Here is a 113,401-nt window from a genome sequence, read left to right on the forward strand (position 1 = left end):
GACTTGGCAAGATTTTTTACCTGAACATTTCATGTAAAAGAGGTAGCTTACAGTGATTTTTTGCTTAGACCATTGTTATATATAAACAATTTAAAATGAAACTAAATGATACTTACTTGCCTGCCATTCATGTATAGCTGGATCGGCACCAGAACTGACAGGCGAAACACTGAGGAGTCACAGCGTAGAACAGGGGGATTCTGGGCTTTTCCTCTCCGGCTCTGCGTCGATTCTCTTGTTTCGCACTGCATTCCCCTGCTCAAAAGTGTTTTCGCAGACAGACAGACAGACAGACAGACAGACAGACAGACAGACAGACAGACAGAAAAGATAAGAAAGCAGTTGCAGTTCAGGGGAAGGCTACACAAAACCCCGGCTATCACCATGGGCCGCTAATCTAGAATCTGGTCTACAACACTCTATATATAGAGCGCCGGTCATCCCTCTATATATAGAGGCATACCAATCGCCCTACTTTTGACCCACAAACCCCTCTCTATATAGAGACACCCCATCCAGGCAGATAGGTAAGCCACATCTCCCCTATTACAATAGGCGGACAAATAACTCTGTATGCAGACTATGGCCCGCTCATCTTCTCAAGCCCCTGCGGCACAGCTCAGCCTGATTGGTGAAGAAATACTCTCCGGCAATCTCCTGACCGAGAACATCCTGACGCAAGCTGCCCGCCTTCCCAGCGACTGGCGTGCCACATTGGATCGCCCGGAACTGCAAGACATACTGGCAACTCTGGCCAAGTGGTTGGACAAGGAGTGCCAGGATGGTGCCTCTATTTACCCGGCCGCCCCTTTCCGCGCACTGGAACTGCTGCCATTGCAGAAAGTCAGCGTAGTGATTCTGGGCCAGGATCCTTATCACGGTCCCAATCAAGCACAGGGCCTGTCATTTTCTGTGCCTGACACCTGCCCGGCTCCACCCAGTCTGCGCAATATCTTTAAAGAGCTGGAGCTGGAATACCCCGACACAGCGTTACCCAGCAGTCATGATCTGAGCAACTGGGGCCGACAAGGTGTCTTGCTGTTGAATACATCGCTAACGGTAGAAGATGGTTTGCCTGCCTCTCACGCCAAGAAAGGTTGGGAACAGATTACTGACTCCCTGCTGATGAACCTGGCCCAGCAAACTACACGCCCTATTGTTTATATGTTGTGGGGTGCACACGCTCAGGCCAAAGAGGCTTTGATTCAACAGCACTCCCAACAGCCCTATCTGATTTTGAAGGCCAATCACCCGTCCCCCTTGGCTGCACGCCGCCCCCCTGTGCCCTTTATTGGTTGCGGCCATTTCCAGCAAGCCAATGAGTGGCTCAAAGAACAAGGCGCCGCCCCCATACAATGGTTTGCCACCGGCGCCTGACCATCCGTTCCCATTACCTGATCCAGAACCATGCCTTTAAGCCCTGCCAATCCAGAATTAAGCTCTCAAGAGCAACATGCTCTTTGGTCGAACGAACTGCTCGAACAATATGCCTGGCAGTTCCAGGGGGAAACGCCATTTGCCGTCCCTTCGAGCAGCCTGCCCTTGCTGGATGAGTTATTCAAGTTTGTGAACGAGACCATCAAGGACTCTTTTGACCGCTCTTTATTCTGCTGGACTGATCTCAAGCAAGACAGCAAAGGCCTGACAGCCTGGTATTTGGGCGTCGAAGATTACGACGAAGTTCTGGAGCCTTATATAGAGAGTCTTTCTGCCAAGGCCCTGGCCCAGAGTGATACGGTGGGAAGCCCGCCATCCAAGTAAACAACCAAACTGCCATTGATAGCATGATCAAAGAGCCGTTAAAGGCTCTTTGGTCTTCTACCGGCCCTGGAACCTGAAGTCAAAACAGACAGGCGTGAATCGACAGTGCTTGAAATCCTGGCAGGCATAAAAAACCCGGCGCCAAGGCCGGGTTCTTCAAATATAAAAGCCAAGTCTTACAAAGACCCGTACTCTTATTGTTAAGGTTGCACCCCTGCAGCGTGTGCCTGCTGGTCTGCGTGATAGGACGAGCGCACCATGGCACCAACGGCGGCATGGGTAAAGCCCATTGCATAGGCTTCACGCTCAAACATCAAGAACTCGTCAGGCGTCACGTAACGCATTACGGGCAAGTGATGCCCGGACGGTTGCAGATACTGGCCAATGGTCAGCATATCAATATCGTGTGCACGCATATCGCGCATCACTTCCAGAATCTCTTCGTTGGTTTCACCCAAGCCAACCATCAAACCGGATTTGGTTGGAATGTTGGGATGCAACTTTTTGAACTCTTGCAGCAGTTTCAAAGAGTGGTGGTAATCCGAACCCGGACGCGCCTGCTTGTACAAGCGAGGCACCGTTTCCAGGTTGTGGTTCATCACATCTGGAGGGCAGGCATTCAGGATGCCCAAAGCACGGTCAAGACGTGCACGGAAGTCCGGCACCAGCACTTCAATGGTCGTAGTGGGCGAGTGCTCGCGCACCTGGCGGATACATTCCACAAAGTGGGCAGCGCCACCATCACGCAAGTCGTCACGATCTACGGAGGTAATCACCACGTAGGACAACTTCATGGCACCAATAGCCTTGGCCAGGTTGGCGGGCTCGTTCTCGTCCAGCGGATCGGGACGACCGTGGCCCACGTCACAGAATGGGCAACGACGTGTGCACTTGTCGCCCATGATCATGAAGGTTGCCGTGCCCTTGCCAAAGCATTCCCCAATATTGGGACAGGAGGCTTCTTCACACACCGAGAACAGCTTGTGCTCGCGCAGTGTTTCCTTGATCTCGTAGAAACGGGAGTTCGGTGCCGCCGCCTTCACCCGAATCCAATCAGGTTTTTTCAAACGCTCTGCCTGCACGACCTTAATGGGAATGCGCGAGGTCTTGGCCTCGGCCTTCTGCTTTTGCGTTGCGTCGTATTCGACAACGCGAGGGCGCACAGTAGGTTTGGAATCGACGGACGTATCTGTAGGGGTGGTCATAGGCGTCTAAATAGAAAAACAGCGTGCGGGCAGCATCACTAAACGATGGGCGCAGTGGTCAATTGTAGCCCCTTCGCTTTACAAGCGCCTAGAACAAGGGCGATAGTTTGTACCAGACCCCTCTAATATAGAGGTCGACCTAACGATGCCGCAACACCCGAAAATAAAACCTGCACATACTATAAGTACGGAGACTTGCATGTCACAAGAGCACCCCGCCGATCCCGTCCTGCTGGAACAGCATCAGGGACTGGCCCGCATCACCTTGAACCGGCCCGCCAAGTACAACGCCCTGTCTGAAGAAGTGTTGGACTCTTTACAACACATTCTGGACAAGCTGGCCCAGGACCCCAGCTTGCAGTGCGTCATTATCCAGGCGGAAGGCAAGGCCTTTTGTGCCGGACACGATCTGAAACAGATGCGCTCCAAGCCCGAACACGACTACTACCGGGATCTGTTCAGCCGCTGCAGCCGCGTCATGCAAGGTGTGCTGGCCTTGCCCGTGCCAGTGATTGCTCGTGTGCAAGGGCTGGCCACCGCAGCGGGCTGTCAGCTGGTTGCTACCTGCGATATGGCTGTAGCCACCGAGTCCACTCGCTTTGCGGTTTCCGGCATTAATGTCGGCCTGTTCTGCTCCACCCCCGCTGTTGCCCTGTCTCGCTGCGTGCCACCCAAGGCCGCCATGGAAATGCTGATGACTGGCGAATTTATCAGCGCCCAACGTGCTCAAGAGCTGGGGTTAATCAATTACGCCGTAGCCGAAGACCAGCTGGATCAAACCGTACAGAAACTGGCCGACAGCATCATGGCCAAGAGTCCAGTTGCCGTCCGTGCAGGCAAGGCCATGTTCTACCGCCAGCGCAGCCTGGCCATTGAACAAGCCTACGACTACGCCGGCCAGATCATGGCTGACAATATGATGAGCAATGATGCCTGCGAAGGTATAGACGCCTTTATCGAAAAACGCGCGCCGCAATGGAGCGGAAGCTGAGGCCGCCCTTGACAAATAAATAACAATATAAAGATGAGCGCCGCCCCATGCGGCGCTTTATCGCTGCGCTATTTAAGCTGCCGCTGCCTGTAGGCGCAGAGCTATAGCTTGAGATAGATAATTAGACAAATACTGTGCAACCTCGTCCATGGGGACCACGACGCCTTGCGAACGCATATCCGTCGTTTGCAGCCCTTCATAGCCACAGGGATTGATACCGCTAAATGGGCTTAGATCCATACCTATATTCAAGGCCAGACCATGGTAAGAGCGGCCATTGCGAATCTTGATCCCCAATGCGGAAATCTTGGCCAACTCCTGGCTTGCCACCCCTTGCGGTACATAGACACCCGGTGCCCCTGGCTTGCAGCAAGCCCCTTCGACACCAAAATGCGTCAGACAGGCAATAACAGCCTCTTCCAAAAGGCGTACGTATTCTTTGACGTACAGGCCTACCCGGCGCAGATCAAACAGGCAGTACACCATTAACTGCCCAGGGCCATGATAGGTAATCTGCCCGCCCCGGTCGGTTTGCACCACGGGGATGCCACCGGGGTTCAGCAGATGTTCCGGTTTGCCGGCCTGTCCTTGCGTGTAGACAGGCGTGTGCTCGACAAGCCAGATTTCATCAGCAGTCTCTGGCCCGCGCTGCTCGGTAAAGTCGCGCATTGCCTGCCAGATGGGTTCATAGGCGCTAGGCCGCTCAAACCACTTGATACGAACTGAGTCGGACATGAACGCCTGATCCCTGCTTTACATCACCACACGCACCAGATGATGCGCATGCAGAGCACGATAAAGATTATCCAACTGCTCACGCGAGACGGCGCGCACCGTGAAAGTCAGGCCCGTGTAGTTGCCTGCCTTGCTGGGACGCACCTCAATGGTGGCAGCGTCAAAACCTGGATCGTGTTCCAGCACGATAGCCAGCAATTCGTCTTGCAGGGTTTCGTGAGTCTGGCCCATGACTTTGATAGGAAAGTCGCTGGGGTATTCGATCAACGATTCTTCGGGGGAAATGGTCATGCTTGCTCCGCAGCCTTGATGGCCTTGTCATAGCCTTCACGTAATTTGGCAAAGACAGGGCCGGGTCGTCCGTCACCGACGGGCTGACCGTTAAATACAACGATGGGCAGCACCTCTTTGGTAGCTGACGTCATCATGATCTCATCGGCAGTGTCGACCTCTTCACGAGAGATCTGACGCGCCTGAAAAGCGATGCCCGCCTGGGCGGCAAGCTCTTCCATCAAACTGTAGCGAATCCCTTCCAGGATCAAATTGTTGCGCATGGGTGCCAGCAAAGTGCCGTCGCGCACAATCCAGATATTGCAGGAGGCCCCTTCGGTCAGAAAACCGTCTCTGAACTGAATGACCTCGTCCACGCCGGCTTCAACCGCCTGCTGCTTGGCCAACACATTGCCCAGCAGAGAAACGGATTTTATATCGCAACGCAGCCAGCGTTCATCTTCAATAGCCACTGCCTTCAAACCCGTTTCGCGTTCTTGCTGCACACGCTTGAAGGGCGAGACCATGATGAAGATGCTGGGCGGCACATTGCTGGGGAAGGCATGGTCGCGCTTGGCAACACCACGCGTCACCTGAATGTAGACCATGCAGTCGGCACCCCGGCCCGAACGGGCCAGCATATCCAGCACCAGCTTTTCCCACTCACGTCGAGTGAAAGGATTGGTGATGCCCACCTTGGCCAGACTGCGCTCCAGGCGCCCCAGGTGTCCATCTATACGGAAAGGTTTCCCGTGATAAGCAGGCACGACATCATAAATGCCGTCGCCAAAGATGAAGCCACGATCCAGTACCGAGATCTTCGCTTCGCCCAAGCGCACGAAATCGCCGTTCAAATAAACAATGCTGTCGGGGTCAATGCCTGCAATCATAGGGTTCAGCCTCGCACCAAGGAATTACTCAAACATCAAGCGCACTTTGTCAGCCATACGACCGAAAAAGCCTGCCTCGGGCACATCTTGCAGCACCAGCAAAGGCTGTTCTGCCAATACTTTGCCGTCCAAGGACAAAGTCAGTGTACCGACCTTGTCACCCTTGCTCAACGGAGCCAGCAAGGGCTGGGTATAGTTGGCGACAGGTTTGATTTCCGAAGACTTGCCGCGCGGAACCGTCAGCCACAAGGCTCCTTCTGTACCCAGGCCTACATTCTCGACCTCACCTTCCCAAACACGGGCGGTAACAGCAGGATTGCTGGCGTCGTACAACTTCACGGTTTCGAAGTTCTGGAAGCTCCAGTTCAGAAGCTTCAGGCTGTTTTCTGTACGAGCGGCGTCATTTGCCGTGCCCACCACAACCGACACTACGCGACGGCCATCGCGCAAGGCGGTCGACACCAGGCAGTAACCGGCCGATTGGGTGTGACCGGTTTTCAGACCATCAACCGTGTTATCCAGCCACAGCAGGCGGTTACGGTTGGGCTGCTTGATATTGTTATAGGTGTACTCTTTCTGGCTGTAGTAGTGCAGGTACTGAGGAAAGCGGGCAACCAGCGCAGCGGACAACACGCCCAGATCACGCACCGACGTCAGATGCTCGGGATCGGGCAAGCCGGTGGAGTTCTTGAAATGTGTAGCTGTCAAACCCAGCTTGGCGGCCTCTTCGTTCATCAAGGCGGCAAATGCATCTTCGCTGCCGGCAACGGCTTCGGCCAGAGCAACAGAGGCGTCATTACCCGATTGCACGATCACGCCTTGCAACAGATCATTCACCGCCACTTGAGAGTTGACCTTCACAAACATGCGCGAACCTTCGGTGCGCCATGCCTTGTCCGAAATCACAACGGTCTGATCCAGCTTCAGACGACCGGATTCCAGAGCATCAAAGACCAGATAGGCCGTCATCAGCTTGGTCAGGGAGGCAGGCTCGACCTGTTCGTTCAGCCCTTCTGCTGCGATGATCTGGCCACTATTAACGTCCATGGACAACCAGGCACGGGCCGTCAGGCTAGGTGCGGGTACAACGGACAAATCACCTGGCAAGGCAGGCGTCTGAGCGCCAAGCACTTGAGCCGATTCTGTCGGGGCAGGAGTTTGAGTTTGTGCCTGAGCCACCATAGGCAGCGCCAGGGCAAGAGCCACCACACAACGAGAGAGGACTGGAGATGCAAATTTTTGAATAGAAGTCATGGAAAAAATCGATTGCTTTGACAGTGGCGGAAAGAACCCATTATGGCAGAGCCATCTGGGCCTGTGAGGGGCAAGGCCCCTGAGTCTGAACAGGAAAACGCAACGATTTGAAAGCAAAACCCGGCTTAGGTTCCAAGCCCGGCCAAATGACGGCTAACCAGCTCGCGCAGCTGGATCAGCTTGCCATGAAAAAAGTGGCCAGCCTCGGGCAGCACGACCATGGGCAACTGATGCTCACGCGCAAAGTCCATGCCTTCCGACAGGGGAACAACATCGTCGGTTTCACCGTGTACTAATAAAGTGTCGGCAGGCGGACTGACATCCCGGAAGCGGAAGCGGTTGACCGCGGTGCCGGTCAGGATGAACGCACCGGGCAAAGGCGCCTGCGCTTCTTGCAGGCTGGCATACACTTGGGCAGCGACCGCGGTGCCAAATGAAAAACCGGCCAACATGGATGGGCCGGAACTCCACTGCGGGAAATGCGATGGGAATTGCTCAATCAGGGCCAGCATATCGGCGGTTTCGCCACGGCTGCTGTCGAACTCCCCGGCAGACTTTCCGACACCACGGAAATCGGGGCGTACTGCCAGCAAACCATGTTGTGTGGCGCTGCGCGACAAGGTGGTCACGACTTTGTTATTACGTGCTCCACCATGCAAAGGATGAGGATGCAGCAGCAAGGCCCAACCCTTGGGCTCGCCTGCTGGCCAGTCCAGAGCACAGTCAATAACACCGGCGTGGCCGGAAAATTGGATTGTATCTACGCGTTCAGACATGCTCAGATCAAATATCACATAAGATTACGTTTAACTCATCCAGTGTACCGGATTGTCATGAATACCTCTTCTGCATTCACCCTACCCAGCCCTCGCGACATGATGGCAGAGCTGCGTACGCGCTTGCCCCATTTTCCCCAGATACGCTGGGTGGACTCGACCGAATCGACCAACGCGGATTTGCTCGCCCTGGCCCGCCAGGAATCCGGGCCGCGTGTGCGTCCTTGGCTGTTGGGCGCGCATCTGCAAAGCCGTGGACGTGGACGTGCTGGTCGCACCTGGGAAAACAGCGTTGGTGCAAACCTGATGTTTTCCTGTGCCTTCGATATTTTTCTGCCGGCACGACAACTGCCTACGCTCTCGCCACTGTCCGGTCTGGCAACAACAGAGGCGCTGCGCCAGTTTCTGGAACCTGCCGTGCGTAATCGTCTGGCCATGAAATGGCCGAACGACGTGCTGTGGGATCAGGCCAAGCTATCCGGCATTCTGGTCGAAGCAACACGCGCCAGCGCTGCGCCCAGTTCCAGTGACCATCATGTCGTGATTATTGGCATAGGCCTGAATCTGCGCGATGCGACAACCATCAGCCAAAATACCCAACGCGCCATTGCGGACTGGAGCAGCATTGCCGAACACTCCCAGCAAGCAAGCTTGGCACGATGTTCGGACATTGTGGCCAAGGTTGCCCAAAGTCTGTACCTGAGCCTGAACCATGTTACGGCCCAAGGCTTCGCGGATCTGCCCACACGCTACGCGCAAGTTGATGCACTGATTGGCCAGCAAGTCCATATCATCGACAACGGCCAGGTCCTGCACACTGGCATTGTGACGGGCATCAATACCTCGGGGCAGTTATTGTTGCGCCACCCCGATGGTTCCGAACGTGCGGTCACGGTGGGCGAAGTTTCCGTTCGCGCCCAACGCTGATCGCTATACTGCACTCTTTTCAGCTCTGACGACCCGGCATGACCCTGCTTATCGACTCTGGCAATACCCGCATCAAATTAGGGTGGTGTCATCCTTTAACCGGCGCGCGCGAAAGCCAGCCGGTTAGCGTGCATGCGGACCAATTGGATCAATTGGCAGTTTGGCTGGAAGCAGGCCAGGCCCCCTTGCAAGAATTCGCCAATCAAAAAGGTGTGCAAGCGCTAGGGGTGAATGTGGCAGGTCCCCAGGTGCAAAAACAAATTGATGCCGCTGTCAGCCGTCTGGGTTTGGGTCCGGTACGCTGGTTGCAGGCACAAGAGCAGGTTTTTGGGCTGCACAACGATTATGAGCAGGCCAGCCAACTGGGCGCCGACCGCTGGGCTTCCCTATTGGGGCTGAGCGATCTGCTGGCCCAGGAATACCCGGCCGAACAAGGGGCCTTGCTGATCAGCTTTGGTACTGCCACAACGATTGATTTGCTGGGGCCTGCGCAAAACGAGGTACGTCACTTTTTGGGCGGTTCCATCTTGCCCGGCCCCAGCTTGATGCTGGCTTCGCTCAAGCAAAATACGGCGCAGCTTCCCGAGGCACATGGACAAACAGCGGCGTTCCCGCGCAATACTCAAGCGGCTATCAGTACAGGGGTGGCCGCGGCGCAGGCTGGGGCGGTGTTGCGGCAATGGGAAAAAGGCCGTCAACATCTTGGACATGGCCCATTAGTGTTTCTGGCCGGCGGTGGCCGCGCTCTGGCGCAGCAAGAACTGTTAGAACAATTAAGTCACCATTGCCGCCTGCTCAATATAGAGGCACCCCAGCTGTACGAGCTGGAAACACCTGCTTTGCGTGGCTTGGCGCTGTTTGCCGCCCATTTGTAAGCCAGAATGGGTTCCACAACGGGCTTTCAGCGTCAGACAAGCAGGGAGACCCCTAGATACGATTGGCATTAAAACGGATGAACTTAAACTCCCCTACCCGTACAATCTTGGGTTGAACTGTATTTTTCAGGGCATCTGCGATGCGACTGCTTTTCATACTGATCCTGGTGGCAAACGTCGCCCTTCTAGCTTTTGGACAAGGCTTTTTCGGCACACCTCCCAGTGAACAGGGACGTGAGCCTCGACAGTTTTCGCAGCGAAACCAGGATGCCATTCAACTTGGAACTCCGGCTCATCCCGCACCAGCTTCACCTTGATCCTCGATTGACGACACTATGAAACCTATACGCAAAGCTGTTTTCCCCGTCGCCGGTCTAGGCACACGTTTTCTGCCGGCCACCAAGGCCATGCCCAAGGAAATGTTGCCAATCGTCGACAAACCACTGATTCAGTACGCTGTCGAAGAAGCGGTTGCCGCCGGAGTCACAGAGCTGATCTTTATTACAGGCCGCAACAAACGGGCCATTGAAGATCACTTTGACAGCATCCCGGAACTGGAGCACGAGCTGGAAGGCAAGAACAAGCTGGAATTGCTGGACGCCGTTCAGAACATCATCCCCAGCCATGTGAGCTGTATTTACACCCGCCAGCCACGCGCGCTGGGTCTGGGCCATGCCGTGCTGTGCGCTGCCCCCATCGTGGGCAATGAGCCCTTCCTGGTCCTGCTGGCGGACGACCTGATCGACGCCACCACGCCGGTATCCCGGCAACTGGTCGAGGCAGCTCATCAATACAACGGCAGTATTGTGGCGACACAAAATGTAAATAGAAATGAAACAAATAAATATGGAATTGTTTCGGGTAATTTAGTCGATTCCAAAGCCACCCGGCTAAATGGAATTGTTGAAAAGCCAGCACCCGAAGTAGCTCCCTCTACACAAGCCGTTGTAGGGCGTTATGTATTGGAGGCAGAAATATTTGACCACCTGCGACGCACTCAAGCGGGGGTAGGTGGAGAGATTCAATTAACGGATGGAATTGCCAGTCTTTTGGAAAGTCGTGCGGTATATGCATATGAATATGAAGGCACGCGTTACGACTGTGGTAGCAAGTCCGGTTTCTTTCATGCTACGCTTGAATTTGGTCGTAAATACCACGGACTTTAACGAGGGGCGCAGAGGGGTCCGTTGCGATAACAAGCTTGGTGGTAATTGTTGATCAAACACTGCCTGAAAACCACGCAAAGGGTCGATTTAGCTTGACTTACAGGTTAAATACCCCCTACGATTGGCGGTGCAGGATTTCAAGTTCGTCGAAGTTTGTTCAATACGGTATTGTTTCTAATACTCATTGCCCTGATTTTTACATCTTGACAATCTTTTTTGAGCAGATTGCTCGTCATTTTTAGGGAATGCAGGAAATGCAAACAGAAACCGGTATCGTGAAATGGTTCAATAACGAAAAAGGCTACGGCTTTATCTCCCCCGACAACGGTGGCAAAGATCTTTTCGTTCACCATTCCGACATCTTGGGCACGGGCTTTAAATCCTTGGAAGAAAACCAGCGCGTTTCGTACGTGTCGGCTGAAGGCCAAAAGGGTCCACAAGCTAAGAGCATCCAAAAACTGTAAATCGATTTCGATCAGTTTTTAGATCTCAAAAAAGCCCGCTTAATGCGGGCTTTTTTTATTCAACTTGATTCAAATCAAGGCAAGCTGTCCTCAATTCACCACAAATTCAAAAACACGTAAAAATAAATACTTATTAGCTAATAAACAGCTCGGTATTTAATCGCGAATTTGTGCCAATCCAGAAAGTACGCGCTGCACTGCGCCTTCATGCATCTGAACCCAATGCAGACCCGCGTCAGCCATCTTGTGATGGCGTGCTGGATCATCCACCAGCTCCAATGCCTGTTGCAGCGCCACGGCTGGCGTAGCGGCACGTATCGCGGCACCTGCCTGCATGGCATCTTGCATGGCTTGGGCAAAATTATGAGTATGCGGGCCCACAATCACAGGGACACCAACTGCACAGGCTTCGATGAAATTCTGGCCGCCCAGGGGCTGGAAGCTGCCCGCAACAATGGCCACGCGCGCCAGGCCGTAGTACCAGTGCATTTCGCCAATGGTATCTCCCAGAAGCACATCGACCTCTCGACAGGCTTGAATCGCACTCGTGCTGGTATCGCCCTGCTTTAACAGTTCGCTACGTCGCACTGAACGTAAACCTAGCTGATTCAAATAATCTGCCGCTTCCTCAAAACGCTCGGGGTGACGCGGAATAACGACAAACAAGACCGGACTGTGCAGCTCGCTGCCGTGTTCACGTTCGCGGCGCAAATAGTGGGCAATCGCATCCATGAAATCGGCATGTTCGGTCTCGCGGGTACTGGCAATCACCACCACACGTCGTCCCAGATCACTGGCAAAACCACGACCACGGGCAATCTTGTCCTGCGGCAAGACCACATCAAACTTCAAGTTCCCAGATACGCGCACGCCTTGTGCTCCTGCCAGCTCCAGACGCTGCGCATCGGCCAGGCTTTGAGCGTAAATCAGCTTGAAGGAGCGGTATGCCTCGCGCATGACCGAACCCGCCTTCAAGCTGGTGCGCAACGCACTTTCCGAGAACCGGGCACTGGCCAACATCATGGGCACACCTTGTCGGCGTGCGGCAGCCAGCAGATTGGGCCACACTTCGCGTTCAATCAACACCCCGGCACATGGACGGTAATGCGCAAAAAAACGTCGTACAGAGCCGGGAAAGTCGTAAGGCAGCCATTGCTGCAGCAACTGTCCGCTTGCGATCTCGGCGGCAAATGCACTTGCCCCCTCTGCTCGGCCCGTAACGGTCATATGCGTCAGCAGGACCGTTTCGCCCTGGTCCAGCAAGGCACGGATCAAAGGCTGGGCCGCACGTGTCTCACCCAAGCTGACTGCGTGCACCCATACCGGCGCTTTGCTGGGTACCGGCAGGGCACCATAAAAACCAAAGCGCGGGCCCGATAACACCTGCCACTCGCCACCCGCTCGGCGGGCACGCAAGCCCATCCAGGCCATCAAGGCTGGAGCCAGAATACGAATGGAGGCGGTATAGAAAAATCGGTTCACCCGCTTAGCCTCGGTGCGAAACCAGCAGCGGCCAAGCCAGGCTTGGCACTACCAGGAGGAAATATAGGAAACGATGCCAGGCAGCAAAAAGCCTGTATTCAAGCGGGGCCGCAGGCCCCTTGGCATCGCGTATTGTAAGCACAAAGCCGACTGACAAAAAAACGAATTGGCACCCAGGCTCAAACTAGTTCTTTTGCGAGTCCAGCAAGCCGGCCTCTGGCGCCGTCGTCCGTCCCAATGCCTGATCGATGGCACAGAGCACCGTCTCTGCCGAAGGAGGATGCCCACGCTCGCCCAGGCTGGCGGTATAGGCGGAACCTTCCAAGGGAGTACGCACGGGGGTCGAGGCTTTATAAATACCTATCGTAGGACGGCCCAGACCGGCCGACAAATGCGTCAACCCGCTATCGAGCCCAACCATCACCTGCGCACCGGCCAATTGCAGGGCAATGGGCGTCAAATCCATTCGTGGCAGCACTTGCGCCTGGCTACGCCCGGCAATCAGGGCCGCGGCACGCTGGGACTCGGCAGGGCTGCCAGCCAACAGGCGCAGGGCCATGCCCTCAGCTTGCAGGCGGCCAAAGACCTGCTGCCAGTTCTCCGGCTCCCAGAGCTTATCGTCGCGGCTGGCCGAAGGCATGATGATGGCGTAAGGATCCTCATCCTTGGGGGCTTGCGCGGCCAAACCCTGCAAACCAAAATCAGGAGCGCCTTCAAACTGATAGCCAAAGGCAGAAGCGGCCAAGCTGCGCTGGCGGAAAACAGCAGGTTGCCAGAAACCGACGCGATGACGCACATCGTAAAACAGCGAGGCCAGCGGTTCACGCGCGGACTTCCAGTCCAGTCCATGACGACGGCCTTTAGTCTGCCGCACCAGCCAGATGGATTTCATCAGCGCCTGCATGTCCAACACCACATCGTATTGGCGCGATTGCAGTTGCTCGCGCAAGGCGGCGCGCTCCTGGCGTGTCTGGGCAGACCACCATTGCTTGCGCCAGCGTCGATGCGCCACCGGAATCACTTCATTTACTGCCGGGTGCCAGCCTGGAATCTGAGCAAAGCTCTCTTCTACGAGCCAATCAATTTGTGCACCGGGCACATGGCGTGCAATGTCCGAGATTGCTGGCAGCATATGCACCAGATCTCCCAAAGAGGACGTACGCACAATCAGTATCTTGCAAGTCATGGGCGAATTATAGTGGTGGGCGCGTTCAATCAAACAAAGATACGGAAAAATATCCGTCAGCTCTACTTCTGACCGCCAATAGCGATCAGGCATAATAAGACTGCCTATTTTCTGGACCGGAAACATGATTGATCTCAAACAGATCGAAGCCTTTGTGTGGGTTGCCGAGCTTGGCGGTTTCCGGGCGGCTGCCGAAAAACTCAACACGACCCAACCGTCTATTTCTCAGCGCATCGCCGGACTGGAATCCAGTCTGGAACTGCGCCTGTTTGATCGGGGCGCCCGGGGCATCAAACTGACTGACAAAGGCCAGGAACTACTATCACACGCACAGCGCATGCTGGACTTGCGCACCGAGATGCTGCGCGCGGCCAAAGAGCAAAACGCCATTCGCGGCCTGCTGCGCCTGGGGGTTGCTGAAACCATTGTGCAAACCTGGTTGCATGAACTGATCGACAAGCTGCATCAGGAATACCCCTCCCTGGTCATTGAAATCCACGTGGACACAACGAGCGTGCTGCGCCAGCAACTGGCCAGTTTCCAGATCGACATGGCCATGATTGTGGGCGTGGGTCAGGACCCCAAAGAGCAGTGCATTCGACTTTGTGCTTATCAGTTAGGCTGGGTCGCCAGCCCCGAATTGAAGCTGCACGGCCGAAAAGTCAGTGTTTCAGAGCTAGGGGTTTACCCTGTAATCACCTATCCCTCGGGTAGTGTTCCTTACCTGGCCACACGCGAAGCGCTGCTGCGTGCCGGCGTCAAATCCCCCCGTATTTTTGGCAGCGCATCCCTGAGCACAATCGTGCAAATGACGCGCCACGCAATGGGTCCAAGCGTACTTGCACCGGACGTCATAAAAGACGAGCTTTCCGAGGGAAAACTGCGTCTTTTGAAGGTTGATCAGCCACTGCCGGCGATCGAATTTTTTGCCTGTTGGATGGACTCGCCGGACAGTCATATTGCCCGCGTCGTCGCCGATCATGCGCAAGCGATCGCCCAACAATACGTGCAGTCCGATAAGTAATCTTTATGGCCTTGGATTCAAACATACGATTGGACACACATTATCCGATCGGTTGCAATCCGATGCTGTGATCAACCCCCTTTTGTGCGAGTGGTCATTCATGAACCTGCAAACCCTACCTGTGTTGGCGCCCGAGGCCGAAAAATGCCGCGAGCTGATCCGTCAAGAAACCCATACTGGTCCTACTGCAGGACTGGCGGCGGGCTATGTGCAGGCCAACCTGATGATCCTCCCCAAAGACTGGGCCGATGAGTTCTTGCTGTTTTGTCAGCGCAACCCCAAACCCTGCCCTTTATTGGCAGTGACCGAGCCGGGTCAATTCCAGGTTCCAACCTTGGGGGGCTCGATTGATCTGCGCACGGACTTCCCTCGTTACCGTGTCTGGCAGAACGGCGAGCTCAGCGCCGAGCCGCTGAACATCGAAGATGTCTGGCGCGATGATCTGGTGTCCTTTCTGATTGGCTGCTCCTTCTCCTTTGAAGAAGCGCTGCTGGCCGACGGAATTGATGTGCGCCATATCAGCGCGGGTGTGAACGTGCCCATGTATCGCAGCTCGATCCAGACCCAGGGTACACAGCGCCTGTCTGGCCCCCTGGTAGTGTCGATGCGCCCCATGCGTGCGGCCGATGCCATTCGTGCCATTCAGATCACCTCGCGCTTTCCGTCCGTACACGGTGCCCCGGTTCATATCGGCGACCCGTCCCTGATTGGAATCAGCGACCTGCAACAACCCGACTATGGCGATGCAGTGCCAGTCGGCCCCGACGAATTACCCGTTTTCTGGGCTTGCGGCGTCACCCCTCAAGCCGTTGCTGCCCAGGCCAAGCCGCAGTTTTGTATCACACATGCCCCTGGCCATATGTTGATTACCGATCTGCCCAACACACGGCTGGCCGCGCTGTAAGCAAGATTTGACCGGCACCCCCGGTCGCCCCTTTGGTTTCAATATGCAGCCCCTGCAAACAGGGAGCGCACTCTATCAACCATACAGCTGGACCGCTATTAGGAGCACCTTATGAAAAAAATCGTACTGACCTCCCTGGCTTTAGGCTCGCTGGCCCTGGGCTCTGCCGCCATGGCCCAGGAGCTGCCCAAGACTTCCCTGAAAGTTGTCGGTGGCTTGAGCAACCTGACCGCCTACCAGAACACCGAGCAGCCCTTCTGGGCCAAGAAAGTGCCTGAGCTGTCCGGTGGCCAGATCACCGCTGATATCAAGGGCTTTAACGACATGGGCCTGAAAGGTCCTGAAATCATGCGCTTGATCGGTCAGGGCGTGATTCCCTTTGGTACGGCTACCCTGGCTTACTTCGCCAGCGACAACTCCATTAACGAAGCCATCGACCTGGCTGGCCTGGCTCCCGATATCGAAATGGCCAAGAAGCTGACCGACGCCTTCACCCCTGCTTACGAACAGTTCTACGCCAAAAACAACGTCAAGGTACTGGGCTTTTCCACCTACCCGGCCCAGGTTCTGTTTTGCAACGGCAACTTCAACGGCCTGAGCGATCTGAAAGGCAAGAAAGTGCGTACCAGCAGCCGTACACAGGCTGAATTCGTTCAGGCTCTGGGCGGCAACAGCGTAACCATCCCATTCGGTGAAGTGGTTCCTGCCCTGCAAAACGGTGTGGTCGATTGCGCCATTACCGGCTCCATGTCCGGCTACTCGGCCAAGTGGTACGAAGTCAGCTCCAAGCTGTACGAAATGCCCATCAACTGGAACCAGCAGATTCACGCAGCCAACCTGGGCACCTGGAACAAGCTGGACCCCAAAGTTCAGGAATTCCTGGCCAGCAACATCAAGGCCATGACCGAAGAGATCTGGGCGGCCGCTGCCAAGGAAACGCAAGAAGGCTATGACTGCAACACTGGCGCCGACACTTGCACGCAGCCTCTGAAAGGCAAGATGACTCTGGTCAAGCCTACAGACGCTGACCGCGAACTGCTGAAGAAAGTCATGAGCGAAACCGTGGTGCCCAAGTGGGCCGATCGCAGCTCCGCTGACACTGTGGCGGCATTTAACGCCAGCCTGAGCCCGATCCTGGGCTTTGAAGCCAAGAAGTAATCTGACTTGATGTCACTGCCAACTGACGCTACCCCTCGCGTCAGTTGGTGGCCCAGCACCTGGGCCCACCCTGTCTCCAGGGCCTACTCGTCCATTTATAAGCCCCCTGAACCCTATACGGGTTAGACGCCATGGAAAATACCGAAAAATTCGCCATGCTCAACCGCCTGCTGGCTGGCGCTACCAATCTGTCGCGCTATGCCATCTGGTTTGCTGGCAGCCTGACCTTGATCAGCGCTCTCTACATCACGGCCGATGTGCTGTTCCGTAAATTCAGCGGACGCTCGCTAGGCGGCTCCGATGAGTTGTCTGGCTATGCCTTTGCCATCAGCATCTCCTGGGCCTTGTCCTTTGCCACCTTGCAACGCGCCAATATCCGTATCGACGCCATCTACCAGCATCTGCCCGTGCGCCTTGCCGCCCTGCTGGACTGGATTGCCCTGGTCGCACTTTCGGTCTTTATTGTGTATCTGACCCTGTATGCCACCAGTGTGGCCGACATGTCCTGGACCAACCAGTCCACGGCGAACACAGCAATGGGCACTCCCCTATGGATTCCCCAGTTTCTGTGGGTCGCAGGCCTGATCTGGCTGTGTGTCGTCCTGGCACTGATGCTGCTGCGCTCCAGCCTGGCCCTGATCACGGGCGACCTGAACGCCATCCAGAACCTGTGCGGCATTCGTAGCACCCAGGAAGAAGCTCTTGAAGAAGCCGAGGCCGGCCAACGCATGGTCCACGGAGACACCAAATGATTAGTACTGCACTGACTCTCCTGCTCGTTCTGATCGGACTGAGCATTCCCGTGGGCGCTGCCCTGGGCGTTCTGGGCCTGATTCTGGACCCGCTGTATTCCATGCTGCCGCTGACCGGCGCATTGGGTGAAATTTCCTGGGGCACCAGCAACGAATTCCTGCTGGTCGCTATCCCCCTGTTCATCATGCTGGGCGAAATCCTGCTGCGCTCGGGCATGGCTGAACGCATGTACAACGCCATGAGCCTGTGGCTGTCCTGGCTGCCCGGCGGCCTGATGCACGCCAATATCGGTGCCAGCGCCCTGTTTGCCGCTACATCCGGCTCCAGCGTGGCCACCGCTGCCACCGTCGGTACCGTAGCCCTGCCGCAGATCAAGAAGCAAGGCTATAACGAGCCCCTGTTCCTGGGCAGTCTGGCCGCTGGCGGTACCTTGGGCATTCTGATTCCACCGTCGATCAACCTGGTGATCTACGGCGTGCTGACCAACACCTCCGTGCCCAAGCTGTATCTGGCCGGCATTATCCCTGGTCTGGGCATGGCCTTGCTGTTCATGCTGACGATTGCTGCCGCATGTATGGTCAAGCCCAAATGGGGCGGTGCCAAGATCCAGGCATCCTGGAGCCAGCGTTTTGCCAGTCTGGTGCACCTGGTTCCACCATTGAGTATTTTCTTGCTGGTGGTCGGTTCGATTTACGCCGGGATTGCCACCCCGACCGAAGCGGCTGCCCTGGGTGTGGTCGGTGCGCTGCTGCTGGCCGCTTTCTCGGGCCGCATGAACTGGAAGATGATCAAGGAAGTACTAGAAGGCACCATGAAAGCCACCGCCATGATCATGCTGATCGTGATCGGTTCGGCCTTCCTGAACTTCGTGATGTCTGCTACCGGCCTGACCAATGCGCTGACCGACGCCATCACTGGCTTGGGTGTCTCGCCCATGGTCATGCTGATGATCATCGTGGTGTTCTACCTGGTGCTGGGCTGCTTCATGGAAACCCTGTCCATGATGATCACCACCATCCCTATCGTGGCCCCCATCATGATTGCCCTGGGCTTTGACCCGGTGTGGCTGGGTATTGCCATCATTATTCTGGTGGAAGTGGCGCTGATCACTCCTCCTGTTGGTCTGAACCTGTTTGTGGTCCAAAGCCTGCGCAAGAGCGGCAGCATGAACGACGTCATGATTGGCAGCCTGCCCTTTGTGATCATGTTGCTGGCCATGGTGGGCCTGTTGGCTATCTTCCCGGATCTGGCTTTGTGGCTGCCACGCCTGTTCGGTTAATCCCCATCTGTCTTTGAGTAAACGAGTACTGCTATGCGTTTGACTTTTGAACTGGCCCAGGCCACCCACACTGAAATCATCGAAGCTGATCTGCAGCATTGCATCGTGGCCGGCTGGGCTGGCCGCGACCTGGCTGCCATCGAGCACCACATTGAAGAGCTGGCCGAACTGGGCGTACCCCGCCCAAGCTCCGTGCCGTTGTACTACCGCATCGCCGCCAACCAGATGATCCAGGATGCCGACATCCAGGTTGTCGGTGCGGGCTCGTCCGGCGAGACCGAAGTGTTTGTGTTCAACCATCAGGGTCGCCTGCTGGTGAGCCTGGCCTCGGACCACACGGACCGCGTGCTGGAAGCCCACAGCGTGGCCCTGTCCAAGCAGATCTGCGCCAAGCCCGTTGCCCGTGAAGCCTGGTTGTTCAGCGACGTGGCCGAGTACTGGGACGAGCTGATCATCCGCGCCTACATTCAGGAAGACGGCAAGGAAGTCCTGTACCAGGACGGTCCTTTGTCCACCCTGAAAAACCCGCTGGAACTGATCGAAGGCTATTTCCAGTCCACCACCATGCCTGAAGGTTTTGGCATGACCTGCGGTACGGTCGGCGCCATCGGTGGCATTCGTCCTGCAACCCAGTTCACCATGGAACTGTATGACCCCCGCCGCGAACGCAGCATCCGTCATACCTACGTGACCGAAATCCTGCCTGAAGTAGCCTAAACTGGCCCAGCCCGCCCCACCCACATATTTTGCGAGTGACCCATGCTAGCGACTATTACCGAACTGCAACGTGCTCTTGATCGTGGCGAAACCACCTCGGTCGAACTGACTCAGCAAGCCCTGGACCGTATCCAGGACGAAAACCGTGACGGCGCTGCCACGTTCATCGAAGTGTTTGCTGAACAGGCTCTGGCAGCTGCCAAGGCCTCCGACATTTTGCGCGCTGCTGGTTTAAGCCGCTCGCTGGTGGAAGGTCTGCCCATGTCGGTCAAGAATCTGCATGACATCGCAGGCTACATCACCCTGGGTGGGTCGGCTGTACTGAAAGATGCGGAACCGGCCGAACAGAACGCCACCATTGTGGAGCGCCTGCTGCGCGCCGGTGCCATTCTGATCGGCTCCACCAATATGACCGAGTTTGCTTTCTCTGGTCTGGGCATCAACCCACACTACGGCACGCCTCGTTCCGTCTGGGATCGCGACAATGCCCGTATCCCCGGCGGTTCGTCCTCCGGCGCCGGGGTCGCGGTTGCCCAGGGCATGTCGGTGTTCTCCATTGGTACTGATACGGGCGGCTCCATCCGTATCCCTTCGGCCTTTAACGGCCTGACCGGCTTCAAACCTACCGCCGAACGCGTTCCCAGCGAAGGCACCATGCCTTTGTCGCGCAGCCTGGACTCCAATGGCCCCCTGGCCGCCTCGGTGGAGTGCTGCGCCATTGTGGACTCCATCCTGACCGACCAGCCTTACGTGCCCGTGGCAACACCTGCCCTGGACACCTTGCGTCTGGCCGTGCCCAAGACCTTTGTGTTTGACGGCATTGATGAAACTGTGCGCGCCGCCTTTGACCGTGCCATCGTCCTGCTGCGTGAGCAAGGCGCTGTAGTCGAAGAAATCAACTTGCCCGAATTTGACCAGTTGCCACAGATCAACCGCAAAGGCGGCTTTGTCTGCGCCGAAGCCTGGTCCGTGCACCGCGACACCCTGCAAAGCAAGGGCGAGCAATACGACCCACGCGTGGCATCCCGCATTCTGCGCGGCAAGGACATCGACTGCGTCGACTACATCGAACTGCAAGACACCCGTCAGGCCTGGATCAGCGCCGTGGAAAGCCGTCTGGAGCGCTACGACGCCGTTCTGATGCCTACCGTGCCCGTTGTCGCGCCCCGCATTGCCGATCTGAAAGAATCGGACGACGTCTACTTCGCCACTAACAGTCTGGTCCTGCGCAATCCCACCCTGATCAACTTCCTGGACGGCTGCGCCCTGTCCTTGCCTTGCCACGCCGCTGATGAAGCTCCTGTGGGCCTGATGGTGGCGGCTCCTGCCTACCACGACGAACACCTGCTGGCAGTAGGTTCAGCAATCGAACGGGTATTGCCCCTGCGCAAATGCTAATCCGGTAAGATTTACGTTCGTTCCAGGACGGCCATCCGGCCGTCCTTGTGCTTTTCGTCAGGAGCCTGTCATGAGCACACCCCAATCCTCCTCCTTGCCCCAGACCATGACACCCACGGTCTTTCCCTTGGCGGGGGTGCTCATTCTGATTCTGTCTTCCTGGGCCCTGTCGGGTCTGGATGCCAGCGGCAAATGGATCATGGGCTTTGGTGTGCCCCTTCTGGTGATGTGCTGGTTTCGCTACGTCGTCCACCTGGGACTGGTGCTGGCGCTGGTATTGCCGGTCAAGGGTCGCAAGATCCTGCGCAGCTCCCGCCCCAAAGCTCAAATTCTGCGTGGCACAGTGATGATGCTGTCCACCTTCTCGTTTTTCAACGCCTTGAGCTATCTGCCTCAAGCCGAAGCCACCTCCATCAACTTTCTGGCGCCTTTGCTGGTGCTATCCGTTGCGCCCTGGATTCTGAAAGAACCGCCGCGCATCAGTCGCTGGGTAGCTGCCGGAGTCGGCTTTCTGGGCGTGCTGATCATCATCCGGCCTACGGCTGGCTTGCACCCAATAGGGGTGCTGTTTGGTTTGATGACCGCCTGTCTGTTCGCCACGCAATTTATCGCAACACGTCGCGTGGCCGTGGACAACTCGCTGACCACCCTGATCTGGAGCGGTGCAGTCGGCAGTATCTGCCTGACCATTGCCCTGCCCTTTTTGCTGCCCGCCGCCCTGCCCGCCCTGAAAGAGCTGAGCTTTTTCCAATGGTTGATTCTGATCTCGACTGGACTATGGGGCTGTCTGGGCCATCTGCTGCAAATCCAGGCCTATCAACGCGCCTCGGCGTCTTTGCTGGCCCCGTTCGTGTATCTGCAAATTGTGGCCGCAGCCGCACTGGGGTGGCTGATCTGGGGTCAGTTCCCGGATATCTTTACCTGGATCGGGATTGCCGTGGTGTGTACCAGCGGCATTGTGATTGGGACTCTGGAGTGGCGGCGCCAGAGCAGAGCTGGCGCCTGACCCCTGCAAGACTTAGCGAGACTGCCAGCCCTGCACAAAGACGGCAACAGGCTGGCGCTTGGAACCGGCTTTCTGCAGCTCCAGCAAACGTAGCACGCCCTCACCGCAAGCGACATCAATACCTTGGGCACTGACGTTCAGAACCTGGCCGGGTTCCGCAGAATGCTTCTGCTCTACTGCCTGAGCGCGCCAAACCTTCACAGGCTGCTCCAAACCGGGCAGGGGCAGGGTGGAGCCAGGCACCGGGTCAAACGCGCGAATACGGCGCTCAAGTTCCTTGGCAGGCTGGCTTAAATCCAGCACTGATTCCGCTTTGGACAATTTCTCGGCATAGGTCACGCCTTCTTCTGGCTGGGGAGTCGCCTGCAAGGTGCCGTCACGCACTTGCTGCAAGGCTTCCAGCAAGGCCTGTGCACCCAGTTGCGCCAAATCGTCATGCAAGGTTGCGGCGCTGTGTTCATCACGAATCGCCAGCTCGCTGCGCACCAGCATATCGCCGGTATCCAAGCCTTCATCCATCTGCATGATGGTGATACCCGTGGCCGCATCACCGGCCTGAATCGCACGCTGAATCGGTGCAGCACCGCGCCAGCGGGGCAACAAACTAGCATGGATATTGAAGCAACCGTAACGCGGCAGCTCCAGGGTCCATTTGGGCAGAATCAGGCCGTAGGCCGCCACCACCATCAGATCCGGCTGCAAATCCAGCAAGGTCTGACGGGCCTGGGCCGCTTCCTCGGGATACTTGCCATCCAGACGCAAGCTATGCGGCTGCAGAACCGGAATATTGGCGTTCACAGCGGCTTGCTTGACCGGACTGGGGCTAAGCTTCATGCCACGGCCAGCCGGACGGTCTGGCTGCGTCATGACCAAAGGAACATCAAAGCCCTGCGCTAACAGGGCTTCCAGGGCGATACGGGCAAAATCCGGGGTGCCGGCAAAAACAATACGCATGGCGACTATTGCCCTGCCTTCAGTGCTTCACGCTGCTGCTTGCGCAGACGACTGCGGATACGCTCACGCTTGAGCACGGACAGGTATTCCACAAATACCTTGCCATCCAGGTGATCCAGCTCGTGCTGAACACACACGGCCAGCAGGCCATCGGCTTCTGTCTCGTACCACTCGCCTTTTTCGTTCTGAGCCTTGAAGCGAATATTGGCGGCGCGCTCGACCTTGTCGTAGGTATCGGGCACAGACAGGCAGCCTTCTTCGTACACCTGCAGCTCTTCGCTTTTCCAGGTGATTTCCGGGTTGATCAGCACCAGCAATTCATTGCCACTTTCCGACACGTCAATGACCACCACGCGCTCATGCACGTCAACCTGCGTCGCGGCCAGTCCTACGCCGGGCGCGTCATACATGGTCTCGGCCATATCCTTGACCAGTTTGCGAATACGGTCGTCGACCTCCTGCACAGGTTTGGCCACCGTGTGCAGACGTGGGTCAGGAAATTTAAGGATGGGAAGCAAAGCCATTGTGATGTCCGAAGAAAAAGCGATAAGTCGATATAATAAAACAAGTTTCAGGGCGGCACCCGATTGCCCCGGCACCACACGAAGCCCCAGCAAAAAAACGGTCTTCACCCTGGATAAAACAGTCCAGGCCAAACAGAACAATTATCGGTTTCGTGCCACACTACCTTATGCCTCATTATTTTAGCTCGGGTGAAACCTCGGATGAAATCTCGGAAGAATTGCGTGCCTGGTTGCGCCTGTCGCTAGAGCCAGAGCTTGCGCCCGCCCAAGCCCGGCAATTGCTGGCTGCCTGCGGGCTGCCGCCGCAGATCTATCAAAGTTCGGTTCAAACCCTGGCGCGCCATATCCCAACCGAACTGGCTGTGCAGCTAAGCCAGGAACCGCTGGACGAGTTGCAAGCACAGATTGAACAAGCGGAGGAATGGCTTAAGCAGCCCAATCACCATGTCGTTACGCTGGCCGACCCCACCTATCCCGCCTCCTTGCTGGACCTGCACGACGCACCGCTGCTGCTCTATGCCAATGGCGATCTGGGTGTCTTGCAGCGCAAAGGACTGGCTATCGTGGGGGCACGCAATGCCACCCAATCCGGCCAGGAAACCGCAACGGATTTTGCCGCTACCCTGGCATCCAGAGGCTGGTGCATCATCAGCGGTCTGGCCAGCGGTATCGACCAGGCCGCACACAAAGGAGCCTTGAAAGCCGGTCCACCATCCGCAGGCACTATTGCCGTGATGGGAACGGGGCTGGATCTGGTCTACCCGGCGGCACACCGCGATCTGGCTCATCAGATCAGCGCTCACGGTCTATTGCTTAGCGAGTTTCCTTTGGGCACCCGCGCCATGCCCCACCACTTCCCACGCCGCAACCGCATTGTGGCGGCTCTGGCCAAAGGCGTACTGGTGGTAGAAGCCGCAAAACAAAGTGGGTCCCTGATCACGGCCCGGCTGGCCGGAGAGCTAGGCCGAGAGGTTTTTGCCATTCCAGGTTCCATTCATTCCCCTTTGGCACGCGGCTGCCATGCCTTGATACGTCAGGGTGCCAAACTGGTGGAAAGCGCCCAGGACATTCTGGATGAACTGGGCAATGTGCAAGGCGACTTCAATCTGGATGCAGCTCCCCAATCTGGCCCAAAGCCCAACCCCTATGAGGCCTTGCCCGAGGAATTGCGCCCTATTCTGGAGCGTATCGACTTTGCGCCACTCAGCCCCGAACAATTGATGCGGCGTACAGGGCTGCTCGCGACCGAGTTGCCTGCTGTCCTGGCCGAACTGGAGCTGGCCGGCTGCATAGAGCCTCTGGCAGACGGGCGATTCCAACGCATCAAGCCCTAGGCCCCGGCAGGACCACACTGCAGCATGGTCTGCCCATTTACATCGAAACCCCGGCCACGCCGCCTGCTTATAGGGCTGTTCCTAGGGGGCCAGCCCTGGCCTTCAAGAGGTATCATGACGAATACGTAAAGGCCTCCAGGCCCAGCCCCTTACCTTCAGGAAACTTCATGTCATACCCCTCGCGCGTCAAGATTGTGGAGGTCGGCCCTCGGGACGGCCTGCAGAACGAAAAAGAATTCATCCCTACCGACATCAAGGTCGAGCTGGTCAACCGCTTGTCCCACGCCGGTTTTGTGAACGTGGAAGCCGCTTCCTTTGTATCGCCCAAATGGGTGCCACAAATGGCAGACGGCGCGGAAGTGATGGCTTCCATTGACCGTCGCCCCGGCACGATCTATTCAGTTCTGACACCCAATATGCGTGGTTTTGAAGGCGCCCTGGCTGCCAAGGCCGACGAAGTGATGATCTTCGCCGCTGCCAGCGAAGCATTTTCGCAGCGCAATATCAATTGCAGCATTGAAGAATCGCTGGAGCGCTTTGCCCCCGTTGCCCAGGCCGCCAAAGAAGCCGGCATGCGCCTGCGCGGCTCCATCAGCTGTTCGTTCGGTTGTCCCTATGAAGGTGCTGTGGCGCCGTCCAATGTGCTGAAAGTAGGCAAACGCCTGATCGAGCTGGGCTGTGACGAGATCGACGTGGCCGACACCATCGGTGTCGGCACGGCCCGTCAGGTCTACGAAGTCATGCGCATGGTGACCGAGCACATTGACCCCATTCATGTGTCCGGCCACTTCCACGACACCTATGGCCAGGCCATCGCCAATATTGTGGCTTCCATGCAGGCTGGCATTCATATTTTCCACAGTTCCGTGGCCGGTCTGGGCGGCTGCCCCTACGCCAAGGGCGCCACCGGCAACGTCGCCACCGAAGACGTGCTGTTCCTGATGCAGGGCCTGGATATTGAAACCGGCATTGATCTGAACGCCGTGGTGGACACGGGCCAATGGATTTCGGCTCACCTGAAGCGCAAATCGGCCAGCAATGCCGGTAACGCCCTGGCCGCCCGCAAGCAAGGGGCCGCCGCGTGCTGATGAGCCAAGCTCCCTCGAAAGAGGAAATTGATGCCATGTTGAAGGATCTGGGCACGCTTCCCATTCAAGGCCGTTCCTGGCCCAAATGGGTAGCGGCCAGCGCCTGGATTGTGCTGGCCCTGATCGGCGTGCGTTTCGCGCTGGTGGCCAGCTCCCCGCAAGGCGCCGCCATCAGCCCCGTTCTGGCGGGCTGTCTGGTCCTGCTGTTTACCGGCCTGATTCTGATTGCCTGGCACATGTGGCACGGCGTCACCACGATTGACCAGAATGGCATACGCCAGAACTGGATCATGAAGCGGGAAGTGCAATGGCAAGATATTCACTTTGCCAAATTCGTGCCGCTATTCAACTCCAAGCGCCTGATCTGCTTTACCCGGCGTGGTCGCCCTGTGATTTTTCAAGGTGCCACGCAGGACCTGCAAGTGGCCTTTGCCAAAATTTCGTTAGTGTTGCGGCGCAAGAGCTAAGTCTCCCATCTGAGAACCGTGCACTGCAGTTAGGCATACTATGCATTGCAGTGTTCCCATCCAAAGCGATACCTACACCAACGGTGCAGGGGAGCCCACATCGCCAGGGGACAACAAGCAATAAGTACATCAACGTCATAGCCCTCAGATCGATCAGTCAATAAAAAAGCAGCTCTCTTTGAGAGCTGCTTTTTGCCTATCGCGAATCCCGAAAGGATTAACGAATAGGCAGACCGTAGATCAAGCCACCGTCGATCCACAAAGCGTTCAAACCACGTTCGATTTGCAGCGGGCTACCTTTACCCACGTTGCGCTCGAAGGACTCGCCGTAGTTACCGACCTGCTTGATGATGTTGTAAGCCCATTTTTCGTCCAGACCCAAGTTTTTACCGGCACCGGGAGTCACACCCAGCAGACGCTGGATGTTGGGGTTGTTGCTCTTGAGCTTCTCGTCCACATTGGCCGCTGTCACATCCAGTTCTTCAGCATTGAAGCTGGCCTGGATGGACCATTTCACAATGTTCAGCCAGGCATCATCGCCCTGACGGACGAATGGGCCCAGTGGCTCTTTGGAAATGATTTCAGGCAGCACCAGGTAGTCGTCCGGATTTTCCATTTTGGAGATACGAATCGAAGCCAGGCCCGATGCATCAGTAGAGAACACGTCACAGCGGCCAGCCACGAAGGCGTTGACCACTTCGTTGAACTGTTCGATCACCACAGGCTTGTACTCAACCTTGTTGGCGCGAGCCCAGTCAGCCATGGTGTTTTCGTTGGACGTGCCTGTCTGCATGCAAACCGTGGCGCCGTTCAATTCCTTGGCGCTGGAAACGCCCAGTTTCTTGGACACCAGGAAGCCCTGGCCGTCGTAGAAGTTGATACCTGCATGGATAGCGCCGACCGCGGTATCGCGCTGCTGGGTCACGGTGGTGTTACGGGCCAACAGGTCAATTTCGCCCGACTGCAGGGCCGTAAAGCGCTGCTGCGAGTTCAAGGGTACGGCCTTGAATTTGCTGGCGTCGCCCAGAGTGGCAGCGGCGACCGAACGACATACGTCGATATCCAGACCGGTCCAGTTACCCTTGTCATCAGGGGCAGAAAAACCGGCAAAGCCGGTGGTCACGCCACACAGCACGTGGCCGCGCTGTTTGACATTGTCCAGGGTGGCGGCCTGGGCAGCAGGCATGCTGGCCATCAAGGCCAGGACTACAGCAGAAACTGGCACAAAGCGCATCGGGCTCTCCTCAAAGATATAGGTATTGACTATTTTCCAGCATAGTACCGCAGCCCGACTGCTACTTGTGTGCATATCTACATGGCTAATTAATCGTAGCTGCGTTGGTCCTCGATGACTTTACCATCCCGAGGCAAGGCGCCTGGCTCCACAAATTCCACCTGTGCACGCAGTTTGGTGATTTCACGAATCGAGTCGGCCAATACGCTTTCCAGACCCTCAGGCCTGGAGGCAACTTCCACCTGAAACACCATCTGATCCTGGCCGCTGGCACCACGCACCACCAGGCGAGCCTGGCCCAGCTCCTTGTGACGCAGACAAATCTGCTCCACCTGTCCCGGATGCACAAACATGCCGCGCACCTTGGTCGTCTGGTCAGCACGCCCCATCCAGCCGCGTATACGCTGATTGGTACGACCACAAGGAGACTGACCGGGCATAACGGCGGACAAGTCCCCCGTGCCGAAACGTACCAGCGGATAGTCGGGGTTAAAGGAGGTCACGACCACCTCACCCACTTCGCCCGGTGCAACCGGCTGGCCTGTACCAGGACGCACAATTTCCAGAATCAGGTTTTCATTGAGCACCAAGCCTTCGCGGGCCTGGGTTTCGTAGGCAATCATGCCCAGATCGGCACTGCCATAGGCCTGGTAGCCTGCTACGCCGTGCTCACTGAACCACTTTTGCAAGGAAGGCGGGTAGGCTTCGCCGGAGAACAAGGCCTTGCTCAGCCCTGGCAGCGCAATCTGCATGGACTGGGCTTTTTCCATGATGATCTTCAAAAAACTGGGGGTGCCGGTATAACCATGCGGGCGCAAATCGGCCATGGCCTGTACTTGCTGCTCGGTTTGACCCACACCGCCCGGAAACACCGTGCAATCCAGGGCATGTGCGGCGGTTTCCATCATGGAGCCAGCCGGGGTGAAATGGTAGGAAAAGCAGTTGAAAATCAGTTCTTCGCAGCGGAAACCGGCCGCGTACAGCGCACGTGCAAAACCCCAATAGTCCGGGCGACGGCTTTCAGGCTCGTACATGGGACCGGGCGAGGCAAACACTTTGCGGGCCGCACCCCAGGCAATGGAGGAAAAGCCCCCGAATACGGACTGCGCGTAATCAGCCGATGGCCCGCCCGAGCGAGCCTGTTCGCGCGCTTCCAGCTGGGCTTTCAGCAGCTCGCTTTTACGAAACACCGGGATGGCCAGCAGATCCTCGCGGCTGCGCACGGCGGCCAGATCCACCGAACCCAGTTGCTTGGCAATCGCGGGGGCCCCTTTCGCGGCCGCTTGCAAGACCTGCGGTAAACGGGACATCAAATCGGCTTCGCGCTCCTCCGGCTCCAGGGTTTCGCGCTCGTCGTAATATTCGCTCATCTCTCCTCCAGTGGGATGAATTGGCATTCAAACACTCCCGCGCCCAGCCGACGTTCTGTCCGCAGACAGACAGGTGTCGATACCAAGCTCTGCTACCACACCCCGTATAGCCAGAAGCTGTCCAAAACTAAAAATGTCAAAGGGGGTCAGGGGTGGCGGAGTTACGCCAACCAGCGCTTGCGCCGTCGATAAAATTTATTGTCGCGAAAGCTCTTGCGCTCGCCCCCGGACACACCCAGATAGAACTCCTTGACGTCTTCGTTCTCGGCCAAGGCCTTGGAGGGTCCATCCATCATGACGCGGCCGTTTTCCAGGATGTAGCCGTAGTCGGCATACTTCAGGGCCACGTTGGTGTTTTGCTCGGCCAACAAGAAGCTGACGCGCTCGCGCTGATTCAGGTCACGCACGATCTCGAAAATTTCTTCCACCACCTGCGGTGCCAGGCCCATGGAGGGTTCATCCAGCAAGATCATGCCCGGGTCGGCCATCAAGGCACGGCCAATGGCACACATTTGCTGCTCCCCGCCCGAGGTATAGCCGGCCTGACTGGTACGGCGCTGCTTCAGACGCGGAAAATACTGGTACACCTTGTCCAGCTCGGCGCTTAAATCGCCGCGTGACAAGGTACGGGTATAAGCCCCGGTCAGCAGATTCTCTTCAATGCTCAAGTGCGCAAAACAGTGGCGCCCTTCCATCACCTGCACCACGCCGCGCTTGACCAGATCAGCCGGAGTCAGTTGGTCAATACGTTCGCCACGCAGATGGATCTGGCCTTTGGTCACATCGCCGCGCTCGGCACGCAGCAAGTTCGATACGGCCCGCAAGGTCGTGGTTTTACCGGCACCGTTGGCGCCCAGCAAGGCAACAATCCGCCCTTCCGGCACGCGCAAGGACACACCCTTGAGCACCAGAATGACGTGGTTGTAAATCACTTCGATGCCATTGACGTCCAGCAAGATGGGCGTCTCATCCACTTGGCCTACGGTCTCACTCATAATCTTCCCCACGCAATGCAGTGCCCAGGGCGAGCCCTGGGCGCCTGGGTTTAGCCTTCGCAGGTGCGAGGCGTAATTTTCTTCTCGGCGGCGTATTTGGCCGACATTTCCTTGACTAAAGGATCAACGTATTTCTTGTCGGACTGATACCAGTCGGACACGACTTCAAACTTGCTGCCGTCCCACTGCACGATACGGGCCCAGTCATCACCCATGTGGTTGTTGCACGAGGTTTTGACGGGACGCATGATGCCTTCAAAGCCCAGCTCTTTCAGACGAGCTTCGTCCAGATTCAGGTTCTCGAAACCCCAGCGCACTTGCTCGGGGGTCATGTGCTGACCTTTACCGAACTTCTCTTGTGCGGTGCGAATCGCTTCAACCTGCATCATGGAAATCATCATGCCGCGGGTGTGAGCCAGCGTGCCGACGTACTTGTCACCGTTTTCAGCGCCTTTGCCTTTGGCGTGCATCTCGCGCACAGCGTCATGCACTGGACCGTCCTCGGCACTGTTGTGAATGGTGATGCCCTTGTAGCCCTTGGCGGTCTGACCCAGATCGACCACATCGCTCTCGGACGCTGCCCACCAGATACCGTAGATCTTGTCGCGTGGGTAACCCACAGCCTGAGCTTCACGAATAGCGGTGGGCGTCATGATCCCGGCGCTCCACAGCAGGACGAAGTCAGGACGGTTCTTGCGCACTTGCAGCCAGGTGGATTTTTGTTCCACGCCAGGAGCGGTTACCGGGTACAGATCCAGCTTGAAGCCTTGCTCTTTGGCACGTGCCTGCAACAGGGCGATAGGCTCTTTACCGTAAGGCGAGTCGTGGTAGACCAGAGCAATGCGTTGATCTTTCAGCTTGTCCTCGCCCACTTGCTTGGCGATGTCCTGGATCATGACATCAGCCGCCGTCCAGTAGGTGCCCAGCAGCGGGAAGTTCCACTCGAACACCGCACCGTTAGCCGAGTGCGACAAGCCGTAGCCCATGGTTTCAATAGTCACGCCATCGACAAAGGCCTTGTCGGTCAGCGCGAACGTAATGCCTGTGGACTGGGTATCAAAACCCGAAGCGCCGCCGTTCTTGCCTTTCATGCGCTCGTAGCACTCGACGCCACGATCGGTGGCATACGCGGTTTCACACTCCTCGTACACCAGCTTGACACCATTGACACCGCCGTCACGTTCATTGACCAAAGCCAGATAGTCCAGCTTGCCGTCCGCCCATGGGATACCCAGTGGGGCAAAGGAGCCGGTGCGGTAGGTCAGCAGGGGAATGTACTGTTCCTCGGCTGCCACAGCGGCTGTACTCATGGTCAACATTGCAGCGCAAGCACTCAAACCGAGCACAGCGCGTTTCAGTCGTGTTGTCATCTCCTGGTCCTCCGATAAGTACCATTTGTCTAAGTACCCCGTCCCGATTGGCGGGGCTGTTGTTGTAATGAACTGCCTACCTGCTATTAATGGGGGAAGGGCCACAAACGCAGCTTTTCCTTACCAATACTCCAGAGTCGAGCCAAACCGTGCGGCTCCACAATCAAGAAAAATACAATCAGGGCACCAAATACCATGTGTTCAATGTGCGAGGCGGTATCCACCCCGATGGACACGCCAAACCAGTGCGGCACGTTGGTCAGGAACACGGGCAGCAAGACCATGAAAGCAGCGCCAAAGAAGCTGCCCACAATCGAGCCCAAACCACCGATGATGACGATGAACAGCAACTGCAAGGAACGGTTCAGGTCAAAAGCCAACGGCTCCCAGGAACCCAGGTGCACAAAGGCCCACAAGGCACCGGCCACACCGATGATGAAAGAGCTGACGGCAAAGGCGGTGAGCTTGGCGTAGACCGGGCGAATACCAATCACCTCAGCGGCCACGTCCATGTCACGAATTGCCATCCATTGACGGCCAATTGCGCCACGCACCAGGTTTTTGGCCAGCAAGGCAAACACCACCACAAAGATCAGCACGAACAAGTACTTCTGCATGGGAGTTTGAACTGGCAAGCCAAAGGCGCTCAAGGCTGGCACCGACACGTTGCCCGAGGGCGAGTAGTTCGTGAAGAAGGCAATACGCAGGAAAGCCCAATCCACAAAGAACTGCGCGGCCAGGGTCGTGACGGCCAGGTACAAGCCACGGATACGCAAGCTGGGGATACCGAAGGCCACGCCCACCAAGGTGGCAAACACACCGCCCAGCAGGATCTGAAACACCAGCGGTAATTCAGGAATGCGGACACCAAAGTTCCAGGCGGCATAAGCGCCCACGGCCATGAAGGCACCCGAACCGATGGAAATCTGGCCGCAGTAGCCCACCAGAATGTTCAGGCCAATCGCTGCCAGGGACAGGATCAGAAAGGGGATCAGAATGGCTTGCAGGAAATAGTTGGATGCCATGGCTGGCACCAGCAGGAAGGCCACCAGCAACAAGCCCAACACCACATAGCGATCCTGGCGGATGGGAAAAATCTGCTGGTCAGCCCGATAGCTGCTTTTGAACTGACCATTTTCGCGGTAAATCATATCGACTCCACCTCAGACGCGATCAATAATCTTCTCGCCGAACAGACCTTGTGGTCGGAACAGCAGGAACACCAGGGCCAGCACATAAGCAAACCAGATCTCGATGCCGCCACCTACATAAGGGCCTAGGTACACCTCGGACACCTTCTCGCCCACACCGATAATCAGGCCGCCCACAATGGCACCAGGCACCGAGGTCAAACCACCCAGAATCACGACCGGCAAGGCGCGCAGCGCTGCGGTCGACAAGGTGAACTGCACCCCATATTTGGAGCCCCAGATAATCCCGGCGACCAGGGCCACCAACCCGGCCACGGTCCAGACCACGACCCAGATACGGTTCAAGGGAATACCAATGGATTGCGCTGCCTGGTGATCGTCCGCCACCGCCCGCAGGGCACGGCCCACGCTGGTGTATTGGAAGAAGATGGCCAGGGCCACCACCAGCAAGGCCGCCACCACGGCCGAGCTCAGGTCTTCCAGGCTAACCAGCACGCCGCCTTCAAACATGGACTCCAGAATGAAGGCCGGATCTTTGGGCATGCCCACATCAATGGAGTACACGGAGCTGCCAAATACAATCTGGCCCAAGCCATCGAGCAGATAGCTGATACCGATCGTGGCCATCAGCAAGGTCGTGCCTTCCTGGTTGACCAGATAACGCAGCACCCAGCGCTCAATGACCACGGCCAGCACAAACATCAAAATGGCCGAAACAATGAAAGCCAGCACATTGCCCAGGATGCCCGGCTCCATGCCCAGCAACTGCGGAATCCACTGGGACAGACGGGCCATGGCCAATGCAGCCACCAGCACCATTGCGCCCTGTGCAAAGTTAAAGACACCCGATGCTTTGAAGATCAGGACAAAGCCCAGCGCGACCAGGGCGTACAACATCCCGCTCATCAGCCCGCCCAGCAAGGTTTCAAGAAAAAATGCCATGTCCGTTCCCCTCAATGGCCAGCGCCAAGATAGGCGCGAATGACGTCCGGGTTTTGTCGTACTTCATCCGGTACTCCGTCACCAATTTTCTTGCCATAGTCCAGGACCACCACGCGGTCCGAAATATCCATGACCACGCCCATATCGTGTTCAATCAAAACAATCGTGGTGCCGTACTCTTCGTTCACATCCAGAATGAAACGGCACATATCCTGCTTTTCTTCGATGTTCATGCCCGCCATGGGCTCATCAAGCAGCAGAATGCTCGGTTGCATCGCCAGCGCCCGACCCAGGTCAACCCGCTTTTGCAGGCCGTAAGGCAAGCGTCCTACCGGCGTTTTGCGGTAGGCCTGGATCTCCAGGAAGTCGATGATGCCTTCCACGTATTCACGGTTGCGAATCTCTTCACGCTCGGCACCGCCCAGTCGGAAAGCCTGGGCAAACACCCCGCTTTTCATGTGCAGATTGCGGCCGGTCATGATGTTGTCCAGCACACTCATGCCCTTGAACAGAGCCAGGTTCTGGAAAGTACGGGCAATGCCCTGCTCGGCGGTGTGACGCGAGTTCATGCGGGCATAACTCTGGTCACGCAAGACAATCTCGCCTTGTTGTGGTGCATACACGCCGTTGATGACGTTCAGCATGGAGCTTTTGCCTGCGCCGTTCGGACCAATGATGGAGCGGATCTCGTGTTCACGAATGTTGAACGAGATGTCGGTCAGTGCCTTCACCCCCCCAAAGGACAGCGAAATATTCTTCAAATCCAGTACCACTGGGCCAATGCGACGGCCCGGCATTTGCGCCTCACTCATCATGCGCTCCTTGCTGCTGCGTCAGTCATGCGCTCAATGTGCAGGTCTGCTGAAATGCGCCCGCTGCGCCCATCCTCAAACTTCACTTCTGTCTCCACAAACTGCCTGTCCAAACCGTTGAACAGGGCGTCGACCAGAACCTTGTACTTTTGCGCGATAAAGCCGCGACGTACCTTGCGGGTACGGGTCAATTCATCGTCATCCGGGTCCAGCTCTTTATGCAGAATCAGGAAGGCGCTGATACGCGAGCCGGCCAGCTTGGGATCGTTGGCCAGATCAGCATTGACCTGCGCCACGCAATCGCGAATCAAGGCATAGACCTCGGGTTTGCCGGCCAGATCGGTATAACCGGCATAAGGCAGGTTGCGACGCTCGGCCCAGTTGCCCACGGCTTCCAGATCAATATTGATAAAGGCACATACCTCTTCCTGACCATCGCCAAAAGCCACGGCTTCCTTGATGAAGGGGAAGAACTTGAGCTTGTTCTCGATGTACTTGGGTGCAAACAGGGAGCCATCGGCCAGTTTGCCCACGTCCTTGGCACGATCGATGATCTTTAGCTGACCATCAGTGTCCAGATAACCGGCATCGCCCGTGTGATACCAGCCGTCCTCGGTAAAGGACTCGGCGGTGGACTCGGGATTGCGGTAGTACTCCTTGAACAAACCGGGGCTGCGCACCTGGATTTCACCGTTATCGGCTACGCGGATTTCCACGCCTTTCACAGGTGGGCCCACGGTGTCGGCACGCACATGGCCGTCTTCCTGAACGCAAACGAAGACCGAGGTTTCAGTCGCGCCGTACAACTGCTTCAGGTTGATGCCAATGGAGCGGTAAAAATCGAACAGGTCGGGGCCAATAGCTTCGCCGGCGGTATAAGCCACACGCACGCGGCTCATGCCCAGGGCATTACGCAAGGGGCCGTAAATCAGGATATTGCCCAGGCCATAGCACAGGCGATCCCACATCCCCACGCCAGGCCGCTTGTCCAGAATTTGCACACCCACACGATGGGCCAGCGACATGAAACGCTTGTATAAGGCGCGCTTCAGGGCACCGGCATCTTCCATGCGGATAGTCACTTGCGTGAGCAAGCCTTCCAGCACGCGGGGAGGCGCAAAGTAATAGGTTGGTCCAATATCGTGCAGGTCGATGGAGACGGTTTCGGGCGACTCGGGGTGATTCACTGTAAAGCCCGTGACCAGGAACTGCGTGTAGGAAAACATGTTCTGCCCGATCCAGGCAGGGGGCAGATAGGCCAGCACTTCCTCGGCATCGGTCAGCGACTCCAGCTCCTGAATGGCCAGGCCACGATCCACCAGCGCGCCGTGGGTCAAGACCACGCCCTTGGGCTTGCCAGTGGTACCGGAGGTGTAGAACATGGCGGCAGCATGGTCAGGCGTGATGGCCTTCCAGATACGACGCACACAGTCCGGATCACGCGCCAACTGCAAGCGCCCCTGCTCCATGACCTGTTCGATGTACTGCAGCTGTTCTTGCTGATAATTGCGCAGACCGCGTGGGTCGTCATAGATCAGCGCATCCAGATCGGGGCACTGATCCCAGACTTCCAGCAACTTGTCGACCTGCTCCTGGTCCTCGACCACGGCCACGCGTATGCTGGCATCCAGCAATACATGCAGCATTTCCTGGGCCACTGCATCCTGATACAGCGGCACGGGCACGGCGCCCAGCATTTGGGCCGCCATCATGGCCAGGTACAAGCGCGGGCGGTTTTCACCGATCACCGCAACGTGCTGACCGTCCTTGACACCCAGCCCGGCCAGGCCCGCAGCCAGTTGCTCGGCCTGTTCAGCCAGCTCCTGCCACGTCCAGGTCTGCCAGATTCCCAGGTCTTTTTCGCGCATGGCAACTTTATTGCCGCGCACCTGGGCATGGTGTTCTATCCAGGCTGGGAAGGTGCCGGGTAACCCCGCTACCTGCTCTTTATCCATCCGCACAACCATGTCTCCTCCGAATTTTCCCGGCTTGTTATGGTCCAGGAGGCTGCTTATGATTGCGGCAGAAGGCTGATGTTCTGCCTTCAAGCTATTTGCAGCCTGTTAATAATCAAGTTATCGGCTGCCCGTCCCGAAGATTGTCACGGACATGACATTCGACCTTTATCGAGGGTTAATCCTCATGCATGTTGTAGATGCTTTATCGGAGCGAGCCGCCTGGTTTCGCTTGTTGACACCTGAGCTGCAAGAGCGTGTCCGCCGCGACACACTGATCACCGCATACGAGGCCGGTGCCATCGTCGAACGCAAGGGAGAACGTGCCACTGCCTGGATTGGTGTGCTCTCGGGTTTGCTCAAGGTGTCGGTGGGAAATTCCGAAGGCAAGATTGCCTCCATGACAGGGGTACCTGCCGGTGGCTGGATAGGCGAAGGCTCCTTGCTGAAAAACGAAGAACGCAAATACGATGTGGTCGCCTTGCGCGACTGCCAGGTGGCCCGTTTGCCCGCCCACAGTTTTAACGATTTGCTGGACCAGAGCATTGCTTTCAACCGCTACCTCCTGCATCAGCTCAATGAACGTGTGGCGCAATTTATCGGCAAGGCGGAATACAACAGCCTGTCTACCCCCGATGCCCGCGTGGCACGTTGTCTGGCAGAGCTGTTCAACCCGCTGCTCTACCCCGGAAAAGGTCTGCGCCTGGACATTACCCAGGAAGAAATCGGCTACCTGGCGCGTGTGTCGCGCCAGCGTGCCAACCAGGCCCTGCGCCAACTGGAAAACGAAGGGCTGTTGCTGATCAAATACGGTGGTGTCCAGGTACTGGACCTGGACGGCCTGAAACGTTACGGCGATGAGTATGCCGCCTGATTATGCGGCCACTGTGGACCGCATGAACGTCAATCCATACGGATGCCCGCACGCTCGATAACCGTGGCCCATTCAGCGCGTTCACGCTGGGCGTAGGCCTGGAATTCGTCGGGCGTCATGGGCATGGGTTCTACCCCCATATCGCGGATACGCTGGTCCAGTTCAGGCGTTTTCAGGGCCTGCATCAAGTCCTGGCTCAAGCGCTGACGGGCAGCTTCGTCCATCTTGGGTGGGCCCACCAAACCTTGCCAGGCATAGGCGTAGAAGTCGGCAATACCGGCCTCGGCCATGGTTGGCACATCCGGCAAAAGACTGCTGCGCTCGGGCGTGGCAACGGCTAAGACCCGCAGTTTGCCTGCCTTGATATTGGACAGTGCGGCGGCGGAATCCACAAAGGACATATCCACCTGTCCACCCAGCAAATCCTGAATGGCGGGCGCGGCACCCTTGTAGGGCACGTGCACAATCCTGGTGTCCGTGCGCTGCTTGAACATCTCCAGCGCCAGATGGTGGGGCGAGCCACTGCCGGCCGATGAGGACGTCAGTTTTTCAGGCTGTTTACGAGCCGCTTCCAGCAAATCGGCCACCGTCTTGTAGGGAGACTCCTGTGGCACCGCCAGCATCAAGGGGAAACGGGCCAGACCCCCCACATAGGTGAAGGCTGCCGGGTCGTATTGCAGCTTGCTGTACAAGGAGGAATTGAATGCCAGGGTGCCCGAATCGGCGGTTCCCACCGTGTAGCCATCCGGTTTGGCATTGCTGACATACGTGGCGCCAATAATGGTGGCAGCACCTGGCTTGTTTTCCACAATCAAGGTCTGGCCCAGGCTGCTTTCCAGCTGCTTGGCCACTAAACGGGCAATCACGTCTGAACCACCGCCTGCGGGATAAGGCACTACCCAGGTGACGGCAGACTGGGGCCAGTCTGCTGCCATCGCCGTTCCTGTCAGGCTGGCGCTTAGCAACAGCACACCGGCTCCAAAGTTCTTCCAATGCATGATGTCTCCTCCATGCGTGTAGACAGCGCTTTTGGCGCTGTTTTTTTAAGTATTAAACATCCCGTGCGGGATGCGCAGAGACATTATGCGCGGACAGCCCTGTGCAGGGCATTAGTAACGATGCTGATATCGATTAGCGGTATTCGCGTGCGCCAAACAGGGCCGAGCCGACCCGAACTTCGGTGGAGCCTTCCTGAATCGCCAGCTCGAAATCCCCGCTCATGCCCATGGACAGGCCTTGCACCTGTTCATGGCCCAGCTCCACCAGACGATCGCGCCACTGGCGCAAAGTCGCAAAGCAGGCGCGTACCGCCTGAGGGTCTTCGCTATTGACGGCCATGGTCATCAGACCCCGCACTTTCAGGGTATCCAGCGAACGCAGGGACTGCATGAAAGCCGGCAACTCCTCGGGTGCCAGCCCAAACTTGCTGGGCTCAGGCGAAGTCTTGACCTGGATCAGCACATCCAGGCTGCGCTGCTCGGTTTGCAGGTGCCGATCCAGGGCCTGGGCCAGCGACAAACGGTCCAAAGACTGTACTTCGCTGGCCAAGCGTGCAATATCTTTGGCCTTATTGCTCTGCAGATGGCCTATCATCACCCACTGCACCGCGCGATCGGCCAGCTCGGCCTGCTTGTCCCGAATCTCCTGAACCTTGTTCTCACCCATTCGCGACAGGCCCAAATCCAGAGCTTGCGCCAGCACGGGCACAGGAAAGGTTTTGCTTACCGGTAAAAGAGCCACCGCATCCGCAGGGCGGCCGGCCTGCAAGCAAGCCTGTTCGATACGTTGGCGCAATTGCGCCAAGCGACCAGAAAGGGAAGAGTCAGAAGAAGCCATCAATGCACCAGCACCCAGATAAAACCATCGCAAACGCTGCAAACACAACAGCGGCCATTTCCGATAGCATAACTGTTGCACACGGCCACCGCTAAGCCAATCCACAGCGTGTTTGCCAGGTTCTGCGTCTGTGCGCATTTTGCGTCTTCACTGTGTACTCGTATCCCGTTTCCCCAACCTTATCGAGGAGCTCATGACAGATCGTCCCACCCATGCTTTGCCGTCATACCTGAACGCCGACGACGTCGGCCCGTGGGGTATTTATCTCGAACAAGTGGAGCGAGTCACTCCGTATCTGGGCAAATTGTCCCGATGGGTTGAAACACTCAAGCGCCCCAAGCGCACGCTGATTGTCGACGTACCCATTGAACTGGATAACGGCACCGTGGCCCACTTCGAGGGCTACCGCGTTCAGCACAATACTTCCCGTGGCCCAGGCAAGGGCGGCGTGCGCTACCACCAGGACGTCACCCTGTCCGAGGTGATGGCCCTGGCTGCCTGGATGTCGATCAAATCGGCTGCCGTGAACCTGCCCTTTGGCGGTGCCAAGGGCGGTATTCGTATTGACCCGCGCAACCATTCCCAGGCCGAACTGGAGCGCATCACCCGCCGCTACACCAGCGAGATTGGTGTGATCATCGGCCCCAACAAGGACATTCCTGCACCGGATGTGAACACCAACGCCCAGACCATGGCCTGGATGATGGACACCTACTCCATGAACGTGGGCGGGACCAGCACCGGCGTAGTCACCGGCAAGCCGGTGTCCCTGGGCGGTAGTCTTGGCCGTGTGGAAGCCACTGGCCGCGGCGTGTATACCGTGGGTTGTGAAGCGGCCCGCGACGCCGGTATCGACCTGAATGGCGCCCGCGTCATTGTGCAAGGCTTCGGTAACGTGGGTGGTACCGCCGCCCGCCTGTTCCAGGAGGCCGGCGCCAAGGTGCTGGCCGTACAGGATCACACCGGCACGGTGTACAACCCCAACGGTCTGGACGTACTGGCCTTGCTGAACCACATGGAACAGCACAAAGGTCTGGCCGGAGCGCCCAATGCCGAGGCCATTTCCAACGAAGACTTCTGGCATATCGAAACCGATCTGCTGATCCCGGCCGCGCTGGAGGGCCAGATCAACAAGAACAATGCCGACCGCATCCGCGCCCGCATTGTGATCGAAGGCGCCAACGGCCCCACCACCCCGGAAGCCGACGACATCCTGAACGACAAGGGCGTGACCATTGTTCCGGACGTGGTGGCCAACGCCGGTGGCGTGACCGTGTCCTACTTCGAGTGGGTCCAGGATTTCTCCAGCTTTTTCTGGACCGAGGACGAAATCAACAACCGTCTGGAAATGATGATGCGCTCGGCCTACACCACGGTGGCGGCGGTTGCCAAAGAGCACAACGTCACCTTGCGTACGGCTGCCTTTATTGTGGGTTGCGCCCGCATTCTGGAATCTCGTCAGGTACGCGGCCTGTATCCCTAAGCTCGTAAGGCGGCGTACTCGGTTTATGCCGCTTTTTATGAGCAAAATACAGCGCTTGTGCAAAAAAAACAGGGGGAAAGCGGTAGAATCGGGCATCCAGGATATGACACCCGTATGAAACCCTTACCCCCTTTCTCTTTGACCGCAAGGACGTTGCTGTGAATACCAATGACCTGAACGCGGCGGTCCAGGTACGCGACATCCACAAACGCTTTGGCACCAACGAGGTGCTCAAGGGCATTTCCCTGCAAGCTCACAAGGGCGATGTGCTCTCCATTATTGGAGCCTCCGGCTCGGGCAAAAGTACCCTGCTGCGCTGCATTAACCACCTGGTCGTCCCCGATCAGGGCGAAATCCAGATCGGTAATGACATTTTGCGCAGCCATCGCAATCGCAAGGGCATTTGCCAGACGGACAACCCGCGCCTGCTGGAACAAGTCCGCGCCCGCTTGGGGATGGTGTTTCAGAACTTCAATCTGTGGTCGCACCGCACGGTACTGCAAAACGTCACCGAAGGCCCCATCCACGTCAAAGGCCGCCCGGCCCGTGAAGCGGCTGAATACGCCCGCGAACTGCTGGGCAAGGTAGGCCTGAGCAATAAATGCGATGCTTACCCGGCCGAGCTGTCCGGCGGCCAGCAGCAGCGCGTGGCCATTGCCCGTGCCCTGGCCATGGACCCGGATGTCCTGCTGTTTGACGAACCGACTTCGGCGCTGGACCCGGAAATGGTGGGCGAAGTGCTGCGTGTGATTCGCCAGCTGGCCCAGGAAGGCCGCACCATGATCCTGGTCACCCACGAAATGAATTTTGCGCGTGACGTGTCTTCCGAGACCATTTTCATGCACAACGGCCTGATTGAAGAACGTGGCCACCCCAAAGACCTGTTCGATAGGCCACAATCCGAACGTCTACAGCAGTTTCTACAACCAATGCAGTAAGATCATCGCTTCGTGAATACGACACAGGCTGGAAAACCAGCAGGGCCAATACGGCCCTCACCAGCCTTTCCACAAAGGAGAGCCAGACCATGAGTTTCCTCAGCAAGACCCTGATCTGTGCCAGCCTGGCCCTGTTGGGCTCCCAGGCTGCAATGGCAGACACCCTGAAAATCGGTACCGAAGGTGGTTACCCACCATGGAGCATGGTGGACGCAGCCGGTAAGGTCACCGGCTTTGACGCCGACGTGGGCGCTGCCCTGTGCAAAGAGCTGAACAGCGACTGCAAATTCATCGTGCAAGCCTTTGACAGCCTGATCCCTTCGCTGGATGCCAAGCGCTTTGACCTGATCATCTCGGGCATGTCCTACACCCCCGAGCGTGCCAAACGCGTGAACTTCAGTATTCCTTACGCTGTTGAGGACGCCATTTTCGTTCTGCCCAAGAACAGCGATCTGGTTGGCGCGGACAACGAACAAGCTATTTTTGATGGCCTGGCTGGCAAAACCATTGGCGTTCAAGGTGGCACCACTCACGGCGCTTTCCTGGCCAAGAAAGCCCCCAAGACCACCATCAAGAACTACGAAACTCTGGACCAGATGCAAATCGATCTGGACGCCGGTCGTCTGAACGGCACCTTTGCCGATCTGACCTCCCAGTCCAAGTTCCTGCATAAAGTCGGCGAGGACAACTTTGCCCTGTCCAAGCTGGTCATCAAAGGCTCTTCCGACCCTGAAACTCTGGGTTATGGCATTGCCGTCGGTATTCACAAAGACAATGCAGAACTGAAAGCCAAGGTTGACGCTGCCCTGTGCAAGCTGATCGACGATGGCACCGTCAAGACCGCCAGCGAAAAGTGGTTTGACATCGACATCGCCAACTACGAGATCTGCAAGAAATAAGTCGAGAAGTACCACTTGATGCTAGAGACCATTTTTAATGTGCTGCGCGAAGGCTGGGGCTGGATGTTCCTTCGCGGAGCAGCAATGACCTTGCTGATCTCCGTTTTGGGCATGGCCCTTGGCGTAGTCATTGGGATTACAGGAGCCAGCATCAAGACCAACGGGCCACGCTGGCTGCGTGGCCCCGTTAGCCTGTACACCACGGTTGTTCGCAGTATCCCCGAGCTGCTCATCATCTACCTGCTGTTCTTTGGCTCGGTCCAGGTCGTCTCCGACCTGGCCGATTTCATGCGCATGGAAGATGTGATGACGCGCTGGTTCCCCGCGCTGGTTGGCATTCTGGCCATCGGCCTGATTGCAGGCTCTTACAGCGTGGAAGTGTTTCGCGGTGCCTTGCAAGCCATTCCCGAAGGCCAGATCGAGGCCGCTAAAGCCATTGGCATGTCCCCCTGGCAGCGCCTGCGCCGCATTATCCTGCCGCAAATGTTCTGGTACGCCCTGCCCGGCGCCAATAACGTCTGGCAAACCGCATTGAAAGACACGGCCCTGATCTCCCTGGTGGGTCTGGTCGAGATCATGCGTGCGGCTACCCTGGGTGCCGCCAACACGCGCGAACCCATGGCCATGTACCTGATTGCGGGCGTGCTTTATTTTCTGATTGGTGCCTGTAGTCAGGCCCTGTTTTTGCTGGCCGAACGCTACACCGGCAAAGGCATGAGAGCCCAGGCATGATTGATCTGGAATTATTCAATACAACCGTCGAAACCCTGTTCAAAGGGTTTGGCATGAGCGTGTATATCGGCCTGTGGGGCATTGTGCTGTCGCTGTTCATCGGCCTGTCACTGGCCCTGATGCGCCAGTCTCATAGTCGCATTTTGCGCAGCTTCGCCTTTAGCTACAGCACCGTATTTCGCGGTACCCCGCTGCTGGTGCAGTTGTTCCTGCTGTACTACGGCGTCGGCACCCTGGGCTTTGTCAAAGAGTCACCCGCTCTGTGGTGGCTATTTAGCGATGGCATGCGCTGTGCGATTCTGGCCATTGGCCTCAATAGTGGCGCCTACGTCAGTGAAGTTTTCCGGGGTGGTTTTCAGGCTGTGCCGGTTGGCCAGATCGAAGCGGCCAAATCCATCGGCATGTCCGCCTGGATGCGCTTTCGTCGCGTGGCGTTTCCTTTGGCGATTCGTCAGGCCTTGCCCGCGTACAGTAATGAAATTGTGCTGGCTATTAAAGGCACCAGCCTGGCCTCGACCATTGCCGTCATGGACCTGACCGGCCATGCCAAACGCTTGATGAACCAGAACTACGCCATCATCGAGACCTTTGTTATTGCAGGTCTGCTATACCTGCTGATCAACTTTACCCTGCTGTCGGTGGTGCACCTGATCGAGCGCTGGTTGAAAGTTCGCCGCTAAACCGGCCTTATCCCAGACTCTCCGCACCCCCTGACGCAACAACTGGACGCGGAGCACTCTCACATGCCAATACGCCCCAAACTGGCTCTGGTGGGCACCGGCGGCACGATTGCCGCCACCACCCAGTCCAATACTGGCCTGACCGATTACGACATCACCCAGGGCGTGCACACGCTGCTGCAAGCCGTGCCCGGCATTAATGAACTAGCCGATCTGGAATGCCATCAGGTGTTCAATGTGGACAGCCGGGCCATGGGCTCGCTGATGTTGCTGGAGCTGTCCCACAAGCTCAATGAACTGCTGGCACGGCCGGACATCAACGGCGCAGTAGTGACACACGGCACCGATACGCTGGAAGAAAGCGCTTTTTTCCTGCATCTGACTCTGAAAACCGACAAGCCCGTGGTCATGGTGGCTGCCATGCGCCCGGCCTCGGCCCTGAGCGCAGACGGTCCGCTGAATCTGTATCAAGCCGTGCAAGTAGCCTGCTCTTCGCTGGCACAGGATCAGGGCGTGCTGGTGCTGCTCAACGACCAGATACACAGCGCCCGTTTCCTGAGCAAGCAACACACCACCCTGACCAGCGCCTTCGGCTCACCCGATGCCGGCCCTCTGGGTCTGGTTGCAGGCGGCCAGCCACGTTTCATGATGCGCAGCCTGCTGCCCCACACACACAGCAGCCTGTTCGATGTGCGCTCCTTGCACAGCTTGCCTAAAGTTCAGATCTTTTACGATCACCCCGATACGCTGGCGGAACTGTATCGCCACGCAGCACAAAGCGGTGTGCAAGGCATTGTGGTGGCGGCAACCGGCAACGGCAGCCTGACCCCCGGAGCGCTGGAAGGCGTCAGCCGGGCGCACCGACTGGGAGTGGTCTGCGTGCGGGCCTCTCGTATCCACGCAGGGCCAGTGACCGACAGCGCTTACGATGAAGACCATCACACTATCGCCGCGCATTATCTGCCCGCGCAAAAAGCCCGAATCTTGTTGATGCTGTGTCTGGCCAGCAAGCTGGAACACGAGGAAATCGAGGGTATTTTCCACGATTACTAATCCAAACCAAGAATCAGGATTGAAGTTATCACTTGCCGCTCGTCAGCGTTGGCTCTTGATGCGCTAGGCTTAGCTTAGCTTCTCCACCTGCACTGCAGAATTCGCTTGTGCAGGGACGTCTATGGTTCCAATTTGCAATTGGTGGCCACTCTTTGCAAACACATCCCCCACTAAGCCAGCTCCAGCTGACGCTGACTGCTGAAACGCCGTGGCTGACCCGTTAAAGGGTCTACAAAAGCAATATGCCGTGCCAGTAACTGCAAGGGCTGGCTGAAGTCGTCCGCTTCGCGCTCCGGCAGCAGCTCGGGATAAAACACATCATTGATGATAGGTGCCCCCAGGCTGCTCAGATGCACCCGCAGCTGGTGTTTACGGCCACTATGAGGGCGCAAGCGATACAGCGCCAAATGCTGCCCTTGCCCATTGTGCCACTGGCGCTCACACAGAATTTCAGTACTGCTGTTTGGCTCGCCAGCGACCTCTTCCATCACGAAACGGCCCGGCACTTCCTTCATGCAGCTGCTGTACACCAGCCCATTTGCCAGTTTGTCCTGAAACGGTGCGACGGCTTCATATTCCTTCTCGATCCCGCCCTGCTGAAACAATGACTGATAGGCCCCGCGAGCCGCTGGGTCACGGCAGAACAGCAAGATACCCGCCGTTTCCCTGTCCAGCCTATGGATGGGGCTGATGCCATCCTCTGCAAAGTCCCTGCGCAGACGAGTCAGCGCAGTTTCGTACAAGTAGCGCCCGCCCGGCGTTGTTGCCAGAAAATGCGGCTTGTCCACCGCAATCAGACGATCATCCACGTACAGAACAGGCATTTCGAAAGGCACAACCGCTTCGTTCTCCACCATGCGGAAATACCACAGCCAACGATCGGGCTGATAGCTGGAGCCCGGCTGCTGCGGCACGCCGTTCTGATCCAGAATATCGCCCCGCGCCAGGCGCTCTCGCAATACGTCCGGGTCCATATGTGGAAAGCGCTCCAGGAGGAAAGCGTCCAGCGATGTCCAGGGACCGCGCGGGCACCATACTTTGCTGGGACTGACCCCATTACGCGAGGGTACGGGCGGAGCGTTACTGATCGGTGCCATGACAAAAGCCAAACAGAAAACGGCCCGCTTGCGCAGCGGGCCTGAAATCCAGGGCCATCAGTGTACTACCAGCCGCCACAGGGGCGGCTGGCTCTTGCCATCATTGCAATCAGGTTTGGGCCGTACCGTGCGGCGGCAAAGCACGCCGCATACGTACACCCTGCCTTGTCCATAACCCGATCAAAATCAGGAAGGCAGGAAGAAATACCCAGAACTCGGAAGGACGATCGGGGTGCGGCACTTTAACCTGCTGGATATCCCAGCCCTGCTCCCATCCGGCCCTGCGCGCCGAGCTGCCAAAGGCAACCGACGCCACTTGCGCCGTGTCGCCAAACGCCATGACCGTCAGACCTGCCAAGGACAGGCGCTTGCTGGCCGCGGCCAGACCCGTAGCCTGATCCCCTTCCGGCAAGGCCGGCAGGGACACGGCAACTGTTTTCTGCAAATCCTTGCCTTCCAGGTTCATCCCGGCCAGTTGGACCACCAGATTGCCCCCGTCGGGGGTGTTCTGCACCACCTGCATCAACTCGGAAGCGGGACGACTTTGGTACTTCTCGCTGACATGGTCCATGAACCAGTCCGGACGGAACAGCATGAACGTGGCCAGCAACAGCAGGATCGTCTCCAGCCAGCTGGTTTTGATACGCAACCAGCCCATTGTTGCCGCCGCAAATGCCAGAGAGGCCACGGTTGCGCCCACCACGACCAGGACCAACTCCCAGGCACTGTGTATGCCGATCAACAAGAGCATGGGGTTGAAGATGAACATGAAGGGCAGTACCGCCGTACGCATCGCATAAGTGACGCCCTGCACCCCGGTCTTGATCGGGTCCTCTCCTGAAATGGCAGCGGCCGCAAAGGTCGCCAGCCCCACCGGCGGCGTAATATCCGCCATGATCCCGTAATAGAACACGAACATATGGACGGCAATCAGCGGTATCACCATTCCGCTTTGCGCCCCCAGCTCCACCACGACGGGAGCCATCAACGTCGCCATCAGAATGTAGTTGGCGGTGGTGGGCATGCCCAAACCCAAAACCAGACACACAGCGGCGGTAAAGAACAGCATCACCAGCACATTGCCCATGGAGACCAGCTCCACAAAGGCTGTCATGCGCAGGCCCAGCCCGGTCAGGGTAATGGCTCCCACAATCAGGCCAGCGGTCCCGCAGGCAATCCCGATACCCACCATATTGCGGGCGCCTTCCTGCAGTCCTGTCCATACCTCGCTGATACCCTGGCGCAGCGGCTGAGCCGTTGCCTGCTTGCGAAACCAGGCGATGATGGGACGCTGCGTGGCCATCTGAAACAACATGGCCACTACCGCCCAGAAAGCCGACAGACCGGCGGACATGACCTCGACGCTCAGGCACCAGACCAAAATGCCGATCGGAATCAGGAAATACAAACCAGCACGTACGGTAGGCCACGGCTCGGGGCGCACCGGCGTGTTCACATTAATGTCGGTGGGCAGATCTTCGTGGTCCGCGGCCACTTTCAGCAAAAACACATACAGCACCAGCAGCAAAAGCAGCAAAATCCAGATCGCTGCCTCACCGGCTACGGCCTGCACGCCGACACCTATCCAGTAGACCAGCCCCATCACAATCAAGGTGCCGGCCGTGCCCATGCCCCACCCTGCCAGTTTCTGCGTAAAGGTCTTGGGCTTGCCAGAGGCCATCATGGGTTGAATACCCAGCTTCAGCGCTTCCAGGTGCACGATATAAAACAGTGCGATGTATGAAATCACCGCAGGCAGCAGCGCATGACGAATGATCTCGGTGTAAGGGATGCCGACATATTCAATCATCAAAAAGGCAGCCGCCCCCATGACAGGCGGCATGATCTGACCATTGACGGACGAGGCTGTTTCAATCGCCCCGGCCCGAATACCGCCGTAGCCCGCTTTTTTCATCAGGGGAATGGTGAAAATACCGCCCGTCACCACATTGGCAACGGAAGAAGCCGACACAATCCCGTTCACGGCCGAGGAGACCACAGCCACTTTGGCTGGCCCGCCCCGCAAATGTCCCAGCAAGGCAAACGAGACCTGCATCATGTAATTGCCCGCCCCACAGCGATCCAGCAAGGAGCCAAGCAGTACAAAAATAAAGATGTACGAGACCGAAACGCCCAGCGCAACCCCGTACACGCCCTCCGTGGTCAGCCACATATGCGAGACCAGGCGCTGTAAGGAGGCGCCCCGGTGAGACAAGGCATCAGGCAGCCAGGGCCCCAGAAAAATATAGGCAATAAACACAATCGCCAGCACCGCCATGGGTGCGCCCAACGAGCGCCGCGTCGCCTCCAGCAGCAACACCAGGCCCATACTGGCCACCACCACATCCATCGTGGTGGGGATACCGGGGCGCGTCGCCAGCTCTTTATAGAAAAAGAACAAATACGAGCCGCAAAAGGCCGCAATCAGGGCCAAGAGCCAGTCATGAATCGGAATTCTGTCCCGTGCGGACTGCTTGCGGGCAGGGAAAGCCAGATAAGCCAGGAACATGGCGATGCCCAAATGCAGGGCTCGCGCTTCAGTGTCATTGAAAATGCCCAGATTTAGGGCAAACGGCAGCGGAGAGGCATACCAAAGCTGAAACAAGGACCAGCCTATTGCAGCCAAAAACAAAACCATACCTGCGGCACCTGCCACAGAACGGCCACCACGATCGACATCGGCAACCAGTTTTTCCAGTTCAGCCGTTTCATCCTGTGTCAGGGCCATGTCCGGCCCCGCTTTTTTATGTTCTTGTTGTGTCATTTACATTCGTCTCCAGGAAAACCTGGCATAGAGCACCGGCACCGCCGACACCGCCGGCAAAGCACCCGATCTACCTGGGCTGATTCGCCCAGGTCCTCCAGACCAGAGGCAAGGCCACAGCTATGGCCATGGCACTTGCGGCCAGGCTGGCACAGCCAGCCTGGTGTCAATCAGACTGTCTTACAGCAGCCCTTTTTCCTTGAAGTACTTTTCAGCCCCTTTGTGCAAAGGAGCAGACAGGCCATTTTTGACCATGTCCTCTTTCTTCAGATTCGCCAATGCAGGATGCAGACGCTTGAAGTCATCAAAGTTGTCGAACACCGCCTTGACGACGTTGTAGACGGACTCTTCGGGCACATCCTCGGACGTCACAAAGGTTGCCAGAACGCCATAGGTCTGAACGTCGTCAGGATTATTGGGGTACAGGCCGCCGGGAATCGCAACCTTGGCGTAGTAGGGATAAGTCTCGACCAGCTTGTCCACCGCAGGACCGGTCAGAGGCACCAGCTTGGCGCCGCAAGAGGTGGTGGGATCCTGAATATTGGCCGAGGGATGGCCTACGCCATAGATAAAGCCGTCAATCTTGCCGTCACACAGTGCCGGGCCGTGCTCGTCCGGGCGCAGCTCCGAGGCCAGCGAGAAAAAGCTGTTATCCAGCCCCATGGCCTGCAGCAACTGATCCATAGAGGCGCGCGTGCCCGAACCCGGATTGCCTACGTTAAAACGCTTGCCCTTGAAGTCGTCAAACTTGCTGACATTGGCCTCTTTGCGAGACAGCACCGTAAAGGGCTCCGGATGAATGGAGAATACCGAGCGTAGCTTCTTGTAAGCCCCGCCATCCTTGAACTGGCCTTCACCGTTGTACGCGTTGTAGCCCACATCAGACTGCACCACGCCCAGGTCCAGCTCGCCCGCCTTGATGGTGTTGACGTTAAAGACCGAACCGCCCGTGGATTCCACCGAGCAACGCACACCGTCAGTACCCCGATCCTTATTGACCAGACGGCAAATCGCGCCACCCGCCGCGTAATACACCCCGGTCACACCACCCGTCCCGATACTGACAAACTTCTGCTGGGCGCTGGCAGGCAAGGGGCTGAGCAACATGGCGCACATGGCCGCTGTTGCACTCAGCGCCCATACCGTTTTCTTGCCTGTTTTTTTGCTAATGTGTTCCATCTTTGTGTCTCCCATGGGGGTCTCCCCTGTTTGTATAGCCGGTAAGACCGGTTTCTTTACGTAGACGGAGCGGAACCAACCGCTTCGTCCTGTTGCCAATAAACTCCCTGACTTCGAAATGAAGACTCCAGCTGCGCCAGGCGCTGCACCACCGTCTTGCCACCCAAGGTGGCAATTCGTGCCAACAAATGCTCGGCAACCGTGACGGTGCCCACTAGAGAATGAAAAAAACTGGCCGCTGGTTGCTCGCTGGTCTGCGCATCAAACAACAAGACATGCTCGGCTCCCTGCGCCACCGGAGAGAGCACGCTGTCCGTTATGGCGACCACGGTAATGCCACGCTGCACCGCCTGCTGCACACTATTGACCACGGCTTTCACATACGGGGTCTGGCTGATCACAAGCAGCACCCCCCCGCTGTCCAGACCCGCTTCCAGTTCCAGAAACAAGTCCACCGCCCGGTTCAGCAAGACGCCATTACCGCGTATCAATTGATACGCATAATGCATCTGGAACGCACAGGCAAAGCTCACTCCCAAACCCATGAAACCCACTTTGGAAGCACCCAGAATCGCCTGGGCACAAGCGTCCAGAACGCTGACCGAATTGAGCCGCAGGACAGACTCCAGGGCCATCTCCTGTTGCTCCCCCAAGTACCGTGTTTGTTGCTCTGAAGCCCGGTTGCCTTGCAAATTCTGGGCCCGCGCTGCCATCGTGCCGCCATTGCGATGCAAAGCCTGCTGAAACGGCTCACGAAAGCAGTCATAGCTTTCATAGCCCGCCGCCTTGGCCAGACGCAGCATGGTTGCCGGAGCAACGGACAACTCCTGCGCCTGTTTGCGCATGGACCACAGGCTGACTTCAACCGGGTGGCGCTCCACCCATTGAGCAGCGCGACGCAACTCGGGCGTCAGGCCAGGCAAGATACGCTGCAAACGCAACAAGGGCTCCATTTGTCGTCCTACTCAGACCTCAACACAATAAAACGCATGTTAATCTGGAGAACGTCAAAAAAAACAAATGTTTTCCTAGGGTTTGCCCGCAAATAACTATAATTATTTCTTTTTGGGGGCAGGCCCACTCAGCGCTGACACCGCCGCTCGCGCTTGTTAGCGAATCTCAAAAAAATCGTACCGCTTATCGGTATAAGAGCGCTGTATATCCACGTGTTCAACCACCGCCTGTTCCGGGCCGATATACAGCCAGCTCACCATACTGTCTATGGCATCGGCACTGCCTTGCAACAGCAGCTCAACCGAACCATCACCGGCATTGCTGACCCAGCCTTTGACGCCATACAAATGAGCATGGCGCAAGGCACTGGCTCGAAACCCGACGCCCTGCACCCGCCCCTTAACACACACCTCTACCGTTTCACAATCCGCCATTAGCCTGCTCCTGCTATTTATCCCCGAAATACGGCACGCATCCGCCCCACATCTCGATATTCAGTTAAATTAGTCACATCATTGTTGCATGACCGCACCCGCCCCTGATTACCTGCTTTACGCAGCTATTACCCTATGAATTTGCCCCGCCTTTTTACTCTATCGCTGCGCAGGGCAATATACATGCTAGGCATGCTGGTCGCTCTGGGGTTTGTGTCGACCCCCATCCATGCCGCCCCCCACTCCCAGCAACACATCGTACGGGTGGGAATCTACGAAAACCCGCCCAAACTCCTCTTGGACAGCCAGGCACGCCCCGGCGGCATTATGGGCGAGCTGCTGCTGGAAATTGCCAAGCGCGAAGGCTGGACACTGGAAGCCGTGCAATGCGAATGGCAACAATGCCTCAATGCCCTACAAAATGACCTGCTCGATATCGTGCCAGGCCTGGCCTACTCTCCCGAACGAGCCGCCTTATACAGCTACCACAGCCGAGCCGTGCTGGAGGACTGGTCACAGATATTTACGGGCAAAGGCACCCACATTGGCGCCCTAAATGACCTCAATGGCAAACGCATTGCCGTCATGAGCGGAACCCTGCAATTAACCCAGCTCTACAATATTTTGCAAAAACTGGAGCTGGGTTCCAAGCTGGTCATTACCGATTCCCAGTACAACGCACTGAAACTGGTCCAGAGCAAACAGGCCGACGCCGCCGTAGTCGGCCATTTATTTGGGGTGCGTCATGCCGGCGAACATGGCCTGAAAACCGCCCCTATCCGGCTGGAGCCTACCAATACTTACTTTGTCACAGCCAAGGACCGCCACCTGGATTTGCTGGCCGCCATTGATGCGAACATCAAGCAATGGCAAGACAATAACGACCCGTTCTATACAGAAACACTGAATCAGTGGGGCCTGCGCCTGATCGAAAAACCGACCAAGCCCTGGATTATTCCCGCCTTGCTGACGCTGGGCGTCTTGCTGACCATTGCCCTGCTGACCGTCACCCTGATGCGCATCGGCCTGCGTCGTCAGCGCAAGAAGCTGGTCCGTACCGAGCACCATCTGCATACCGTGCTGGATGCGATTGATGCCTACGTCTACATCAAGGACGACCAGTTTCGTTATCAATATGCCAACCGCAAGCTGTGCGAGGACCTGAACTACACCACGGTCAGCATTGTGGGCAAAACCGATCAGGACCTGTACGCCAACAAGCAGACCATTAACGAATTCCGGCATAACGACGAGCAGGTGCTGTATAGCGGGGAGCGCCTGGCGGTAGAGGAAGTGGTGCGCGACCGGAAAGGCGATATACGCGCGACATTCTTCTCCATCAAAATGCCGGTCAAAGACCCCGAGACCCGACAAACCAATCTGTACTGTATTTCCACCAATATCTCGGCCTTGAAGGCCACCCAGTCGGAGAACTACCGTCTGGCGTTCTACGACCCACTGACCGAGCTACCCAACCGCCGTTTGTTGCTGCAGCGCCTGGAGCGTCATCTGCAGACCATCGAGCCGTACAAGCGGCCGGGTGCCTTGTATTTCCTGGATCTGGATCGTTTCAAGCACATCAATGATGCACGCGGCCACGCCATTGGTGATGCCTTGCTGCGCAAAGTGGCGCGCCGCCTTTCCTTGATGATTGATCCCCAAGACATCGTGGCCCGTCTGGGCGGGGACGAATTCGTCATCCTGAAAATTCTGCATCCCGGCACTGTGCGTGACTGCTACAAGGAGGCCCTGGAGTTTGCCGAATTGGTACGCACCCGCCTGGAGGAGCCCTACAGCATCGAAGGCCACTCCTATCTGAGCAGCAGCAGTATTGGCCTGGCACTGATTACCGACAGCACTCTGACCTCTGAGGACCTGATGCGTCAGGCCGACACCGCCATGTATCGCTCCAAGGAGAATGGCCGCAACCAGATCACCTTGTACGAACCTGGCATGCAAGAGGCGCTTGAAGAACACCTGAGCCTGCAACACGACCTGCGATTTGCCATTGGTTCGGATCAGTTGCGCCTGTTTGTCCAGTCCCAGTACGACAAGCAAAACCGCATCTGCGGGGCCGAAGTGCTGCTGCGCTGGCTGCACCCGACACGCGGCATGCTGACACCCAACCTGTTCATTCCGCTGGCCGAAAGCACGGACTTGATCACCCCCTTGGGGGACTGGATCATGGCATCCGTCTGTGATCTGCTGCTACAAACTCAGGGATGCAGCTTCCCCATTTCCATCAACGTCAGCCCGATTCAATTCCGCCGCCCTGACTTTGCCCGCCGTACACGCCAGATCCTGGAGACCAGCGGCGCACCGGCCCATCGCCTGATCTTTGAAATCACCGAAGGCGTGCTGATGGAAGACTTTTCCTCCGCCAACACCATGATGCGCGAGCTGAAAGATCTGGGCATCCGTTTTTCCATGGACGACTTTGGCACTGGCTATTCCAACCTGGCCGCCATCCGTCGCCTACCGCTATACGAGCTGAAAATGGACCGCAGCCTGATCCTGGGAGTCCCCATGGAGCAAGAAGCCAACGCCATTGTGCGCACCGTGCTGGCGATGGCAAGACAGCTAGGCCTGCATGTCGTGGCCGAGGGTGTGGAAAACGAGCAGCAAAAAGAATTTCTGCTGCGTCGCGGCTGCCATGCACTGCAAGGCTATCTGTTCAGCGCACCGCAATTGGTGGAGCAGTGGCTGGAGCTTATTGAGCAGGATGATGGCGCTCAACCATAAAAGCCATCGACCGCACTAAACCAGCCTCAACGCCCCTCAGCCAGTTCAAAAACTCAACCCCAGGCGAAACAGCAAATAGGCCAAGAATAACGTCAATATTTGCATATCGTATAGTGATCATATACACTATACAAATGATTAAGAGCTTCCGACACAAGGGTCTTCAGGCTTACTTTGAAACCGGCTCCAAATCCGGCATTCAAGCCAAGCATGCTGTTCGCCTTCAGATTCAGTTAACGGCCCTGCACTCTGCTACTCAAGCGGAAGATATGAACGCCCCCGGATGGAAGCTCCACAAGTTATCTGGCAAAAACCCCAAAGGCCAATCTGTACAAGATCACTACACAATATCGGTTAGCGGAAACTGGCGTCTAACCTTTTACTTTGAAGGCGAAGACGCTGTTTTGGTGGACTACCAGGACTATCACTAGGAAAACATTATGCGTATGCACAACCCATCCCACCCCGGCCCAGTCTTGCGGGAATACTTGGGCGAACTCAGTGTCACTGAGGCGGCATCCCGCCTTGGCGTAACGCGTGCAGCCTTATCGCGCATTCTCAATGGTTCTGCCGGTATTTCGGCAGACATGGCCTTACGCCTGCGCGACGCCCTTGGAACCAGTGCCGAAATGTGGATCAACATGCAGTCCCACTACGATCTTTGGCAGGCAGAGCAAAAGCCAAGGCCCAAAGTCGTGTCCTTTCATGGACCTGCTCATGCCTGAGCGACGACGCGCGGAATAAACAATAAATCGATGTGAGCTACACGGCGTACTCGGACGCCATGTGCTTTTTCGGCCTGCAATCTACCCTATATCCTCAAGCCTGCTCCAGATTAGGTATCTGGCTCTTTGTCCTGAACTGGCTCTGCCTCTTCCGGCAAGACCCAATCCAGACGTTCGTGCTCTATATCCGTATGCAAGGGCTCAATGCCAGGTTGAGTCCGTTTAGCCCTGGCCGATAGCTCGGCAAAGCGGCTGACTTTGCCGTACAAGCCTTGCTGGCCGGCCAGTGCAGTCACCGTGCTGTTGTAGTGTTTGCCCGCCTGCCCCAGGGTTTCGCCCAGCTTTTTCAGGCGCTCGGCCAGGATGGATACCTGGTTGTAGATATCACCTGCGCGCTGACTTAATTCATGGGCTTGCTCGTTGCTGCGCACCATCATCCAGATATTGGCTACGGTACGCAAAATAGGCAGCAAGGTTGTGTGCGAGACCATCAGGACGTTCTTGCCCAGGCCGTAGTCAAACAGGCCATGATGATGCTGCAAAGCCTGCATATAGGCCGCTTCAATGGGCACGTACATGAACACGAAGCCGGGGCTGTTCAAGCCTGCCAAGGCGCTGTAATCCTTGGAGGCCAGATCATCAATATGATTGCGTAGCGCTTGCACATGCGCTTGCAGGCTTTGTTGACGTTCCTCGTCAGTCTCAGCGCGGATAGCACGGTCATAATCCACCAGGGACACTTTGCAATCGAGCACCAGATGCTTGTCCTGCGGCAGGTGCACCACGAAGTCGGGGTATCGCAAGCGGCCTTGCTCGTCGCGGGCCTGCCATTGTGTATCGAAGTGGACGCCTCGCACCAAACCGGCCACTTCCAGCGTTTTTTCCAGCTGCGTTTCGCCCCAGTTGCCGGTGGTCTTTTTATCGCCCTTCAGCGCCACCGCCAGGGAGTGAGCCTCGGCACTCATGCGCAGGCCCATTTCCTGCATGCGTTGCAGCTCCAGATTCAAGGCGGTCTGGCCTTTGACGGATTCATCGTGCACTTGATTCACGCGCAGCTGGAAGCCTGCCAATTGCTCCCGGAATGGTCGCAGCATTTCATCCAAAGTGCGCTGACTATCCTGACGCAAGGTCTGTCCTTTGGCCTCCAGAATCTGCTGAGCCAAGGACTCGAACTGCAAACGCATCTGCTCGCGACTATGCTCCAGGTCCTCTTGTATGGCCTGATTGCGCATTTCCTGAGCCTGCAACTGGGCATCGCGGCGTATCAGTTCCTTGTCCAGCTCCACTGCCCGGTCCTGCGCATCCTGAGTCTGCTCCTGTGCATGGGCCAAGTCTTGTTCCAGGCGTGCGCAGCGATCCGCCAAGGCCTGCTCAATAGGCGCACTCATGCGCGCCCGCAGCCACAGCCCGATCAGCAAACCCAGCGCCAAGGCGACCAGGGCAATCAACACATCCAAGCCCCTCACATCCAGCTCCATCCACCGTACTCCTGCCCAGCGCCGCCCGCGCAGGAATGCCCTGGCTGGTCTGTCTGGCTAAGCCTGCTATTTAACCGTATAACGCTGGTAATTTATACACCCTTTTTCAGTCTTCTTCGAAAGAGAGCGGGATGTTTTCATCCAGCCTGCATCCACAGAAAACCTGCAGCCATGCAGTCACATCCAGATAAAACTGGACGCTAAATCCCGTATTTGGGGGACAAATCAGAAACGTCTGCTCGTTAGGATGGGGAGGTCTCTGATTTTTATGTCCTGTCATGAACTGGATCAGCAATGCACGGACCGTGGCAATTTTCTCCGTCGTCTGCCTGCATATCGCCGCCTACGCCGTCCTGAATGCCGAGTTGGGTACTGCCAACTGGTGGAGTGGCAATCTTTACGACGCCGCCACACGCTGGTGTGTGCCGGTCTTCGTCATGGTCAGCGGTGCGCTCTTGCTGGAGCCTCGTCCCCAGGAAGGCATGAAGCTGTTCTATCGCAAGCGAGCATCGCGCGTCTTGCTGCCGCTGCTGTTCTGGACCGCCTTCTATCTGGGCTGGACGGCCTTCAAGCAGCACTGGTGGACGCCCGACGCTGATCCCTATCCCTATCTGGAGCGGCTGCTGCAGGGTCGACCTTATTTCCATCTCTGGTTTCTGTACATGATTGTGTTCCTGTACCTGTTCACGCCCTTTTTGCGTCGCATGGTCCAGAACACCAACTTGAAGCAGCTGGCCGCGCTGACCGGAGCGGCCTTTGTACTCTCTGCCCTCAGCACCCTCAGCAATCCGGACTTGAACACTCACTCTGCGCCCTTCTTTACCTGGTTCCTGTCCTATCTGCCCTATTTCCTGCTCGGTTACCTGCTGCGCAAAGTGCCGGTGAATGTGCCTCGCTGGCTGACTATTACGGTGCTGCTGGGCAGTATCGTGGCAACGGCCTGGGGCTTTTATGCACTGGCTATCACGCACGATAGGCAAACGGGTGCGTACTTTTACGATTACCTGAGCATCACCGTCATCCCCATGTCCATCGCGCTGATTCTGCTGCTGCGTGACTGGGATCAGCCCTTGATCAACTCGCGTATCAGTGCCCATCTGGCGGAGCTGACCTTGGGGGTGTATTTGATCCACCCCTGGCTGATCGACCTGATGTACCGCTACCTGTTCACGGCACTGGATTTCAATGCGCTGTGGTCGATTCCGGTGCTGGCGGTAGCCATTTATGGGCTATCCCTGTTGCTGACGGCGGGCTTCAAAGCGACGCCGGTTTTGCGGGCAACCGTCTAAAAACAAATACGTAAAAAAAAATGGGCAAGCTTCCAAGGGAAAACTTGCCCATCTCCATCTACTGGTGCGCAATCATCGCTACTGATTACTAGCGGCCAATTACCCCGCACCCAACATCCAATACCACGCCCTGCTACCGTAAACCCATGACCGGCCACGGACAATTGATTGCCACGTACCCATCATCCGCTTCAAGGTCTAAGGACGAAATGGAGCATCATCAATAGGCGCAGCCTCGCCCGTCAGGTGAGCCGCCAGAATCGCTGCGCTACCGCAAGCCAAGGTAAAGCCCAATGCGCCGTGGCCTGCATTCACCCACAAGCGACCTGCCAGCTTGCTGGCCCCCACAACCGGCTTGCCCGACGGCGTGGCAGGGCGCAAACCGGCCCAGGTCTGTGCCTGTTCCAGTGGCAGGCCAGGAAACAGATCCTTCACCTGCTGCTTCAAGGTCGCCATACGGGCAGCGGGAATATCCAGGCCATCAAAACCAATATCTACCATCGCGGCCATACGCAGCACTTCACCCAGACGGGCGTACACAATGCGCTGTTCATAATCGGTCACGCTGATAGCTGGCACAGCTTGATTCAAGCCTTCCAGCGGCAGGCTCAAGCTATAACCCTTCAAGGGGTAGATCAGGGGACGGCCACCCAGCTGACGCAGTAAAGGCACCGTACCCATACCGCTGGCCACAACAAACTGATCCGCCTGAATCTCGCCTTCAGCGGTTTGCACCGCACGGACATCGCGCCCTTCCATTACAAAACGCTGCACCGACGTGTTCAGTTTCAGCTGATAGTCGCTGTCGTTTTGCATGCGCTCGTGCAAGGCCACGGAAAACAGATAAGCGTCGCCCGCTTCTTCGCTAGGTGTATAAATCGCACCCTGCAAGCGCGAGCCCAACGCCTGCAAAGAAGGCTCCAGCTCCAGCACTTGGGCTGCTTCCAGCACTTGTTGTGACGATCCCATATCCGCCTGCAATTGCGCCTGTTCACGCGCATGCTGGAACGGGCCGGGACTGCGGAACACAATCAATTTGCCATTGTTTTGATGGGCAAACTCCAGATTGAAGCGCTCTTGCCAGTCGTGCAGGATATCGCGGCTCAGATAGGACAAGGTCAGCATCTGCGCGGTGGTACGACGCACCACATCACCTCGGCAGGCTTTCAGAAAATGCAGCAGCCAGCGCCATTGCTGCGGGCTCAACGCAGGCTTGAAGCGCAGTGGCGAGTCTTTATTCAATAACCAGCGTGGCAAATCCTTGAACACGCCCGGATCGGCCAGGGGGGCCACATAGCTGTAGCTTAACTGTCCGCCGTTGGCAAAGCTGGTCTGTCCGGCCACTTGCGAGCCAGCTTCCAGTACCGTGACCTTCACCCCTTTCTGGCGCAACATGAACGCGGTGCTCATGCCAATGACACCCGCGCCGATAATACATACATGCATGGAAATACCCCCAATAACTGGCCTCTATTGTCTTGGGGGCCGCTGTAGAGCGCCAATGAATAGTTGGCGCATTCCATAACCCTGGGTTATGGAATCAACTTTCTGCTCAGTCCGGGAAACGGCATTCCAGCAGAGCCTGCCGGATGTGATCCAGCACACGCTCACGCGAGCCAGAACCCGCATCATCATGAGCCGTCAAAATGCTGACCGGAATCGGCAAAGGCTCGGGCAAGCGGTGTATGGCAAGGCCTCGGCCTTGCATGGCTCGGGCTGTGACCAGATCCACCAGGGCCTCGCCCACCTGTTGTAAAACCAGGCCACAAGCCACGTAATGAGTCTGCACGCGCATGAAGGGCGCAACATCGGGGACATAGCTTTGCAGCAGATCTTCCACCATCGCACCGACAGGATCGTCAGCGTCCAAAGCGATGAAAGCACGCTCGGCCATCTCCTCCCAATGACGCAAAGGCGCAACGCCCGGTAAGGTGACATGTACCAATTCGGTATGGGCCAGCACCTGCTGTTGGACACCGGAAGACTCGCCCTGATCAAAGCTCATCACCATATCCAGGTCGCGCGTTTCCAGAGCTTGCAAGAGCTCCCCGCTGTGATGGGTGCGCAGCTCGAAACTCATGGCCGGATGAGCCTGACGACAACGGCTCAAGGCCACCGGCAATAGCTCCAGACCAAACGCCGGGCTGCTGCCAATACGCCACAGTCCCTCATGGTGAGAGCGCAGATTGCGCGCCAGTCGGCTGACGTCATCCAGGTTCTGATGCAGACGCGCAACGTAGGGAGCCAGAATGCTGGCCTCACGCGTGGGGATCAGGCGGCCACGCACACGGTCAAACAAGCGAAAGCCCAGCTGCATTTCTGCGGTTGCCAGCATTTTGCTGGCCGCAGGCTGAGAGATATGCAGCAACTGCGCCGCCTGCGTCAAAGAGCCGCCACGGCAAATCGCATCAAAAATTTCTACATGCCGCCACCGCATCGACTGGCCCTCCTGCTACGTGCTGGTCTGAAAACGACTTATTATCCTGCAACTTGGCCTGACATAAAACGCGTCAGCCCCCTGGGCTTACTTGGTATCCTATAGCCCTTTGAGTCTTTTGCCGTGCGCCAGGCGCCGGGCGAGCTTATGGCTGCCAATCCTTATAAAAAACGCGAACCCAATATCCGTGAACAAGTCTACGGCATGCTGCGCCAGGACATTGCCTTGGGCAAAATCGGCTTTGATGTGCGGCTGGTGGATAACGAAATTGCCGCCAGCCTGAATGTCTCGCGCATGCCGGTGCGTGAAGCCTTGCTGCAACTGAAAAACGAAGGGGTGCTGGAAGGGACGTCGCGCGGCTTTGTGCTGCGGGTCTACACCGCTCAGGATATTGAAGATATTTTCTCGGTGCGCCTGCTACTGGAGCCACCAGCCGCCAAGCTGGCCTGCATGAATCAAAGCAGAGTGGGCATGCTGGCCATGGAACAGGCCCTGAGCCGCATTGAAGCCACGCATCAGCAGGGCGACCCTATCGACAACATTCAGGCCAACTGGGCGTTCCGCAGCGCCTGGATCAGCATGGTGCCCAACAAGCAACTGGTCGATACGATGGCGCGTCTGCATGACCAAGCCGATCAGGCCCGGATTGCCTGCTTGCAAGACCCTCAATTCCGTCTGGAAACCATGCAGCGAGCCAAGGCGATTTGTCAGGCCTTCAGCGAGCGTCAGGAAGAACAGGCGGCTCATCTAATTATGGAAAATCTGGTCATTTGCTGCTCGGCGTATTGCCTCAAACAGGCGGAATTGCTGGCTTAATGATTCAGCATAAGCAGGAAACTGCGAAACAGGCTGTGATTGCTGCCGCCGTCGATGCTTCCTGCTCACTCACCGGCAATATAAAGCCCCGGCTGCAACCCATAGACAAGGTTTAGCCCTTCAGCCCAAGCAACTGTCTAGTATGCTGAAGACAGTGTCCACTCATTGTTCCGGGGCAACTCGCACACAACAAAAAAGGCGCCGTAGCGCCTTTTTTCTTCAAGCCATCACGTCTTAGTCCAGCGTGATTTCCAGGGCCTTGATGGTTGGTCCCATGGCTTGAGCATCGTGCTCGATCAGGTCAGCAAACTCTTGGGGAGTAGAAGGCTCGATCTGGATACCGAAGTCTACGAATTTCTTGACCACTGCATCCTCTTTCAGGACAGCCGTCAGTTGCTCGGTCAGGCGGGCCACGTCTTCATCAGGCGTACCAGCTTTGGCCGAAATACCCCACCAGATGGTGAATGCCACATTGGGGATACCGGCTTCGGCAATGGTAGGCACATCTGGACGCAGAGGGCTGCGCTCCGTTGTCGCTGCGGCAATCGCGCGCAGGCGGCCATCTTCCAGGAAGCCACGGCTGCCCGTCAGCACGTCAAAAATAAAGTCGATCTGGCCGCTGACGGCATCAATCAACGCTGGGCCTGCGCCCTTGTAAGGCACGTGCACCAGACGAGCGCCGGTTTCTTTACGCAGCATCTCGCCCAAAAGGTGAGTACCGGTACCCATACCGGGCGAACCGTATGTCAGCTCCTGCTTCTGCCCTGCAGCCACCAGATCCTGAACGGTCTTGAAGGGGCTGTCTTTATTGACCAGCAGGAACACAGGTGCCTTGGCAGCCAGCGTCATGGGGATCAGGTCGGTAGCCACGTCGTAATTCAGACGCTGGTACAGGTGGCGGTTCAGAGAGTAAGCACCGCTATCGGCCAGGAACAGCACCGTACCCAAAGAGCTGGGGTTGGCGTTTTTCACTACGTTCATGGCAACCTGGGCACCCGCACCAGGGCGGTTTTCCACGATGACTTTCTGATCAAAACGTGTGCCCATTTCCTGGGAAATCACACGCGCCAACTGGTCAGCCGCACCGCCCGGTGGGTAAGGCACAACCAGCGTCACATTCTTGTTTTGAGCATGGGCCTGTGCACCCAACATCAGCGCACAACACGTTGCCAACTTAAGCCATACCTTCATTGTTCTATCCCCGTTGCCCATATGGGCTTATTCAAAGTCATTGTGAAGCACATTGGCTCAAACACGTGAGCCTGGCCTGCTTTTTGCTGATCGACTGTCGTCCATAAACCTGATCAACCGTCTTGCTGGCCGTACTGCCCTGGTCTGCAAAACGCCTCCTTTTTCTGTCCTTGCTCCGCCCCTGATTTGCGCGAAATACCACTGCCTGGTGAGCTCTGCTACTTCGGGTTTTTCCGGTGAAGGACAGGAATTTCAAAATAATATATTGCAGTATACTGTTTGCAGGATATTAGTAATTTCACCCATGCATATCGGCTTGCCGCCTTGATCGCGCGTTGGCCGGGAGACAGATAGATCATGCACGCCCATTCCATTCCAGCTTCTGAATTGCCGCTGTTTTCAATACCTGCCACGCAGCGCACGGTACCCGCTCTGTTGCGCCTGCGCGCAGAGCGCATGGGTGATGCTCCGCTGTTTTCAGACCGCAACACTCACTACACCGGCCAGCGAACCTTGCAGACGGCCGCTGCCAGTGCCAGCCGATTGAGCCGGGCTGGTATCAAACGTGGCGACCGCGTTGCCCTGCTATGTACCAACCGTCACGAATTTCTGGATATGGTTCTGGGTTGTGGTTGGCTGGGCGCGATTGTGGTGCCTATCAATACGGCCTCGCGCGGGGCGCAGTTGCAGCACATCTTGTGCAATAGCCAAGCCAGTTTGCTGGTAGTGGAAACGGATCTGACGCCGCTGCTGGCCGATGTGGACCTTGGCGCTACCGCCGTCCAGCAAGCCTGGTTGATTCAAGGCCAGGAAGCGGCACAAACACTGGCGGTGAGCACCTGCGATTTGCCTGCTTTGGGCGATTACTGCGAGCCTGCTGATATAGGCCCCGGCGATACGCTGGCCATTCTGTACACCTCCGGCACCTCGGGCCCTTCCAAAGGGGTGCAGTGCCCTCACGCCCAGTTCTACTGGTGGGGTATTTACACCGCCAGCAAGCTGGGCATGAAGCCTGATGATGTGCTGTACACCTGCCTGCCCATGTTCCACACCAATGCCTTGAACACGTTTTTCCAGGCCCTGGTCAGCGACGCCTGCATGGTGGTGGACAAGCGTTTCTCGGCCAGCCGTTTCTTCGACAATCTGTACGAAACCGGCGCGACGATTACCTATCTGCTGGGCGCCATGGTGCCTATCTTGCTCTCCAAGCCAGAAGCAGCGGCAGAGAAGCTGCACAAGACCCGCATTGCGCTGGGCCCAGGTGTTCCCGAGCAGTTTCATAGTCAGTTTCTGGAGCGCTGCCACATGCATCTGCTGGATGGCTTTGGCTCTACCGAAACCAACTATGTGATGGGCCGTGGCATTCAGGAACAGCGCAATGGCTATATGGGCCGCGTCTCTGAAGGCTTTGAGGCGCTGGTCGTGGATGAAAACGACAACCCGCTGCCAGACGGTGAAGTGGGTGAGCTGTTGCTGCGCGCCGATGAACCCTATGCCTTCGCGCTGGGTTACTACGGTCAGCCTGACAAGACGGTGGAGACCTGGAAAAACCTGTGGTTCCACACGGGTGACCGCGTGGTGCGTGATGCCGATGGCTATTACCGCTTTGTGGACCGTCTGAAAGACATGATTCGTCGTCGTGGTGAGAACATTTCCTCCTACGAAGTCGAACAGGCTTTGGCCAGCCATCCTGCTGTCCATACGGTTGCTGTCTATGCTGCCAAGTCCGAGCTGGCCGAGGATGAAGTCATGGCCATGATTGTGCTGCGCCCGGATTGCACGGTCAGCTGCGAGGAGCTGCTGCAGCATTGCGAGCGCCGTCTGCCCTACTTTGCGGTGCCTCGCTTTATTGAGTTTGCCCAAGTCTTGCCCACCACGGAAAATGGCAAGATTCAAAAGTTTGCCCTGCGTGATCGCGGCGTTGGCCCCGACACCTGGGATAGAGAAAAAGCAGGCTATCAGGTTCGCCGCTGATCGCTGCCACAGGAATTCGATATGACGCCTAGTTTCGATCTGGACACAGTGCGCCTGCTGGGCGCGACCGAGGTCACCTACACCCGGCGTGGTCAGTTGGGCACGTCCGAGCTGCTGGCCCAGGCTTTCAAGCAGTCTCTTGCTGCAGCAAGTCTGAAGGCCAGCGATATTGATGGTCTGGGGGTAGCCTCCTTTACCCATGCACCGGATCGGGCTATTGATCTGGCCTGGAAGCTGGGCTTGAAGGTGGGCTGGATTATGGATGACAGCAATGGCGGTGCCAGCGGTCTAAATATTCTGCAGCACGCTATTCGTGCGGTACAGGCGGGTGATGCCCGCTGTATTGCAATTGTGGCCGGGGATCATTTTCAGGCCAAGGATTTCCAGCAACTGGTCGAGAACTATAACCAGACGACTTACGATCATTTGCGGCCTTTGGGCGCGGGCAGTCCGAATCATCGCTTTGCCATGCTGACCGCGAATCAAATGCGCAAGCTGGGTTTGGAGCGAGCGGATTATGCGGCCTTGGTGATGCGCCAGCGCATGTGGGCCGGCATGAATCCAGGTGCCGTGTATCGCAGTCCCATGAGTCTGGATGATTATCTGAATGCGCCTGAAGTGGCGGATCCTTTAACGCGGCTGGATTGTGTGCCGGTGGTGGATGGGGCCAATGCCTTGATTGTGATGCGCGCGGATCATCCGGCGGCGCAGAATCAGCCTGAAATTACGGTGAAGGCGTTACGCAGTTTTCATAATATTGATGATCAGCAAGGCGACGGCTTGAGCACGGGTCTGGCGGCTTTGGCTCCAAGCTTGTGGGCGGATTCGGGCTTGAGTCCGGCACAGATGGATGTAGTCAGTATTTATGACGATTACCCGGTCATGGTGCTGGCGCAGTTGCAGGATTTGGGCTTTTTTGAGGCGGATGGGGCGAAGCAATTTATCCATGAGTCTATTGCGACGGGTCGTCTGGCCTTGAATACGTCTGGCGGGCAGTTGTCGGCCGGGCAGGCCGGGGCGGCGTGCAGCTTGCATGGTTTGGTCGAGGTGATGCGTCAGTTAAGCGCTCAGGCCGGGGAGCGTCAGGTGGCGCAGGCCCGTTATGGCTTGGTCACGGGTTACGGCATGGTGGAGTATCGCTATGGCATGTGTTCGACGGCTCTTGTTTTGGAGGCCTTGTGATGAGTCCTGCTGTCTTTCGTTGTGTGCAGTGTGATCATCGAGTGTTTCCGGCGCGGTTCTTGTGTCCGAAGTGTCATGGGGATGAGTTTCTGGCTGAGGGGTGCGCGTCTGGTGTGGTGACGGAACTGACGCGTAGTGTCTCTTCTGGCGAGGAGACTGGGGTGTATATGCTGGCAACGGTGGCCAGCGATGCGGGGCCGGTGTTGATTGCTCGTGTGTTGGATGAGGCTGTCCAGCGGGGGGATAAGGTCGCTTTGGTTCTGCGGGATGGTGGGATTTATGCGGATCTTGGGCGGGAGTAAAGGCTCTTTCTCAGCAGCTTTCTTTGGAATGGTCTGATTGAATGGGGTTGGGTTTAGATGCCTAGCGTGTAGAGATCGGGCTGACTCAAGTGTTAGTGTCAGCCACTGTTCGACACGATGAAGAAGGTGGCTATAAGACGCTGATTAAGGGGCTGTCCGGGTGTCGGGGCTGGCAACTTGCCGGCGCTGCGCGCCGGTGCCCTGGTCAGATAATCGCTACGGGCGCACCTTGAACTCGTCCGGTGGTTTGTCCACCGGACAAACCACAAGCGTCGGACTCAAACAGCAAGGTGCTTGCACCCCTGCGCAATTATCTGCCTGCGGCAAGTCACCTGATCCGCCCCAACACCCGGACAGCCCCTCAATCAGCTCACAGCATCTTTTATCGGACGATTGTTGATCGGGGTTTGAACGCTCCGACTTAGTGTTCTTAACGGGATCACTGATCCTAGAACTGCTTGATGACAGGGATTGTGCAGCAAGAGGAGAGTAGGCAGTCACTGTACTAAGCCCGTATTGGCTAATGTCTGAGTGCGCTTTACTACACACAAGCTAAAGACGTGGGACTTATGTGCTTAAGCCTCAACAGCTGACTTGAACGCTGTCGGTACACACACAACCTGCGTTCTACTCGCCTCTAAAATCGATCTCAGCGACAGGCAGAAAGATCGTTAGAGTTTTTGTGCACCGCTCCCATATCAATCACTTTGCTGCACATGAATATGCGGCAAAAACAATCAATGCTATCGAGCATAAAAAAGACCTCAGTTTGGCATCAGCCAAACTGAGGTCTTTTTGTCTGAAAGTTTTATCCAGACTCTGGCTTTCTTCGCGGGACAACATGCTTGTTGTCCCGCTTTCAGACTGCCTGCTCTGTCTTAGCCGATCAGTCCGGGCAGGCCCACGGCAACCCAGGGAACAAACAGGACCAGCGCCAGGATGCCGATTTCTATGACCAGGAAGGGCACGGCGGCGCTGTAGATGTGGGGCAAGCGGATAGATGGCGGGGCCACGCTTTGCATCACGATCAGCAGCAGGCCGAACGGTGGGGTCAGCAAACCAATTTCCAGTGCGATCAGGATCATGACACCCAGCCAGACGGTATCCACACCTGCGGCCAGAGCCAGGGGCATGAAGAAAGGCAAAGCGATCATCATCATGGAGATTTGATCCAGCACCATGCCCATGACCAGTAGCACCAGCAGCATGCAGATCACCAGCACGAAGGGCGACAGCTCATAGTCTTTGATCATGCCCAGGAAGCCTGCGCTGGCTCCGGAGAAGCTCAGCAGCTGGGCGAAGGTGGTGGAGGCGGCCAGGATGAACAGGATCACGACCGACACTTTGGCGGTTTCGATCAGGCTCTTCCACAGTGCTTTCAGGGTCAGAGCACGGTAGGCGATGGTTGCCAGTACCGAGGCCACGACGCCGATCGCTGCCGATTCGGTAGGCGATGCCCAGCCTGCCAGCATCGAGCCGACGACAGCAATGAAGATGCCCAGCAGTGGCACGACGTTGAACACGAAGGGTTTCCACAAGGCCCAGCCTTTCAGGCGAGTGGCGGGATCGTCGTCACTCATGGGGGCATCTTGCGGACGCAGGCGACTGCGTAAGACCACGTAGGCCAGAAAACCTGCTGCCATCAACATGCCGGGCAGGATGCCGCCGATCAGCAGTCGTTCGATGGAGATACCGGCCAGGCTACCCAGCATGACGGCCAGGGCCGAAGGCGGGATCAGCATGGCGATACCGCCCACCGCCATGATGGGACCCATGGCCATGGTGGGGTGATAGCCGCGACGCAACATTTCCGGCAGCATCACGCCGCCCATCATGGCGGTGTTGGCAATGGACGAACCCGACAAAGTCGCAAAGGTCGTTCCACCCAGGATACTGACGATGGACAGCTTGCCCGGCACGCGCGAGATCATGCGTTCGATGGAGTCGATGGCTTTGAAGGCCAGCCCGGTGTGGAACAGCACCTCACCCATCAGGACGAATAAGGGGATGGGGGTTAAGGAAAAACTGCCAATGGAAGCGGTGGTGTTACGCGCCCATTGAGCCAAACCTGCCGCCTCGCCCAGAAACAGCCAGGCACCCAGCAAGTTCACGGACAAGAAGGCAAAAACCACCGGCGTACCGATAGCCATCAAGAGAAAAAGTGATCCCAGCAGCAGGATCAATGCCATGTACCATTCCATGCTCAGGCTCCTTGCTTAACGGGACGGGAAATCAGGCGGCGCAGGAATTCCAGTGCCAGCATGGACGCACCAAACAGCAAAGGCAGATTCAGCCACCACTCCGGGAACACCAGGGCTTTGAATACCATGGCCCCTTGCTCGTGAGCATCCAGGGCGACGACGGCACACTGCCAGGCCAGCACGGCACTGACAAGCAGGCCCAGAAGGTTGGAAACCAGATCCAGCAGGCGCTGAACAGGAAGGGGCAGGTTGTTGAACAACACGTCGATACGGATATGACCGCCCAGGTACAGCACCCAGGGTGCTGCCACGAAGGTGGCAATGATCAACATGTATTCGGTTACTTCCACGCTGGTGGACAGCGCGTCGTAACCCAGGTTGCGCAGCACCACGTCGGCACAAACCAGCAGGCTCATCAGCCCGAAAGTCAGCGCCGCAACGGCTCCGCAAGCATGCATTAACAGGGCGTAAGGACGCCCCCAGGTCGTGTTGGAAGGCAAGCCTTCCGGGGCTGTTGCAGCAGACATCGCGTCTTCTCCGCAGATCAAGGTCACTGAAAGGGCGGGCAGATTGCCGCCCGTATGGCACCATCAAAAAGTGGACACTGTCCCAAGGGCACAATGTCCACTGTCAAACTACGTAATCAGCAATCTTGTTTAAGGCTGATAACCACCAAACAGTTCACGCAGTTGCGCGGCGTATTTGGGGCTGGATTTGTCGATACCGGCCCAGCCTGCTTCGTAAGCTTTGGTACGCAAGGCACGAGCCACTTCAGGCTCCAGAACCAGAGCTTGCACACCGGCTTGTTCGGTAGCGGCTTTTTCATCAATTGCCATCTGGTGTTCAGTCACGTTCTGCGACTCCATCCACTCGATCTGCTTGCGCATGAAGGCTTTCTGGTCTTCGTCCAGTTTTTCCCAGCTCTTCTGGTTCATGAAAAAGCCCACTTCCACGTTGTAGAAGCCTGGCTCGACACGGTATTTGGTCTTTTCATGCCAGCCCATTTCCATCACGCCCACGGAAGGCCAGCCATAGCCGTCCACTACGCCACGCTCCAGCGCGGTGTAGACCTCGCCCGGTGGAATCTGCAGCGGCGTTGCGCCAATTTCGCGGAAGAAGGACAGGTACACGGGCACGCCGCGCAACTTAAAGCCCGACAGGTCTGCCGAGGTCACAGGCTTGTTGGTGTAGATGTGGTACTGCAAACCATCTGTCGTGCGAGCCAGCCAGGTGATGTTGGCTTTCTCGCGATGAATCTTGTCCATCAGTTCGTAGCCGCCGTTCTGACGCAGCTCGCTCATGGGTTTTTCTGTCAGCGTCAACGCCAGTGCTTCAGGCACCAGATTGGCGTGGAACACGGCGGTAGTATTGGCGAAATCAATCACGCCGGAACGCAGTGCGTTACCGACCTCAAAGGGAGGAATGGCCTCTGGCCCGCCAATGACATTGATCTGTACCAGACCCTTGCCTTCTGTGTTGACCTTGTCAACGAATTGCTTGAAGCGCTTGGTAAAGAAAGTGTCCATCGTAAAGACCGACACCGCTTTCAGCGTTACTTCCGCTGCCTGTGCGCCAGCCATTCCCAATGCCAGCAAGGCCGCAGCCACCACCCGAGTTGTTTTATGCACCATGACGGAACTTCCGCAGAAAGGTTTGTTATGAAATTTTAGTTTAGATATAAATATATCAATAATCAATTATTTATAAGTCGGGGTTTTCACTAGGAGCCCAGCGGTCCCATACGGTGCGGCGCCCTCATGTCACCTCAATCCTGCAGGCGGGCAGCCTGCTGTATCATCACAGACTTCAAGTTTTGTTGGCTTAAAAGGTATTACCCATGACATTTTCCGCTGTGCTGTTTGATTGTGACGGTGTGCTGGTAGACAGCGAACCAATCACGGTTCGTGTACTGCGGGACATGTTGCAAGAGGAAGGCTGGGTGATGACTTACGAGCAGTGCTATGACTGGTTCATTGGCAAGGCCCTGCCCGATGAACTGCCCACGGTGCGCAAGATGACGGGCAAAGATCTGGATATGGAATGGGTGATGGCCTTTCGCATGCGTCGCAACCATGCGCTGACCAATGAAGTGATGGCCATTCCCGGTATCCAGGACACGCTCGATGCCATCTTGCGCGACAAGCCCGGCATGATTGCCTGCGCGTCCGGCGCAGACCGCTCCAAGCTGGTGCTGCAACTGGGCCAAACCGGCCTGCTGGACTACTTTGGCACCCATATCTATAGCGGCGCCGAGACGCCCCGCAACAAGCCATACCCGGATGTCTATCTGGCCGCTGCTCAAGGGCTGGGCGTTGACCCCAAACAATGTCTGGTGGTGGAGGACAGCGTGACTGGTACCACGGCAGGTCTTGCCGCCGGTGCAACCGTGCTGGGCTACTGCCCGGTTCCTGACAAGGAAGATGAGTTGCGCAGCCTGGGCGTACGTGACACCTTCCGCCGCATGGACGAGCTACCCGCTTTGATCGCCAAGTTGGAGCAGGAACGGGTACAAGGCTGATTCATAGCCAGGCAATAGAAAAGGCGCTGTGTTTTGAGCAGTTCCAAAAGGTGGGATCTCCCTCTTTTGAAGAAACTGCCTAAAACACAGCGCCTTTTTTGCCGCCAGACCGTCCCAAAGCTCGGCCTCCCGACAAAAAGCTCTCCCTCGGGGGGCAGCAAGCCTAAGGCTTCGCGTATGGCCTTTTCGTCTTTGGTTTAGTCTTCCAGATGGAAGGTGTGCAAAATTCTATGCAGCACAGGGGCAATAATCAGACCGAAAGTCGCGGCCAGTACCAGACTGATATACGCACCATAAATAGCAAAGAACACCTTGCCAGCCCATGTTTCAGGCAAGGCCATCGGCCCCAGCCCACCGACCATCATGGCCGCATTCAAAGCCGCATCGTGCCAGTGCACATTCTCTTCAAACCACATATGGCCCAATGCACCCAGCATCAGGGAAAAGGCCACGAAAACAATACCAATAAGGGCATGCGCCAATAAGCGCTTGGTAAATTGCCACCCCGAAATCAAGGGCTGATCGCGTGACTCATACATGTCATTAAGGTGCAGGGGCCTGAACAGTTAAAGAAGCCAACCATTGGCTAACTTGCAAGGACAAGGCATCCGTAGCCAGCCCAAATGCCTCCACCACCTGTGGCACGGCTGTGCCAACAACATCCTGTTGAGCGACAAAACGACGGGTCTGAATCAACTGGCCCGAGCGCTGATCGCGTACTAACGCATCAAACTGAATCCGTACTCGTGGGGCACCCTGAATATACTCGACCTGGAAGGCCCCCAGCGTACCGCCTACCTCTACATCAGCAATGACGGACTCGGTATCCAGCACCACCGCCCGGAACTGCGCCGAGTCACGCAAGGCATCGGCCAGACGATTACGCAACAAGGCGGGTACATCGTCACCCCAGCGTACGCCTTTGTAGGCACTCAGCTCGTTGCCTTGGGGCAGGACCGTGATGCGTGAACTGGCCAGCAACCGTTCGGCGTGAGGCCGGTTCACCTGCATAATCAGATTCTTGTGCGAAGCGGGCGCTTGCTGGGCCTTCAGGCTAGTGGCCGGAAGCTGATAATAAGTCAGGGACTCCGCCTGAGGCAGAACCGAGCAGGCGGTGGACAAAACGGCCAGACCAACTAGGGATACCTGCAAGAAACGACGCACAACCGTGGGCATCATGGTGTGAACTCCTGTAATTTGTCGCGACCCAAGAGGTAGCCGGCTGGATTATCTTCCAGACGAGAGGTGACGGCACGGAAACCAGCCAGTACCTGACGCAATTCACGCAAGGCGGGTTCGATCTCCGTCAGCCCCTGAGCACCCCGGCCAATGGCTGCCGAATTTTGCTCCAGCAGCTTGTTCAGGCTTTGTGTCGCACGGCTGAAATCCTCCATGGATTTCTGGATGGCATTCATGGCCTGCGTACCCTGGCGGTCGACCAGACCTTGTGTGGAAGACAGCAAAGTGGTGGCTTGCTGGCTGGCCTGGGACAGCTCTTTCACCAAAGAGGGCACGCCTTCGCTGGCGGTCGAGAGCTGCCCCATCAAGACTTCCAGTTTTTGCAGGCTGGCCGACAGGGATTGGGAGTTCTCGGACGACAAGAAGGTATTGGCGTTATCCAGCAGCTTGGAAATTTGCGTCATCAACTCCTCACCCCCAGCCATCAACTGAGCCAGTGGGGAGGGCGAGGCCACAATCATGGGCAGGCCATCGCCGGTGGCTTCCAGCAAGGGGCTGTTGGGTGTCCCACCACTAAGTTCGATCACGGACTGTCCGGTAATGCCAGCCAGTGCCAAGCGAGCCTGGGTGTCTTCGTGAATAGGGATGGAAGCCTGAATTGACACTTGCGCACGCACACGCTGCAAGTCGTTCGGGTCCAGGCGCAGCTGGCGCACTTCACCGACGCGCAAGCCGTTGTATTGCACGGCACTGCCCCGAGACAGACCCCGCACACCTTCCAGAAAGACAATATCGTAATCGCGGGTCTCGGCATCTTGCCCGGCCTTGGCCAGCCAAAGCGAGAACAGGACAGCAGCCACAGCCACTACCAAGGTAAAGACCCCGATCAATACATGATGGGCACGCGGTTCCATTAACTATGCTCCTGACGACGGTTTTGGGCCTGTTCGGCGGCCCGTCCCCGTGGACCGTGGAAGTACTCCCGGATCCAGTCGTTATCAACTTGCTCTACCCGCGCCAATGTGTCGTTGACCAGCACGCGCTTTTCCGCCAGCACGGCCACTCGGTCACAAATGGTGTAGAGCGTATCCAGATCGTGTGTAACCAGAAACACGGTCAATCCCAGCGCATCGCGCAAGGTCAAAATAAGCTGGTCGAAATCACCCGCGCCCACCGGGTCCAAGCCGGCAGTAGGTTCGTCCAGAAACAGGATTTCCGGGTCCAGCGCCAGAGCACGTGCCAGGGCGGCACGCTTGATCATGCCACCGGACAGCTCGGCCGGATATTTGGTGGCCGCATTGGCCGGCAAGCCCGCCAGGGACATCTTCATGGCGGCGATATGCTCAGCGTCGGAGCGGGACAGCCCAATATGTTCGATCAAGGGCATGGCAATGTTCTCCACCACCGTCAGCGAGGAGAACAAGGCGCCTTGCTGGAACAGCACGCCCAAGCGGCGCTCCAGCCGCGAACGATCTTCGGGCGACAGGGTGCCAATTTCCTGATCAAAAATGCGGACTGTGCCGCCAGTAGGCGGGCGCAATCCAAGAATGGAGCGCAGCAGCACGGACTTGCCCGTACCGGAGCCGCCCACCACACCGACGATCTCGCCAGGGTACACATCCATATCCAGATGTTCGTGCACAACGTGATCGCCAAAGCGATTATCCAGGTCACGTACTTGAATAATGGGACGAACGGCGGTGTCTACCATCCCATCTCCATGAAGAACAGCGCAGCCAGCGCATCAATCAGGATCACGATAAAAATGGACTGCACCACCGCCGAGGTCGTGTGCTCACCCACGGACTGCGCGCTGCCGGTGACTTTAAAGCCCTCCTGGCAACCAATCACGGCAATCAAAAAGGCAAAGATCGGGGCCTTGGCCATGCCCAGCACAAAGTGCCGCAAATCAATATCCTGATTGAAGATATTGATGAACATGGTGGGTGAAATATCCAGAATCAGGGCGCAGACCAGCCCGCCACCGAAAATCCCCGCCACCATGCCCACAAAGGTCAAGATAGGCATGGCCAGCAGCATCGCCAATACACGCGGAATGACCAGAATCAGCATGGGATTCAAGCCCTGGGCGCGCAAAGCATCGATTTCCTCGTTCGCTTTCATGGAGCCGATCTGCGCGGTAAAGGCACTGGCGGTGCGGCCTGCCATCAGGATGGCGGTCAAGAGCACCGCAAATTCACGCAAAAAGGAAAAGCCGACCAGGTTCACGGTGTAGATGGTGGCACCAAAGTCCGCCAGCACCGTCGCCCCCAGAAACGCGATCACCGCGCCCACCAGGAAAGTCAGCAAGGCCACAATAGGCACGGCGTTAAAGGCCGTTTCTTCCAGCTGCGCCACAATCGAGGTGACGCGCCACTGGCTGGGCCGCAGCATATTCAGAATCAGGGTTTCCAGCGTCAGGCCGATAAAGCCAAGCAGCTCACGCACATTGCGCGAGATGTGGACCATGGACATGCCCACGCGCTCGAACAAATCCGTAATGCCCCAGCGCGCCGGGACCAACTGCTCATGATCCATGCGGCTCATCGCCTTGGCAACGGTTTGCAATAATTGATGGCGCTCTTTGGACAAGCCTTGAGCACTGTCCAAGGCCGCCTGCACACGCTCGGCACCCAGCCATTCGCACAGGACTTGGGCACCCGTGGTGTCCAGGGACTTCAGTTCGCTGAAATCCAAAGACCAACGGCCCTGCTTGTCACTGAGCGAGCGCAAACTGCTTTGCAGCGCTTCGTAGTGACGCAAGGACCAATCGCCTAGCAATTGCAGCTGGCCGGAGGAATCTGTACGAACATACAGAGGCACGGACGTATTCATGCGCATAGTCTAATGGATTTGCTCTGAGAGCTTCCATAGCGCCGACTACTTTTTCATGCTTTGTGGACAATTAAGCAGGCTGTAAGCAGGTCAAACAATCCGGCAACATTTCCGCTATATAAATACGCCCGTCCAAACCGGCGGACAGGCCGTGTCCGTACACGCCTTGTACCCGGCAACGTCCTACCAGGGTGCCTGAGTCCGGGTCGAATAAAGACAGACTGGCTGTTTGGTCACTAACCAGTACCGAACCATCTGTTTGCACGGCCACGGCCATGGGTTTGTGCATGGGGCGCAGCTCGCCCAGATAACGGCCTTGCGCATCCAGATGCTGGACTCGGTTGTTTTCCCGGTCCGCCACCCAGACCGAGCCGTCGGCGGCACAGGCCAACATATGGGGCGTGCTGAACTGCAAGGGGCCGGAGCCCGGCGCCCCCAATGCCGCCAGCCATTGGCGTTGCGGATCAAAGCGATGGACAACGGTATTGCCATAGCCATCAGTGACCCACAAACCACCATCGGCGCATTCGACCGCATGGGTAGGATGGTTGAACGGTTCTTGCCAACGTGGCTGCTCGGGTTTGCCCAAACGCCATTGCTCATGGCCCTGGGCATCCAGCGCCAGAACCTGATGTCCGTCCAGATCCGTGACCAGCACCCCGCCTTGGGGACGGGCACTGATATGGTGCGGGCACAGGATGTCCTCCAGGGACCAGCGCGCTGACACCTGCCCATCCGGGGCCAGCACCAGCACGCAGGCCGGGCGACGCAACAAGGCGGCGATACGCCCATCAGTCAGCACCGCCACACTGGTGATACTGCTGATGTCGGCCTGTGTCCAGGCGCGCTCCACCTTGTAGCGCTGCGAGCCCAAGCTTACATAGGCAATTGCCATCTCCAGCCCCCCTTACATGGCGTTAGGCAAGACCATGACGATTTGCGGGAATATCGTCACCAGGGCTGTCGCCAGAACCAGCAACAGGAAAAACGGGAACGCCATGCGCATCAGTTCAAACAGGTTGCGCCCGGTAATGCCCTGAATCACGAACAAGTTAAAACCAATAGGCGGAGTGATCTGAGCCATTTCCACTGTCAAAATCAGGTAGACACCGAACCAGATTGGATCAATACCCGCAGCGATCACTGCTGGCAACAAGACCGAGGTAGTCAGTACCACAATCGAGATACCGTCCAGGAATGCACCCAGAATGATGAAGAACACCGTCAGCACTGCAATCAGCGCGTACTGACTCAGGCCCAAGGAGCCGATCCAGGCTGCCAGATTCGCCGGCAGGCCGGTAAAGCTCATGGCACTGGTCAAATAAGCGGCACCGATCAGAATGAAGGAGATCATGCACGAGGTGCGTGCCGCGCCCAACAAGCTGGCGGTAAAGGTTTTCCAGTTCAGTGAACCACCCACACCCGCAATAAGCAGGGAGCCTACCACTCCCAGCACAGCAGCTTCAGTGGCTGTGGCGATGCCCCCGTAAATCGACCCGATCACCGCCACGATCAACAAGACCACAGGCAGCAGCAAACGCAGGCGTCGGACCTTCTCACCCAGGCTTAATTGCTCGGTTGCCGGAGGCACACGATCCGGATGGCGAATGGACCAGAAAGCGATATAGGCCGAGAACAGGCACATCAACAAAATGCCGGGCAGCACACCTGCCACGAACAAGCGGATGATGGATACCTGTGCGGCGACCGCATACACAATCATCACAATGGAAGGTGGGATCAGCAGGCCCAAGGTGCCGGCACCCGCCAAAGAACCAATACTGATGCTGTCGTCATAACCACGCGCCTTCAGTTCGGGCAGCGAAATACGGCCAATTGTGGCTGCCGTGGCCGCCGACGAACCGCTGACTGCGGCAAAAATGCCGCAACCCAAGGTATTGACGTGTACCAGACGACCCGGCAAACGCTGCACCCACGGCCCCAGGCCGCTGAACATGTCTTCGGCCAGCCGCGTTCGATACAGAATCTCCCCCATCCAGATAAACAGGGGCAAAGCCGTCAAGGCCCAACTGGCCGAGGAGTCCCAGGCTTTGGTCGCAAAAATAATGCCTGCAGGCGCGTCGGCATACAGAAAAATAGACAGGATACCGCAAGCGATCAGAACCAGCGCCACCCACACGCCACTGGCCAGCAAGGCAAGCAGAACAACAAACAGCACAATTGCCTGAGATAAATCAGCCATGTTCAGTCGCCTCCAATTCTTGACCCTGAACCACACGCAGCAAACGCCGCAACAACATCAAGGTCAGCAAGCCCAAGCCAATGGGCATCCCGATCTGGGGGATCCACAGCGGCACCGCCACCATGCCCTGCGCTACTTCCTTGTAAATGAAGGACTCATACACAAAATGGGCGGTTTCCCAGGTACACCAGGCGGCCAGCGCGACCCCGATCAGCGTGGCCAACAACTCGTAAGGGCGTCGCAGACGCTCCGGGATCACCTGCAGTAACAAGGACACACGGATATGGTCGCCATGCAGCATGGCGTAGGGCAGCGCCAGAAAAATCGACGCTGCCATAAACCAGCCTGCAAAGTCATCCGAAGCGGGGATTTGCATGGAAAACAGGCGCGCCACAATCTGCGCTGTCACCACCACCCCGATCAAACATAGAAAGAGTGCGGCCAGTGCGCCGCATACTCTGGCCATACGCTCCAGCACAATCATGGACGCACTCCTTGTTTAGGGCTGACGGTAGGTATCAAGCAGCTTCTGGCCGTCGGCACCGGCCTTTTTCAGCCACTCTTCGGTCATGGTCTGGCCAATGGCATGAAGCTCGCCAGCCAGCTTCTCGCTTAACTGGCCGACGACCATGCCCTTGTCAGCCATGGTCTGGGTCAGCTTGGAAGTCTGCTCGCGCGACATGGCCCAGCCACGTTGTTCCGCACGTTCACCCGCCTCCAGAACCGCTTTCTGGACGTTCTCCGGCAGTCGCTGGAAAGCACGTTTGTTGATGATCACAAAGCTTTGTGGAATGAACACCTGGGCGTCGTAGTAGTACTTCACATAATCCCAGGCCTGCGAATCCACACCCGTGGCGGGCGAGGTCAGCATGGCATCAATAATGCCGGTGGAAAACGCTTGCGGCACTTCGGGTGTTTGCACGGTGGTGGGCACGGCCCCCATCAAGGACACCAAACGGCTGGTAGCTGGGCTGTAGGCACGGAAACGGACTCCGGCCAGATCAGACAACTGTTCCACCGGCTTTTTGGTGTAGATGCCTTGCGGTGGCCAGGGCGAGCCATAGACCAGCACAATACCCTGCTTGTCCAAACGCTCGGCCAGGAAGGGGCGAGTGGCTTTCCACAGTTTTTCCGACTGATCGAAGGATGAGGCCAGGAACGGCACACTATCGACCTCGAACAAAGGATCTTCGTTACCGATGGCCGCCACCAGCATTTCACCAGCCTGCACCACACCTTGCTGTACACCACGCTTGACCTCGGGGCGCTTGAGCAGCACCGAGTTCGATTGCACGTTGATATTCAGTTCACCGTTGGTGGCCGCCTTGATGTCTGCCGCAAACTCACGCGCGTTTTGCGTCAGGAAGTTGTTATCAGGCTGCTCCGTGCTCATGTTCCAGTTGGTCGCCGCCTGCGCGGTGCCAGCCAGAGCCAGAACGCAAGCCATAGAAAGTAGTTTTTTGATCATGATGTTGCTTCTCCCAAGAATTGAGGTGATGGCCGCCTTATGAGCGGCCCGCATTCAGATCCCGTGACTGCAGATCCCACAGCAAAGAAAACTCGGATACATCGTTGGTCGCCACTCCCAGATCCTGCTGCAAGCGGGCAGCCAGGGTATGAGCAGCATTCAGGGCGGTCAGATCAGCCACCAGGTAGGGGTCCAGGCTGCGTTGTTGCACATCCTCGGACGGTAAAGGGGTCGACAACTCGGGATCGGGAGTCAGCACGCGCAAGGCCAGCAGGCCATCGGTCTGTTCCAGGTAGGCGGCGCATTGACGCGCCAGGGCTTCCCGTTGGGCCAGCTCAGGCAGACGCACCAGCAAGACCACGGCACCCGTACCGGCACCGCCCAGCAAAGACACCGCCATCACGCGGCGCTGGGTATTGCTCATGCGGGCAAAATTGGTATTGGACCAGTCCGTTTGCTGCTCAAAAGCCTTTTTGTATTCCGCGGTGCCAAAGACGCGCAGGGACTCGGTACGGTACAAGGCCAGGTACTTGCGCCCGGCACCTTGGCGCACATAACGGCGCGACCATTGAAAGCCGGGTATGGCCGCACGTTCAGCCATGTGCTCGCGCTCATACCATTGATTGAAATCCTGCTCATGCTCAGGGGCGATATCCGTCCAGATGAACAGCTCCCCCGGCGCATCACGATCAGTACGAAAAGTAGCAGACACGAAAGCCTCCTGAATCAAAGTCATTGCACACTCTTTATGGGAGTGTCCAACGGCTTCTGGGCGGATTCCAAACGGTTTATTTCAGCCTGGCGCAATAGGAAAAAGCGATCAGTTCAAGCGAGTGGCGCGGTATATAGATTATCAAGCAAGCCCACGCTCAGTACACATGCGCAGGCAAGGGGAAAACCCTCAAACGCTAAATCGCGAAGACACGCGTGTCTGGCGGGGGTAAAGCCAGCCCAGGATGCTCGGCCGCAAAATGGTGCATACGCTCCAAAGCCACTCCAATCACCGCCTGGGCGGTCTGCGTTAAAGGATCGGGCCGCCAACTGGCGACCAGGCGCAAGTCGGGCAAGGCATGCTCACACACAATTTCCTGGTACAGGCCGCTATCCAGCTGACGGCTGACTGCCGCCAGAGGCAAAGTTGCAATGCAAGGTTGAGCTTCGATCAATTGCGTGCTGGCGGCAATTGAAGAAACGTAATGAATCCGGGCCTGATCGACAGGCAAGGGTTCAAGCAGCTGCACCAGGGCCAGATGCGGCTGGGAGCCGCGCGGGAAGGTCACCAAAGGCCAGCGCTGCACCAGTTCCTGCAAGCCGCTGCGTACCGGCATGGATTCATCAGCCATGCACACCCAGCCCATGCGCATGGAACCCATAGGCAAGTTGCGTATGCCGTCCCCCATGATGGGGTCGGTCTGCAAGGCCACATCAATGGTGCCGCGCTTGAGCAGATCGTGCAGGCGCAAGGTTGACTCGGCAGTCAGCTCAATTTCCAGCTCGGGGTAGAGCGCATGCAGCTGACGAATCAAATCCTTGAACCAGGTATGCACAATGGACTCGACCACGCCCAGGCGCACCCGGCCACTCAAGCGGCTGGAGCCTGCCAGCGCTTCACGCAAATCGTGCTCCATGCCCAGCATCTGCTCGGCGTACTGCATCAGTTTGCGGCCTGCCGGCGTCAGGCGCAGATCGCGGTGGCCGCGCTCAAACAGGGTTTTCTGAAACTCGCTTTCCAGGGCGGCAATCCGTCCTGAAACAGCAGCCTGCGTCAGATGCTGCTTGTTCGCTGCCGCACGGAAACTGCCCAGACGGGCAATCCAGATAAAGGTTTCTAAAAAACGGATATTCATGCACCTGTCCTTTCAGGCTTCATCATGGCGGCCAGATGATATTGGCTACGCTGCTCACCGGGAACGGAAACGATCAGGCCCACGCCATCACCTACAAACGGTTGCCTAGGCAAAGGATGGCAATGTGGTTGATCGGCAGTGATCCGTGCATGGCGCAGCAAGGACACATGCGGGCGAAAACGACGCGGTGGCTGCGTCCAGCCCAGGGCCGTCAGCTTGGCCCAAATCTCGTCATGCCACTGCTGCAAGGCCGCCAGTGCTTGGGTTTGCGACTCGTCCGGCCCGGCCCACACCACTTGAGGCTTCTCGAACACATCCCGTATCGTCAGGTCCAGCGTGATCGGCGGCACTGCCCATTGCGCCATCTGCGTCGCCAAGGTCCGCAAGTCAGACACGCGGCTGCCATCCAGAAACGCCAGGGTTAAGTGAAAGTGATCAGGCTGCATCATCCGACCGCCATACATCGCCTGTGCGTGCTGCGCCTGCTCCGCCAGCCAGGCGCGGGTTTGTGCGTCTGGCCACCAGCCGATGAACGCACGAAAAGAGTGTTCGGCACCCGACTGTTGCAGGTCCAGAATGGGCAAGGGAATCGTCATCGGCACACCCTCAAACAAGGCAGATCAGAAAGCGTAGCGTGCAGCCTAGGCCCTGCACAGGCGACGCGCCAGATCGTAAACAATATCCAGAGCCGGCAATTGCGTGCGGCCCGACAAACGCACCAGGGCATAGTGCCCGGACAAGGACGAAGAAAACAGGCCCAGCGGCACCAGATCACCGGCCTCAATGTCGCGCCGTACTGCCGCCAGCACACTCATTAAGACCATATCGCTGTCCAGCACCACGTCGCGCTGAATGCTGAAGCTATCACAACAAAAGCGTACAAAGCTGTCGGGATGACCTTGCGCACCAAACTCGGCAATCAGGCGGTCGGTCAAATCATCACTGATCACGGAGCAGGCCACGGGATACTGGCTGATCGCCGCAAAATCCAGCGACTCCTGCTGCAAGAGCGGGTGGCCCTGACGAACCAGCATATCGCCTTGCATGGCGGGCAGATACTCAATATCCAGACCACGCACGTCAGTCACCGCGCTGACGTCCAGCACCACCATATCGTAGCGTTCGCGGCGCAGGCCCTGGATCAGCTCCAGCGTGCGGCCAATCACGGCGTCCACGCGCAAGCGCGGATATTCGTCCAGCAGCGCCACCATGCACGGATGCAGCAAGACCGCTGCGGGGGTAGAGCTTAACCCTAAGCGCAGGCTGCCTGCGTCTTCGCCCTGAAGCAGGGCCAACTCGCGCTGCAAGGCACGGCCTTCCTGCAACACCCGGTGGGCACGCTCCAGCAGAACCCGACCATAAGGCGTCAAAAAAATGCGCTGACTGCTGCGATCGAACAGCGGCACGCCCAGTTCCTGCTCCAGAGCCTGGATGCTACGGCTCAAGGCGGACTGGCTTAAATGGACGGCTTGCGCGGCCCGATGAAAGGTACCGTGTTCGCAAACGGCCACAAAGTGCCGCAGCTTGCGAAAGTCCATGCTTGTCCCCTTGCTGACGCTTGAACCGGCTTATGCACAGACCGCATCAACTTGATGATTTTTTGGCGTTTGAGCCGCGCATTGTACCTGCATAGAATGGCCTAGCCACTTGGATGGCCTTACAAAAAAACGGGAGACAAACATGACCGATACCTCGGCACCCCTGGACGCGCGCCGCCGCTTTTTGAGAACCACCGGACTGCTATCGCTGGCGGGCATGGCCCCTGCCCTGGGACGCCAGGCCTTTGCGAAAACGGCCCCCGGTCCGGGCACGGCCCAGGACATCATCATGGCTGATGCGCTGACTCTGTCGGGCTGGATTGCCCAACGCCAGGTCTCCTGCCACGAAGTGATGGTGGCCTATCTGGACCATATTGACCGTGTGAACCCCAAGGTCAACGCCATCGTCTCCCTGCAAGAGCGCAGCGGTTTGCTGGCCCAGGCAGACAAGCGCGATCAGCAACTGAAGGCAGGCCAGTACATGGGCTGGATGCACGGTATGCCTCAAGCCCCCAAAGATCTGGCGGCAACGGTCGATATCGTCACCACCAGCGGCTCGCCGATTTTCAAGGACTATCTGCCCAAACAAGACGCCATTGTTGTGGAGCGGGTACGGCAATCTGGCGCCATTCTGATCGGTAAAACCAATACCCCGGAATTTGGCCTGGGATCGCACACCTACAACGCCGTTTTTGGCACTACCGGCAACGCTTACCAGCCCGATCTGTGTGCTGGCGGCAGCAGCGGCGGAGCCGCCGTCGCCCTGGCTACCCGCATGCTGCCCGTGGCTGACGGTAGCGACATGATGGGCTCCCTGCGCAACCCCGGTGCCTTCAACAACGTCTACGGCTTTCGCCCCTCCCAAGGCCGCGTGCCCTATGGCCCGACCTCTGAAGTGTTCTTTCAGCAAATGGGCTACGAAGGCCCCATGGGCCGTACCGTGTCCGACCTGGCCATGCTGCTGTCCACCCAGGCCGGATTCGATGCCCGCAGCCCGCTTAGCATCAGCCAGGACCCACAACAATTCGCCGGCAAACTGCAACGCGACTTCAAGGGGACCCGCATCGGCTGGCTGGGCGACTACAACGGTTACCTGCCTATGGAAACCGGCATCATGGACCTGTGCCAAAGCGCCTTGAAGAGCTTTGAGGCCATAGGCTGCACCGTCGAAGCGGCCCAGCCCGACTATTCCATGGAACAGCTGTGGCAAACCTGGCTGACACTGCGCCACTTCACCGTCGCCGGAAGCGCACAGGGCCTGTACGCCAAACCCGAGCTACGCGAAAAGATGAAGCCCGAAGCCATCTGGGAAGTGGCTGGCGGGCTGAACCTGAGCGGCGCCCAGGTCTACCAGGCCTCCATCAATCGCAGCAAATGGTACGAAACCCTGCGCAAGCTGTTCCAGACCTACGACTATTTGGTGCTGCCCACCGCCCAGGTTTTCCCCTTTGCGGGCACCACCCACTGGCCTGGCGAAATCGCCGGGCGCAAAATGGACACCTACCACCGCTGGATGGAAATCGTCATTGGCGGCTCCCTGGCAGGCCTGCCCGTCATGAACGTGCCGGCAGGCTTTAATGCGGCCGGGCTGCCCATGGGCTTGCAGATCATGGGTCCTGCCCAGGCCGATATGGCGGTGCTGCAACTGTCCTACGCGTATGAGCAGGCCACACAGTGGGTGCAAAAACGCAAACCCGCCTTGCTGGGCTAGACCGATCCCGGGGACCGGGATCTATCACACGACATAGAAAAGCGACTTACAAGGCCATCCATTTACAAAACCTGACGTTTTTAACTGTTTCAAAAACGCAAAACGATAGACGCCTAAAAACTCCATACCTAAGATAGGCAGAGCGGTCCGAATCCCAGACCGGCAAACACAGAACAGGAGTAGCACGATGGGTATTATCTCCATGATTATTGTGGGCTTTATCGTAGGTTTGCTGGCACGAGCCATCATGCCTGGCGATCAAAAAATGGGATGGATAATGACCACCATCCTGGGTATTGTGGGTGCCTTTGTCGCAGGCTATCTGGGGCAAACCATGGGCTGGTACGTGCCCGGTGAAGGCGCAGGCTGGATTGGCTCCATCGTGGGTGCCATCATCGTTCTCTTTGTCTACGGCCTGGTCAGCAAAAAAGCGTAAAACGCCGTATAAATACAAAACAGCAGCCTTGCAGCTAATGTGATTGGCAATCCGCAGCATCCCCTCGGCCACACACTACTGGAAGGCTGCCATACCGCAGCCTGCCCGTCATGCCCTACACGATCACCTTAAGTCGTATATACGACGCGATTCATGAGCCTGCCGGCAAAACGGCCCGTGTACTCACAGACCGCCTTTGGCCACGCGGCCTGAGCAAAGATGAACTGGGCGACATCCAGTGGCTGCACGACGCCAGCCCCGCAACCGAGTTACGCAAAGCTTTTCATAACGGTGACATCTCCCCCGAGCAATTCCAGCGCCACTATCAAGAACAGCTGAAGCACGACCCCGACGCCTTGTTCCCCCTGATGAAGCTGGCTCGCAAAGGTGCACTGCAATTGCTGACCGCCACCCACGACCCGCAAACCTCGTACCTGACGGTGCTCAAACAGGCTGTGATCCAGGCTTTGGTCGAAGAGGATCGCCTGCACGACGGCAATGAACCCAGCTCGCCGGTTTGTTACGCGCACTTAATGAAAGAAGAAAAGAAATAAGCCTGGGCTGGCTATCCCTGCGGCTGCCCGACAGTATTCGCGCCAGGCGCATTACGCGCCCCCAGCAAACGTTGCGCCAAACTCTGCACACACGCCTCACGCCGCGAATCCGGCGCATAGTCTGAGCGCAAAGTAGACCAGGTCGGATGAATCCGTGCCTGCGCCAGTTCCTCCGGCAGGCCTTGCGCCCGCCAAACATTCAATTCCCGCTGCAAGGCCTGATCGAAATTCTCGGCATCAATCTCGCCCAGGCGAATCGGCGTCTGTGCGGCATGACCGCGCCGCTCCAAAGCCGCAATCAAGCTTAGCTGCCGCACGGCCAGCAAGCGCAAGACGGCATCATCCACGCTAAGCTCAGTCTCGCCCCGCAACTTGCCCATCAGACGCTGGCCCCACTTGTCCGCGCCTTGCCACAAACCACCTGCCAAGGCGCCCAGAACCGTCCCGGTTCCCAGGCTCAGACCGCCCGTCATCACATCCAGCGTCGCGCCGGCCATGGCACCGGCAGCCACGCCCTTGCCCAACTGCACGCCAAACTCCTTCAAGGCCTGGGGGTCAAACAAGTCCATGCCCCAACGACCACCGTCAAAATGCAGCAAATCCGCCACCACATCCTGACGGCCAAAGCTGTAGCGCTTGAGCAAAGCCTGTACACTCTTGGCCTCGCGCGCCAAGACCGGCTCCTTTAATTGCTGCGCGGCCAGTTCCATGGACTCCTTGTCCGAGGGTGTGCTGACCCGCCAGGCCGCCACATCCACGAGCAGCTCGGCCAATAGACGCAAGGCGTCCCGACGCCGCCATACCGCCTGCTGCGTCAAATCCACTTTCAACTGCTGCAACACTCCGGCCTGCGTCTCCAGCAGCACGGCAAGCTTGTCGTACAACAAAGCCTCGCCATCCAAAGCCGGTGCCACGGTATCGAACTCCGCCAAGGCATGCAGCCCCAAGCGTGCCAGAGCACTGCGCCACTCCTGCACCCGTGCCTGTGGGCTACGCACGAAATTGAGCACAGGCAGCAAAGGTCGTCCGCTATAGGCCAGCAGGGTCAGCTCGTCCTTATGCTTGCTCAAGACAGGATCGCGCGCATCCACCACATACAGGCCAGCATCGCAGGATTGCAGCTTGCGCAGCACACGCGCCTCTTGCTCGAAACGACCCTGTGCCGCCGGGGATTCCAGAAAACGACGTATCCGCTCCGGTCCATCAATACGTTCGCCGGGCTGGCTTAGCTGATCCATGAAGTCCAGCAAGGCCATGCTGTCTTCCAGGCCGGGGGTGTCGAACAGCTCCACCAGGGCCTCGCCGTCCACCGTCAGCCGGGCTCCTTCCACATGCCGTGTGGTGCCGGGACTATTGCTGACCTGCCCAAACTCCGTATCCCGCGTCAGGGTACGCAGCAAAGAAGTCTTGCCCGTATTGGTGTGACCCACCACCGCCAAGGTCAAAGCCGCCGCACTCATGATGGCTCCTTCAAAGACAAGTCATCAGGCCATTGATCGTGAATCTGCCCTGGCGCAAAACCTGCCGCCACCAAGCGTTCATGCCAGCTGCGCCGGCGTGTCTGGTCCGGGTCGGCCAAGGCTTCATCCAGCAACACCACATCAGACTGCTGGGCCAATTGTGCCCATTCAACCAGCGTTGCCACCACACCGCGATCCGGCGTCTGGGCAGCATCACACACCATCAACAAATGACGGGGGCTTGCGGACTGCAAGCGTCCCAGAATATCCAGCCGCTCGGCCCGGGAGTCCACCCGGCCCAGATCCTGCATCTGCGCCTGCATGAAAGCAGGGGGCCAGCTTTGTTCTGGCGGCAACTCCAGCCCCACCACGCACAGCGCATTGGCTGCCAAAGGTGTGCTGGGCTGGCTTTGAATACGAGCCACTCTGTCGGGCGACGCCAATTCATCCACACCTGTCGGTTCGCTAACGGGCATCAAACGCGGACGCAGCTCTGCCAAGCCAGGCAGGCTGTCATCCAGACTTAAACGAGCGGTATGTTTACGCCATTGCCACAGGCTCCAGGCCAAAGCCAGCACACGCGGCAGCAAACCGTAGGTCACCACCGCGCCCAATAACCAGCTGGACCACAAGGCCTGAGCCTGGGCGTCCAGCACTTGCAGGCCATCGCTGCTGCGTATGGTCAGGGTATCGGGCTGGGCAAAGCCCAATAAGGACGGCAGGGCGCCCAGGCCTTCAACCAGCCAGACAAAGGTATCTGGCGTCAAAAGCGTGGTTTCCCAATTGAAGTGATAGCGGCGCGAAGCCAGCAGTAACAGCAGGGTGCTCAGGGCCGACAAGAAGGCCAGCACCCACAAGCTATGGCTGATCAGACCGGCCAGCCAGGATTGACTGCCCCGGCGCGCCAGCACGGCGGCAAACGCCTGGGGAACCAGACTGGCATCGCCTTTGACGAAGCGGCGACTGAGCCACCACCAGGCATCCCCCGCCCAACTGCCTGTGCCTGCACCTTTGCCCGACCAGACCAGGCTGAACAGCCAGAAAATAAAGGTCAGGGCGTGCAGACCCAGTAAAGCACCCACAGCCGTCACTACATTCACGGCTCGACTGCCATCGCCCAGCGCACCAGCGGCGGTCCCGGCACCGGCCAGCAAGGCCAGCACGGCCATGGCGATCAACAGCAGGCGGGCAATACGCCACCAACGCGTCCAGGCTTGTTCCAGCCCGTCGCGCCTTGCCAACGCCAAGGCCCGTGCCGACACGCGTTGTGCAAATGAACCGCCCGCAGCCCGCGCGCGGCGCGATTCAGACAGATCCTCAACAGGCCCCCACAGGGTTTCGCGCAAACGTATGGCTTCCACCAGAGTTTGCTGCTGCCAGGAGCCGACGGATTCAGACGGTTTCATGGCACTGGCCATCTCTTAAAGCAATACCGGTTCGTCAGGCAAGGCATTTGCCGGCGTTGCGCCTGGCGCCTGGGATGGCGCTCCTTGCTGCAAGACCGCTTCAATCGCACTGACAGCCGCCAGCAGGCCAGACAGGTACTCGCGCGAGGCCAGGTCTTTTTCCAGTTGCTGACAGATCTGTGCCCATTGCGCCGGATCGGCCTTGATGCCCCGATCCGCAATGATATGGATACGGCGCTGGCCCAGGGCCAGGTACAGCAGAACGCCAGAGTTCAAGGGCGTATCCCACACCCGCAAACGGCCGAAAACCTCCAGCGCACGCTGGGCGCTGTCGGCCTCATGAGCGGGCAAAACCGCTTCAATCGCCACGACCAGCTCGCCACTATGATTTTCTTCACCCTTGCGAATCTGCTCGGCCAGATGGCCCAGCATTTCGGCATTGAAATATCGACGGCGCAGCCATTGGCCGTGTACCGATGCCCAGCCCGAGAGTTCTTTCCAATTCACATTCATATCGCTCTCCTGTGGCCTTACCAACTACCGGAAGCGCCACCGCCTCCGCTACCGCCACCACCACCGCCGCTGCCTCCGCCAAAACCGCCGAAGCCACCGCCGCTGCTGCCGCCATTCCCGCCAAACCCGCCGGAGGAATAACCGCCCAGGCCACCAATGACGCCACCACGGCGTGAGGCGCGCCCGGAGCTGGACTTGCCGCCTGCTCCGAAGAGTCGACCAATCATGCTCAAGCCTGCACCGACAACAGCGGCCAGCAGGGCCAAGCCAATGCTGCCCGATACCACCAGCGTGAACACCCCGGCGGCAAAGGCAGCAAACAACGGCGAAGCAAAAAATACAATTGCGCCTACAGCCAGCAAAGGCTCCCAGAACACGCCTTCTTCACCCGATGAGGTGACAGGTGCAGTTTTAGGAGGAGGGGGAAGCTCTTCGCCGTTGACCAGACCCACCAGACTATCGGCCGCGGCCTGGATACCGGCATAGAAATTGCCTTCGATAAAACGAGGCGTCATCTGTTCGCGGATGATGCGGCCCGCCTGCAAGTCCGTCACCGCGCCTTCCAGGCCATAGCCGGTCTGAATACGCATACGGCGATCATCCTTGGCCACCAGCAGCAAGATGCCATCGTCCACTTTCTTGCGGCCAATTTCCCACTGATCAAAAACACGCAGGGCGTATTGTTCGATGGTTTCTTCGCCCGTGGTGGGCACCATCAGAATCACGACCTGCGCGCCCTTTTCCTGCTCCACCGCTTTGAGCTGCTGGTTCAGGGCATCTTTTTGATCCGGGCTAAGCGTACCCGTGGTATCCGTCACCCACCCCGCAATAGCGGGAACAGGTTCAGGTTTGGCCTGCGCTTGTGCCCAGGGCCAGCACAAAAACAGCAGTGCCATCAACAAGCCACAGGCCCACGCCAGCCTGCCAGAACGTGCAGACCCAGGCCCAGCAGTCAGTGCAAGATCGTGCACGTTCATGGTGCCACCTCCAGAATTAATCAAGACCCGGCAGGAGCGGGAGTCGCAGGGATATCAAACTTGACCTCGGGGTCACGCGTGATTTCGCTTTGACGATCCACGCCGTAGTTTTCCTTGACCTTGTAGCCAAACAGTTTGGCGGTAATCAGGGTAGGGAACTGACGGATGAACAGGTTGTATTCCTGCACAGTCTGCACATAACGGCCGCGCTCGGTGGCGATCCGGTTTTCCGTGCCTTCCAGCTGCGTCATCAAGTCGCGGAACAGACCGTCGCTTTTCAGTTGCGGGTAGTTTTCCGACACGGCGATCAGACGAGACAGCGCCGAGGACAACTGGTTCTGGGCTTCCTGAAAGCGTGCCATCACTTCGGGGTTGTCCAGATCATCCACTTTCATCTGAATGGTGCCGACCTTGGCGCGCGCCTCGGTTACCTGCGTGAGCACGGCGCGTTCGTTAACCATATAGGCATTGACCGAGCTGACCAGCTTGGGCACCAGTTCGGCGCGGCGCTCGTATTGATTCAAGGTTTGCGACCAAGCGGCCTTGACCTGCTCGTCCAGGCGCTGGATCTCGTTATACCCACAACCAGACAGCAAAACCGCCACGCTGCTGATAAAGACCCATCGTATCCATGATGTCATGATTTTTTCCTGCAAAAATAAGCAGATAAACAACAAAAACGGGTTTGGACCCATTCGCTCGGGCACGTGCCAAACCGAGCCCGGCGGTGCGTGCACGCCAAGCGTAAACCGCGTACAGCAGCATAACAAGTACGTCTATGGCGGCGCTTAACAATTTCTGTCAAATCCCGCGGGACAATCCGCCTGACCGTTTACGTTTGAAGCAGGTTGTTTTAACGCTACCGCTCAAAATGATACAAGATGGTCAATGAGGATTTTTACTAATTTCACGCTATAATGGCAGATTGCGCAGCGCACCAATCACTGCGCCTCTTGCAGCAGGCGGCGTTCTTGCCCCTGCCGTGGCATTGTCGCCATAACAAAACACCTTAGCCTGGATTGGTAGGGCCCCAAAGAGGGCTTTTGGGCTAGTCACTGGAAAATTCTTGGACTCTCAAATCACTTTTGCCTCTCTTGAGCTGGCAGAACCTCTGTTGCGTGCTGTAACCGACGCAGGCTATACCCACCCCACCCCTATTCAAGCCCAGGCCATCCCCAAGGTCATTGAAGGTGGCGACCTGTTGGCTGCCGCTCAAACCGGCACTGGCAAGACCGCAGGCTTTACCCTGCCTATCTTGCACCGTCTGCTGAACAACCCTCAGCAAAACCGCAAACCAGGCCGCCCACGCGCGCTGATCCTGGCCCCTACCCGTGAACTGGCCGCCCAGGTTGAAGAATCGGTACGTTTGTACAGCCAGCACACCCGTCTGCGCTCGATGGTCATGTTTGGTGGCGTGAACATCAACCCCCAGTTCCATGCGCTGCGCAAGCCCCTGGACATTCTGGTCGCCACTCCTGGCCGTTTGCTGGACCACGTGCGTCAACGCACGGTGGACCTGACCGGCGTGGAAATCCTGGTCCTGGACGAAGCCGACCGCATGCTGGACATGGGCTTTATCCGCGACATTCGCAAGATCATCAGCCTGATGCCGGTTGATCGTCAGACTCTGCTGTTCTCGGCAACTTTCTCGGACGAAATCCGTGAACTGGCCCGTGGTTCGCTGAACAACCCTGACGAAGTGGCCGTTGCTGCCCGCAACACCACCAACGAACTGATTACCCAGCAAGTGATTCTGGCTGACCAGGCACACAAGCGTGACCTGCTGAGCCACATCATCCGCGAAAGCGGCTGGAACCAGGTTCTGGTGTTCTGCCGCACCAAGCACGGCGCCAACCGCTTGGCCGAAAAACTGTCCAAGGACGGTATGGCCGCTGAAGCCCTGCACGGCAACAAGAGCCAGGCGGCTCGTACCCGTGCGCTGGCTGGCTTCAAGAACGGCAAGGTTGTGGTGCTGGTTGCTACTGACATCGCCGCTCGTGGTCTGGACATTGATCAACTGCCTTACGTGGTCAACTTCGAACTGCCTAACGTTCCTGAAGACTACGTTCACCGTATTGGCCGTACTGGCCGTGCCGGTAGCGAAGGCGTGGCCCTGTCGCTGGTCGATCGCAGCGAAATGCGTTTGCTCAAGCAGATCGAGCGCATGACCCGCAATCCTATCGAGCGCATCGTGGTGGAAGGCTGGACGCCTCCTTCGCGCGCTGCTCTGGCTGAAGAAGCCAAGGAAGACACCTACGCAGAGCGCCGCTTCAACAGCGCTCCTGGCGCTCGTGCTCCTGGTGCCCGTCGCCCCAACGGGGGTGGCCAAGGTCGCTCCGCTGAAGGCCGTGGTGGCAATGGCGAGAGCCGTCCACGCCGTCCTGGCAACGACAACCGCCCACGTCGCAGCGCCGCTCCTGGCGGTGCAGGTGGTGGCGCAGCCCGTGCTGGCCAAGGTCGCCCCGGTGGCCGTCAGGACAGCCGCGGCCCGAACCGCAGCAACCGCAGTTCTGCCCAAGCCAAAGCCTAAACCCTGAAAAGGGGCTGTGCCTGCCAAAGGCGGGCACAGCGCCCGCCTTTGAACCGAGCACACCATGGCACTGAGCACCTGGCTCGCCTTTTTTGCGGCTTCCTGGGTTATTTCGTTTTCACCTGGCCCAGGTGCAATTTCCTCCATGTCCTCCGGCCTGAAATACGGCTTCAAGCGTGGCTACTGGATGGCAATTGGCCTGAATATCGGGATCATGATCCAGATATTCATCATCAGCCTGGGGCTGGGACAAGTCCTGGCGCGCTCGGAACTGGCGTTCACCACGCTCAAATGGCTGGGTGCAGCCTACCTGATTTATCTGGGCTGGAAGCAATTACGCACCGACGCCATGCCGGTGCAGGTCACAGGTCAAGAACCCAGCGACTTTCGCATTCGCGATTTATTGATTCGTGGTTGCCTGATCAATATCACCAACCCCAAGGGTCTGGTGTTTCTGCTGGCCATCATGCCCCAGTTTCTGGACTTGAGCCGGCCCATGCCGCTGCAATACCTGCTGATCGCCATGACCCTGTGCTTTACGGATCTGGTGGCCATGGGTTGCTACACATCGCTGGCCGCCCGCATGTTGCATTTGCTCCGTCAGGCCAGCCATGTACGGCTGCTGAACCGCGTGTTCGGTTCGCTATTTATTCTGGCAGGGACGGTATTGGCCAGCGTGTCGCGTTAGCCTTGTGCACGCATCAGCTTGCCCCCAAGCCCTGCTTTACGGATAATTCGCTCACTGTTTTCCACGCGCCAGACTGGCGCTGCCACAAGGATTTTCAATGTCGTCCGGTGACATACGCTCTGAAGTCAAGAAACGCCGCACCTTTGCCATCATTTCTCACCCTGACGCGGGTAAGACCACACTGACTGAAAAACTGCTGCTGTTCGCGGGTGCGATTCAGATTGCAGGTAGCGTCAAGGCCCGTAAAGCCAGCCGCCATGCGTCTTCGGACTGGATGGAAATTGAAAAGCAACGTGGAATTTCGGTGGCCTCCTCGGTCATGCAGATGGAATACCGCGACTGCGTCATCAACCTGCTCGACACCCCCGGCCACCAGGACTTCTCGGAAGATACCTACCGTGTGCTGACCGCCGTGGACGCCGCCCTGATGGTGATTGACGCGGCCAACGGTGTGGAACCGCAAACCATCCGCCTTTTGCAAGTGTGCCGGGCCCGCAATACGCCCATCATCACTTTCGTGAACAAACTGGACCGCGAGGTTCAAGAGCCGCTGGATGTACTGTCGGAAATTGAATCGCACCTGGGTATGGAAGTAGTGCCGTTTTCCTGGCCCATCGGGATGGCGCGTCGCTTTGGCGGTGTGTTCAATCTGCGCGCCAACCATATGCGTGTGTTCAAACCTGGTCAGGAACGTCATGGCGAGGATGAAATCATCCCCGGCCTGGACAATCCCGTGATTGCCGAACGCTTTGGCGAGCCCTTTGAAAAGGCGCAGGAAGAAATCGAACTGCTCAATGCTGCAGCGCCCGAATTCGACCTGGACCTGTTCCTGCAAGGCAAGCAAACCCCCGTTTTCTTTGGCTCGGCCATCAATAACTTCGGTGTGCAGGAAGTGCTGGACGCACTGGTTGACCTGGCGCCTGCTCCTGGCCCACGCGCCGCCTTGCAGCGCGAAGTGCAGCCCGACGAGCCCAAGTTCAGTGGTGTGGTGTTCAAGGTGCAAGCCAATATGGACCCTGCTCACCGCGACCGTGTGGCCTTTGTGCGCGTCAGCTCCGGCCATTTCAAGCGCGGGATGAAACTGAAAGTGTCGCGTACCGGCAAGGAAATTCGCCCCAATAACGTGGTGTCCTTCCTGTCGCAACGTCGTGAACTGCTGGACGATGCCTTTGCTGGCGACATTATCGGTGTGCCCAACCACGGCATCCTGCAATTGGGCGACGTGCTGACTGAGGGCGAAAACCTGCAGTTTACCGGCTTGCCTTTCTTTGCCCCTGAACTGTTCCAGTCCATTGAGGTCAAAGATCCTTTGCGCACCAAACAATTGCGTACCGGCCTGACCCAGCTGGGTGAAGAGGGCGCCATTCAGGTGTTCCGACCCCATATGGCAGGCGGCATGATGCTCCTGGGTGCGGTTGGCCAGCTGCAGTTTGAGGTAGTGGCCCATCGTCTGAAAACCGAATACGGTGTGGAAGCACGCCTGTCGTCCAGCCGCTTCAATATGGCTCGCTGGGTAACGGCCAAAGACCCCAAGGACATGAAGAAGTTTATCGAGACCAACGCGGGCAATATTGCCTATGACGTGGTCGAGGCCATTGCCTTTTTAGCAACGTCGCCTGCGCAACTGCGCGTGGCTCAGGAACTGAATCCGGGCATTGAATTCCACGCATTACGTGAACACGGTGGACACGTTTTCGGGGATGCCGTCTAATTCTGTCACAAGAGCAGGGCCGACATTTCGCTACAATGACGGCTCTTTTCTTTTAATAACGCGCATCCGGCCCACCGGATTGCCCCTGATTCAACCGAGACATCGCTTATGCCCTGGCGTTTTATCATTGCTGTCTTGCTGCTGGCCGCAGGTGCTTCAGTGTGGGGCGGCCTGGAACTGGGGAACTGGCTCATCGCGCACGGCCCTGAAAAGTCCATGGCGGTCACCACCCCTGACCCCTCAGACTTGCCTACGCTCGATGCCGATGGCAAGCCTTTTACCGCACAGCCGCCACAGCCTTTGCCGAATGGCCGCCTGGGTGTGCCCCAGGCCCCAACGCCTATCGCCTGGGAAATCGACACTTCTACGCTAACGGAAGAAAAGCCGCCCATTGCCCTGGCTACCACGTCCATTTCGCTGGAGCAGGCTATTCAAATTGCCATGACCGAGCAGAACCGGGAACTGCAAGGAATTGCACGCGTGAACCTGGGTGGCTCCGAACCTATTCAGCCCGTCGAAGTTGGCACTCCGCCGCCACCGCCTCCTCAGGATATTCAGGTCGCCGGATCCAATGGCGGCGCTTGGCAGGCTCAACTGCAGCAAGAACTCAATGCCTGTAGCAACAAAGGCTTTTTCGATCGACCCAGCTGCTCCTGGGAAGCACGCAACAAGTACTGCGGCCCCAATAATGCCTGGGGCAAAGTGGCTGGCTGCCCAAGCAAGTCCTTCTAAGAGGGCGACCTGGCCTACAGCGCTCACACTCTAGTGAGCGCTGGCCCGCCTTCCCTGCAAGACAACGGACAGGCACAATAAAAAAGCACCCGCTAAAACGGGTGCTTTTTTTGTCGCCTGAGCAAACAGAATGCTTACTCGTCGTGGTCGCCCATCTGCGATTGCAGGTAGTTTTGCAGACCCACTTTCTCGATCAGTTCCAGCTGAGTACCCAACCAGTCGATGTGCTCTTCGGTGTCGTCCAGAATCTTCAAGAACAAATCACGCGACACGTAGTCACGTGTGGACTCACAGTATTCAATGGCCTCTACCACGGTCTGACGGGCAGCCTGTTCCAGCTTCAAGTCACAGCCCAACAGTTCAGGCACGTTCTCACCGATCATGATCTTGTGCATGTCCTGCAGGTTAGGCAGGCCGTCCAGCATGAAGATACGTTCAATCAGCATATCGGCATGCTTCATCTCACCGATGGACTCGTCATACTCATGTTTGCCCAGCTTGTTAAAGCCCCAATGGTTCAACATGCGAGCGTGCAAGAAGTATTGATTGATTGCTGTTAGTTCGTTCTTTAGCTGCTTGTTCAGATGCTGAATTACCACTTTATCGCCAAACATGCTGTTCTCCTGTAAATCTGACGGCGCTCCCCCCAAGGAGCCGCCGAGCCCCCACAAATGCTGCTCGCACCAGAGATCGCACACAGGCGCGATGCAGGCAAAAACACAGTGGGGGATGAATGTGACAGGCTACCATGCACGCATGGGCAATGGCTTAAAAAACGAAAAAGCACCCAGAAAGCGTTGCGCTTTTGGGTTAGTAGCAGGACCAATAACAATCATTCCCACTAGCAATAGCGGGAATGGGAAATCCTGATCAAAAACACGCGCTTAGGCGCGACAAACAAGGCGGCCAAACTCAGGAGCAGGGATCAGGCTGTCATTGGCAGCGTAATCCACTCGGGCGGTTTCCAGGCTAGCAATCATGGTTTGATTGGCATAGCGCCCACCCGGCAGATAATCCTGAGCCGTCTCCGCGCAGCAGCCACAGCAGGACGCCACCCCAAGCTGACCTTGAAGGTCTGCCAGGCTGGAAGCGCCGCCACGTACTGCTTCTTGTACTTGACGCTCGGTGATCGCGTTACATATGCAGATAAACATGAGAACTATTATTATCAAGAAACCTGAAAATATCAAGAGTCATTCTCATTAAGAACTACGTTACACCGATATAAGGTCGAGAACGGCTTGCAGCCTGCCTTTGCAGGCTTTGCCGGGAAACGACAGGCGCATCAATTTTGCAACAGGTGGTCCATCAACAGGCGGGCAGCGGGCGACAAGCTATAGCGGCTGCGCACACACAGCGCCACGCGACGCGACGTCCAGGGCTCCTTGATCACACACATCGCCAGGCCCAGGCTTTGCACATAGGACTGGGCCACAGAGCGCGGCAGCACACCAATTCCCAGGCCCGCTTCAATCATACGACATTGAGCGTCGTAGCTGGTTACCTGCACACGGCAACGCCAGGTACGTTCCAGCTCGCTGGCGGCACGTAACAGCAAAAGATTGGGGTGACTGCCGGTGTGCATGCCTACATAGTCAAAATCCAGGGTATCGGCAAAAGGCAGTTCCTTCCGTCCCGCCAAAGGGTGATACGCAGGCACCAGCAGAACCAGCTCGTCCTGACGATAGTCGTAATACTCCACCTCGGCACTGCCTACGCCTCGGATCAGCACACCCAGATCAGCATTATTGTCAGCCACCGCCTGAGCCACTCCGGCGCTGATCCGCTCTTCCAGCGACACGCGCACTTTGGGATGACGCGCCATAAAAGAACTTAAGGCCTGCGGCAAAAACTGCGTGATGGACGACAGGTTCGCCGCTATCCGCACATTGCCGGTCGCCCCTCCGGCGAAGTCGCGCATCAAGGCACCCATGGCGTCCATATCATCGAGCAAACGCTGAGCCATGGCAGCCAGCGATTTGCCTGCTGCCGTTGGATACACACCTTTATTGCTGCGCTCGATCAGGGCTGCGCCCAATTGCTGTTCCAGATCGCTAAGGCGCTTGCTGACTGCCGCAGGCGCAATGTGAAACTGCTCGGCCGCCCCCGAGATGGTGCCGCGTTCCAGCACTAACAAAAATAGCCGCAAAGATTTGGGATCGATGTTCATAAGCCAGTATTCCATCCTAGGAGAGGCGGGTCGACAAGCACTCTGCCATCATCAATTGCGATAGCACCATCGCAATTTGACGCTGTACTCACGTCATTAGCGATGACAGACTACGCAAATAATACGGAACCTGATTATTTAAGTCAGGAAAAATAGCAAGGGGAGAACAAATGCGCGATAGCGATAATCTGAAAGGGGGGTTTGACGGCACCCTGCCCATGGGGCAACAGCCGGCTTTGGTCGTTATCGACTTTCAACGTGGCTTTACCGAACCAGGTTTGACACCGCTGGCCTCGAACTGCGACAGCCAGATCGAACAAACCAATGCCTTGATCCGCGCCATGCGTGGCAAGGGCCGCGTTATTTTCACCATCATTGGCTACGAGCCTCATCTGGCCGACGCCAATCTGTGGCTGACCAAGGCTTCGTCCTTGCGCTGCCTGCTGCGTGGTTCGTCTGCCTGCGAGCTGGACCCACGGCTGGACTACGACCCCGAACAAGACATCATCCTGTACAAGACCCAGGCGTCTGCCTTTTACGGCACGCCACTGCCTGCCTTGCTGGCCCATCAAGGCTGCGACATGCTGATTGTGGCCGGTGCCACTACCAGCGGTTGCGTCCGTGCCAGCGTGGTGGACAGCCTGCAGTCGGGATTTGCCCCGTTCGTGGCTGAAGATGCGGTGGCTGACCGCTCGGCAGCCCAACACCGCAGCAATCTGATCGATATGGCCAGCAAGTACGCCGAAGTCCTGCCCTCGGCCGACTTGATCGCTCATTTACATACGCTTTAACAGCACACAAAAAAAGAAACCACAGGAGACATCCATGAAAAAAGCCCTGACAGCGGCGCTGACCGCCTGCACCCTGGCGCTGGGCATCTCGCCTGCGCACGCCCAAGAAGTCGAACTGACCTTTTCAACCTACTTGCCACCCGCATACGAATACGCCTGGAAACCCATCGAGAACTTCGTCCAGACCGTAGAAAAAGAAAGCCAGGGCCGTATCAAGATCAATGTGTTCCATTCCGGCCAGCTGTTTGACGGCTACGAGGAACTGCCCGCCCTGTCGCGTGGTGACGTGGACATCGTCAACATGACCAGCACCTACCCCAGCGGTACCGTGCCGGCGCTGAACATCTTTACCCTGCCATTTCTGTTTGACAGCACGGCTCACCTGAAACGTGCTCTGGACCAGGGACTGTTCAAGTTGGGTGCCGAGCAGGAACTGCGCGACACGCACGATGCCGTTGTGCTGGGCCTGGCACCTTGGGACCCGTACGAGTTTTACAGCCGCAAGGCACCGATCAACTCGGCCGCTGACATCAAGGGCAAGGTCTGGGCTTCCACCAGCTCCATGGATGCGCGCGCCCTGCAACTGCTGGGTGGCTCACCGACCGGCATGCCCTCTTCCGAGCTGTACCTGGCCTTTGACCGTGGCGTGATCGACGCCACTCCACGTCCATTGCTGACCGGCATTGGCCGCAACCTGTATGAAGTGGCCAAGTACCTGTCCATCGCCAACTTCGGTATCGATGTATCCGTGCTGACCATCAACCGCAAGAAGTGGGAATCCCTGCCACCCGATCTGCAAGAGATCATCAGCAAGGCCGCCCACCAGCGCGACGAAGAACAGTTTGAGCGCGTGAACGCCTTTGTAGGCCAGGCACTGCAACGCTATGAGCAAGCCGGTGTGACCATCAATCGTGTTGAGCCCGCTCAACTGGCCGAAATGCGTCAGCAAACCCAAGCCGCCATTGATGAATGGAGCAAGCAGGTTGAGAACGGTCCCGCTTATCTGGAACTGATCGAAAAAACCCGCCAGCCCTGATCACGCGTGACTGCGCGCCGGACCACAAACCGGCGCGCATCCCTCGTGTGGAGACACCATGAATCCACTTATTCATTTTCTGGGCGCATTTGCGCGCGGTAGCAATCGGCTCGCCATTCTGGTGGCCGAAGTTGCACTGGCCGCTCTGATGATTGCCTGCACCTACGGCGTCATTGCACGCTACGTCTTTAATAGCCCCAGCATCTACATCACCGAAGTGTGCGTGTACTTGCTGCTGGTCTGCTCCTGGCTGTCCATCGGCTGGGTTCACCTGGAAAACCGCCACGTCAGCGTGGAAGCCTTCCACATGCGCTTCTCGCCACGCGGCCAGCGCCTGGCCACCTGCATTTCGCAGCTGTGCATCTTGTTCTTCTGCCTGGTGCTGTTGTGGGCCGGTATTTCCGTGGTGGAAACAGCGATTGCCCGTAACTACCGCTCGGCCTCCATGCTGCGTTTCCCCCTGTGGATTGCCTACGGCATGATCCCATTGGGCGGCACCTTGCTGGGCCTGGCTACTCTGCGCCAGCTGTTCATCCCGAACAGTGTGGAATCCAACGACAGCATCAAGGAGTTCTGACATGGATTCCATGCTCATTTTCAGCCTGATGATGGCCTGCTTTGCCATCCTGATGGTTATCGGCACCCCCATTTTTGCCGCACTGGGTGTTGCCAGTATTTCCGGCATTCTGATGAAATCCGGCCTGGGCGGCCTGGACGTCATTCCCGCCACTTTGCACCGAGGCATGGCCAGCTATTCCCTGATCGCCATTCCGCTGTTCATTCTGATGGGTGAGGTCATTGCCCGCACCAGTATTGGCGGCAAGCTTTATCAGCTGTTCTATCTGTGGCTGAACCGCCTGCCCGGTGGTTTGGCTGTAGCCAGTGTGGGCAGCTCGGCCGTTTTCGGCGCCATGAGCGGGGTCAGCGTGGCGGGTGCCGCCACGATTGGTCGCTTTGCCATTCCAGAAATGCTCAAGCGTGGTTACTCGCCCAGCCTGTCTGGCGGCACGATTGCCGCGGCCGGAGCCTTGGCCTTGCTGATTCCCCCCAGCATTGGTTTTGTACTGTATGGCGAGATGGCGGATCAGTCCATCGGCAAGCTGTTTATCGGTGCCTTGCTGCCCGCCCTGATGGTTACCGTCATGATGGTGATTTATGTGGCCCTGGTTGCGATATTCAAGCCAGAGTCCGCACCACGCAATTCGGAAGCCGTTACCTGGGCACAGAAATTGGCCGCCCTGAAAGACATCTGGGCCGCTTCCTTGCTGATTTTACTGGTGCTGGGCACGATCTATCTGGGCATTGCTACTCCGACAGAAGCTGCCGGTATTGGTGCTGCCGGTGCGTTCCTCATTGCCATTGCCTACAAGGAAATGAACTGGCGCACGGCCCTGCAGATTCTGCGTTCCACCGCCGTCACCAGTGGCATGATTTTGCTGATTCTGGCCGCAGCGCTGCTGTTTGGCTACATCATGACCCGCTTGATGATTCCGCAAAAGCTGGTAGCCATGATTACGGCATCGTCTCAGCCAGCCTGGGTCATTCTTCTGTTCGTGCTGCTGTTTTTGATGGTCTTGGGCATGTTCCTGGATATTGTTTCCCTTATCCTGATCACAACCCCTGTTTTACTGCCAGTCATTGTCGCACTGGGCTACGATCCATTATGGTTTGGCATTGTGATGATTATTGCCTGCGAAATGGCCGTAATTACACCGCCGGTAGGATTGAATCTCTATGTGATCAAGGGCATTGCTCCGCAAATATCGCTACAGCAGATTACACGGGGTGCTCTGCCATTTGTAGCATTGGAAATTTTGGCAATTGTCATTTTGACCATCTTCCCCGAAATTATTCTTTGGCTACCCAGAACGCTTTAAAAAAACAAAACCCGCTTCATGCGGGTTTTTATTTATTTTCCACCCACGTTTTTTACGATGGCAGCATAATATTTGATTGCTTTTCCACTTCTTTTTTCTATACCAGAATCCATATCTGGAGGAAACAGAAATGGATAAGAACAGCTTTACCGCCCCCCCGCTCAAAGGCATCAAAGTCCTGGAGCTGGGGTCACTGATTGCTGGCCCCTATGCCGGTAGCCTGCTGGCCCAATTCGGGGCCGACGTCATCAAGATAGAACCGCCCGGCAAGGGCGACCCGCTGCGCCGCTGGCGGCAGCTGCACAAGGACACCTCCCTGTGGTGGCGCGTGCAAAGTCGCAACAAGCGTTCCATTGCGCTGGATCTGCGCCAGGCCGAAGGCCAGGAAATTGCCCGTGAACTGGCCTTGCAAAGCGATATCGTCATTGAAAATTTCCGCCCCGGCGTGCTGGAACGCTGGGGCCTGGGATGGGAAACACTGCACGCACTGAACCCGCGCCTGATCATGGTGCGTGTCTCCGGCTACGGGCAGGACGGCCCCTATCACCGTCGTCCCGGCTTTGCGGCCATCGCGGAATGTATGGGTGGCCTGCGTTACGGCACCGGCTATCCAGATCGCCCCCCTGTACGAGCCGGTGTCAGCCTGGGCGATACGCTGGCTTCGCTGTACGGCACCATAGGCGCGCTGCTGGCCATGCATCATCTACGCCAGGAAGGCGGACAGGGCCAAATGATTGATGTGGCCCTGTACGAATCTGTCTTCGCCATCATGGAAAGCCTGATTCCGGACTATCAACTGAATGGTCATCAACGCGAACGCACCGGAGCCAGCCTGCCCGGTATCGCACCGTCCAACACCTATCCCACCGGCGACGACAAATGGGTGGTGATTGCGGCTAATAGCGATGCCATTTTCATTCGTCTGATGCAGGCCATGAGCCGGCCCGATCTGGCCAACGATCCGCGCCTGTCCGACAACGCCGGACGCGTGGAACACAGCGCCATGCTGGACCAAACCATTGGCGACTGGACCGGCGCGCGCAGCCTGGAAGATGTGCTGACTGCGCTGGATCAGGCTGAAGTCCCCAGCGGCAGCATCTACACCGCCGCCGACATTCTGGATGACCCGCACTACCAGGCGCGCGGCATGCTGGAGAAACACACACTGGAAGACGGCCAGGAACTGACCATACCCGGCATCGTGCCCAAGCTAAGCCGCAGCCCTGGTGCCACCCAATGGTTGGGGCCAGAGTTGGGCGAACACACAGACAGCATCCTGCAGGAACTGGGCATGAGCCCCGAGCGCTGCCAAGCCCTGCGCGAACAAGGAATCGTGGAATGAGTACCGTATTGATCACCGACGTCACCTTGCGTGACGGCCTGCAAATCGTGCCACGCTGGGTGCCTACGCCGGACAAGCTGCGTATCGCGCAGGCGCTGCCTCAATGCGGCGTGCGCAAGATCGAGCTGACGTCCTTTACTTCGCCCAAAGCCATCCCATCCCTGGCGGATGCCGATGAGCTGGCCAGCCTGACTACACGCGACCCTCAGGTTTGCTACACCGCACTGGTCCCCAATCTGCGCGGTGCGCAACGCGCTTTGGCAGCCCATATGAACGAGCTGAACTTTGTATTTTCAGCCTCTGAAGCTCATAACCAGGCCAATCTGCGCATGAGCATTGCGCAATCACTGGCCCAGCTGGAGCAGGTACTGGAAGCGGCGGGCAAAACGCCAGTTAACGTGTCCCTGTCCACCGCTTTTGGCTGCCCCTTTACCGGCGTCGTCGCCCCCGCGCACGTAATTGCCCTGATGCAGCAAGTGCAGCGCATGGGAGCCAGCTCCGTCAGCCTGTGCGATACCACCGGCATGGGTTCGCCCGTGGATGTAGAACGCCTGACCCAGGCTGCCTTGAGTTTGTATGGCGAGCAGGGCGTCACTGGCCATTTCCATGACACCCGCGGGCTGGCGCTGGCCAATGCCTGGGCTGCGTATCGCGAAGGCGGGCGTCGGTTCGACGCAGCGCTGGCCGGTTTGGGCGGCTGCCCTTACGCCCCCGGTGCCAGCGGCAATGCCAGCCTGGAAGATCTGGCCCATATGTTCCAGATCAGCGGCGTGCAAACAGGCTTGAATCTGGAAGCGCTCCAGCCCTTGGCCGAAGAAATCGCGGCCCTGACGCAAGAGCCTATTCAAAGTCGCCTGCACAAAGCCGGGCCAGCCTACGCCTTGAAGGTGTGCCAACCATGAGCCCGGCCCGCACCCTTTTTCAAAAGCTCTGGGATACACATCGCGTCGCGGCGGTAGACGATGAGCATGATCTGATCTACATAGACCGCCAGTTGTTGTACGAAGTCACCAGTCCGCAAGCTTTCGAAAGTTTGCGTCTGGCTGGACGCCATGTGCGTCGCCCGGAAACCGCGCTGACCACGGTGGACCACAACGTGCCCACTCGCCGCCGCAATCAGCGCCTGGAAGATCCTTTGGCCCAGGCGCAAATCGACCAGATGGAGATCAATAGCCGGGAGTTTGGCCTGCGCTACTTTGGCCTGGATGACGAGCGCCAGGGCATCATCCACGTGATCGGACCGGAACAGGGCATGACCTTGCCCGGTTCCAGCATCGTGGCCGGAGATTCCCATACCAGCACGCATGGCGCGTTTGCGGCCTTGGCCTTTGGCATTGGCACCTCCGAGGTGGAGCATGTTCTGGCCACGCAATGTCTGGCCGCAAAACGCATGCGCAGCCTGCAAGTAGATGTGCAAGGCGAACTGCCAGCCACCAGCACCGCCAAGGACCTGATCCTGCACATCATTGCCCGCCTGGGTGCGGATGGCGGGCGAGACTGTGCCATCGAGTTTACCGGCCCCGCCATCCGCGCCTTGTCCATGGAAGGGCGCATGACCTTGTGCAATATGGCGATCGAAGCGGGGGCCCGTATTGCTCTGGTCGCTGTGGACGACAAGACCCTGGACTATGTGCGCGGTCGCCCCTTGGCACCGAAAGGAGAGGCCTGGGACAAGGCAGAGCAGTACTGGCGCACGCTGATCAGCGATGAGGGCTGCCAATACGATCAACACTTGCAGATCGACGCCACGCAGGTCGCCCCCACGGTTACCTGGGGAACCTCCCCCGATATGGCGGCGGCCATCGACCAGCTTGTGCCTGATCCATTAGCGGCCGCCACGGCCAAACAAGCTGACGCCCAACGCGCCTTGAACTATATGGCTTTGCAGGCCGGCCAGCCGCTGGCAGGCATCACCATAGACCGGGTATTTATTGGCTCCTGTACCAACGCCCGCATTGAGGACCTGCGCAGCGCCGCAGCCATGGTCAAAGGCAAACGTGTAGCCAGCACGGTACTGCAGGCCCTGGTCGTCCCCGGCTCGGGTCTGGTACGTCGTCAGGCCGAGCAGGAAGGCTTGGACCAAATTTTCACGCAAGCCGGTTTTGAATGGCGCGAACCGGGCTGCTCCATGTGTCTGGGCATGAACGAAGACCGTCTGAATCCGGGAGAGCGCTGCGCCTCCACCTCCAACCGCAATTTTGAAGGCAGGCAGGGCGCCTTGGGACGTACACACCTGATGAGCCCCGCCATGGCGGCTGCCGCCGCAATTGCAGGCCATCTTGTCGATATCCGCCACTGGGACGCTGCATGAACACACCTTTTACTTCCGTGCGCTCGCGCCTGATTGCGCTGGACCGCGCCAATGTGGATACCGACGCGATCTTGCCCAAGCAGTACATGACTTCCTTGTCACGCACCGGCTTTGGGCAATATGCCTTCGACAACTGGCGGTACGCGGATATTGGCTACCCCGGCAAGCCACTGGCCGAGCGTAAGCCAATCAACAGTTTCTGCCTGCATCAGCCTCACGCACAAGGCGCCCGCATTCTGCTGGGGCGCGAGAATTTTGGCTGTGGGTCCAGCCGTGAACACGCGGTCTGGGCGCTGAAGGACTTAGGCATTGCGGTGCTGATCGCCCCTTCTTTTGCCGACATCTTCCGCAATAACTGCTTTAAAAACGGCATGTTGCCGATACAGCTGGCTGCGGAGCAAATTGATGGCTTATTCACCACCGCCGTGCAAAATCCGTGGGATGAATGGGCGGTCGATCTGGAAGCCTGCATGTTGATCGGTCCCGATCAACACATCCGTTTCCAAGTGGAGCCTGAACGCCGCCACCGCCTGCTGCTGGCGCTGGACGACATCAGCGTGACAGAGCAGAAAATGGATCAGATCCAGGCTTACGAACAGCAACGCCGGGAACAGGAACCCTGGTTATTTAGCTAAGGACGATAGATAAGGGGGGCAGTCGCGGAAGGGAAGTTCCGCCGCTGCTTACCTGCCTCCCGCCCTGGCAGTCGCAGTCGCAGTCGCAGTCGCAGTCGCAGTCGCAGTCGCAGTCGCAGTCGCAGTCGCAGTCGACAAGTATCGAAACACAGCTCAAGCCTGTTCAGGCCACAAATAGAACAATTTCTTGAGCCGCTGCTTTATTAGCCGGGAGCCATCACCGCTCCTTTGCCTACCCCTTGCCAAGCAAACATCGCCTGTTTTGCCAAAACCGCTCCATGGGACGCACTCCCACCGTGGAGTCAGACGCGCTCCAAATTTGCTCAAAAATCCCCCTGAAACCCTGATTCCGGCGCGATTTCGGAGCGAAATCGACTGCATCGTCTCCTTATACCCTTAAGTTTTTTAAGGTCGTTTTTATATCACAAAGCCACCTAACTGCTTGAACCACCTACAAGCAAATGCTACAAATGAAATATTAATGAGAATCATTTTTATTTCTATTTAATTTATAGATTCATGCGAATTTCTTATCTTGTTGGCCTGAGCCTGCTCAGTGCAGGTAGCAGTTGGGCACAATCCTCCGATGCTCCCCCGGTTACGTCTTTGTCCACCATTGAAGTCAAAGCCAGCGAATACATTGACCTGCCTCCCGCCTATGAAGGCAATCATGTCGCTACCGGCGGCAATCTGGGTTTGCTGGGCAACCGGGATGTCATGAATACTCCCTTTAGTACCATCAACTACACCAGCGACTACATCGAAGATCTGCAAGGTCAGGAACTGCGCATTCTGATCAGCAAGAACGATCCTTCCGTACAGACCCCCGGTGCAGGTGGAACGGGCGGCAAAGACACCATGTATATACGGGGTTTCCGTGCCGGTGACGTGTCTCTAAATGGTTTGCAAGGTTTGACCAGTGGCCGCCGCGTGATGGCCATCGCAGAGCGTTTAGAAATTCTCAAAGGCCCCTCTGCCGTTCTGAACGGCATGAATGCCAGCAATGATGTGGGTGGCTCGATCAACCTGGTGACCAAGCGTGCCACGGACGATCCCATCACCAACGTCACCATGTCCTATATCCAGCCTTCCCAATTCGGGACGCATCTGGATCTGGGCCGTCGTTTCGGGGAATCCAATGAGCTGGGCCTGCGTTTGAACGGCGTGTTCAAGGACGGCGAGGGCGTGGTGGACCACCGTACCAATCGCGACAAGCTGATCTCTTTGGGAGCTGACTATCGTCTGGGTTCCGTCAAACTGTCCGCCGACCTGTACCACCTGGAAGAATACCTTTCGGGCCTGAACCGGGGTGTGCGCCTGGCCAAGGGTCTGGACAAGAACCCCTTGCCCACACCACCCAAAGGCAATGTCTTGCTGGGAGTCCCTTGGGCTGCCGGTCTGACACGTGAAACCACAGCGCTGGTACGGGCAGACTGGGCTGCCAGCGACAAGCTGGCCGTCTACGGCTCGGCAGGTTACAGCAAGTCCGAGATGAGCAACTACAACACCAAGGGCAGCACCTTGCTGAACGAGCAAGGAGACCTGAAACTGGCTGCGACTCGTCGCAACAATACCGGCTACAACCTGGCCGCCAATAGTGGCTTGTTCTACAACTTCGACACCGGCTCCGTGCACCACACCATCAGCGCCGGAGTGGACTGGAACCGCAAGAGCTCGCGCAGCGACAACACCTCCATCAAGGGGTGGTCCGAGACCATCAATATCTACGACCCGGACTACCCGGCTCGCCCTTATGTCCCCATGAATGGGCTAAGTGCGCCTAACGTCAGCTATCTGTACAGTGCCGCGCTGGCCGATACCCTGTCCTTTGCAGACGGCAAATATCAGTTGACACTGGGCCTGCGCCAGCAATGGGTCAGCACCAAGGATAAAAGCGGCAAGAGCGACAACTACAGCAAGAACGCGCTAACCCCCACCATTGCCGGTGTCTGGCAATTGCGTGACGACTGGATGCTGTATGCCAACTACGCCGAGGGTCTGACCCAGGGCATGATTGTGGGCGACGACTACGCCAACGAAGGCCAGATCTTCGCCCCCCAGAAAACACGTCAATACGAAATCGGGATGAAGTACGACAGCGGGGATTACGCGCTGACGGCAGCCCTGTTCGACATCACCCAACCCAACAGCTACGAAAGCAATGAGCGTTTCAACGGCAAACCCAACCTGAGCTACGACGGTCGCCAGCGCAACCGGGGTGTGGAAGTGCAGGTGTTCGGCCAGATTGCCGAGAACTGGCGTCTGACCGGCGGCATCGCGTATCTGGACCCGAAAATCCGCAAGGCCAGCAACCCGGATACTGAAGGGCGCAGCGCCGTAGGCCTGTCCCGCTGGGTCGCCAAGGCCGGGATTGAATGGGATACGCCTTTTGTTCAGGGCCTGACCTTGAATGCCAACCTGCACACCCAGTCCAAGCAATATGCCGACGCCAGCAACAGCTACTACATGCCAGGGGTGACCACTTATGACCTGGGCATGCGCTACAAGACGCGCTTTGCCGGCAAGGAGGTGACCTTGCGCGCCAGCCTGGAAAACGTGGGCAATAAAGCGTATTGGGTCGTGCCTTTGAGCAATGGCCAAGGCTCACCACGTACCTTCCTGGCTTCGGCCACCATGAAATTCTAAGCAGACCAGCGACACCTCTGTCATCCAGTTCTCCGTCTGGCTGGCAGAGTCTAACTCCGCTTTTGCAGGGCCTGTTCATGCGTGTATGCAGGCCCTGTTTTTTTATTGTTTTAAAGCTCTGGCCAGCCAGGACGGTGGGCCGCCGGGCCCACCAAGCATCTTTGAGCTGCTATGACATATAGTTCCTAAACCCCGGCCGCCGCCCGCATCTTGCGTTGTGAAGCCGGTGCCAAACCTTCCGCCTCCCGGTACTTCGCCACCGTACGGCGCGCCAAGGTCAGGCCCTGGGCCTGCAGGAGATCGGTAATCTGCTGATCCGACAAAGGTTTGGTCGGCGACTCGTCACGAATCATTTGCGCGATCTGCGCGCGCACCGAAGCCGCCGACATATCGGCTTTCCCATCGGCACTGGCCAAGGCTACGGTAAAGAACTGCTTAAGCTCCATCACCCCATGCGGCGTCTGCATGTACTTTTGCCGCGTGGCGCGGGAAATCGTGGACTCATGCAAGTCCAGCTCGGCCGCCAGATCAGCCAATTGCATGGGTTTCAGCGCCGACACACCCTGCGTAAAGAAGTCCTGCTGCATCTGAACAATGGCTTGGGCCACCCGCAAAATCGTCACGAAACGGCTGTTAACGCTGCGCAGCAAGCCAGTGGCTTTTTGACGTTCTGCCAGCAAGGCAGGGTGCGCTTCAATTTCATAATCGTGCAGGTTGACCAGTTGCAGGCGCGGCACAGCCAGGGGATTCAAGGCCGCCTGCCAGCTATCCTTGCCACGAATCAGCAACACATCCGGCACCACATAGGCCGAGACATTCTGTGTCCAGGCCCGCCCCGGTTTGGGGTCCAGTTTCAAGACCAGATGATGGGCCCGCTCCACCAGTTCAGCCGGATAATGGCCCGCACAGCGCTGACGCAGCTGGCTGGGCGAGGCCAGTATGCCGACATGCTCTCGCACCAGATAACGGGCGCAATCAAGCAAGGCAGGTTCCAGGTTCTGGGCCTGTTGCATCAGTTGCAGGCCCAGGCACTCGGCCAGGTCCCGCGCACCGACACCGGCCGGGTCCAAAGACTGCACCTGTGCCAGGGCGCAGCGCAAATCACTTTCATCAATATCCAGCTCGTCGGGCAGGCAGGCCAGCACCTCTTCCAGAGAGACAGGCAGGTAGCCGTTATCGTCCAGCTCATCGATCAGTAATTGGGCTAAAGCACGGTCACGGTCGCTCAAACGCAACAGTCCTAGCTGCTCGCTTAAATAAGCCGCCAGGTCCTGGGCAATGGCCGATTCAGGGGTCCAGTCAGGGTCGTCCGAATCCCCCTGATGCTTGGGAAACTCCAGGCTCGCCCACGAGGATTCCGCCTCGCCCGAAGCGGCTTCGGGCAATGGCTCGGCGGCGACATCCGTCTGCACGTCCAGACGTTCCAGCAAGGGGTTATCCAGCAAAGCCTGAGCCAATTCCTGCTCCAGCTCGGCCCCCGATAGCTGCAACACTTTAATAGACTGTTGCAATTGCGGCGTCAAAACCAGCGTTTGCTGCTGGCGTAAATCTAGTGACTGACGCGTAAGCATAGGTACAATCGTTTCCATGAAAACTGACAACGCCCAGACACCCACCGCCAACGATAGTCAGGCTCTGCGCAGCACACTGTTCAAGCTGTGCGCCACGGCCACTATTATCTGCACCGTAGTCACTATCGTGGTAGCCATTATCTGGTGGGACCTGCTCAACCGTCTTATCAGCTTTGGGCGTGGCCTGGATTACTCCGGCCTGCAGGCCTTGAGCATTCAAAACCTGGCGCTGATCAAGCAATACAACCCGTTTTTCTGGTGGACGGTAGTGGGCGTGATAACCCTCATTATTGCCTATCTTTTGTATGGCTTCGTACAAGGGGTCATGCGACGCAACCAGCAACGCATTATCGACGAGTCCACGGTGGCTCAACTGGCCCGATCGCTCAGCCGTCCGGCCCGTGAAGTAATTCTGTGGTGCTGGCCCGACCAGCGCAGCCCGTTGACTGTGGGCGATTTACAACGAGCCCATAGCGAGCTGCGCGCCGGACGCTTTGGCAAAATGGAACTGGCCGAGCAACAAAGCCGCCTGCTGCGAGCCGACTACGAACGCCACGAACCACAAGCGTAAAGCTTGCCTTCCTGTTTTTTTTGTGTTTGACTAACGGTCATGACTCACGCACGCCAATCCTCCTACGCCTGCCAAGGTTTCAGCCCCGCCGCTGAAGCAGCCTTGTCGCGTTCCGTGCGTGAAGGCCGTTCTTCGGCCCCTGCCTCCAGCCTATCCCAGCTGCTACTACTAGCGTCCGGTTGCCGGGCCTAGTGTCCTGTGGCAGTTCGGCAGCCAATACTCAGCCACATCTACGTCATTTGTGCCGCCACCGGCCTACGTAAATGCTGCAATCGCTGGTGACGGCAAGAAGTAATCAACACTTTTTGTCCGACAGGTATCCCCATGGCAATGCTGAAAAACCCCTCTCAAAAGTATCGTCCTTTTGTCGCCTTTGATCGCGACTTCGCTGAACGCACCTGGCCTTCCAAGCGCATTACCAAAGCGCCCATCTGGATGAGCACAGACTTGCGTGACGGCAACCAGTCCCTGATCGAGCCCATGAACGTGGCTCGCAAACTGCGCTTTTTCGAGCAACTCGTCAAAATCGGTTTCAAGGAAATCGAGGTCGGTTTCCCTTCCGCATCGCAGACCGACTTCGATTTCGTTCGCAAGCTGATCGACGAAAACCGCATTCCTGAAGACGTCACCATCATCGTCCTGACACAGTCGCGTGAAGACCTGATCAAGCGCACGGCCGAAGCTGCTGCCGGTGCCAAGCGCGCCATCATTCACCTGTACAACGCATGTGCACCGGCCTTTCGCAAGATTGTCTTTAACTTGAGCAAGGACGAGATCAAGGACATTGCCTTGACCGGTACACGCCTGGTCAAGACCGAAGTGGCCAAGTACCCGCAAACCCAATGGGGCTACGAGTATTCGCCCGAAGTATTCAGCACCACCGAGCCTGAATTTGCGCTGGACGTGTGTAACGCGGTGGTTAAAGCCTGGGCACCTGCCGCCGACGAGCGCGTCATCCTGAACTTGCCCGCGACCATTGAGGCCACCACGCCCAATATGTACGCCGACCAGATCGAGTGGATGCACAACAATCTGGAACAGCGCAGCAACGTAACCCTGAGCGTGCACCCGCACAACGACCGTGGCACGGCGGTAGCGGCTGCTGAACTGGCTGTGATGGCTGGCGCAGACCGTATCGAGGGCTGCTTGTTCGGTAGCGGCGAGCGCACCGGCAACGTTTGCCTGGTGACCTTGGCCCTGAACTTGTACACCCAAGGCGTGGACCCTGAACTGGACTTCTCGGACATCGACGAAGTGCGTCGCACCGCCGAGTACTGCAACCAGTTGCCCGTACATCCCCGTCACCCTTACGCGGGCGATCTGGTTTTTACCGCCTTCTCCGGCTCCCACCAGGACGCCATCAAGAAAGGCCTGGCTCAGCAAAAATCCGACGAACTGTGGGAAGTGCCTTACTTGCCTATCGACCCGGCCGACCTGGGCCGCAGCTACGATGCGGTTATCCGCGTCAACAGCCAGTCGGGCAAGGGCGGGGTGTCCTACTTGCTGGAACAAGAGCACGGCCTGGTCTTGCCACGCCGCATGCAAATCGAATTCAGCCGCGCCATTCAGCGCGTGACCGACTCTTCCGGCAAGGAAGTGACGCCTGCAGACGTATACGGTATTTTCGAATCCGAGTACCTGAACTGCAAAAAGCACTACAAGCTGCTCAAGCACAACATCATCAGCCAGCCTCACGCCGACAGCGGCCAGCAATTCACGATTGAAGTGGATGTGGAACACGACGGCCAGGTTCGCACCTTGAAGGGCTCGGGCGAAGGCGCGATCTCTGCCTTTGTGAATGCCCTGGATCTGTCCATCAAGATCATGGACTACAACGAGCACGCCATTGGTTCCGGTGCTGAAACCCGCGCTGCCGCTTACGTGGAAATGCGTATCGGTGACAGCCCATCGGGCTTTGGTGTGGGCATCCACGCTGACATCGTGACTTCTTCCTTCCTGGCGATCTTGAGCGCGGTCAACCGCCACACCATCGCTCAGCAAGAAGCTGAAACCACAACGGCTTAATACCGTCTTCATACCGCGACTTGGGTGGTGATCCCACCCAAGCGCCCGCCCGGCTCATCCTAGCCGCGCCTGACCCGCTTTCGCAGCCCGGCTTATCGTCGATCTGCCCGCAACCCGCCCACAAGGCGGGTTTTTCGTGGGCGCAACATGGCGGCTCGTATCAAAAAGCGGTAAGCCCTTGAGGGCTGAACCTCCGTATTGTGTAACCGGGTACAGGCCTGACCGACAGCCCTGCAAGCCATAAACATTCAAAAAGACCTAAAAAAAACCGGCCCCACATGAACTGCCCCCCGTAAGTTGGACAGTCAGAAGCTAAAGCCCGAAGGCCTGAGTTCGGTATTGCACCGGGCTCAGGCCTTTTAGCTTGAGCTTGATGCGGTCGTGGTTGTAGTAATAGATATATTGCTCGATGCCCGCCTGTAACTGCTCGATGCTCTCGAAGTGGTTCAGGTGGAAGAACTCAGCCTTGAGCGTGCCGAAGAAGCTCTCCATAGCAGCGTTATCCAGGCAGTTCCCCTTGCGTGACATGCTCTGGGTCAGTGATCGGTCCGTCAGCATACGTTGGTAATGGGGCTGCTGATACTGCCAGCCCTGATCGGAGTGCAGCAGGGGGCGATCCGTGGGTGTGAGCCGGGCCAGCGCCTTTTTAAGCATACTGCCCACGAGTTGGAACACAGGCCGGCGGCTAGTTTCATAAGCTACGATCTCGCCGTTGTACAGGTCCATTACGGGCGAGAGGTACAGCTTTTCACCACGCACCTTGAACTCGGTCACGTCGGTGACCCACTTCTGATGAGGCCTGCCGGCCTCGAACTGGCGCGCCAGCAAGTTCGGCGCCGCGCGGCCCTGCTCGCCTCGGTATGAACGGTATTTCTTCGCACGCACCAAGGACTTCAATCCGAGTGCCTGCATCAGGCGCTGTACGGCCTTGTGATTGACGTGCTCACCGGCCTGGCGCAGGGCGGCGGTGATCCGGCGATAGCCGTAGCGCCCCTTGTGCTGTGCGTACAGAGCGCGGATGTGCGCCTTCAGGGCGACATGCCGCTCGCCTGCCTGTGCGTTCAACTGGTAGTAGAACGTGCTGCGTGACAGCCCGGTCACCTTCAGCAGTACAGTCAATGCGTGGCCTTGCCTCAGTTCGAGCACGACCCGCGCTTTTTCTGCGCGGCCTGGGCTTTTTCCTGACGCAAGGCCCTCAATTTTTTTAAGTAAGCCACCTCCGCGCGCAGGTACTCAAGCTCTTTGAGCAAGTCTTCGCGCGTACGCGGGTCGTCGGTGTCAGAAGGCAACGAGGGAGATTCGGCAACAGGTTTCATTTTCAGGCGTCCTCGACGTTTGGGTTCTAAGGCCACTAGTCCACCCTCATCATACGCGCGCTGCCAGCCAGCGATGACACCTGCGCCACCACGAATATCATATAAAACAGCGGTTTGCCGGTAACTCAACGCTTCTCGCTGCATCCGAGTCAACACGGACCACTTGAAGGCCGCGTCATAATGACTGAACTTCTTGCGTAAGCCAGCATCGCCATGCTCGCGGTAGCAGGCTACCCAATGCTCAAGCATTCCCGCATCGACTCCATACTGGGCCGACACAGATTTAAACCCCAATGAACCGGCCAGATACGCTTGCACGGCCTCTCGCTTGAGCCCTTCTTCATATTTCGTCATGTAAAACACCCCAAAGGTTGGACCTGTGTCCAACTTTTGGGGTGCAGTTCACACAGAGCCGGTTTTCTATTGCCTTGTACCTGATCAGTACGTAACAGCCAGGCCTGGCAAATCCACGGTGACCTGCATGGAGCCCACCGCTTGCAAGCAGTGGCGTGCAAATTCCTGGGCGCGCTCATCATCTTGCGACAGCATCGTGTAACCCAGGGCATCGGCCACGCCCATAATCTTGTCCAGCAACAGCACTTTGCCGCTGGCCCGCAGGGGTTCACAGCCCAGCTCTTGCCAGGTGCGATCAAACCAGTCACGCGATTGCTTGCCGCTGTCCGGATCAATGGTTTGTATAGGAGTGACCAGCTCTATGTGCTGGCGAGGACTAAAGATCACAAGCACCATAGCGCTCATAGACGATCTCCGAAAAAAAATAGATCAACTTTGGAGCTTAAGCAAAGAAGGCCTGCCAAATTGTCGGCAGGCCGACATTCCAGGGACTACCAGGAGCTATCTGCCGGTTCCCACATCACCGGCACACCGGTGTTATTTGCCTGACGCAACATATCCAGCAACGGGTAGGCGCGTTGGCTGAAGCTCACGGCCTGCGACATCGGGTGTTCCTTTTCATCGTCTTCGTCCTCGTGGGGCGAATGCTTGTTTTCCCGGTCTTGCCCGATTGCTCGTTCAATATTGCCAATGGCTTCGGACAACTGCTCTGCCGTGAACACGCCACGCTCGGGCAAACCATCGGGATAAGAGCGCCCTGCGGCCCGGAGAAT

At 57.5% G+C, this 113,401-nt stretch carries 110 protein-coding genes (1 of these 110 cut by a window edge); 53 read left to right on the top strand and 57 right to left on the bottom strand.

Annotated features, from left to right (window positions below):
* The first annotated feature begins 582 nt into the window (after window positions 1-582).
* On the top strand, window positions 583-1,377 hold the full coding sequence (locus Q9R35_RS16150) for a uracil-DNA glycosylase (protein WP_230940652.1): 795 nt from the start codon (window positions 583-585) through the stop codon (window positions 1,375-1,377).
* Window positions 1,378-1,407: 30 nt separating this feature from the next.
* Window positions 1,408-1,761 carry a hypothetical protein gene (locus tag Q9R35_RS16155; RefSeq protein ID WP_042484540.1) on the top strand — a complete coding sequence of 118 codons (354 nt, stop codon included), beginning with the start codon at window positions 1,408-1,410 and terminating at the stop codon, window positions 1,759-1,761.
* A gap of 200 nt (window positions 1,762-1,961) precedes the next feature.
* Here Q9R35_RS16155 and lipA read toward each other — a convergent pair whose 3' ends face one another.
* Window positions 1,962-2,966, bottom strand: coding sequence for a lipoyl synthase (gene lipA, locus Q9R35_RS16160; protein WP_021447088.1), 1,005 nt, complete (start codon window positions 2,964-2,966; stop codon window positions 1,962-1,964).
* A gap of 199 nt (window positions 2,967-3,165) precedes the next feature.
* On the opposite strand from lipA, the gene Q9R35_RS16165 reads away from it, so the two are divergent.
* A complete protein-coding gene (locus tag Q9R35_RS16165) occupies window positions 3,166-3,957 on the top strand; it encodes an enoyl-CoA hydratase (RefSeq protein ID WP_311220122.1) in 792 nt (263 codons plus the stop codon).
* A gap of 72 nt (window positions 3,958-4,029) precedes the next feature.
* On the opposite strand, the gene lipB is transcribed toward Q9R35_RS16165, so the two are convergent.
* The 5 genes from lipB to Q9R35_RS16190 form a co-directional block, all read right to left on the bottom strand.
* Window positions 4,030-4,692: a lipoyl(octanoyl) transferase LipB gene (gene lipB, locus Q9R35_RS16170; protein ID WP_063691085.1), complete on the bottom strand. Its 663-nt coding sequence runs from the start codon at window positions 4,690-4,692 to the stop codon at window positions 4,030-4,032.
* An 18-nt stretch (window positions 4,693-4,710) separates the two neighbouring features.
* Entirely contained in the window at window positions 4,711-4,983 is a 273-nt protein-coding gene (locus Q9R35_RS16175; RefSeq protein WP_009460108.1) for a DUF493 family protein, read from the bottom strand.
* The gene (locus Q9R35_RS16180; RefSeq protein WP_009460109.1) at window positions 4,980-5,852 is read right to left on the bottom strand and encodes a D-amino acid aminotransferase; all 873 of its coding nucleotides are present in this window, start codon (window positions 5,850-5,852) and stop codon (window positions 4,980-4,982) included. The genes Q9R35_RS16175 and Q9R35_RS16180 overlap by 4 nt, the downstream gene beginning before the upstream one ends.
* Window positions 5,853-5,876: 24 nt before the next feature.
* Entirely contained in the window at window positions 5,877-7,106 is a 1,230-nt protein-coding gene (locus Q9R35_RS16185; protein ID WP_042484552.1) for a D-alanyl-D-alanine carboxypeptidase family protein, read from the bottom strand.
* 125 nt (window positions 7,107-7,231) lie between these two features.
* On the bottom strand, window positions 7,232-7,882 hold the full coding sequence (locus Q9R35_RS16190) for an alpha/beta hydrolase (protein WP_063691083.1): 651 nt from the start codon (window positions 7,880-7,882) through the stop codon (window positions 7,232-7,234).
* A 57-nt stretch (window positions 7,883-7,939) separates the two neighbouring features.
* Between Q9R35_RS16190 and Q9R35_RS16195 the strand changes: the two genes are divergently transcribed.
* The 4 genes from Q9R35_RS16195 (at window position 7,940) to Q9R35_RS16210 (ending at window position 11,314) form a co-directional block, all read left to right on the top strand.
* The gene (locus Q9R35_RS16195; protein WP_042484559.1) at window positions 7,940-8,809 is read left to right on the top strand and encodes a biotin--[acetyl-CoA-carboxylase] ligase; all 870 of its coding nucleotides are present in this window, start codon (window positions 7,940-7,942) and stop codon (window positions 8,807-8,809) included.
* A gap of 38 nt (window positions 8,810-8,847) precedes the next feature.
* Entirely contained in the window at window positions 8,848-9,684 is an 837-nt protein-coding gene (locus tag Q9R35_RS16200; RefSeq protein WP_045930591.1) for a type III pantothenate kinase, read from the top strand.
* A 335-nt stretch (window positions 9,685-10,019) separates the two neighbouring features.
* Window positions 10,020-10,850 carry a UTP--glucose-1-phosphate uridylyltransferase GalU gene (galU, locus tag Q9R35_RS16205; protein WP_035268525.1) on the top strand — a complete coding sequence of 277 codons (831 nt, stop codon included), beginning with the start codon at window positions 10,020-10,022 and terminating at the stop codon, window positions 10,848-10,850.
* Window positions 10,851-11,104: 254 nt separating this feature from the next.
* Window positions 11,105-11,314: a cold-shock protein gene (locus tag Q9R35_RS16210; RefSeq protein ID WP_026483779.1), complete on the top strand. Its 210-nt coding sequence runs from the start codon at window positions 11,105-11,107 to the stop codon at window positions 11,312-11,314.
* 156 nt (window positions 11,315-11,470) lie between these two features.
* Here Q9R35_RS16210 and Q9R35_RS16215 read toward each other — a convergent pair whose 3' ends face one another.
* Both Q9R35_RS16215 and waaC read right to left on the bottom strand, forming a co-directional pair.
* Complete coding sequence (locus Q9R35_RS16215; RefSeq protein WP_042484569.1) at window positions 11,471-12,796, bottom strand: 3-deoxy-D-manno-octulosonic acid transferase; 1,326 nt, start codon at window positions 12,794-12,796, stop codon at window positions 11,471-11,473.
* A gap of 184 nt (window positions 12,797-12,980) precedes the next feature.
* Window positions 12,981-13,982 (bottom strand): lipopolysaccharide heptosyltransferase I, encoded by a 1,002-nt coding sequence (waaC, locus tag Q9R35_RS16220; protein WP_311220123.1) that lies wholly within the window; start codon window positions 13,980-13,982, stop codon window positions 12,981-12,983.
* A gap of 124 nt (window positions 13,983-14,106) precedes the next feature.
* Here waaC and Q9R35_RS16225 point away from each other — a divergent pair, with 124 nt between their 5' ends.
* The 8 genes from Q9R35_RS16225 (at window position 14,107) to Q9R35_RS16260 (ending at window position 22,221) form a co-directional block, all read left to right on the top strand.
* The gene (locus tag Q9R35_RS16225; protein WP_026483782.1) at window positions 14,107-15,006 is read left to right on the top strand and encodes a LysR family transcriptional regulator; all 900 of its coding nucleotides are present in this window, start codon (window positions 14,107-14,109) and stop codon (window positions 15,004-15,006) included.
* Window positions 15,007-15,106: 100 nt separating this feature from the next.
* Window positions 15,107-15,910, top strand: a complete 804-nt coding sequence (locus tag Q9R35_RS16230; protein ID WP_026483783.1) for a putative hydro-lyase — start codon at window positions 15,107-15,109, stop codon at window positions 15,908-15,910.
* 111 nt (window positions 15,911-16,021) lie between these two features.
* Entirely contained in the window at window positions 16,022-17,068 is a 1,047-nt protein-coding gene (locus Q9R35_RS16235) for a TRAP transporter substrate-binding protein (protein ID WP_042484573.1), read from the top strand.
* Window positions 17,069-17,199: 131 nt separating this feature from the next.
* Complete coding sequence (locus Q9R35_RS16240; RefSeq protein WP_042484576.1) at window positions 17,200-17,820, top strand: TRAP transporter small permease subunit; 621 nt, start codon at window positions 17,200-17,202, stop codon at window positions 17,818-17,820.
* On the top strand, window positions 17,817-19,100 hold the full coding sequence (locus tag Q9R35_RS16245; RefSeq protein WP_311220124.1) for a TRAP transporter large permease: 1,284 nt from the start codon (window positions 17,817-17,819) through the stop codon (window positions 19,098-19,100). The genes Q9R35_RS16240 and Q9R35_RS16245 overlap by 4 nt, the downstream gene beginning before the upstream one ends.
* Window positions 19,101-19,133: 33 nt before the next feature.
* On the top strand, window positions 19,134-19,817 hold the full coding sequence (locus tag Q9R35_RS16250; protein WP_045930587.1) for a DUF2848 domain-containing protein: 684 nt from the start codon (window positions 19,134-19,136) through the stop codon (window positions 19,815-19,817).
* Between the two features lie 42 nt (window positions 19,818-19,859).
* Window positions 19,860-21,215: an amidase gene (locus Q9R35_RS16255; RefSeq protein WP_311220125.1), complete on the top strand. Its 1,356-nt coding sequence runs from the start codon at window positions 19,860-19,862 to the stop codon at window positions 21,213-21,215.
* Window positions 21,216-21,285: 70 nt separating this feature from the next.
* Window positions 21,286-22,221 (top strand): DMT family transporter, encoded by a 936-nt coding sequence (locus Q9R35_RS16260; protein WP_042484588.1) that lies wholly within the window; start codon window positions 21,286-21,288, stop codon window positions 22,219-22,221.
* Window positions 22,222-22,233: 12 nt separating this feature from the next.
* Here Q9R35_RS16260 and fmt read toward each other — a convergent pair whose 3' ends face one another.
* A complete protein-coding gene (gene fmt, locus Q9R35_RS16265) occupies window positions 22,234-23,175 on the bottom strand; it encodes a methionyl-tRNA formyltransferase (RefSeq protein WP_311220126.1) in 942 nt (313 codons plus the stop codon).
* A 5-nt stretch (window positions 23,176-23,180) separates the two neighbouring features.
* Window positions 23,181-23,699 (bottom strand): peptide deformylase, encoded by a 519-nt coding sequence (gene def / locus Q9R35_RS16270; RefSeq protein WP_311220127.1) that lies wholly within the window; start codon window positions 23,697-23,699, stop codon window positions 23,181-23,183.
* A gap of 167 nt (window positions 23,700-23,866) precedes the next feature.
* Here def and dprA point away from each other — a divergent pair, with 167 nt between their 5' ends.
* From dprA to Q9R35_RS16285, 3 genes are all read left to right on the top strand, one after another.
* Entirely contained in the window at window positions 23,867-25,033 is a 1,167-nt protein-coding gene (gene dprA / locus Q9R35_RS16275) for a DNA-processing protein DprA (protein WP_063691071.1), read from the top strand.
* 167 nt (window positions 25,034-25,200) lie between these two features.
* Window positions 25,201-26,121: a hydroxymethylglutaryl-CoA lyase gene (locus Q9R35_RS16280; RefSeq protein WP_311220128.1), complete on the top strand. Its 921-nt coding sequence runs from the start codon at window positions 25,201-25,203 to the stop codon at window positions 26,119-26,121.
* On the top strand, window positions 26,121-26,588 hold the full coding sequence (locus Q9R35_RS16285) for a hypothetical protein (protein WP_026483793.1): 468 nt from the start codon (window positions 26,121-26,123) through the stop codon (window positions 26,586-26,588). Before Q9R35_RS16280 ends, Q9R35_RS16285 begins: the two co-directional genes overlap by 1 nt.
* A 217-nt stretch (window positions 26,589-26,805) precedes the next feature.
* Here Q9R35_RS16285 and Q9R35_RS16290 read toward each other — a convergent pair whose 3' ends face one another.
* The 8 genes from Q9R35_RS16290 to Q9R35_RS16325 all read right to left on the bottom strand — a co-directional run bounded on the left by Q9R35_RS16290 (window position 26,806) and on the right by Q9R35_RS16325 (window position 36,429).
* Complete coding sequence (locus tag Q9R35_RS16290; RefSeq protein ID WP_042484596.1) at window positions 26,806-27,822, bottom strand: amino acid ABC transporter substrate-binding protein; 1,017 nt, start codon at window positions 27,820-27,822, stop codon at window positions 26,806-26,808.
* A gap of 89 nt (window positions 27,823-27,911) precedes the next feature.
* On the bottom strand, window positions 27,912-29,192 hold the full coding sequence (locus Q9R35_RS16295; protein WP_311220129.1) for an AMP-binding protein: 1,281 nt from the start codon (window positions 29,190-29,192) through the stop codon (window positions 27,912-27,914).
* A gap of 161 nt (window positions 29,193-29,353) precedes the next feature.
* A complete protein-coding gene (locus tag Q9R35_RS16300; RefSeq protein ID WP_042484600.1) occupies window positions 29,354-30,187 on the bottom strand; it encodes an ABC transporter ATP-binding protein in 834 nt (277 codons plus the stop codon).
* A 50-nt stretch (window positions 30,188-30,237) separates the two neighbouring features.
* Window positions 30,238-31,506 carry an ABC transporter substrate-binding protein gene (locus Q9R35_RS16305; protein WP_371317302.1) on the bottom strand — a complete coding sequence of 423 codons (1,269 nt, stop codon included), beginning with the start codon at window positions 31,504-31,506 and terminating at the stop codon, window positions 30,238-30,240.
* Window positions 31,507-31,643: 137 nt separating this feature from the next.
* Complete coding sequence (locus tag Q9R35_RS16310; protein WP_042484607.1) at window positions 31,644-32,708, bottom strand: branched-chain amino acid ABC transporter permease; 1,065 nt, start codon at window positions 32,706-32,708, stop codon at window positions 31,644-31,646.
* 12 nt (window positions 32,709-32,720) lie between these two features.
* Window positions 32,721-33,650 (bottom strand): branched-chain amino acid ABC transporter permease, encoded by a 930-nt coding sequence (locus tag Q9R35_RS16315; RefSeq protein WP_009460134.1) that lies wholly within the window; start codon window positions 33,648-33,650, stop codon window positions 32,721-32,723.
* 11 nt (window positions 33,651-33,661) lie between these two features.
* Window positions 33,662-34,447 (bottom strand): ABC transporter ATP-binding protein, encoded by a 786-nt coding sequence (locus Q9R35_RS16320; RefSeq protein WP_009460135.1) that lies wholly within the window; start codon window positions 34,445-34,447, stop codon window positions 33,662-33,664.
* Between the two features lie 14 nt (window positions 34,448-34,461).
* Window positions 34,462-36,429: a long-chain fatty acid--CoA ligase gene (locus Q9R35_RS16325; RefSeq protein ID WP_042484610.1), complete on the bottom strand. Its 1,968-nt coding sequence runs from the start codon at window positions 36,427-36,429 to the stop codon at window positions 34,462-34,464.
* 175 nt (window positions 36,430-36,604) lie between these two features.
* Here Q9R35_RS16325 and Q9R35_RS16330 point away from each other — a divergent pair, with 175 nt between their 5' ends.
* Window positions 36,605-37,291, top strand: a complete 687-nt coding sequence (locus tag Q9R35_RS16330; protein WP_042484612.1) for a Crp/Fnr family transcriptional regulator — start codon at window positions 36,605-36,607, stop codon at window positions 37,289-37,291.
* Window positions 37,292-37,320: 29 nt separating this feature from the next.
* Here Q9R35_RS16330 and Q9R35_RS16335 read toward each other — a convergent pair whose 3' ends face one another.
* Window positions 37,321-38,289 (bottom strand): tripartite tricarboxylate transporter substrate binding protein, encoded by a 969-nt coding sequence (locus tag Q9R35_RS16335; RefSeq protein WP_042484614.1) that lies wholly within the window; start codon window positions 38,287-38,289, stop codon window positions 37,321-37,323.
* Window positions 38,290-38,422: 133 nt separating this feature from the next.
* The gene (locus tag Q9R35_RS16340) at window positions 38,423-39,127 is read right to left on the bottom strand and encodes a YggS family pyridoxal phosphate-dependent enzyme (RefSeq protein ID WP_045930628.1); all 705 of its coding nucleotides are present in this window, start codon (window positions 39,125-39,127) and stop codon (window positions 38,423-38,425) included.
* A gap of 193 nt (window positions 39,128-39,320) precedes the next feature.
* Here Q9R35_RS16340 and Q9R35_RS16345 point away from each other — a divergent pair, with 193 nt between their 5' ends.
* From Q9R35_RS16345 to Q9R35_RS16370, 6 genes are all read left to right on the top strand, one after another.
* Window positions 39,321-40,610, top strand: a complete 1,290-nt coding sequence (locus tag Q9R35_RS16345) for a Glu/Leu/Phe/Val dehydrogenase (protein ID WP_026483801.1) — start codon at window positions 39,321-39,323, stop codon at window positions 40,608-40,610.
* 158 nt (window positions 40,611-40,768) lie between these two features.
* Window positions 40,769-41,548, top strand: a complete 780-nt coding sequence (locus tag Q9R35_RS16350; protein ID WP_042484618.1) for an ABC transporter ATP-binding protein — start codon at window positions 40,769-40,771, stop codon at window positions 41,546-41,548.
* An 89-nt stretch (window positions 41,549-41,637) separates the two neighbouring features.
* Entirely contained in the window at window positions 41,638-42,447 is an 810-nt protein-coding gene (locus tag Q9R35_RS16355; protein WP_042484623.1) for a transporter substrate-binding domain-containing protein, read from the top strand.
* Between the two features lie 18 nt (window positions 42,448-42,465).
* Window positions 42,466-43,179, top strand: coding sequence for an ABC transporter permease (locus tag Q9R35_RS16360; protein WP_009460152.1), 714 nt, complete (start codon window positions 42,466-42,468; stop codon window positions 43,177-43,179).
* Window positions 43,176-43,859, top strand: a complete 684-nt coding sequence (locus tag Q9R35_RS16365; RefSeq protein WP_081045445.1) for an ABC transporter permease — start codon at window positions 43,176-43,178, stop codon at window positions 43,857-43,859. Before Q9R35_RS16360 ends, Q9R35_RS16365 begins: the two co-directional genes overlap by 4 nt.
* Before the next feature lie 63 nt (window positions 43,860-43,922).
* Window positions 43,923-44,912 carry an asparaginase gene (locus Q9R35_RS16370; RefSeq protein ID WP_311220130.1) on the top strand — a complete coding sequence of 330 codons (990 nt, stop codon included), beginning with the start codon at window positions 43,923-43,925 and terminating at the stop codon, window positions 44,910-44,912.
* 170 nt (window positions 44,913-45,082) lie between these two features.
* Here Q9R35_RS16370 and Q9R35_RS16375 read toward each other — a convergent pair whose 3' ends face one another.
* The 5 genes from Q9R35_RS16375 to Q9R35_RS16395 all read right to left on the bottom strand — a co-directional run bounded on the left by Q9R35_RS16375 (window position 45,083) and on the right by Q9R35_RS16395 (window position 51,340).
* The gene (locus tag Q9R35_RS16375; protein WP_311220131.1) at window positions 45,083-46,009 is read right to left on the bottom strand and encodes a pseudouridine synthase; all 927 of its coding nucleotides are present in this window, start codon (window positions 46,007-46,009) and stop codon (window positions 45,083-45,085) included.
* A 109-nt stretch (window positions 46,010-46,118) separates the two neighbouring features.
* Entirely contained in the window at window positions 46,119-48,737 is a 2,619-nt protein-coding gene (locus Q9R35_RS16380; protein ID WP_086046168.1) for a TRAP transporter fused permease subunit, read from the bottom strand.
* Window positions 48,738-48,953: 216 nt separating this feature from the next.
* Window positions 48,954-49,952 carry a TAXI family TRAP transporter solute-binding subunit gene (locus Q9R35_RS16385; protein WP_096917411.1) on the bottom strand — a complete coding sequence of 333 codons (999 nt, stop codon included), beginning with the start codon at window positions 49,950-49,952 and terminating at the stop codon, window positions 48,954-48,956.
* A gap of 56 nt (window positions 49,953-50,008) precedes the next feature.
* A complete protein-coding gene (locus Q9R35_RS16390) occupies window positions 50,009-50,905 on the bottom strand; it encodes a MurR/RpiR family transcriptional regulator (RefSeq protein WP_042484636.1) in 897 nt (298 codons plus the stop codon).
* A gap of 156 nt (window positions 50,906-51,061) precedes the next feature.
* Complete coding sequence (locus Q9R35_RS16395; protein ID WP_045930570.1) at window positions 51,062-51,340, bottom strand: acylphosphatase; 279 nt, start codon at window positions 51,338-51,340, stop codon at window positions 51,062-51,064.
* Window positions 51,341-51,523: 183 nt separating this feature from the next.
* On the opposite strand from Q9R35_RS16395, the gene Q9R35_RS16400 reads away from it, so the two are divergent.
* The 3 genes from Q9R35_RS16400 to Q9R35_RS16410 all read left to right on the top strand — a co-directional run bounded on the left by Q9R35_RS16400 (window position 51,524) and on the right by Q9R35_RS16410 (window position 54,807).
* A complete protein-coding gene (locus Q9R35_RS16400; RefSeq protein WP_311220132.1) occupies window positions 51,524-54,082 on the top strand; it encodes an EAL domain-containing protein in 2,559 nt (852 codons plus the stop codon).
* Window positions 54,083-54,216: 134 nt separating this feature from the next.
* Window positions 54,217-54,513, top strand: a complete 297-nt coding sequence (locus Q9R35_RS16405; protein WP_035268575.1) for a type II toxin-antitoxin system RelE/ParE family toxin — start codon at window positions 54,217-54,219, stop codon at window positions 54,511-54,513.
* A gap of 9 nt (window positions 54,514-54,522) precedes the next feature.
* Window positions 54,523-54,807: a HigA family addiction module antitoxin gene (locus Q9R35_RS16410; RefSeq protein ID WP_026483809.1), complete on the top strand. Its 285-nt coding sequence runs from the start codon at window positions 54,523-54,525 to the stop codon at window positions 54,805-54,807.
* Between the two features lie 110 nt (window positions 54,808-54,917).
* Here Q9R35_RS16410 and rmuC read toward each other — a convergent pair whose 3' ends face one another.
* Entirely contained in the window at window positions 54,918-56,285 is a 1,368-nt protein-coding gene (rmuC, locus tag Q9R35_RS16415) for a DNA recombination protein RmuC (RefSeq protein ID WP_311220133.1), read from the bottom strand.
* 278 nt (window positions 56,286-56,563) lie between these two features.
* Here rmuC and Q9R35_RS16420 point away from each other — a divergent pair, with 278 nt between their 5' ends.
* Window positions 56,564-57,574: an acyltransferase family protein gene (locus tag Q9R35_RS16420; RefSeq protein WP_311220134.1), complete on the top strand. Its 1,011-nt coding sequence runs from the start codon at window positions 56,564-56,566 to the stop codon at window positions 57,572-57,574.
* A gap of 198 nt (window positions 57,575-57,772) precedes the next feature.
* Here Q9R35_RS16420 and Q9R35_RS16425 read toward each other — a convergent pair whose 3' ends face one another.
* Together Q9R35_RS16425 and Q9R35_RS16430 are read right to left on the bottom strand one after the other, a co-directional pair.
* Window positions 57,773-59,020 carry a D-amino acid dehydrogenase gene (locus Q9R35_RS16425; RefSeq protein WP_042484654.1) on the bottom strand — a complete coding sequence of 416 codons (1,248 nt, stop codon included), beginning with the start codon at window positions 59,018-59,020 and terminating at the stop codon, window positions 57,773-57,775.
* Between the two features lie 106 nt (window positions 59,021-59,126).
* On the bottom strand, window positions 59,127-60,011 hold the full coding sequence (locus Q9R35_RS16430) for a LysR family transcriptional regulator (protein ID WP_042484657.1): 885 nt from the start codon (window positions 60,009-60,011) through the stop codon (window positions 59,127-59,129).
* Between the two features lie 147 nt (window positions 60,012-60,158).
* Here Q9R35_RS16430 and Q9R35_RS16435 point away from each other — a divergent pair, with 147 nt between their 5' ends.
* Window positions 60,159-60,827, top strand: a complete 669-nt coding sequence (locus Q9R35_RS16435) for a GntR family transcriptional regulator (protein WP_026483814.1) — start codon at window positions 60,159-60,161, stop codon at window positions 60,825-60,827.
* A 234-nt stretch (window positions 60,828-61,061) separates the two neighbouring features.
* Here the strand turns inward: Q9R35_RS16435 and Q9R35_RS16440 are convergent, their stop codons facing one another.
* Window positions 61,062-62,018 carry a tripartite tricarboxylate transporter substrate binding protein gene (locus tag Q9R35_RS16440; RefSeq protein ID WP_063691048.1) on the bottom strand — a complete coding sequence of 319 codons (957 nt, stop codon included), beginning with the start codon at window positions 62,016-62,018 and terminating at the stop codon, window positions 61,062-61,064.
* Between the two features lie 357 nt (window positions 62,019-62,375).
* Here Q9R35_RS16440 and Q9R35_RS16445 point away from each other — a divergent pair, with 357 nt between their 5' ends.
* From Q9R35_RS16445 to Q9R35_RS16455, 3 genes are read left to right on the top strand one after another with little or no spacing between them, the layout of a single operon-like run.
* Window positions 62,376-63,992: an ATP-dependent acyl-CoA ligase gene (locus Q9R35_RS16445; protein ID WP_311220135.1), complete on the top strand. Its 1,617-nt coding sequence runs from the start codon at window positions 62,376-62,378 to the stop codon at window positions 63,990-63,992.
* Between the two features lie 21 nt (window positions 63,993-64,013).
* The gene (locus tag Q9R35_RS16450) at window positions 64,014-65,174 is read left to right on the top strand and encodes a thiolase family protein (protein WP_042484664.1); all 1,161 of its coding nucleotides are present in this window, start codon (window positions 64,014-64,016) and stop codon (window positions 65,172-65,174) included.
* A 59-nt stretch (window positions 65,175-65,233) separates the two neighbouring features.
* Complete coding sequence (locus Q9R35_RS16455; RefSeq protein WP_311220136.1) at window positions 65,234-65,476, top strand: hypothetical protein; 243 nt, start codon at window positions 65,234-65,236, stop codon at window positions 65,474-65,476.
* Window positions 65,477-66,354: 878 nt separating this feature from the next.
* On the opposite strand, the gene Q9R35_RS16460 is transcribed toward Q9R35_RS16455, so the two are convergent.
* The 3 genes from Q9R35_RS16460 to dctP form a co-directional block, all read right to left on the bottom strand.
* Window positions 66,355-67,665: a TRAP transporter large permease gene (locus Q9R35_RS16460; protein ID WP_253248761.1), complete on the bottom strand. Its 1,311-nt coding sequence runs from the start codon at window positions 67,663-67,665 to the stop codon at window positions 66,355-66,357.
* Between the two features lie 14 nt (window positions 67,666-67,679).
* The gene (locus Q9R35_RS16465) at window positions 67,680-68,204 is read right to left on the bottom strand and encodes a TRAP transporter small permease (protein ID WP_042484672.1); all 525 of its coding nucleotides are present in this window, start codon (window positions 68,202-68,204) and stop codon (window positions 67,680-67,682) included.
* A gap of 129 nt (window positions 68,205-68,333) precedes the next feature.
* A complete protein-coding gene (gene dctP / locus Q9R35_RS16470) occupies window positions 68,334-69,308 on the bottom strand; it encodes a TRAP transporter substrate-binding protein DctP (RefSeq protein WP_042484674.1) in 975 nt (324 codons plus the stop codon).
* 206 nt (window positions 69,309-69,514) lie between these two features.
* Between dctP and Q9R35_RS16475 the strand changes: the two genes are divergently transcribed.
* Window positions 69,515-70,195 carry an HAD family phosphatase gene (locus Q9R35_RS16475; protein ID WP_311220137.1) on the top strand — a complete coding sequence of 227 codons (681 nt, stop codon included), beginning with the start codon at window positions 69,515-69,517 and terminating at the stop codon, window positions 70,193-70,195.
* Between the two features lie 197 nt (window positions 70,196-70,392).
* Here Q9R35_RS16475 and Q9R35_RS16480 read toward each other — a convergent pair whose 3' ends face one another.
* The 13 genes from Q9R35_RS16480 to Q9R35_RS16540 form a co-directional block, all read right to left on the bottom strand.
* Window positions 70,393-70,734 carry a hypothetical protein gene (locus tag Q9R35_RS16480; protein ID WP_042484679.1) on the bottom strand — a complete coding sequence of 114 codons (342 nt, stop codon included), beginning with the start codon at window positions 70,732-70,734 and terminating at the stop codon, window positions 70,393-70,395.
* A gap of 4 nt (window positions 70,735-70,738) precedes the next feature.
* Entirely contained in the window at window positions 70,739-71,374 is a 636-nt protein-coding gene (locus Q9R35_RS16485; protein ID WP_042484683.1) for an ABC-type transport auxiliary lipoprotein family protein, read from the bottom strand.
* Entirely contained in the window at window positions 71,371-72,288 is a 918-nt protein-coding gene (locus Q9R35_RS16490) for an MlaD family protein (protein ID WP_042484687.1), read from the bottom strand. The genes Q9R35_RS16485 and Q9R35_RS16490 overlap by 4 nt, the downstream gene beginning before the upstream one ends.
* A complete protein-coding gene (locus tag Q9R35_RS16495; protein ID WP_311220138.1) occupies window positions 72,288-73,085 on the bottom strand; it encodes an ATP-binding cassette domain-containing protein in 798 nt (265 codons plus the stop codon). The genes Q9R35_RS16490 and Q9R35_RS16495 overlap by 1 nt, the downstream gene beginning before the upstream one ends.
* A complete protein-coding gene (locus Q9R35_RS16500; RefSeq protein ID WP_063691032.1) occupies window positions 73,079-74,215 on the bottom strand; it encodes an MlaE family lipid ABC transporter permease subunit in 1,137 nt (378 codons plus the stop codon). The genes Q9R35_RS16495 and Q9R35_RS16500 overlap by 7 nt, the downstream gene beginning before the upstream one ends.
* A gap of 64 nt (window positions 74,216-74,279) precedes the next feature.
* Complete coding sequence (locus tag Q9R35_RS16505; RefSeq protein ID WP_311220139.1) at window positions 74,280-75,104, bottom strand: PQQ-binding-like beta-propeller repeat protein; 825 nt, start codon at window positions 75,102-75,104, stop codon at window positions 74,280-74,282.
* Between the two features lie 12 nt (window positions 75,105-75,116).
* Window positions 75,117-76,412, bottom strand: coding sequence for a TRAP transporter large permease (locus Q9R35_RS16510; RefSeq protein ID WP_063691030.1), 1,296 nt, complete (start codon window positions 76,410-76,412; stop codon window positions 75,117-75,119).
* Window positions 76,405-76,896 (bottom strand): TRAP transporter small permease, encoded by a 492-nt coding sequence (locus Q9R35_RS16515; protein ID WP_042484698.1) that lies wholly within the window; start codon window positions 76,894-76,896, stop codon window positions 76,405-76,407. Before Q9R35_RS16515 ends, Q9R35_RS16510 begins: the two co-directional genes overlap by 8 nt.
* A gap of 15 nt (window positions 76,897-76,911) precedes the next feature.
* Entirely contained in the window at window positions 76,912-77,880 is a 969-nt protein-coding gene (locus Q9R35_RS16520) for a TRAP transporter substrate-binding protein (RefSeq protein ID WP_035274876.1), read from the bottom strand.
* 37 nt (window positions 77,881-77,917) lie between these two features.
* Window positions 77,918-78,592, bottom strand: coding sequence for a DUF4286 family protein (locus Q9R35_RS16525; RefSeq protein WP_311220140.1), 675 nt, complete (start codon window positions 78,590-78,592; stop codon window positions 77,918-77,920).
* Between the two features lie 196 nt (window positions 78,593-78,788).
* On the bottom strand, window positions 78,789-79,727 hold the full coding sequence (locus tag Q9R35_RS16530; RefSeq protein ID WP_042484701.1) for a LysR family transcriptional regulator: 939 nt from the start codon (window positions 79,725-79,727) through the stop codon (window positions 78,789-78,791).
* On the bottom strand, window positions 79,724-80,323 hold the full coding sequence (gene thpR / locus Q9R35_RS16535; protein ID WP_063691027.1) for an RNA 2',3'-cyclic phosphodiesterase: 600 nt from the start codon (window positions 80,321-80,323) through the stop codon (window positions 79,724-79,726). The genes Q9R35_RS16530 and thpR overlap by 4 nt, the downstream gene beginning before the upstream one ends.
* A gap of 45 nt (window positions 80,324-80,368) precedes the next feature.
* Window positions 80,369-81,265 (bottom strand): LysR family transcriptional regulator, encoded by an 897-nt coding sequence (locus tag Q9R35_RS16540; RefSeq protein ID WP_042484709.1) that lies wholly within the window; start codon window positions 81,263-81,265, stop codon window positions 80,369-80,371.
* 142 nt (window positions 81,266-81,407) lie between these two features.
* Here Q9R35_RS16540 and Q9R35_RS16545 point away from each other — a divergent pair, with 142 nt between their 5' ends.
* The 3 genes from Q9R35_RS16545 (at window position 81,408) to Q9R35_RS16555 (ending at window position 83,966) form a co-directional block, all read left to right on the top strand.
* Window positions 81,408-82,976, top strand: a complete 1,569-nt coding sequence (locus Q9R35_RS16545; protein WP_311220141.1) for an amidase — start codon at window positions 81,408-81,410, stop codon at window positions 82,974-82,976.
* Between the two features lie 187 nt (window positions 82,977-83,163).
* The gene (locus Q9R35_RS16550; protein WP_088451505.1) at window positions 83,164-83,412 is read left to right on the top strand and encodes a GlsB/YeaQ/YmgE family stress response membrane protein; all 249 of its coding nucleotides are present in this window, start codon (window positions 83,164-83,166) and stop codon (window positions 83,410-83,412) included.
* 110 nt (window positions 83,413-83,522) lie between these two features.
* The gene (locus Q9R35_RS16555; protein WP_311220142.1) at window positions 83,523-83,966 is read left to right on the top strand and encodes a DUF488 family protein; all 444 of its coding nucleotides are present in this window, start codon (window positions 83,523-83,525) and stop codon (window positions 83,964-83,966) included.
* 11 nt (window positions 83,967-83,977) lie between these two features.
* On the opposite strand, the gene Q9R35_RS16560 is transcribed toward Q9R35_RS16555, so the two are convergent.
* Genes Q9R35_RS16560 through Q9R35_RS16580 form a run of 5 tightly spaced genes read right to left on the bottom strand, consistent with a single transcriptional unit; the run spans window position 83,978 to window position 88,963 of the window.
* Window positions 83,978-85,426 (bottom strand): DUF3482 domain-containing protein, encoded by a 1,449-nt coding sequence (locus Q9R35_RS16560; protein ID WP_045930555.1) that lies wholly within the window; start codon window positions 85,424-85,426, stop codon window positions 83,978-83,980.
* Window positions 85,423-86,832, bottom strand: coding sequence for a DUF2868 domain-containing protein (locus Q9R35_RS16565; protein WP_311220143.1), 1,410 nt, complete (start codon window positions 86,830-86,832; stop codon window positions 85,423-85,425). The genes Q9R35_RS16560 and Q9R35_RS16565 overlap by 4 nt, the downstream gene beginning before the upstream one ends.
* A gap of 15 nt (window positions 86,833-86,847) precedes the next feature.
* The gene (locus Q9R35_RS16570) at window positions 86,848-87,345 is read right to left on the bottom strand and encodes a TPM domain-containing protein (protein ID WP_026483837.1); all 498 of its coding nucleotides are present in this window, start codon (window positions 87,343-87,345) and stop codon (window positions 86,848-86,850) included.
* Between the two features lie 17 nt (window positions 87,346-87,362).
* Complete coding sequence (locus Q9R35_RS16575) at window positions 87,363-88,322, bottom strand: YgcG family protein (protein ID WP_311220144.1); 960 nt, start codon at window positions 88,320-88,322, stop codon at window positions 87,363-87,365.
* Between the two features lie 20 nt (window positions 88,323-88,342).
* A complete protein-coding gene (locus tag Q9R35_RS16580; RefSeq protein ID WP_042484724.1) occupies window positions 88,343-88,963 on the bottom strand; it encodes a LemA family protein in 621 nt (206 codons plus the stop codon).
* 425 nt (window positions 88,964-89,388) lie between these two features.
* Between Q9R35_RS16580 and Q9R35_RS16585 the strand changes: the two genes are divergently transcribed.
* The 4 genes from Q9R35_RS16585 (at window position 89,389) to Q9R35_RS16600 (ending at window position 93,983) form a co-directional block, all read left to right on the top strand.
* A complete protein-coding gene (locus tag Q9R35_RS16585) occupies window positions 89,389-90,852 on the top strand; it encodes a DEAD/DEAH box helicase (protein WP_009460248.1) in 1,464 nt (487 codons plus the stop codon).
* A 64-nt stretch (window positions 90,853-90,916) separates the two neighbouring features.
* A complete protein-coding gene (locus tag Q9R35_RS16590; RefSeq protein ID WP_042484727.1) occupies window positions 90,917-91,540 on the top strand; it encodes a LysE family transporter in 624 nt (207 codons plus the stop codon).
* A gap of 97 nt (window positions 91,541-91,637) precedes the next feature.
* Window positions 91,638-93,251 carry a peptide chain release factor 3 gene (locus tag Q9R35_RS16595; RefSeq protein WP_042484729.1) on the top strand — a complete coding sequence of 538 codons (1,614 nt, stop codon included), beginning with the start codon at window positions 91,638-91,640 and terminating at the stop codon, window positions 93,249-93,251.
* A gap of 108 nt (window positions 93,252-93,359) precedes the next feature.
* Window positions 93,360-93,983 (top strand): hypothetical protein, encoded by a 624-nt coding sequence (locus tag Q9R35_RS16600; RefSeq protein ID WP_042484731.1) that lies wholly within the window; start codon window positions 93,360-93,362, stop codon window positions 93,981-93,983.
* Window positions 93,984-94,117: 134 nt separating this feature from the next.
* On the opposite strand, the gene bfr is transcribed toward Q9R35_RS16600, so the two are convergent.
* From bfr to Q9R35_RS16615, 3 genes are all read right to left on the bottom strand, one after another.
* Window positions 94,118-94,597 carry a bacterioferritin gene (gene bfr / locus Q9R35_RS16605; protein WP_035268652.1) on the bottom strand — a complete coding sequence of 160 codons (480 nt, stop codon included), beginning with the start codon at window positions 94,595-94,597 and terminating at the stop codon, window positions 94,118-94,120.
* Window positions 94,598-94,867: 270 nt separating this feature from the next.
* Entirely contained in the window at window positions 94,868-95,137 is a 270-nt protein-coding gene (locus tag Q9R35_RS16610) for a (2Fe-2S)-binding protein (RefSeq protein ID WP_009460253.1), read from the bottom strand.
* 131 nt (window positions 95,138-95,268) lie between these two features.
* The gene (locus Q9R35_RS16615) at window positions 95,269-96,153 is read right to left on the bottom strand and encodes a LysR family transcriptional regulator (RefSeq protein ID WP_042484735.1); all 885 of its coding nucleotides are present in this window, start codon (window positions 96,151-96,153) and stop codon (window positions 95,269-95,271) included.
* Between the two features lie 170 nt (window positions 96,154-96,323).
* Between Q9R35_RS16615 and Q9R35_RS16620 the strand changes: the two genes are divergently transcribed.
* From Q9R35_RS16620 to Q9R35_RS16660, 9 genes are all read left to right on the top strand, one after another.
* Window positions 96,324-96,944 carry an isochorismatase family protein gene (locus Q9R35_RS16620; RefSeq protein ID WP_197313339.1) on the top strand — a complete coding sequence of 207 codons (621 nt, stop codon included), beginning with the start codon at window positions 96,324-96,326 and terminating at the stop codon, window positions 96,942-96,944.
* A 34-nt stretch (window positions 96,945-96,978) separates the two neighbouring features.
* Window positions 96,979-97,980: a TRAP transporter substrate-binding protein gene (locus tag Q9R35_RS16625; RefSeq protein ID WP_042484740.1), complete on the top strand. Its 1,002-nt coding sequence runs from the start codon at window positions 96,979-96,981 to the stop codon at window positions 97,978-97,980.
* Between the two features lie 58 nt (window positions 97,981-98,038).
* On the top strand, window positions 98,039-98,557 hold the full coding sequence (locus tag Q9R35_RS16630) for a TRAP transporter small permease (protein ID WP_026483845.1): 519 nt from the start codon (window positions 98,039-98,041) through the stop codon (window positions 98,555-98,557).
* 1 nt (window position 98,558) lies between these two features.
* A complete protein-coding gene (locus Q9R35_RS16635) occupies window positions 98,559-99,857 on the top strand; it encodes a TRAP transporter large permease (protein WP_086069748.1) in 1,299 nt (432 codons plus the stop codon).
* Between the two features lie 130 nt (window positions 99,858-99,987).
* Entirely contained in the window at window positions 99,988-101,199 is a 1,212-nt protein-coding gene (locus Q9R35_RS16640) for a CaiB/BaiF CoA-transferase family protein (protein ID WP_311220145.1), read from the top strand.
* Window positions 101,196-102,101 (top strand): hydroxymethylglutaryl-CoA lyase, encoded by a 906-nt coding sequence (locus Q9R35_RS16645; protein ID WP_311220146.1) that lies wholly within the window; start codon window positions 101,196-101,198, stop codon window positions 102,099-102,101. The genes Q9R35_RS16640 and Q9R35_RS16645 overlap by 4 nt, the downstream gene beginning before the upstream one ends.
* On the top strand, window positions 102,098-103,510 hold the full coding sequence (leuC, locus tag Q9R35_RS16650) for a 3-isopropylmalate dehydratase large subunit (protein WP_311220147.1): 1,413 nt from the start codon (window positions 102,098-102,100) through the stop codon (window positions 103,508-103,510). Before Q9R35_RS16645 ends, leuC begins: the two co-directional genes overlap by 4 nt.
* Window positions 103,507-104,145 (top strand): 3-isopropylmalate dehydratase small subunit, encoded by a 639-nt coding sequence (gene leuD / locus Q9R35_RS16655; RefSeq protein ID WP_063691013.1) that lies wholly within the window; start codon window positions 103,507-103,509, stop codon window positions 104,143-104,145. Before leuC ends, leuD begins: the two co-directional genes overlap by 4 nt.
* 519 nt (window positions 104,146-104,664) lie before the next feature.
* Window positions 104,665-106,791, top strand: a complete 2,127-nt coding sequence (locus tag Q9R35_RS16660; RefSeq protein WP_226349655.1) for a TonB-dependent siderophore receptor — start codon at window positions 104,665-104,667, stop codon at window positions 106,789-106,791.
* A 185-nt stretch (window positions 106,792-106,976) separates the two neighbouring features.
* Here the strand turns inward: Q9R35_RS16660 and rpoN are convergent, their stop codons facing one another.
* Window positions 106,977-108,362: an RNA polymerase factor sigma-54 gene (gene rpoN / locus Q9R35_RS16665; protein ID WP_063691009.1), complete on the bottom strand. Its 1,386-nt coding sequence runs from the start codon at window positions 108,360-108,362 to the stop codon at window positions 106,977-106,979.
* Between the two features lie 16 nt (window positions 108,363-108,378).
* Here rpoN and Q9R35_RS16670 point away from each other — a divergent pair, with 16 nt between their 5' ends.
* From Q9R35_RS16670 to leuA, 3 genes are all read left to right on the top strand, one after another.
* Window positions 108,379-108,933 (top strand): hypothetical protein, encoded by a 555-nt coding sequence (locus Q9R35_RS16670; RefSeq protein WP_042484759.1) that lies wholly within the window; start codon window positions 108,379-108,381, stop codon window positions 108,931-108,933.
* Between the two features lie 39 nt (window positions 108,934-108,972).
* Entirely contained in the window at window positions 108,973-109,125 is a 153-nt protein-coding gene (locus Q9R35_RS16675) for a hypothetical protein (protein WP_153228734.1), read from the top strand.
* 138 nt (window positions 109,126-109,263) lie between these two features.
* The gene (gene leuA, locus Q9R35_RS16680; protein ID WP_063691096.1) at window positions 109,264-110,958 is read left to right on the top strand and encodes a 2-isopropylmalate synthase; all 1,695 of its coding nucleotides are present in this window, start codon (window positions 109,264-109,266) and stop codon (window positions 110,956-110,958) included.
* 312 nt (window positions 110,959-111,270) lie between these two features.
* On the opposite strand, the gene Q9R35_RS16685 is transcribed toward leuA, so the two are convergent.
* The 3 genes from Q9R35_RS16685 to Q9R35_RS16695 form a co-directional block, all read right to left on the bottom strand.
* Window positions 111,271-112,628 (bottom strand): IS3 family transposase gene (locus tag Q9R35_RS16685; protein WP_376739607.1). Its coding sequence is split into 2 segments (ribosomal slippage): window positions 111,271-112,146 and window positions 112,149-112,628, totalling 1,356 coding nucleotides; the frame shifts between segments, so codons are not numbered across the junction.
* Between the two features lie 84 nt (window positions 112,629-112,712).
* Window positions 112,713-113,033: a hypothetical protein gene (locus Q9R35_RS16690; RefSeq protein ID WP_042484764.1), complete on the bottom strand. Its 321-nt coding sequence runs from the start codon at window positions 113,031-113,033 to the stop codon at window positions 112,713-112,715.
* An 86-nt stretch (window positions 113,034-113,119) separates the two neighbouring features.
* Window positions 113,120-113,401, bottom strand: partial view of a DUF1840 domain-containing protein gene (locus tag Q9R35_RS16695; RefSeq protein WP_026483854.1) — the 3' portion only. The gene runs 66 nt beyond the window's last position; 282 of the gene's 348 nt are visible here — the last part of the coding sequence; the start codon falls outside the window, past its right edge; it ends in the stop codon at window positions 113,120-113,122.

It is taken from the genome of Alcaligenes sp. AB3 (assembly GCF_031844565.1).
Classification (GTDB): domain Bacteria; phylum Pseudomonadota; class Gammaproteobacteria; order Burkholderiales; family Burkholderiaceae_B; genus Alcaligenes; species Alcaligenes faecalis.

Bases quoted from the DNA above. Each gene is read 5' to 3' on its own strand.
- Q9R35_RS16150 (WP_230940652.1), top strand. From the start codon at position 583: ATGGCCCGCTCATCTTCTCAAGCCCCTGCGGCACAGCTCAGCCTGATT.
- Q9R35_RS16155 (WP_042484540.1), top strand. From the start codon at position 1,408: ATGCCTTTAAGCCCTGCCAATCCAGAATTAAGCTCTCAAGAGCAACAT.
- lipA (WP_021447088.1), bottom strand. From the start codon at position 2,966: ATGACCACCCCTACAGATACGTCCGTCGATTCCAAACCTACTGTGCGC.
- Q9R35_RS16165 (WP_311220122.1), top strand. From the start codon at position 3,166: ATGTCACAAGAGCACCCCGCCGATCCCGTCCTGCTGGAACAGCATCAG.
- lipB (WP_063691085.1), bottom strand. From the start codon at position 4,692: ATGTCCGACTCAGTTCGTATCAAGTGGTTTGAGCGGCCTAGCGCCTAT.
- Q9R35_RS16175 (WP_009460108.1), bottom strand. From the start codon at position 4,983: ATGACCATTTCCCCCGAAGAATCGTTGATCGAATACCCCAGCGACTTT.
- Q9R35_RS16180 (WP_009460109.1), bottom strand. From the start codon at position 5,852: ATGATTGCAGGCATTGACCCCGACAGCATTGTTTATTTGAACGGCGAT.
- Q9R35_RS16185 (WP_042484552.1), bottom strand. From the start codon at position 7,106: ATGACTTCTATTCAAAAATTTGCATCTCCAGTCCTCTCTCGTTGTGTG.
- Q9R35_RS16190 (WP_063691083.1), bottom strand. From the start codon at position 7,882: ATGTCTGAACGCGTAGATACAATCCAATTTTCCGGCCACGCCGGTGTT.
- Q9R35_RS16195 (WP_042484559.1), top strand. From the start codon at position 7,940: ATGAATACCTCTTCTGCATTCACCCTACCCAGCCCTCGCGACATGATG.
- Q9R35_RS16200 (WP_045930591.1), top strand. From the start codon at position 8,848: ATGACCCTGCTTATCGACTCTGGCAATACCCGCATCAAATTAGGGTGG.
- galU (WP_035268525.1), top strand. From the start codon at position 10,020: ATGAAACCTATACGCAAAGCTGTTTTCCCCGTCGCCGGTCTAGGCACA.
- Q9R35_RS16210 (WP_026483779.1), top strand. From the start codon at position 11,105: ATGCAAACAGAAACCGGTATCGTGAAATGGTTCAATAACGAAAAAGGC.
- waaC (WP_311220123.1), bottom strand. From the start codon at position 13,982: ATGACTTGCAAGATACTGATTGTGCGTACGTCCTCTTTGGGAGATCTG.
- Q9R35_RS16225 (WP_026483782.1), top strand. From the start codon at position 14,107: ATGATTGATCTCAAACAGATCGAAGCCTTTGTGTGGGTTGCCGAGCTT.
- Q9R35_RS16230 (WP_026483783.1), top strand. From the start codon at position 15,107: ATGAACCTGCAAACCCTACCTGTGTTGGCGCCCGAGGCCGAAAAATGC.
- Q9R35_RS16235 (WP_042484573.1), top strand. From the start codon at position 16,022: ATGAAAAAAATCGTACTGACCTCCCTGGCTTTAGGCTCGCTGGCCCTG.
- Q9R35_RS16240 (WP_042484576.1), top strand. From the start codon at position 17,200: ATGGAAAATACCGAAAAATTCGCCATGCTCAACCGCCTGCTGGCTGGC.
- Q9R35_RS16245 (WP_311220124.1), top strand. From the start codon at position 17,817: ATGATTAGTACTGCACTGACTCTCCTGCTCGTTCTGATCGGACTGAGC.
- Q9R35_RS16250 (WP_045930587.1), top strand. From the start codon at position 19,134: ATGCGTTTGACTTTTGAACTGGCCCAGGCCACCCACACTGAAATCATC.
- Q9R35_RS16255 (WP_311220125.1), top strand. From the start codon at position 19,860: ATGCTAGCGACTATTACCGAACTGCAACGTGCTCTTGATCGTGGCGAA.
- Q9R35_RS16260 (WP_042484588.1), top strand. From the start codon at position 21,286: ATGAGCACACCCCAATCCTCCTCCTTGCCCCAGACCATGACACCCACG.
- fmt (WP_311220126.1), bottom strand. From the start codon at position 23,175: ATGCGTATTGTTTTTGCCGGCACCCCGGATTTTGCCCGTATCGCCCTG.
- def (WP_311220127.1), bottom strand. From the start codon at position 23,699: ATGGCTTTGCTTCCCATCCTTAAATTTCCTGACCCACGTCTGCACACG.
- dprA (WP_063691071.1), top strand. From the start codon at position 23,867: ATGCCTCATTATTTTAGCTCGGGTGAAACCTCGGATGAAATCTCGGAA.
- Q9R35_RS16280 (WP_311220128.1), top strand. From the start codon at position 25,201: ATGTCATACCCCTCGCGCGTCAAGATTGTGGAGGTCGGCCCTCGGGAC.
- Q9R35_RS16285 (WP_026483793.1), top strand. From the start codon at position 26,121: ATGAGCCAAGCTCCCTCGAAAGAGGAAATTGATGCCATGTTGAAGGAT.
- Q9R35_RS16290 (WP_042484596.1), bottom strand. From the start codon at position 27,822: ATGCGCTTTGTGCCAGTTTCTGCTGTAGTCCTGGCCTTGATGGCCAGC.
- Q9R35_RS16295 (WP_311220129.1), bottom strand. From the start codon at position 29,192: ATGAGCGAATATTACGACGAGCGCGAAACCCTGGAGCCGGAGGAGCGC.
- Q9R35_RS16300 (WP_042484600.1), bottom strand. From the start codon at position 30,187: ATGAGTGAGACCGTAGGCCAAGTGGATGAGACGCCCATCTTGCTGGAC.
- Q9R35_RS16305 (WP_371317302.1), bottom strand. From the start codon at position 31,506: ATGTTGACCATGAGTACAGCCGCTGTGGCAGCCGAGGAACAGTACATT.
- Q9R35_RS16310 (WP_042484607.1), bottom strand. From the start codon at position 32,708: ATGATTTACCGCGAAAATGGTCAGTTCAAAAGCAGCTATCGGGCTGAC.
- Q9R35_RS16315 (WP_009460134.1), bottom strand. From the start codon at position 33,650: ATGGCATTTTTTCTTGAAACCTTGCTGGGCGGGCTGATGAGCGGGATG.
- Q9R35_RS16320 (WP_009460135.1), bottom strand. From the start codon at position 34,447: ATGCCGGGCCGTCGCATTGGCCCAGTGGTACTGGATTTGAAGAATATT.
- Q9R35_RS16325 (WP_042484610.1), bottom strand. From the start codon at position 36,429: ATGGTTGTGCGGATGGATAAAGAGCAGGTAGCGGGGTTACCCGGCACC.
- Q9R35_RS16330 (WP_042484612.1), top strand. From the start codon at position 36,605: ATGCATGTTGTAGATGCTTTATCGGAGCGAGCCGCCTGGTTTCGCTTG.
- Q9R35_RS16335 (WP_042484614.1), bottom strand. From the start codon at position 38,289: ATGCATTGGAAGAACTTTGGAGCCGGTGTGCTGTTGCTAAGCGCCAGC.
- Q9R35_RS16340 (WP_045930628.1), bottom strand. From the start codon at position 39,127: ATGGCTTCTTCTGACTCTTCCCTTTCTGGTCGCTTGGCGCAATTGCGC.
- Q9R35_RS16345 (WP_026483801.1), top strand. From the start codon at position 39,321: ATGACAGATCGTCCCACCCATGCTTTGCCGTCATACCTGAACGCCGAC.
- Q9R35_RS16355 (WP_042484623.1), top strand. From the start codon at position 41,638: ATGAGTTTCCTCAGCAAGACCCTGATCTGTGCCAGCCTGGCCCTGTTG.
- Q9R35_RS16360 (WP_009460152.1), top strand. From the start codon at position 42,466: ATGCTAGAGACCATTTTTAATGTGCTGCGCGAAGGCTGGGGCTGGATG.
- Q9R35_RS16365 (WP_081045445.1), top strand. From the start codon at position 43,176: ATGATTGATCTGGAATTATTCAATACAACCGTCGAAACCCTGTTCAAA.
- Q9R35_RS16370 (WP_311220130.1), top strand. From the start codon at position 43,923: ATGCCAATACGCCCCAAACTGGCTCTGGTGGGCACCGGCGGCACGATT.
- Q9R35_RS16375 (WP_311220131.1), bottom strand. From the start codon at position 46,009: ATGGCACCGATCAGTAACGCTCCGCCCGTACCCTCGCGTAATGGGGTC.
- Q9R35_RS16380 (WP_086046168.1), bottom strand. From the start codon at position 48,737: ATGGCCCTGACACAGGATGAAACGGCTGAACTGGAAAAACTGGTTGCC.
- Q9R35_RS16385 (WP_096917411.1), bottom strand. From the start codon at position 49,952: ATGGAACACATTAGCAAAAAAACAGGCAAGAAAACGGTATGGGCGCTG.
- Q9R35_RS16390 (WP_042484636.1), bottom strand. From the start codon at position 50,905: ATGGAGCCCTTGTTGCGTTTGCAGCGTATCTTGCCTGGCCTGACGCCC.
- Q9R35_RS16395 (WP_045930570.1), bottom strand. From the start codon at position 51,340: ATGGCGGATTGTGAAACGGTAGAGGTGTGTGTTAAGGGGCGGGTGCAG.
- Q9R35_RS16400 (WP_311220132.1), top strand. From the start codon at position 51,524: ATGCTAGGCATGCTGGTCGCTCTGGGGTTTGTGTCGACCCCCATCCAT.
- Q9R35_RS16405 (WP_035268575.1), top strand. From the start codon at position 54,217: ATGATTAAGAGCTTCCGACACAAGGGTCTTCAGGCTTACTTTGAAACC.
- Q9R35_RS16410 (WP_026483809.1), top strand. From the start codon at position 54,523: ATGCGTATGCACAACCCATCCCACCCCGGCCCAGTCTTGCGGGAATAC.
- rmuC (WP_311220133.1), bottom strand. From the start codon at position 56,285: ATGGAGCTGGATGTGAGGGGCTTGGATGTGTTGATTGCCCTGGTCGCC.
- Q9R35_RS16420 (WP_311220134.1), top strand. From the start codon at position 56,564: ATGAACTGGATCAGCAATGCACGGACCGTGGCAATTTTCTCCGTCGTC.
- Q9R35_RS16425 (WP_042484654.1), bottom strand. From the start codon at position 59,020: ATGCATGTATGTATTATCGGCGCGGGTGTCATTGGCATGAGCACCGCG.
- Q9R35_RS16430 (WP_042484657.1), bottom strand. From the start codon at position 60,011: ATGCGGTGGCGGCATGTAGAAATTTTTGATGCGATTTGCCGTGGCGGC.
- Q9R35_RS16435 (WP_026483814.1), top strand. From the start codon at position 60,159: ATGGCTGCCAATCCTTATAAAAAACGCGAACCCAATATCCGTGAACAA.
- Q9R35_RS16440 (WP_063691048.1), bottom strand. From the start codon at position 62,018: ATGAAGGTATGGCTTAAGTTGGCAACGTGTTGTGCGCTGATGTTGGGT.
- Q9R35_RS16445 (WP_311220135.1), top strand. From the start codon at position 62,376: ATGCACGCCCATTCCATTCCAGCTTCTGAATTGCCGCTGTTTTCAATA.
- Q9R35_RS16450 (WP_042484664.1), top strand. From the start codon at position 64,014: ATGACGCCTAGTTTCGATCTGGACACAGTGCGCCTGCTGGGCGCGACC.
- Q9R35_RS16460 (WP_253248761.1), bottom strand. From the start codon at position 67,665: ATGGCATTGATCCTGCTGCTGGGATCACTTTTTCTCTTGATGGCTATC.
- Q9R35_RS16465 (WP_042484672.1), bottom strand. From the start codon at position 68,204: ATGTCTGCTGCAACAGCCCCGGAAGGCTTGCCTTCCAACACGACCTGG.
- dctP (WP_042484674.1), bottom strand. From the start codon at position 69,308: ATGGTGCATAAAACAACTCGGGTGGTGGCTGCGGCCTTGCTGGCATTG.
- Q9R35_RS16475 (WP_311220137.1), top strand. From the start codon at position 69,515: ATGACATTTTCCGCTGTGCTGTTTGATTGTGACGGTGTGCTGGTAGAC.
- Q9R35_RS16480 (WP_042484679.1), bottom strand. From the start codon at position 70,734: ATGTATGAGTCACGCGATCAGCCCTTGATTTCGGGGTGGCAATTTACC.
- Q9R35_RS16485 (WP_042484683.1), bottom strand. From the start codon at position 71,374: ATGATGCCCACGGTTGTGCGTCGTTTCTTGCAGGTATCCCTAGTTGGT.
- Q9R35_RS16490 (WP_042484687.1), bottom strand. From the start codon at position 72,288: ATGGAACCGCGTGCCCATCATGTATTGATCGGGGTCTTTACCTTGGTA.
- Q9R35_RS16495 (WP_311220138.1), bottom strand. From the start codon at position 73,085: ATGGTAGACACCGCCGTTCGTCCCATTATTCAAGTACGTGACCTGGAT.
- Q9R35_RS16500 (WP_063691032.1), bottom strand. From the start codon at position 74,215: ATGCGCATGAATACGTCCGTGCCTCTGTATGTTCGTACAGATTCCTCC.
- Q9R35_RS16505 (WP_311220139.1), bottom strand. From the start codon at position 75,104: ATGGCAATTGCCTATGTAAGCTTGGGCTCGCAGCGCTACAAGGTGGAG.
- Q9R35_RS16510 (WP_063691030.1), bottom strand. From the start codon at position 76,412: ATGGCTGATTTATCTCAGGCAATTGTGCTGTTTGTTGTTCTGCTTGCC.
- Q9R35_RS16515 (WP_042484698.1), bottom strand. From the start codon at position 76,896: ATGATTGTGCTGGAGCGTATGGCCAGAGTATGCGGCGCACTGGCCGCA.
- Q9R35_RS16520 (WP_035274876.1), bottom strand. From the start codon at position 77,880: ATGATCAAAAAACTACTTTCTATGGCTTGCGTTCTGGCTCTGGCTGGC.
- Q9R35_RS16530 (WP_042484701.1), bottom strand. From the start codon at position 79,727: ATGAATATCCGTTTTTTAGAAACCTTTATCTGGATTGCCCGTCTGGGC.
- thpR (WP_063691027.1), bottom strand. From the start codon at position 80,323: ATGACGATTCCCTTGCCCATTCTGGACCTGCAACAGTCGGGTGCCGAA.
- Q9R35_RS16540 (WP_042484709.1), bottom strand. From the start codon at position 81,265: ATGGACTTTCGCAAGCTGCGGCACTTTGTGGCCGTTTGCGAACACGGT.
- Q9R35_RS16545 (WP_311220141.1), top strand. From the start codon at position 81,408: ATGACCGATACCTCGGCACCCCTGGACGCGCGCCGCCGCTTTTTGAGA.
- Q9R35_RS16550 (WP_088451505.1), top strand. From the start codon at position 83,164: ATGGGTATTATCTCCATGATTATTGTGGGCTTTATCGTAGGTTTGCTG.
- Q9R35_RS16555 (WP_311220142.1), top strand. From the start codon at position 83,523: ATGCCCTACACGATCACCTTAAGTCGTATATACGACGCGATTCATGAG.
- Q9R35_RS16560 (WP_045930555.1), bottom strand. From the start codon at position 85,426: ATGAGTGCGGCGGCTTTGACCTTGGCGGTGGTGGGTCACACCAATACG.
- Q9R35_RS16565 (WP_311220143.1), bottom strand. From the start codon at position 86,832: ATGAAACCGTCTGAATCCGTCGGCTCCTGGCAGCAGCAAACTCTGGTG.
- Q9R35_RS16570 (WP_026483837.1), bottom strand. From the start codon at position 87,345: ATGAATGTGAATTGGAAAGAACTCTCGGGCTGGGCATCGGTACACGGC.
- Q9R35_RS16575 (WP_311220144.1), bottom strand. From the start codon at position 88,322: ATGAACGTGCACGATCTTGCACTGACTGCTGGGCCTGGGTCTGCACGT.
- Q9R35_RS16580 (WP_042484724.1), bottom strand. From the start codon at position 88,963: ATGACATCATGGATACGATGGGTCTTTATCAGCAGCGTGGCGGTTTTG.
- Q9R35_RS16590 (WP_042484727.1), top strand. From the start codon at position 90,917: ATGGCACTGAGCACCTGGCTCGCCTTTTTTGCGGCTTCCTGGGTTATT.
- Q9R35_RS16595 (WP_042484729.1), top strand. From the start codon at position 91,638: ATGTCGTCCGGTGACATACGCTCTGAAGTCAAGAAACGCCGCACCTTT.
- Q9R35_RS16600 (WP_042484731.1), top strand. From the start codon at position 93,360: ATGCCCTGGCGTTTTATCATTGCTGTCTTGCTGCTGGCCGCAGGTGCT.
- bfr (WP_035268652.1), bottom strand. From the start codon at position 94,597: ATGTTTGGCGATAAAGTGGTAATTCAGCATCTGAACAAGCAGCTAAAG.
- Q9R35_RS16610 (WP_009460253.1), bottom strand. From the start codon at position 95,137: ATGTTTATCTGCATATGTAACGCGATCACCGAGCGTCAAGTACAAGAA.
- Q9R35_RS16615 (WP_042484735.1), bottom strand. From the start codon at position 96,153: ATGAACATCGATCCCAAATCTTTGCGGCTATTTTTGTTAGTGCTGGAA.
- Q9R35_RS16620 (WP_197313339.1), top strand. From the start codon at position 96,324: ATGCGCGATAGCGATAATCTGAAAGGGGGGTTTGACGGCACCCTGCCC.
- Q9R35_RS16625 (WP_042484740.1), top strand. From the start codon at position 96,979: ATGAAAAAAGCCCTGACAGCGGCGCTGACCGCCTGCACCCTGGCGCTG.
- Q9R35_RS16630 (WP_026483845.1), top strand. From the start codon at position 98,039: ATGAATCCACTTATTCATTTTCTGGGCGCATTTGCGCGCGGTAGCAAT.
- Q9R35_RS16635 (WP_086069748.1), top strand. From the start codon at position 98,559: ATGGATTCCATGCTCATTTTCAGCCTGATGATGGCCTGCTTTGCCATC.
- Q9R35_RS16640 (WP_311220145.1), top strand. From the start codon at position 99,988: ATGGATAAGAACAGCTTTACCGCCCCCCCGCTCAAAGGCATCAAAGTC.
- Q9R35_RS16645 (WP_311220146.1), top strand. From the start codon at position 101,196: ATGAGTACCGTATTGATCACCGACGTCACCTTGCGTGACGGCCTGCAA.
- leuC (WP_311220147.1), top strand. From the start codon at position 102,098: ATGAGCCCGGCCCGCACCCTTTTTCAAAAGCTCTGGGATACACATCGC.
- leuD (WP_063691013.1), top strand. From the start codon at position 103,507: ATGAACACACCTTTTACTTCCGTGCGCTCGCGCCTGATTGCGCTGGAC.
- Q9R35_RS16660 (WP_226349655.1), top strand. From the start codon at position 104,665: ATGCGAATTTCTTATCTTGTTGGCCTGAGCCTGCTCAGTGCAGGTAGC.
- rpoN (WP_063691009.1), bottom strand. From the start codon at position 108,362: ATGCTTACGCGTCAGTCACTAGATTTACGCCAGCAGCAAACGCTGGTT.
- Q9R35_RS16670 (WP_042484759.1), top strand. From the start codon at position 108,379: ATGAAAACTGACAACGCCCAGACACCCACCGCCAACGATAGTCAGGCT.
- Q9R35_RS16675 (WP_153228734.1), top strand. From the start codon at position 108,973: ATGACTCACGCACGCCAATCCTCCTACGCCTGCCAAGGTTTCAGCCCC.
- leuA (WP_063691096.1), top strand. From the start codon at position 109,264: ATGCTGAAAAACCCCTCTCAAAAGTATCGTCCTTTTGTCGCCTTTGAT.
- Q9R35_RS16690 (WP_042484764.1), bottom strand. From the start codon at position 113,033: ATGAGCGCTATGGTGCTTGTGATCTTTAGTCCTCGCCAGCACATAGAG.